Annotated in this window: 95 protein-coding genes, 1 tRNA gene, 1 other RNA gene and 1 pseudogene (1 of these 98 only partly in view); 50 read left to right on the plus strand and 48 right to left on the minus strand. The window is 52.3% G+C overall.

Annotation, left to right across the window (positions count from 1 at the left end; genetic code table 11):
• Positions 1–336, minus strand: the 5' portion of a protein-coding gene (locus LX87_RS20655) for an HNH endonuclease (protein ID WP_111630172.1). It extends 234 nt beyond the left edge of the window; 336 of the gene's 570 nt are visible here — the first part of the coding sequence; it begins with the start codon at positions 334–336; the stop codon falls past the left edge of the window.
• A gap of 349 nt (positions 337–685) precedes the next feature.
• On the opposite strand from LX87_RS20655, the gene LX87_RS20660 reads away from it, so the two are divergent.
• Complete coding sequence (locus LX87_RS20660; RefSeq protein ID WP_111630173.1) at positions 686–1048, plus strand: CoA-binding protein; 363 nt, start codon at positions 686–688, stop codon at positions 1046–1048.
• Between the two features lie 65 nt (positions 1049–1113).
• On the opposite strand, the gene LX87_RS20665 is transcribed toward LX87_RS20660, so the two are convergent.
• The 3 genes from LX87_RS20665 to pssA all read right to left on the minus strand — a co-directional run bounded on the left by LX87_RS20665 (position 1114) and on the right by pssA (position 3143).
• Positions 1114–2115 (minus strand): 3-oxoacyl-ACP synthase III family protein, encoded by a 1002-nt coding sequence (locus LX87_RS20665; protein ID WP_111630174.1) that lies wholly within the window; start codon positions 2113–2115, stop codon positions 1114–1116.
• Positions 2116–2118: 3 nt separating this feature from the next.
• A complete protein-coding gene (gene purS, locus LX87_RS20670; RefSeq protein ID WP_111630175.1) occupies positions 2119–2376 on the minus strand; it encodes a phosphoribosylformylglycinamidine synthase subunit PurS in 258 nt (85 codons plus the stop codon).
• Between the two features lie 74 nt (positions 2377–2450).
• Entirely contained in the window at positions 2451–3143 is a 693-nt protein-coding gene (gene pssA / locus LX87_RS20675) for a CDP-diacylglycerol--serine O-phosphatidyltransferase (RefSeq protein WP_310587936.1), read from the minus strand.
• Positions 3144–3372: 229 nt separating this feature from the next.
• Between pssA and dinB the strand changes: the two genes are divergently transcribed.
• On the plus strand, positions 3373–4452 hold the full coding sequence (gene dinB / locus LX87_RS20680) for a DNA polymerase IV (protein ID WP_111630177.1): 1080 nt from the start codon (positions 3373–3375) through the stop codon (positions 4450–4452).
• 99 nt (positions 4453–4551) lie between these two features.
• On the plus strand, positions 4552–4920 hold the full coding sequence (locus LX87_RS20685) for a hypothetical protein (protein WP_146624519.1): 369 nt from the start codon (positions 4552–4554) through the stop codon (positions 4918–4920).
• Positions 4921–4975: 55 nt separating this feature from the next.
• On the opposite strand, the gene LX87_RS20690 is transcribed toward LX87_RS20685, so the two are convergent.
• Together LX87_RS20690 and LX87_RS20695 are read right to left on the minus strand one after the other, a co-directional pair.
• The gene (locus LX87_RS20690; protein ID WP_111630179.1) at positions 4976–7420 is read right to left on the minus strand and encodes a DUF5060 domain-containing protein; all 2445 of its coding nucleotides are present in this window, start codon (positions 7418–7420) and stop codon (positions 4976–4978) included.
• A 421-nt stretch (positions 7421–7841) separates the two neighbouring features.
• A tRNA-Asp gene (locus tag LX87_RS20695) sits at positions 7842–7915 on the minus strand.
• Positions 7916–8011: 96 nt separating this feature from the next.
• Between LX87_RS20695 and LX87_RS20700 the strand changes: the two genes are divergently transcribed.
• The 4 genes from LX87_RS20700 (at position 8012) to LX87_RS20715 (ending at position 12014) form a co-directional block, all read left to right on the plus strand.
• A complete protein-coding gene (locus LX87_RS20700; protein ID WP_111630180.1) occupies positions 8012–8533 on the plus strand; it encodes a DinB family protein in 522 nt (173 codons plus the stop codon).
• Complete coding sequence (locus tag LX87_RS20705; RefSeq protein WP_111630181.1) at positions 8530–9651, plus strand: Nif3-like dinuclear metal center hexameric protein; 1122 nt, start codon at positions 8530–8532, stop codon at positions 9649–9651. The genes LX87_RS20700 and LX87_RS20705 overlap by 4 nt, the downstream gene beginning before the upstream one ends.
• An 18-nt stretch (positions 9652–9669) precedes the next feature.
• Entirely contained in the window at positions 9670–10419 is a 750-nt protein-coding gene (locus LX87_RS20710) for a zinc ribbon domain-containing protein (protein WP_111630182.1), read from the plus strand.
• Positions 10420–10520: 101 nt separating this feature from the next.
• Positions 10521–12014, plus strand: a complete 1494-nt coding sequence (locus tag LX87_RS20715; protein ID WP_111630492.1) for a tetratricopeptide repeat protein — start codon at positions 10521–10523, stop codon at positions 12012–12014.
• Here LX87_RS20715 and LX87_RS20720 read toward each other — a convergent pair.
• From LX87_RS20720 to LX87_RS20730, 3 genes are all read right to left on the minus strand, one after another.
• Positions 11992–12723: a LytR/AlgR family response regulator transcription factor gene (locus LX87_RS20720; RefSeq protein WP_111630183.1), complete on the minus strand. Its 732-nt coding sequence runs from the start codon at positions 12721–12723 to the stop codon at positions 11992–11994. The genes LX87_RS20715 and LX87_RS20720 overlap by 23 nt on opposite strands.
• 93 nt (positions 12724–12816) lie before the next feature.
• Entirely contained in the window at positions 12817–13884 is a 1068-nt protein-coding gene (locus tag LX87_RS20725) for a sensor histidine kinase (RefSeq protein WP_111630184.1), read from the minus strand.
• 155 nt (positions 13885–14039) lie between these two features.
• Positions 14040–14678, minus strand: coding sequence for a histidine phosphatase family protein (locus tag LX87_RS20730; RefSeq protein ID WP_111630185.1), 639 nt, complete (start codon positions 14676–14678; stop codon positions 14040–14042).
• 155 nt (positions 14679–14833) lie between these two features.
• On the opposite strand from LX87_RS20730, the gene LX87_RS20735 reads away from it, so the two are divergent.
• Together LX87_RS20735 and LX87_RS20740 are read left to right on the plus strand one after the other, a co-directional pair.
• Positions 14834–15253 (plus strand): hotdog fold thioesterase, encoded by a 420-nt coding sequence (locus LX87_RS20735; protein WP_111630186.1) that lies wholly within the window; start codon positions 14834–14836, stop codon positions 15251–15253.
• Between the two features lie 188 nt (positions 15254–15441).
• Entirely contained in the window at positions 15442–15909 is a 468-nt protein-coding gene (locus LX87_RS20740; RefSeq protein ID WP_111630187.1) for a response regulator, read from the plus strand.
• 40 nt (positions 15910–15949) lie between these two features.
• Here LX87_RS20740 and LX87_RS20745 read toward each other — a convergent pair whose 3' ends face one another.
• Both LX87_RS20745 and LX87_RS20750 read right to left on the minus strand, forming a co-directional pair.
• A complete protein-coding gene (locus LX87_RS20745; protein WP_111630188.1) occupies positions 15950–16996 on the minus strand; it encodes a sensor histidine kinase in 1047 nt (348 codons plus the stop codon).
• Position 16997: 1 nt separating this feature from the next.
• Positions 16998–17765 (minus strand): LytR/AlgR family response regulator transcription factor, encoded by a 768-nt coding sequence (locus tag LX87_RS20750; protein ID WP_111630189.1) that lies wholly within the window; start codon positions 17763–17765, stop codon positions 16998–17000.
• 247 nt (positions 17766–18012) lie between these two features.
• On the opposite strand from LX87_RS20750, the gene LX87_RS20755 reads away from it, so the two are divergent.
• A complete protein-coding gene (locus tag LX87_RS20755) occupies positions 18013–19233 on the plus strand; it encodes an isochorismate synthase (protein WP_229310751.1) in 1221 nt (406 codons plus the stop codon).
• Between the two features lie 51 nt (positions 19234–19284).
• Here the strand turns inward: LX87_RS20755 and LX87_RS28870 are convergent, their stop codons facing one another.
• From LX87_RS28870 to LX87_RS20765, 3 genes are all read right to left on the minus strand, one after another.
• Positions 19285–19443 (minus strand): hypothetical protein, encoded by a 159-nt coding sequence (locus LX87_RS28870; protein WP_170139407.1) that lies wholly within the window; start codon positions 19441–19443, stop codon positions 19285–19287.
• Between the two features lie 53 nt (positions 19444–19496).
• Entirely contained in the window at positions 19497–19784 is a 288-nt protein-coding gene (locus LX87_RS28875) for a hypothetical protein (RefSeq protein ID WP_170139408.1), read from the minus strand.
• Between the two features lie 291 nt (positions 19785–20075).
• Positions 20076–21476: an efflux transporter outer membrane subunit gene (locus tag LX87_RS20765; protein WP_111630191.1), complete on the minus strand. Its 1401-nt coding sequence runs from the start codon at positions 21474–21476 to the stop codon at positions 20076–20078.
• Positions 21477–21499: 23 nt separating this feature from the next.
• Between LX87_RS20765 and LX87_RS28880 the strand changes: the two genes are divergently transcribed.
• The gene (locus tag LX87_RS28880; protein ID WP_170139409.1) at positions 21500–21664 is read left to right on the plus strand and encodes a hypothetical protein; all 165 of its coding nucleotides are present in this window, start codon (positions 21500–21502) and stop codon (positions 21662–21664) included.
• 329 nt (positions 21665–21993) lie between these two features.
• On the opposite strand, the gene LX87_RS20770 is transcribed toward LX87_RS28880, so the two are convergent.
• Positions 21994–26643, minus strand: a complete 4650-nt coding sequence (locus LX87_RS20770; RefSeq protein WP_111630192.1) for a translocation/assembly module TamB domain-containing protein — start codon at positions 26641–26643, stop codon at positions 21994–21996.
• 161 nt (positions 26644–26804) lie between these two features.
• On the opposite strand from LX87_RS20770, the gene tsaD reads away from it, so the two are divergent.
• Entirely contained in the window at positions 26805–27800 is a 996-nt protein-coding gene (gene tsaD / locus LX87_RS20775; RefSeq protein ID WP_111630193.1) for a tRNA (adenosine(37)-N6)-threonylcarbamoyltransferase complex transferase subunit TsaD, read from the plus strand.
• Positions 27801–27844: 44 nt separating this feature from the next.
• Positions 27845–28681, plus strand: coding sequence for an MOSC domain-containing protein (locus LX87_RS20780; RefSeq protein WP_111630493.1), 837 nt, complete (start codon positions 27845–27847; stop codon positions 28679–28681).
• 30 nt (positions 28682–28711) lie between these two features.
• On the opposite strand, the gene LX87_RS20785 is transcribed toward LX87_RS20780, so the two are convergent.
• From LX87_RS20785 to LX87_RS20805, 5 genes are all read right to left on the minus strand, one after another.
• Positions 28712–29524, minus strand: a complete 813-nt coding sequence (locus LX87_RS20785; RefSeq protein ID WP_170139410.1) for an endonuclease/exonuclease/phosphatase family protein — start codon at positions 29522–29524, stop codon at positions 28712–28714.
• 164 nt (positions 29525–29688) lie between these two features.
• Entirely contained in the window at positions 29689–31419 is a 1731-nt protein-coding gene (locus tag LX87_RS20790; RefSeq protein ID WP_111630194.1) for a RagB/SusD family nutrient uptake outer membrane protein, read from the minus strand.
• 13 nt (positions 31420–31432) lie between these two features.
• Positions 31433–35035 (minus strand): TonB-dependent receptor, encoded by a 3603-nt coding sequence (locus tag LX87_RS20795; RefSeq protein WP_111630195.1) that lies wholly within the window; start codon positions 35033–35035, stop codon positions 31433–31435.
• A 205-nt stretch (positions 35036–35240) separates the two neighbouring features.
• Positions 35241–36269 carry a FecR family protein gene (locus LX87_RS20800; RefSeq protein ID WP_111630196.1) on the minus strand — a complete coding sequence of 343 codons (1029 nt, stop codon included), beginning with the start codon at positions 36267–36269 and terminating at the stop codon, positions 35241–35243.
• Between the two features lie 67 nt (positions 36270–36336).
• Positions 36337–36921: an RNA polymerase sigma factor gene (locus tag LX87_RS20805; protein ID WP_111630197.1), complete on the minus strand. Its 585-nt coding sequence runs from the start codon at positions 36919–36921 to the stop codon at positions 36337–36339.
• Positions 36922–37275: 354 nt separating this feature from the next.
• Between LX87_RS20805 and LX87_RS20810 the strand changes: the two genes are divergently transcribed.
• From LX87_RS20810 to LX87_RS20825, 4 genes are all read left to right on the plus strand, one after another.
• Positions 37276–38130 carry a hypothetical protein gene (locus LX87_RS20810; protein WP_111630198.1) on the plus strand — a complete coding sequence of 285 codons (855 nt, stop codon included), beginning with the start codon at positions 37276–37278 and terminating at the stop codon, positions 38128–38130.
• Between the two features lie 102 nt (positions 38131–38232).
• The gene (locus LX87_RS20815) at positions 38233–39990 is read left to right on the plus strand and encodes a phospho-sugar mutase (protein ID WP_111630199.1); all 1758 of its coding nucleotides are present in this window, start codon (positions 38233–38235) and stop codon (positions 39988–39990) included.
• A gap of 205 nt (positions 39991–40195) precedes the next feature.
• Positions 40196–43429, plus strand: coding sequence for a SusC/RagA family TonB-linked outer membrane protein (locus LX87_RS20820; RefSeq protein WP_111630200.1), 3234 nt, complete (start codon positions 40196–40198; stop codon positions 43427–43429).
• 65 nt (positions 43430–43494) lie between these two features.
• Entirely contained in the window at positions 43495–45219 is a 1725-nt protein-coding gene (locus LX87_RS20825) for a RagB/SusD family nutrient uptake outer membrane protein (protein WP_111630201.1), read from the plus strand.
• A gap of 87 nt (positions 45220–45306) precedes the next feature.
• Here LX87_RS20825 and LX87_RS20830 read toward each other — a convergent pair whose 3' ends face one another.
• Positions 45307–46341 carry an oxidoreductase gene (locus LX87_RS20830; protein WP_111630202.1) on the minus strand — a complete coding sequence of 345 codons (1035 nt, stop codon included), beginning with the start codon at positions 46339–46341 and terminating at the stop codon, positions 45307–45309.
• Positions 46342–46464: 123 nt separating this feature from the next.
• On the opposite strand from LX87_RS20830, the gene tsaE reads away from it, so the two are divergent.
• The 3 genes from tsaE to LX87_RS20845 all read left to right on the plus strand — a co-directional run bounded on the left by tsaE (position 46465) and on the right by LX87_RS20845 (position 48679).
• On the plus strand, positions 46465–46875 hold the full coding sequence (gene tsaE, locus LX87_RS20835; RefSeq protein WP_111630203.1) for a tRNA (adenosine(37)-N6)-threonylcarbamoyltransferase complex ATPase subunit type 1 TsaE: 411 nt from the start codon (positions 46465–46467) through the stop codon (positions 46873–46875).
• A gap of 113 nt (positions 46876–46988) precedes the next feature.
• Positions 46989–48200, plus strand: coding sequence for an alanine dehydrogenase (locus LX87_RS20840; protein ID WP_111630204.1), 1212 nt, complete (start codon positions 46989–46991; stop codon positions 48198–48200).
• A 71-nt stretch (positions 48201–48271) separates the two neighbouring features.
• On the plus strand, positions 48272–48679 hold the full coding sequence (locus LX87_RS20845) for a hypothetical protein (protein ID WP_111630205.1): 408 nt from the start codon (positions 48272–48274) through the stop codon (positions 48677–48679).
• 16 nt (positions 48680–48695) lie between these two features.
• Here LX87_RS20845 and LX87_RS20850 read toward each other — a convergent pair whose 3' ends face one another.
• From LX87_RS20850 to thrA, 3 genes are all read right to left on the minus strand, one after another.
• The gene (locus LX87_RS20850) at positions 48696–50210 is read right to left on the minus strand and encodes a capsule assembly Wzi family protein (RefSeq protein ID WP_111630206.1); all 1515 of its coding nucleotides are present in this window, start codon (positions 50208–50210) and stop codon (positions 48696–48698) included.
• Between the two features lie 175 nt (positions 50211–50385).
• Entirely contained in the window at positions 50386–51315 is a 930-nt protein-coding gene (locus LX87_RS20855) for a homoserine kinase (protein WP_111630207.1), read from the minus strand.
• A gap of 69 nt (positions 51316–51384) precedes the next feature.
• Positions 51385–53847 (minus strand): bifunctional aspartate kinase/homoserine dehydrogenase I, encoded by a 2463-nt coding sequence (gene thrA, locus LX87_RS20860; RefSeq protein ID WP_111630208.1) that lies wholly within the window; start codon positions 53845–53847, stop codon positions 51385–51387.
• Positions 53848–54178: 331 nt separating this feature from the next.
• Here thrA and LX87_RS20865 point away from each other — a divergent pair, with 331 nt between their 5' ends.
• The 3 genes from LX87_RS20865 to LX87_RS20875 all read left to right on the plus strand — a co-directional run bounded on the left by LX87_RS20865 (position 54179) and on the right by LX87_RS20875 (position 58215).
• Positions 54179–55282: a vWA domain-containing protein gene (locus LX87_RS20865; RefSeq protein WP_111630209.1), complete on the plus strand. Its 1104-nt coding sequence runs from the start codon at positions 54179–54181 to the stop codon at positions 55280–55282.
• 84 nt (positions 55283–55366) lie between these two features.
• Entirely contained in the window at positions 55367–56899 is a 1533-nt protein-coding gene (locus LX87_RS20870; protein WP_111630210.1) for a magnesium chelatase ATPase subunit I, read from the plus strand.
• 257 nt (positions 56900–57156) lie between these two features.
• Complete coding sequence (locus LX87_RS20875; protein WP_111630211.1) at positions 57157–58215, plus strand: porin family protein; 1059 nt, start codon at positions 57157–57159, stop codon at positions 58213–58215.
• A 50-nt stretch (positions 58216–58265) separates the two neighbouring features.
• Here LX87_RS20875 and LX87_RS20880 read toward each other — a convergent pair whose 3' ends face one another.
• Complete coding sequence (locus LX87_RS20880; RefSeq protein ID WP_111630212.1) at positions 58266–58586, minus strand: heavy metal-binding domain-containing protein; 321 nt, start codon at positions 58584–58586, stop codon at positions 58266–58268.
• 357 nt (positions 58587–58943) lie between these two features.
• Between LX87_RS20880 and LX87_RS20885 the strand changes: the two genes are divergently transcribed.
• On the plus strand, positions 58944–59498 hold the full coding sequence (locus LX87_RS20885) for a lipocalin-like domain-containing protein (protein ID WP_111630213.1): 555 nt from the start codon (positions 58944–58946) through the stop codon (positions 59496–59498).
• Between the two features lie 50 nt (positions 59499–59548).
• Here the strand turns inward: LX87_RS20885 and LX87_RS20890 are convergent, their stop codons facing one another.
• From LX87_RS20890 to LX87_RS20900, 3 genes are read right to left on the minus strand one after another with little or no spacing between them, the layout of a single operon-like run.
• Positions 59549–60229, minus strand: coding sequence for a uracil-DNA glycosylase family protein (locus tag LX87_RS20890; RefSeq protein ID WP_111630214.1), 681 nt, complete (start codon positions 60227–60229; stop codon positions 59549–59551).
• A gap of 9 nt (positions 60230–60238) precedes the next feature.
• Complete coding sequence (locus LX87_RS20895; RefSeq protein WP_111630215.1) at positions 60239–61057, minus strand: serine hydrolase; 819 nt, start codon at positions 61055–61057, stop codon at positions 60239–60241.
• Positions 61054–61995: a 2-hydroxyacid dehydrogenase gene (locus tag LX87_RS20900; RefSeq protein ID WP_111630216.1), complete on the minus strand. Its 942-nt coding sequence runs from the start codon at positions 61993–61995 to the stop codon at positions 61054–61056. Before LX87_RS20900 ends, LX87_RS20895 begins: the two co-directional genes overlap by 4 nt.
• A 136-nt stretch (positions 61996–62131) precedes the next feature.
• Between LX87_RS20900 and pdxA the strand changes: the two genes are divergently transcribed.
• Positions 62132–63283: a 4-hydroxythreonine-4-phosphate dehydrogenase PdxA gene (gene pdxA / locus LX87_RS20905; RefSeq protein ID WP_111630217.1), complete on the plus strand. Its 1152-nt coding sequence runs from the start codon at positions 62132–62134 to the stop codon at positions 63281–63283.
• A gap of 6 nt (positions 63284–63289) precedes the next feature.
• A complete protein-coding gene (locus tag LX87_RS20910; protein WP_111630218.1) occupies positions 63290–64180 on the plus strand; it encodes a YicC/YloC family endoribonuclease in 891 nt (296 codons plus the stop codon).
• Positions 64181–64227: 47 nt separating this feature from the next.
• Here LX87_RS20910 and LX87_RS20915 read toward each other — a convergent pair whose 3' ends face one another.
• On the minus strand, positions 64228–65283 hold the full coding sequence (locus tag LX87_RS20915; protein ID WP_111630219.1) for a saccharopine dehydrogenase C-terminal domain-containing protein: 1056 nt from the start codon (positions 65281–65283) through the stop codon (positions 64228–64230).
• 65 nt (positions 65284–65348) lie between these two features.
• Between LX87_RS20915 and LX87_RS20920 the strand changes: the two genes are divergently transcribed.
• Complete coding sequence (locus LX87_RS20920) at positions 65349–65948, plus strand: DNA-3-methyladenine glycosylase (RefSeq protein ID WP_111630220.1); 600 nt, start codon at positions 65349–65351, stop codon at positions 65946–65948.
• 24 nt (positions 65949–65972) lie between these two features.
• Here LX87_RS20920 and LX87_RS20925 read toward each other — a convergent pair.
• A pseudogene (locus LX87_RS20925) lies at positions 65973–67786 on the minus strand (CocE/NonD family hydrolase).
• Between the two features lie 246 nt (positions 67787–68032).
• On the opposite strand from LX87_RS20925, the gene LX87_RS20930 reads away from it, so the two are divergent.
• Positions 68033–70411 (plus strand): TonB-dependent receptor, encoded by a 2379-nt coding sequence (locus LX87_RS20930; RefSeq protein WP_111630221.1) that lies wholly within the window; start codon positions 68033–68035, stop codon positions 70409–70411.
• 42 nt (positions 70412–70453) lie between these two features.
• Positions 70454–71620 carry a PepSY-associated TM helix domain-containing protein gene (locus LX87_RS20935; protein ID WP_111630222.1) on the plus strand — a complete coding sequence of 389 codons (1167 nt, stop codon included), beginning with the start codon at positions 70454–70456 and terminating at the stop codon, positions 71618–71620.
• Between the two features lie 89 nt (positions 71621–71709).
• On the opposite strand, the gene LX87_RS20940 is transcribed toward LX87_RS20935, so the two are convergent.
• Both LX87_RS20940 and LX87_RS20945 read right to left on the minus strand, forming a co-directional pair.
• On the minus strand, positions 71710–73341 hold the full coding sequence (locus tag LX87_RS20940) for a hypothetical protein (protein WP_111630223.1): 1632 nt from the start codon (positions 73339–73341) through the stop codon (positions 71710–71712).
• Between the two features lie 57 nt (positions 73342–73398).
• Positions 73399–74106, minus strand: a complete 708-nt coding sequence (locus tag LX87_RS20945; protein WP_229310752.1) for a hypothetical protein — start codon at positions 74104–74106, stop codon at positions 73399–73401.
• 200 nt (positions 74107–74306) lie between these two features.
• Here LX87_RS20945 and amaB point away from each other — a divergent pair, with 200 nt between their 5' ends.
• Positions 74307–75848 (plus strand): L-piperidine-6-carboxylate dehydrogenase, encoded by a 1542-nt coding sequence (amaB, locus tag LX87_RS20950; protein WP_111630224.1) that lies wholly within the window; start codon positions 74307–74309, stop codon positions 75846–75848.
• A gap of 82 nt (positions 75849–75930) precedes the next feature.
• On the opposite strand, the gene LX87_RS20955 is transcribed toward amaB, so the two are convergent.
• Positions 75931–76896, minus strand: coding sequence for an aldose 1-epimerase (locus tag LX87_RS20955; protein ID WP_111630225.1), 966 nt, complete (start codon positions 76894–76896; stop codon positions 75931–75933).
• Positions 76897–77200: 304 nt separating this feature from the next.
• Between LX87_RS20955 and LX87_RS20960 the strand changes: the two genes are divergently transcribed.
• On the plus strand, positions 77201–78274 hold the full coding sequence (locus tag LX87_RS20960; RefSeq protein ID WP_170139411.1) for an acyloxyacyl hydrolase: 1074 nt from the start codon (positions 77201–77203) through the stop codon (positions 78272–78274).
• 141 nt (positions 78275–78415) lie between these two features.
• Complete coding sequence (locus LX87_RS20965; RefSeq protein WP_146624520.1) at positions 78416–79249, plus strand: hypothetical protein; 834 nt, start codon at positions 78416–78418, stop codon at positions 79247–79249.
• Positions 79250–79256: 7 nt separating this feature from the next.
• Here LX87_RS20965 and LX87_RS20970 read toward each other — a convergent pair whose 3' ends face one another.
• The 4 genes from LX87_RS20970 to LX87_RS20985 form a co-directional block, all read right to left on the minus strand.
• On the minus strand, positions 79257–80075 hold the full coding sequence (locus LX87_RS20970; RefSeq protein WP_111630228.1) for a TIGR02757 family protein: 819 nt from the start codon (positions 80073–80075) through the stop codon (positions 79257–79259).
• Positions 80076–80139: 64 nt separating this feature from the next.
• Positions 80140–80361 (minus strand): hypothetical protein, encoded by a 222-nt coding sequence (locus LX87_RS20975; protein ID WP_111630229.1) that lies wholly within the window; start codon positions 80359–80361, stop codon positions 80140–80142.
• Between the two features lie 109 nt (positions 80362–80470).
• Positions 80471–81526 carry a LysM peptidoglycan-binding domain-containing protein gene (locus tag LX87_RS20980; protein ID WP_111630230.1) on the minus strand — a complete coding sequence of 352 codons (1056 nt, stop codon included), beginning with the start codon at positions 81524–81526 and terminating at the stop codon, positions 80471–80473.
• Entirely contained in the window at positions 81523–82386 is an 864-nt protein-coding gene (locus LX87_RS20985) for a hypothetical protein (protein ID WP_111630231.1), read from the minus strand. Before LX87_RS20985 ends, LX87_RS20980 begins: the two co-directional genes overlap by 4 nt.
• A 95-nt stretch (positions 82387–82481) precedes the next feature.
• Between LX87_RS20985 and kdsB the strand changes: the two genes are divergently transcribed.
• The gene (gene kdsB, locus LX87_RS20990) at positions 82482–83240 is read left to right on the plus strand and encodes a 3-deoxy-manno-octulosonate cytidylyltransferase (protein ID WP_111630232.1); all 759 of its coding nucleotides are present in this window, start codon (positions 82482–82484) and stop codon (positions 83238–83240) included.
• A 394-nt stretch (positions 83241–83634) separates the two neighbouring features.
• Positions 83635–85191, plus strand: a complete 1557-nt coding sequence (porX, locus tag LX87_RS20995; RefSeq protein ID WP_111630233.1) for a T9SS response regulator signal transducer PorX — start codon at positions 83635–83637, stop codon at positions 85189–85191.
• 63 nt (positions 85192–85254) lie between these two features.
• Here the strand turns inward: porX and LX87_RS21000 are convergent, their stop codons facing one another.
• Positions 85255–85935: a cell division ATP-binding protein FtsE gene (locus LX87_RS21000; RefSeq protein ID WP_111630234.1), complete on the minus strand. Its 681-nt coding sequence runs from the start codon at positions 85933–85935 to the stop codon at positions 85255–85257.
• 94 nt (positions 85936–86029) lie between these two features.
• Positions 86030–86689: a fructose-6-phosphate aldolase gene (gene fsa / locus LX87_RS21005; protein WP_111630235.1), complete on the minus strand. Its 660-nt coding sequence runs from the start codon at positions 86687–86689 to the stop codon at positions 86030–86032.
• A gap of 472 nt (positions 86690–87161) precedes the next feature.
• On the opposite strand from fsa, the gene LX87_RS21010 reads away from it, so the two are divergent.
• Positions 87162–87854 (plus strand): tetratricopeptide repeat protein, encoded by a 693-nt coding sequence (locus LX87_RS21010; protein ID WP_229310753.1) that lies wholly within the window; start codon positions 87162–87164, stop codon positions 87852–87854.
• Positions 87855–87932: 78 nt separating this feature from the next.
• Positions 87933–88286 carry a transmembrane 220 family protein gene (locus LX87_RS21015; RefSeq protein WP_111630237.1) on the plus strand — a complete coding sequence of 118 codons (354 nt, stop codon included), beginning with the start codon at positions 87933–87935 and terminating at the stop codon, positions 88284–88286.
• 187 nt (positions 88287–88473) lie between these two features.
• Here LX87_RS21015 and LX87_RS21020 read toward each other — a convergent pair whose 3' ends face one another.
• Positions 88474–89475 (minus strand): peptidase associated/transthyretin-like domain-containing protein, encoded by a 1002-nt coding sequence (locus LX87_RS21020; protein WP_111630238.1) that lies wholly within the window; start codon positions 89473–89475, stop codon positions 88474–88476.
• A 53-nt stretch (positions 89476–89528) separates the two neighbouring features.
• Here LX87_RS21020 and LX87_RS28610 point away from each other — a divergent pair, with 53 nt between their 5' ends.
• Positions 89529–89714 carry a hypothetical protein gene (locus tag LX87_RS28610; protein ID WP_146624521.1) on the plus strand — a complete coding sequence of 62 codons (186 nt, stop codon included), beginning with the start codon at positions 89529–89531 and terminating at the stop codon, positions 89712–89714.
• On the opposite strand, the gene LX87_RS21025 is transcribed toward LX87_RS28610, so the two are convergent.
• Positions 89695–93051: a ThuA domain-containing protein gene (locus LX87_RS21025; RefSeq protein ID WP_229310769.1), complete on the minus strand. Its 3357-nt coding sequence runs from the start codon at positions 93049–93051 to the stop codon at positions 89695–89697. The genes LX87_RS28610 and LX87_RS21025 overlap by 20 nt on opposite strands.
• 205 nt (positions 93052–93256) lie before the next feature.
• Here LX87_RS21025 and LX87_RS21030 point away from each other — a divergent pair, with 205 nt between their 5' ends.
• Positions 93257–93889, plus strand: coding sequence for a hypothetical protein (locus LX87_RS21030; RefSeq protein ID WP_111630496.1), 633 nt, complete (start codon positions 93257–93259; stop codon positions 93887–93889).
• 36 nt (positions 93890–93925) lie between these two features.
• Positions 93926–94297, plus strand: a transfer-messenger RNA (tmRNA) gene (ssrA, locus tag LX87_RS21035).
• 419 nt (positions 94298–94716) lie between these two features.
• Here the strand turns inward: ssrA and LX87_RS21040 are convergent.
• The 4 genes from LX87_RS21040 to LX87_RS21055 all read right to left on the minus strand — a co-directional run bounded on the left by LX87_RS21040 (position 94717) and on the right by LX87_RS21055 (position 97102).
• Positions 94717–94905, minus strand: a complete 189-nt coding sequence (locus LX87_RS21040; protein WP_146624522.1) for a hypothetical protein — start codon at positions 94903–94905, stop codon at positions 94717–94719.
• 250 nt (positions 94906–95155) lie between these two features.
• Positions 95156–95389, minus strand: coding sequence for a hypothetical protein (locus LX87_RS21045; protein ID WP_111630241.1), 234 nt, complete (start codon positions 95387–95389; stop codon positions 95156–95158).
• A 305-nt stretch (positions 95390–95694) separates the two neighbouring features.
• A complete protein-coding gene (locus LX87_RS21050) occupies positions 95695–96465 on the minus strand; it encodes an MBL fold metallo-hydrolase (RefSeq protein ID WP_111630497.1) in 771 nt (256 codons plus the stop codon).
• A 265-nt stretch (positions 96466–96730) separates the two neighbouring features.
• A complete protein-coding gene (locus tag LX87_RS21055) occupies positions 96731–97102 on the minus strand; it encodes a hypothetical protein (protein WP_146624523.1) in 372 nt (123 codons plus the stop codon).
• Between the two features lie 340 nt (positions 97103–97442).
• Between LX87_RS21055 and LX87_RS21060 the strand changes: the two genes are divergently transcribed.
• The 4 genes from LX87_RS21060 (at position 97443) to LX87_RS21075 (ending at position 100224) form a co-directional block, all read left to right on the plus strand.
• The gene (locus LX87_RS21060) at positions 97443–98069 is read left to right on the plus strand and encodes an AlbA family DNA-binding domain-containing protein (protein ID WP_111630243.1); all 627 of its coding nucleotides are present in this window, start codon (positions 97443–97445) and stop codon (positions 98067–98069) included.
• A 133-nt stretch (positions 98070–98202) separates the two neighbouring features.
• Positions 98203–99102: an oxygen-dependent coproporphyrinogen oxidase gene (gene hemF / locus LX87_RS21065; protein WP_111630244.1), complete on the plus strand. Its 900-nt coding sequence runs from the start codon at positions 98203–98205 to the stop codon at positions 99100–99102.
• A 4-nt stretch (positions 99103–99106) separates the two neighbouring features.
• Positions 99107–99685, plus strand: a complete 579-nt coding sequence (locus tag LX87_RS21070; RefSeq protein WP_111630245.1) for a Crp/Fnr family transcriptional regulator — start codon at positions 99107–99109, stop codon at positions 99683–99685.
• 77 nt (positions 99686–99762) lie between these two features.
• A complete protein-coding gene (locus tag LX87_RS21075) occupies positions 99763–100224 on the plus strand; it encodes a DoxX family protein (protein ID WP_111630246.1) in 462 nt (153 codons plus the stop codon).
• On the opposite strand, the gene menC is transcribed toward LX87_RS21075, so the two are convergent.
• The gene (menC, locus tag LX87_RS21080) at positions 100225–101334 is read right to left on the minus strand and encodes an o-succinylbenzoate synthase (RefSeq protein ID WP_111630247.1); all 1110 of its coding nucleotides are present in this window, start codon (positions 101332–101334) and stop codon (positions 100225–100227) included.
• A 105-nt stretch (positions 101335–101439) separates the two neighbouring features.
• Between menC and lpxK the strand changes: the two genes are divergently transcribed.
• The 5 genes from lpxK to LX87_RS21105 all read left to right on the plus strand — a co-directional run bounded on the left by lpxK (position 101440) and on the right by LX87_RS21105 (position 109121).
• Positions 101440–102510, plus strand: coding sequence for a tetraacyldisaccharide 4'-kinase (lpxK, locus tag LX87_RS21085; RefSeq protein ID WP_229310754.1), 1071 nt, complete (start codon positions 101440–101442; stop codon positions 102508–102510).
• A 127-nt stretch (positions 102511–102637) separates the two neighbouring features.
• Positions 102638–104593, plus strand: coding sequence for a putative porin (locus tag LX87_RS21090; protein WP_170139412.1), 1956 nt, complete (start codon positions 102638–102640; stop codon positions 104591–104593).
• Positions 104594–104602: 9 nt separating this feature from the next.
• Positions 104603–105553: a DUF1835 domain-containing protein gene (locus LX87_RS21095; RefSeq protein ID WP_170139413.1), complete on the plus strand. Its 951-nt coding sequence runs from the start codon at positions 104603–104605 to the stop codon at positions 105551–105553.
• The gene (locus tag LX87_RS21100) at positions 105553–106140 is read left to right on the plus strand and encodes a MiaE family protein (protein ID WP_111630498.1); all 588 of its coding nucleotides are present in this window, start codon (positions 105553–105555) and stop codon (positions 106138–106140) included. Before LX87_RS21095 ends, LX87_RS21100 begins: the two co-directional genes overlap by 1 nt.
• Positions 106141–106169: 29 nt before the next feature.
• On the plus strand, positions 106170–109121 hold the full coding sequence (locus tag LX87_RS21105; RefSeq protein WP_111630251.1) for a PD-(D/E)XK nuclease family protein: 2952 nt from the start codon (positions 106170–106172) through the stop codon (positions 109119–109121).
• Here LX87_RS21105 and LX87_RS21110 read toward each other — a convergent pair.
• Complete coding sequence (locus tag LX87_RS21110; RefSeq protein WP_111630252.1) at positions 109118–109504, minus strand: DUF1801 domain-containing protein; 387 nt, start codon at positions 109502–109504, stop codon at positions 109118–109120. The genes LX87_RS21105 and LX87_RS21110 overlap by 4 nt on opposite strands.
• A 125-nt stretch (positions 109505–109629) precedes the next feature.
• Here LX87_RS21110 and LX87_RS21115 point away from each other — a divergent pair, with 125 nt between their 5' ends.
• Entirely contained in the window at positions 109630–110799 is a 1170-nt protein-coding gene (locus LX87_RS21115) for an efflux RND transporter periplasmic adaptor subunit (protein WP_111630253.1), read from the plus strand.
• A 12-nt stretch (positions 110800–110811) separates the two neighbouring features.
• Positions 110812–113967: an efflux RND transporter permease subunit gene (locus LX87_RS21120; protein WP_111630254.1), complete on the plus strand. Its 3156-nt coding sequence runs from the start codon at positions 110812–110814 to the stop codon at positions 113965–113967.
• 52 nt (positions 113968–114019) lie between these two features.
• On the opposite strand, the gene LX87_RS21125 is transcribed toward LX87_RS21120, so the two are convergent.
• Positions 114020–115210, minus strand: a complete 1191-nt coding sequence (locus LX87_RS21125; RefSeq protein WP_111630255.1) for a S8 family peptidase — start codon at positions 115208–115210, stop codon at positions 114020–114022.
• Between the last annotated feature and the right edge of the window lie 133 nt (positions 115211–115343).

Here is a 115343-nt window from a genome sequence, read left to right on the forward strand (position 1 = left end):
TTTGGTCACCCACTTCAGATTTTGATAGTGATTGTTCTTCTTGTCGTGGTCAAGATGAATGACATACGTCTGGTCGGGATGTTCGCGCGTTAAGAACATTTCTGCGACCAGTTTGTGAAAATACCGGTTGATGGTTTTACCGCCCGTTCGAATATTAAGTGAGCGGTACCCCTGAATAGTTGAGCCGTTAATGATCGCTCCTTCTTTCGGGGCGTTCTGGAAGCTCTTCATGCGGCCAAAGTTCGAAACCTCGTAGTGCGGTGGATTTTCAACTCCGTCAAATTGGACTGCTACCCATTTTTCATTCCAGTAATTACTGGTACGTTTGTCTGTCATTTTGGGATTAATGGTTAGTAACTAGGGCTGGGTTGTTGAACAATATGTTAACACGACTTTCATTCAACTGTTCGAGGAAATTTACAAAAAAACTCCATAGATTCATCATCCTACGGACTCAATGAAAGGAATAAATCAATTTTGCCTCTTTTGGATGATCATTTGTTTGTTTAAGTATTCAGATGAAATTCTAAACAAATAAGGGTCGTGTTCAAAAGTTTGCAGGATTAACCCATCGCGATAGGTCAATCAGGTATATAAGTACGAAGATGAACTGAATCGGGATTTGAGATATGAAACTAAACTCTGACAATATGGTTTACAGATTAGTTACTTAGGAGCATAAAAAATGAAAAGAAAAACACTAGTTATTGGCGCTTCGGAAAACCCGGAACGGTATGCAAACCGGGCGGCTAATCGTTTGGTGCAGCAGGGGTATGAAGTAGAGCTACTCGGGTTACGGCCTGGATCGATCCGTAACAATACCATTCGCACCGGGCAACCGGATCTGGCTGACATTGACACGGTTACGCTGTATGTGTCGGCCAAAAATCAGACAAACTTATACGACTATATCAAAAAATTAAAGCCCCGGAGAGTCATTTTTAATCCGGGAACCGAAAACCCGGCTTTTCAAAAAGAACTACAGGAGCAGGGAATTGAGCCTATTGAAGCCTGTACGCTGGTTATGCTGTCAATCGGCACATATTGAGGAAGGCTCAGGGGGTTAAATTTTAACAAAAATTTAACCCCCTGAGCCTCTAATTTAATCTTCTATCACCATTTTATCAGTGCAGAAGCCCAGGTAAATCCACTGCCAAAAGCGGCCAGACAAATCAGGTCGCCGGGCTGGATACGGCCCTGTTCCCAGGCTTCGGTGAGGGCAATCGGAATGGATGCGGCAGTTGTGTTGCCAAACCGCTGGATATTATTGACCACCTTTTCGGGTGGTAACTTGAGTTGTTGCCGTACGTAATCTGAAATACGGATGTTGGCCTGGTGGGGTACCAGGAGGGCAATGTCTTCCGCACGGTACCCATTTGCCTGAAGTGCTTCATTAATTACGCCCGCAAAATGCACGGTAGCGTGTTTAAAAACCGTATTGCCGTTCATCACCACGTCAAAACCACCTTCGTCGATCATTTCCTTCGTGGCCGCACGCGAGGGTCGGCTGCTGCCGGGTTCCCGAATGTATAGTTCCTCGGCATAACGCCCGTCGGCGTGTAGATGCGTGGATAAAAGGCGGTGTTCGGGATCATTGGTAGCCTGTAAAACGGCCGCACCCGCGCCGTCTCCGAAAATAACCGCCACATTCCGGCCTTCCGTGCTCTTATTGATCCACGTGGACTGAATTTCCGAACCCACCACCAGAACGGTTTTATACATGCCGGTTTTGATAAACTGATCGGCAATGGAAAGGGCATATACGAAGCCCGAACACTGGTTGCGGATGTCGATGACACCGATCCCTTCCAGCCCCAGCTCGCGCTGCATCAGAAAACCCGACCCGGGAAAAAAGTAATCGGGCGTGATGGTGGCAAAAACAATCAGATCAATGTCAGATGGCTGTAAACCGGCCCGTTCGATGGCCATGCGGGAGGCCGCCGTGGCCATACTGGCGTTGGTATCCTTGCCGTAGGTAAAATACCGACGCTGCTCAATACCGGTACGTTCCCGAATCCACTCGTCTGACGTTTCCATGTACTGCGTCAGATCGTGGTTCGTAACGACGTTTTCGGGAACGTAAAAGCCTAGACCGGTGATGGTGGAATAAGCCATCGTTTACGCCTTGATTTCCTCCAGTGAGAACGTATATTCTTCCATAATCAGATTTGCCAGCAATTGACGGCAGGCCGTATCGACAATCGAATTGGCTTTGTCTGTCGACTCCGCTTCCACTTCCAGCCGGATGTGTTTCCCGATTCGGACATCACCGACCGAATCAATGTGAAGATTGTGGAGTCCGAGTTTTACGGCTTTGCCCTGCGGATCAAGAATTTCCTTCTGGGGCATAATGTCAATATGAGCAATGTATTTCATGATGAAAGAATTAGGGGAGCAACCCGAAAGACAGCGAAACCTGAGCGAATGAATCAGCTCAGCCGTTCGCTTTCTTACTGCTTTACTCCTTTATTTTTAGCGAAAAATGAAATCAGGATGTATAAAAAAATAACCAGCGGAACCCCCGCGAATTGCAAAAATAATAAGAGGAAAGCCGATACGATCAGAAAAATGAATTTTATCTGATTATCCCGCCAGCCGAACGATTTAAACTTGAACGCCAACAACGGCAACTCGGCCACCAGCATAAAGGAAAAACCAACCAGAAAAAACAGCGTAACGGGGTTTTGCCACAGAAAAGCAAACTGCGGCTGGTAGGCGCTCATCAGCGGAAAAGCCGCAATCAGGAGCGAATTGGCCGGAACCGGCAACCCAATAAACTGGTCGGACTGGCGGGTGTCGATGTTGAAATTAGCCAGCCGAATGGCCGAAAGGACGGCAATCAGATAAGCCGCATACGACCAGCTTCCGAGTTCCAGCGACCATAATTCCTGAAAAATCAGCGTAGCCGGTAAAACGCCAAACGTCACCACGTCGGCCAGCGAATCCAGTTCTTTACCGAAGGGCCCGGATACACCCGCCAGCCGGGCTACAAAACCGTCGCCGAAGTCGAGCGCCCCCGCAAGCAGAATGAGCCAGGCCGCCACCTCGGAATGCCCGCGCAGCGTCATGACCAGGCCGATGCAGCCGCAGAGCAGATTGCCGCAGGTCATGGCATTGGGGAGTTGTCGGAAGAGCGTGTTAATCGTTTTTTGGTAGCTTAGTGAAACGTTGGTTTGGCCAGAATCGGATTGTACACTGAAAAACAACCTGCCGAAAATGACCGCGTAAATCTACGGGAGAGAGTTGGCAACTCAAATTTTTGGGCGGAAGAAAACCGTCGTCCATACCAAAACCGTTGCGCTGATGGCTGATAAAAACTGTTTTTCTGGTATATTGAAAGATGATTGCCATCCGAAATCACCATTTTGATTTGTGAAAGAGTCCGCAGTTCGAAAGATCATTCACATTGATATGGATGCATTTTATGCGTCCGTTGAGCAGCGGGATAATGCCGAATTGCGCGGGAAACCCGTGGCTGTGGGCGGTTCGAGTCAGCGGGGCGTGGTGGCTGCGGCCAGTTACGAAGCCCGGCAGTTTGGGGTTCGTTCGGCAATGGCGTCTTCGGTAGCCCTGCGGAAATGCCCTGACCTGATCTTTGTCAAACCCCGCTTTGAGGTTTATAAAGCCGTCTCGGGCCAAATCCGGGCTATTTTTGCCGAATACACGACGCTGATCGAACCGTTGTCGCTCGATGAAGCGTATCTGGATGTAACCGAAAATTTAAAAGATATTCCTTCGGCGACGCAAATCGCTCAGGAAATCCGGGCTAAAATTCAGCAACAAACCCAATTGACGGCTTCGGCGGGTGTTTCGTACAACAAGTTTCTGGCAAAACTGGCCTCCGACTTCCGCAAGCCCGATGGTTTGTACGTCATCAGACCCGCGCAGGGACTGGCTTTTGTCGAGACGCTGACCGTCGGAGCGTTTCACGGTATTGGAAAGGTGACGGCGGCCCGGCTAAACCAACTCGGAATTTTTACCGGCTGGGATTTGCGGCAACAAACGGAAACGTTTCTCAAACAGCACTTTGGTAAAGCCGGTAGCTATTATTATGCCATTGCCCGGGCTATTGACAACCGGCCCGTTACGCCCGACCGGATTCGAAAATCGATTGGTTCGGAAAATACATTCGACCGGGATTTGGGTACCGACGCCGAACTCATGGCTGGGCTGCAACCGCTGCTGGATTCGGTCTGGCGGTCGTGTGAGCGACTGGAGGTGGTAGCCCGTACGGTAACGCTGAAAGTGAAATTTTCTGATTTTGAGCAGATTACGCGTAGCCGGACGACGTTGGGGCCGATAACGCAAAAGGATTTTCTGGATCGGATTGGGAGCGAGTTACTGACGGCGCTCTTTCCGGTGCCGAAAGGAGTGCGGCTACTGGGTGTGTCGGTTTCCAACCTGGAAGCCACCGATCAGTCGGCTAGCCAGCAGTTGTTGCTGCCTTTTTAGCAAAATCCCGTTGCCGGTTTGTAAAAATATGGAGAGGAAAGATAGACAGGCTATTTTTTTGTGTACTTTGTAGCCACTTTTTGCCGACCAGAAAGCCTTATGAACGCCGGATTGAAATCAAACCGTTATTACATGATGCCGAGTGGCCCGGCATTCATGACGGAGTGGAATCTGAAAGAACTCAGGCCGACTGACCGCCCCCTGCCCATCAAGCTGACGAAGCAGTGGCTGCTTGCTTTTGGCTTTCGGCCCGACGCACGGGGACAATACTGGACGCTGGATGACTGCCGGCTAATTCAGGGTGTTAACTGCTGGCTATGTGTGCATTCGCGCCGGTATTTGCGGTTTGTGCATGAATTGCAGGACTTGTTCGATGATTTTTATAAGTATACGGAACTTCGGTTGAAAACCGGCGTTAACAGCCTGCATGTGCCAACGACTCTGCCCAACTCGGTTCGCGTGTCTTAACTTGCTTACTTGTACTGGTACACAAACCAGGCCCGGGAAAGGGCCCTCACTGTAATCATTTGATGATTATTTTTTTCGTGTGCGTATCACCACATGAATTGACCCGCAAAATATAAACCCCAACACTCAATCCGTCCAGCCTTACCTCTATATCCCCCGAAGATTTGAGGGTGTGAATGGGTGAACTGTACATTCTCCCCTGGCTGTCGGTAAGGGACATTTTTACGTCCGTACACGAGCTGGCAATCCCCTGAATGACTACAAGGTTAGCGGTTGGGTTTGGATAAATGGCGAAGGGTTTGGTGACGGGCTGTGCAGGCTCCACCTCGATCAAAGCTACCCAATCCTCGTTGGCGGAAGCTGGCGGGGTACCGATGGACTGTGGGCCACTCCCGGAGATCGAACGTACCGAACCTTCCTGAAGATTGCCGCCGTTGCGGGGGTCATACCATTTGACAGAATATGTATCTTCCGTATCTAAGGTAATGTTGGCTGTTCCGCCATTCTTGAGGTAAACCACATACAGCTTTCCTTCCTGACCTAACACCCAGCCCCGACTGACGTTACTCAACGCCGTTACGTCTTTTACCGGCACATACGTTTTGAAGAATTCCAGCGCAAGCCGGTTGTAGCGCCACATTTTGGCCCGGGAGCGGAAGTCTTCAGCCGCTAGATCGGTTTCGCCGGTGTTGCCTCCAAAATAGTATTCAACACCTGCTCCACCGGCCATCAGGTTGCCCCACAAACTCTCCTGACGGATGCCGTTCTGGTTGTCGGCCACGGTACCTCGCCTGCCTTTGTAGTCGGCGTCAGTGGCCACACCCAGCGAGTTCTGTTCATCATTGGCCACAATCCACTTTTTGTTGGCTATATCAGATTGCTGAACCCATAACCTGGTTTCCGTGTAGACCTGATTCCAGTCTGCCTGAATCGATACCCCGCTGTAGTCGGATTTATCGCCCAGCAAGGGGGTATACACTTCATTCTGCTGCTTGACGTTGGTGTGCAGAACGATGTGGTTTTTGTACGGATCATGCTCATAGAAGTACTGCGCCATGTCCTTGCGTTGCTGGGTGGTCTGGATGTTCTCCTCTCCGATGTTCCAGTTTAAGGCCAGGTGATGACCAAAGCGGGCAATCAGTTCCCGGTAGTAGAGCTTGCGCTGTGTGCCGACATTGCCACCGTCCAACAGTGTGCAGTTTTCCCGTTCCTGGGTCTTAAAGTGCAGGTACATACCCAGCTTCTCACCATATTCAAAGACGGTTTCCCACTGATCGAGCTTCGAGCAATCAAACCGGGTGAAATCTTCCGAACTCAGGTAGGGGTACACATTTTTGTCATCACCCTTAATGTTCATCGTCAGGAACGAGAAGCTGTTGAGCTGCTGGCTGGCCAGGTAATTAATTGCCCCGATGATGCCCTTGCCTTTGCCATCCTGCCAGGTCGGGTCGCCTTCTTTCCAGTCCTGTACGTGTGGACCCCAGCTTTTACGCCGACCGGCAATATTGGGCGTATTGTCAAAGTCGTCATAGGCGAGAAAGTTCTCAGGTGAATCGACGCCCCCCTTGATGAAGTATTCACCCGTTTCGGCAAATTGCAGATAGTGTTCCCCCACATAGCGCAGGCGGCCCCTGGCCCGGAGGTCAGCCCCCGTTTTATCCGTGGCAGAAATGCTGATCGTGCCCGACTTACCATCGAGCAAGGCCACCGCCGTTCCTTCGTTTGTTGCATCGCTGATGGCAATGTTGGCGCCTTTGCGCATGGAGACGGTGTAGTTCCAGATCCCGGTTTCATCGGGTGAGAAATGGACTTTCCAGATGTTACCAAACGTAGCGCTGGTCTGGGTGGCGTTGCCATCGGCGGCAAAGTAGCCCGGTACTACGTAGCGTTTAGAGCCTTTGGTAAAGGTTACGTTCAGGCGGTAATTCAGGAAGGGATTCTCGGCTGCGGTTTCGGAGGTGGCCGGTCCGTCGATGACCAGGGTGATTTTGTGCCATTTCTTCAACTCGCCCTCAATCCGAACATTTCCTTTGCCGTCAGGACCGTAGTCGGGCACTTCGTCGGGCGGGGTAACAGAAACAACCGTAAACGTAACAATAAGCGGCACACCGGCCTGTCCCGAAGCGCTATAAGGTGTCGCTTTCAAGGTATGTACGCCCAGCGAAGGAGTCCAGTTGTTGGGGCTACCCTGGGAGTCGCCAGCCAGAAAGTAGGGGGCATCCCGTTCGGTACGAAAGTTTTCGTTACCATCCAGAGCGAAAACCACCCGGCCAATGGTAGCCGGACGGGTATTAGCTCGAATGTTGAGCAGATTGCCCGTTGCCTGTAGGTTGATGATATCGCCATTTTTTAACGGCTTGAGGTCGGCGTTGGTGGCCGCGCTAACCAGCGTCAAACCGCTGACCTCATCGGCGTACGTTTTAAACGGGAGAAGGCTCAGGAGAATTAAACAACAGGCTAGAAACCGCTGTAATTCTGTCTTGTGTACTTGTTTTTTCATAAAAATAATGGCGGGGTATGCGGCCACGACGGGTTTATGTCTGACCTGTTCTAGCGGGTGGCTCTGATTCGATTACACTATTTTATATTGGTTACCAGGATGATCCGGTTTGGGGCGGTCCCGTTTAGCCAGGGCGTTTACACCCTTTTGTCCTACTTACCCGTGTCCGAATTATACTTATGGAATGGTGGCAGGAATACTTAAGCAAAGTAGCAAAAATTTTTCGTATTTGGTATGAATAAGTTCGGGAACGGTTTTGGACGTAAGCGGCAAAAGGGGCGGAGATGTTGCGTGGCTTGCCGTTACCAATGCATACGCAAATCAAGAGGGTGATAGGTGGGGTGTAAAAAGCAAAAAAGCCCTTCAGCGTGATTGCTGAGGGCTTTTTCGTTAACGTCTCTGGGAGACGTGTTACTTGGAGCGGACCGGACGGGACTCGAACCCGCGACCTCCGCCGTGACAGGGCGGCATTCTAACCAACTGAACTACCGATCCAAGTTTTTCGCCTTCGTTGTTCCGAAAACGTGGTGCAAAGGTAGCGCCTTTTCGATATAACGCAATACCTTTGCCAAAAAAAATGAAGAAAATTTAATGAAAAAACCTTCCACGGCTGAGTATCCAAGCGATAGCTTTTTCGCTAAATACATTGATTTGGTTGATACCGAGAATGTTACCGAGTTGCTGCGTCAGCAGTTTACGGTTGTAGAAAGTTTATATAAAAATTTAACCGGGGTGCAGCAGGACTATCGGTATGCGGAAGGAAAGTGGTCGCCCAGGGAAATGTTGGGACACATGATCGATACCGAACGCATTTTTGCCTACCGGGCGCTGTGTATTGCCCGGGGTGAACACCAATCGCTGCCGGGGTTTGACGAGAATGCTTATGTCAAAAACGCCAACTTCGGTGCGCAATCGCAGCAGCAACTGCTCAATCAGTACGGCTATGTCCGTCAATCGACGCTGGCCCTGGTCGAGAGCCTGCCGGAAGAAGCCCAGGAACGGGTGGGGACGGCCAATGGGTTGCCCGTGTCGGCACGTGCTTTATTCGCCATCCTAGCCGGGCACGAACGCCATCATCTGAATGTATTAGCCGAACGCTACGGACTGAAATGAAAATAAAAGACATAACCGCCTACCTCGAAGCCTGGGCACCACTGGCCTATCAGGAAAGCTACGACAATGCGGGGCTGATCGTGGGTGATCCCGGTGTCACCGTAACGGGCATTCTGGTAACCCTCGACATCACGGAGGCCGTCGTGGAAGAAGCCGTTCGGAAAAATTGCAACCTCATCGTGGCGCATCACCCGATTGTGTTTCGGGGACTGAAAAAACTCAATGGCCGGAATTACGTCGAGCGGGTGGTCATCAAAGCCATCAAAAACGACGTAGCCCTGTATGCGGCCCATACCAACCTCGATAATATTGCTGGCGGGGTAAGCTTTAAGATCGCCCAGAAGCTGGGGCTGGAAAACGTACGGATACTGGCACCGAAATCCGAGATGCTGATGAAGCTGGTGACGTTTGTGCCAACCGAGCAAGAAAAACCGGAATTTCGGGGAGCCTCCCAGGCGGTGCTGGATGCACTGTATGAAGCAGGGGTGGGTCAGATCGGGAAGTATGACCGGTGCAGCTTCCGAACCGAGGGAACGGGAACGTTTCGCGGAAATACCGATTCCAATCCCACTCTGGGGGAAGCGGGCCAGGACGAGCAGGCGCACGAAAACCGGATTGAAGTGATCTTTCCGGCGTATCGGCAAAACACCGTGCTGGCCGCGTTGCGGAAGGCGCATCCGTACGAAGAAGTTGCCTATTACCTCACAACGCTCGTCAATGAAAACCAGGAGGTCGGCTCGGGGGCGGTTGGCGACTTGCCGGAGGCCCTCAGCGAGACTAATTTTCTGGCGTATCTTAAAAACCGGATGGATCTTTCCGTTATCCGGCATACCGCTTTGCGGGGGCAGCCGGTGCGCCGGGTGGCCGTGTGTGGAGGTGCAGGCGGTTTTTTACTGAATGATGCCCTGGCAGCCCGTGCGGACGTGTTTATCACAGCGGATTATAAATACCACGAATTTTTCGATGCCGATAACCGCATCATCATTGCCGATATCGGACACTATGAGAGCGAAGTATTTACTAAAGAGTTGATTCAGCAGTATTTATTGGAAAAAATGATTACCTTTGCGGTAATTTTGTCCGATATTGACACCAACCCGGTGCAATACTACTTATAGGCAGATAAAACCGCACGAATGGAACTGACGATTGCTCAAAAACTCGAAGCACTTCTTAAACTTCAATCGATTGATTCTCAACTTGATGAACTAAAAAAGATCCGCGGTGACCTGCCGGAAGAGGTGCGTGATCTGGAAGATGATATTGCCGGATTTGAAACCCGTATTGGTAAATTCAACACCGATATTCAGGCACTGGAAGAGGAAATCGACCGGAATCGAGCGGTTAAGAAGGATGCCGAGAAGTTGATTGCCCGTTATAAAGACCAGCAGATGAACGTCCGCAATAACCGCGAATTTGACGCCATCTCGAAGGAAGTGGAACTGCAAACGCTGGAAATTGAACTGGCTGATAAGAAAATCAACGAAGCCTCGTTTAAAATCCGCAACAAGCAGGAAGAAATTAAAGCAACGCAGTCGGCGCTGGATGAACGCAAGGAAGATCTGAAAGCCAAAATGCAGGAGCTTAACCAGATTACCTCTGAAAGCCAGGATGAGGAGAAATCGCTGTTGAACGAGCGGGATGATCAGGCGACGCACATTGAAGAGCGGCTGCTGAAGTCCTACAACAAAATCCGGGAAAATGCGCTCAACGGCCTGGCCGTTGTTATCGTGAAACGCGGTGCCTGTGGTGGCTGCTTCAACGTCGTTCCTCCGCAACGGCAGGCCGACATCCGCGATAAGAAAAAAATCATCGTTTGCGAGCATTGCGGCCGGATTTTCGCCGATGTAGAAGGCGTTCCCGAGCCGGTATCATCGCGCCGATAAGTAAACTATTTCTTTTGTATGAAGAGGCTGCTTTAGGGCGGCCTTTTCTGTTTCTACAGTCTGAACGGAAACCGTTGCCGACAAATGCTTATTTTCGCGCCATGCGAATCGTATTGTTTCTGTGGGGGTTGGTGGGAGTGGCTGGCTCGATTCGGGCCGCCGATTTTGAGCTGACGCCCACCTTGCAGCGTGGGTATGGCGAGGTATTGAAGCTAAAGGTGCAGGATGGTCGGCGGATGATAGCCGGAGAAGTGGCCCGGAAAAACGGTGTTGCAATTTACGTTGATAATCTGGCCGATATGGTTACCCTCCTGGTTTCGGACGACCGAAAGCTGTATGAACAGTGGGACGACCGGGAGGACCAGCGGCTCGATGTATTACGGAGTCTGGACGAAAATTCGCCCTGGCAGCGGTTTACGCAGGCGGAAGTGCGGTTACACTGGGCGTTTGTCAAGCTGAAATTCGGGCAGGAAGTCAGCGCCTGCTGGGACGTTATTCGGGCGTATAAACTGCTGGAAGAAAACCGGAAGAAGTTTCCCGGTTTTTTGCCCACGTATAAATCATTGGGACTCCTGCACGTCATGATTGGCGCGGTGCCCGATAACTTTACCTGGGTAACCCGGATGCTCGGATTGCGTGGCAACATTCGGCAGGGTTTGGAGGAAATCCGGACAGTGGTGCAGAAGGACACGCTTTTTCAGACCGAAGCTCGTCTGATCGACCTGTTGATTCGGGCGTATGTGCTTAAATTTACGGAGGCTGATGCAACAAACCTCAAAACGATGGTTGAGAACGGCCCGGATAACCTGCTGCTGCACTTTTTTGCTACCTCCGTTTTGATGAAGGATGCGCAAAGTGAAGATGCTCTTCGGTTTCTGAACAAGCGGCCAATCGGTCCGGATTACCTCCCGTTTCCCATTTTAGAGTATCTAAAAGCCGAGATTCTGGTTCAGAAGGCCCATTACGCGCAAGCCGCCGGATCGTACCGGGCCTTTCTCAACCAGTATAAAGGGGTTAACTTTCTGAAAGATACCAATTATAAGCTGTTCCTCTGTTACTGGTTGAGCGACGACGATACCAGGGCCCTGCCGTATCTGCGGCAGGTTGGCAGCGTGGGCAGTGCCGTGGTCGAATCAGACAAGGCCGCCCAGAAGTTTGCCGAAGCATACTTCAAAAAAGGGGTTTCGGTCCGGCAGAAAATTCTGATGAAAGCCCGGCTGGCAACCGACGGCGGTTTTTACGATACGGCTTTAACCACCCTGCGCCCCTACACCGAATCCTCCTTCTCGCTGGTGAGCGAAAAAGCGGAGTTTAATTACCGCAAAGGCCGGATTTTTCAGCGCCGGGGCGATGCCGACGAAGCCATGCCGTATTTTGAACGGGCGATTCGCTTAAGCGAAGCCAGCCAGCTTTCCTACGGAGCTACGTCCGCGCTGCAACTGGGTTATATTTACCAGCAAAAGCGTAATCCGGCCAAAGCCCGTCAGTATTTCCAGAAAGCCCTGAGTTACAAAAAACACGAATACAAAAACAGCATCGACAACAAAGCCCGCGCGGCCCTCAACGAGCTTTCTACAGACTCATCAGCTCCTTGAACCGAATGGCCTGCCGACGGCTAATTTCAATCTTGTCACCACCTTTCAGCGTGACGAGCAGCCCCCCGCTGAACCACGGCTCAATTTTTTCAATCCAGGGCAGGTTGATGATGTGTTTGCGGTTGGCGCGGAAAAACGTGTTAGGGTCCAGGCGATCTTCCAGGCTGTTCAATGATTTGAGGACCAGTGGTTTTTGGTCGTCGAAATGCAGCCGCACGTAGTTGCCCATCGACTCGAACAACCGTACTTTGCCCAGTTTCACAAACCAGCATTTTTCGCCGTCCTTCACGAACACCTGATCGTTTTCGCCCAGAATTTTATTGGTATCCCGACGGGGTGCTTCGGTTTCCGGGTGGTGATTGTTTTCCTCAACACGGTTAATGGCTTCCGAGAGCCGGTTCAATTCAATCGGTTTGAGCAGATAATCCAGCGCGTTATATTCGAAAGCGGTGATGGCGTATTCGTCGTAAGCCGTGGTGAAAATAACTTCCGGGGCTTTTCCATCAATGGACGACAGCAACTCAAAACCGTTTTTTCCGGGCATCTGAATATCCAGAAACAGCAGTTCCGGCTGCAATTCATCAATCATTTTCAGAGCCTCGTCGGCGTTGGCTGCTTCGCCGATGACTTCAATTTTGGGAAAGTTGTCCAATAGCCGGCGGAGTTCGTTTCGGGCCAGTCGCTCGTCGTCAACGATCAGTGTTTTCATTTGTTGTGGTTTAAAGCTAAGGTTGGAGGCTCAAGGAATAGGCCTGACGGTTGCGATAGCGACCGAGCCATAAACCCTGAACGGTGCATAAGGTTAGACTCTTTTCAATTCTTCGGTCCGTTTGAAGACGCCCGCCGACTGCATGGGAATCATGACTTCGGCGCAGACAACGTCGGCGGTTTCCTGCTGAATCCGGAAGCTGGCTTCGGAGCCGTAAAGCAGTTCGAGCCGTTGGGCCGTATTCTTGAGGCCAAAACCGCCCGATGCTTCCGTATTGCCGAGTACGCCGGTATTGCGAATGCGAATATACAGCAGATGATCTTCCAGCCAGGTTGTCAGTTCGACAAAACCGCCGGTGATTGCTTTCTGAACGCCGTGTTTAATGGCATTTTCCACCAGTGTTTGCAGCATCATGGGCGGTACCTGCAAATATTGCGTTTTAGGATCAATTTCCAGATTGCAATTCAGACGGTCTTCGTAGCGGACTTTTTCGAGGGCCAGATAGTCTTCGACAGTTTTGATTTCTTCGCGGAGTTCCACGGTTTTGCGCCGGTCGGCCAGCAGCGAGTTGCGGAGAATATTGGAAAGCTGGGTGATGCTGTGCTGTGCTTTGGTCGGATTTTCGAGCACCAGAGCGCGGATGCTATTGAGGGCGTTAAAGACAAAGTGCGGGTTGAGCTGCGACCGTAGCACCTTGGCTTCGGACTCCCGGATGGAGGTTTTCAGCAGAATTTTTTCAATTTCGGCGTCACGGGATCGCTCCACGTAATGGTAGGCGGTGTAGCTCAATACCCAGGCTAACATGCTTTTGCACCAGTTGAGGAGGTAACCCAGCACGTTGGAAGGGTCGTCGGCCAGGTATTGCGGCAGCAGGTGTTTGTCGATGGGCAGATTGATGATGGTCATGATCACCGCCAGCACAAAGACCGATAAAATGACGCGGGGAACTAACTGAAAGAACGGCAACTGCACCCAGCGCCATCGTTTAATCGTTAATCGGTACAGGTGCGTCAGTAAAATGCAAAGAATAATGGTGGCAATGGCCTCGTAGAAATAGTCGGATCGGTACCCTTCTTCAAACGTAAAAATGGCAAACTCTGCCATGATGAGCATGGTCCACCCAACAATCTGACAAAACCAATATATTCTATTCTTTGACATGCTTTCACCACTGTAAGCTACTTCAATGACACGGTATCTATAGCGAATATAGGGTTTTGTGGATGAAGTAGGGCTTTTATTACAGGAGTGGTAATATAGAAATTTCAGATGCCGGTTTTTCGGTATACGTACTCGTTACGGTTTCGGAAAAATGGTTACTGGTGCATCACCAGCGCCAGCAGGTGCGTACTGTCGTTGGAGAGCTCGATTGTAAATTCCCGGGTGTCGTAGGAGTAGCTCAGTTTATACAGACACAAATTACTGTGTTCGTACATATCCATAGTAGCCAGGGTATGGTTCATCAGCCACGACAGCAGAATCCGGATGGCCCGGCCGTGCATACAGATCAGAATGGGGTTTTCGTCCGTCTGGGCCAGGATGTGTTCAATAACCGGTTGCTGGCGCTCCATGACCTGATTCGGGCTTTCGCCCTGCTCCGTCGGATAGTCGGTATGACCGGCTGCCCAGTTTTCGATCAGCGTGCGGTAATATTCATTGTCAAAGTTATTGGGCATTTTTCCTTCCCGAGCGCCCCAGCTGATCTCGTTCAACCCTTCGTAGCTTTCGTGAGGAATACCGGCATCGAGGAAATACTGCACCGATTGCATCGTTCGCCGGAGTTTTGACGTATAGACTTTTGCAAACGGAATGTGCTGATAAGCTTGGTAAAAAGCCAGCGCCTGGGCCTGGCCCATCGCATTCAAATCCGAATCAACACCGCTCCCCTGGACAATGCCCTGCCGGTTATAATCGGTTTCGCCGTGGCGAATGAGGTAAATTGTTTTTTGTTTCAACCTTGAAATAGGAAATAAAAAATACTAAATAGTAACGAACTGTGATTGCGCACATTCATCCCTGCGTATGGGTAGCCGATGTTATTTACTATTCGTTATTTTGATCTGGACTTATCGCAAAAAGGTCTGCAAAATTACGAAATAAACTTCATAGAATGAAGCCGGATTGGACCATTGAATCATTACAACAGTTTCACACTAACTCGATTGTAAGCCATTTAGGCATCGAATTAATTGAGCTTGGCGACGGTTTTCTAACCGCCCGGATGCCGGTGGATCACCGAACGCATCAGCCCTTCGGAATCCTGCACGGGGGCGCGTCGGTGGTGCTGGCCGAAACCCTGGGCAGTGTGGCGTCGGTGATGCAGCTTGAGGACCCCGGCCGCCAGCGGGCCGTTGGGCTGGAGATCAATGCAAATCACGTGCGTTCTGTTAAAGAAGGTTGGGTATACGGAAAAGTAACGCCCATTCACATTGGCCGCACGACGCATATCTGGGACATTCGCATTACGGACGAAGCCGGCAAACTGGTCTGTATAAGTCGCCTGACGGTAGCCGTTATTGACGGACGTTGACTGGTTTAGGCTAAGGGAAATAGGACCGGAATGTAATAAAACAGCCGAGCGGCAAGCCATTTTCTTGCGGGTATGTAACTTTTTGTTTACCGGAAACTAACTAAGTATATTTTTTATATACCTTTGTCTGACAATGTTTGCTTGTGAGCTACTTGAGTATTTATATTTAAGCGGTTTTATGTAAAGGCATGGAAAATTCGGAGTTCCGGAATTCGCTCCCTAGACTCGCGCAGAGAAGGCTGGTTGGAATAAATCCAACGCTCTACATCATCGATGACAACGACGATAATCTGTTTTTGTACGAATGGATATTTACCCGTTACCTGCCTGAGTATGCCTTGCACTTGTTTTCGGATGGACTGTTTATCCAGCAAGAGCCGGATTCTGGCAGGCCAAAGCCAGATCTGATTCTGCTGGACCTGAAAATGCCCCACATTAGTGGATTGGAATTACTGACCGAACTGAAGCAGAACGACCAGTGGCGGGATATTCCGGTGGTGGTTTTTACCAGTTCCAGCTCGCCGAAAGACAAAGAAGAGTGCTACAAGGCCGGGGCCAGCGGCTTTATTCAGAAAGCCTTTTCGGTGAACACCATCAAAGCGCAACTGGAGGAAATCTGTCAGCGCTGGTTAACGAAAAAACGTTTTTCCCGCTAACCGTTCGCCGGTTCAAATCAGGTCCACGGCCAGAGACTTCCTACGAATTACTCACAACTTCGGCACTGGGTGTGAGCAAGGGAACACCTACCAGAAAGCGCTCATGATCGTAGTGAATCGTGACCGGCGAATGAGCCAGCAGCTTGTACTTGATCATGATGTTCTGCAAACCAATCTGATTGGACGGAACGGCTATTTTTTTCTTCTGTAAGTTATTTTCCACGTACAAATTATTCTCGCGTGTATACAGCCGAATGGTGAGCGGACGGCTGACGGCAATGATGTTGTGTTTGATGGCATTTTCGAGCAAAATTTGTAGCGTAAGCGGGGGAATCAGGTAATGCAGATAAGGCGGCTCGATGTCGATGTCCATGAAAATGCCGTCGCCATACCGGGTTTTTAGCAGGTGAAAGTACGCTTTTATGAACTGGATTTCATCGTTCAGCGGACACAGATCGCGGTTATTTTGCTGGAGCAGATACCGATAAACCGAGGAAAGTTCGTCCACAAAAAGCTCGGCCTGTTCTGTATCGCTCGAAATCAGTGACGAGAGTGAATTCAGGTTATTGAACAGAAAATGCGGGTTAATCTGGGTTTTCAGCGAGTCGAGCTGGCTCTGGAGGTTTACTTTTTTCAGTTCCTGGGCTTCCGTATAAGCCACTTTCCACCGCCGGTAAAGATAAACGCCCTCGTAATAGGCTGCAATCTGAATGGTACCAACAAAGGAAACGAGAGTGTTGAAAAAATAGGGCTTGAACTGTAGCGGGTCATCCGACGGCCAGAGTCCGATGAGTTCATAAAAAAAGGTCTGGGAGATGCGGATCAGGCTCGCGAAGAAAGCAAACCAGACCAGTTGATACAAGACCCGGTGTCGGGTTTGGGTTAGTTCGGGGTATTTCCGGCGCGATAAAATAATGCCCCAGCGATTGGTTTCCCAGACCACGACACTACCCAGGATAAAGAAAAACGGAATTCGCCAGTCGTCGGGGTACGGAACGTTTGTGTACCCGTACATGGTCCACTGCCCCACAAAAGCCAGCAAAGGGACACCCAGCAGGCGCGTCCACTTATCCTTCAGTTTTTGCATTTCACCTTCCGATCCATTCTTTAAACTCCCTGGTGCGGTCAGGGCTTACCACAATATCCTGCACAATACCACCGGATTCCAGGTTGATCTTAAATTGTCCGTTAAGGTAGGAATGAATTCGTGAAACTGCTCGGAGTTCAACAATAAACTGGTCGTTAATCCGAAAAAAGCGGGTTGGCTCCAGAAACTCTTCGAGGGCGTCGAGCGTGTATTCCACCACATAGCGGTTTTTGTCCCGGCTGTACAGATACGTAACCCCTTCTTTGGCGTAAAAAAAAGCTACATCGGCGGCATCAACCGAAACTAATCGCTGTTGTTTTCTGGCCAGGAACTGACTCCTGAACTCCGGCTGCCGGCTTTGCTTGCGGAGGTCGTCCACCAGTTCGTCAATGTCGGCCGACGTAATCTTGGGAGAACGATCCTGTTTGTACCGGGTCAGTACCTGCTCCAGTTCATCTTTTTTAATCGGTTTCAATAAATACTCGAAACGGTTTGTCTGGAACGATTTTACCGCCGATTCATCATACGATGTGGTGAAAACAACCGGACAATCAATCGAAATGAGGTTGAAGATCTCAAAGCTCTGACCATCGGAGAGTTCAATATCCATCAGAATCAGGTCCGGCTGGGCGTGCGATTTCAGCCAGTCCACCGTAGATTCAATCCCGTCCGTTGCCCCCAGAACGCGGCAGGTTGGATCGGTCTGGTTCAGAAGTTTCACTAATTTCTGAACGGCCAGCGGTTCGTCTTCAACGATCAGGATGTCCATGAATTCGGTTCCGGTTAAAATGAGATCAAATACGTCTTAATGAGCTTCGCTGCCAACCCCATTGCGGATGAATTGTTATAAAAGACTCCTGAGTTGCTTTTTTGCCCGGTATGGCGACAGAATTGGTGCCCGACAGAAATTTAGGCGAATAATTTGATTTCAGCGCACAAAAAATAAGTCCTAGCTGTTATCTAAATAGGATTAAATTTGCATCGGCTTTATTTCGATAATGCAATTTTCAACACACTTGTCATCAACTGTACAAACGCAGCAAACCGGCCAGTCGCTCTGGCAGTCGGCTGTTCAGGCTGGGTATCCCGCAGCCATCTGGCGCCTGCCCAACCGTAGCGAACGGGAGTTAATTATTGACGCTTCCGGCACGGTTTCGACCGTCGCCATGGATTTTGAAGAGCTTCCCATGGGGTTTGCCGTTAGTCCGTTTACCAATCCGGATGCGGAACAGACCCTGTTTTTAAAAGCTGATTTTTACTGGCGCTTCGACGAAAACGGTACCATTCTGGCCTCCGAGAATAAACTTTCCGATAAGCACCCGGCCCTCGACGTATTATTTCGCACGGCCCCCCAAACCGCCCGAACGGAAACCATCCCGGCCATTCAACTCATTGGACCGTCTGATGAGCAGCAAACCTGGTTTGAAAAAACCGTAACCCGGGCCATCCGGCAGATGGAACGCGGAAAGTTTCGGAAGGTCGTTTTGTCGCGCACCAAAACCATCCGGTTTGATGAGCAGCCCGACGTTTTGATGCTGTTTAACCGGCTGTGTAAGGCTTACCCGAACGCATTTGTATCCGCCGTGTATTTGCCCGAACGTAACCAGATCTGGCTGGGGGCCACACCCGAACGGTTGGTCAGCATGGAGGGCGACGGTATTTTCCGTACGGTGGCGCTGGCCGGAACGCAGTCGGCGTTTGACTCCGAGGGTCGCCCCAAACGCACCGCCGATGCTCCCTGGACCCAGAAAGAAATTGAAGAACAGGCACTCGTGGGCCGTTACATTATTGGCTGTTTCAAGAAAATCCGGATTCGGGAGTACCTCGAAGAAGGACCCCGAACGGTCATTGCGGGTAATCTGATGCACCTGCGTTCAGACTATTCGGTGGATATGCAGGCCGTTAACTTTCCGCAACTGGGTACGGTAATGCTGCGGCTGTTGCATCCAACCTCGGCGGTATGCGGTATGCCGCGCGAAACGGCTCAGGAGTTTATTCTGCAAAATGAAGCGCACGACCGGGAGCTTTACAGCGGTTTTCTCGGGCCTGTTAATATCTTCCGGGCCGAAGGCCCAGAGTCGCATCTGTTTGTTAATTTACGCTGTATGAAGCTCGAGGGGCAGGAGGGAACGCTTTATGCCGGAGCCGGTCTGACGGAAGATTCCGCCCCGGCTAAAGAATGGCGCGAAACCGAGCTGAAGTGCGATACCCTGTTGTCGGTCTTTAATAAGTCCTGAATAAAACGAAGTGGGATGTGTCCGCAACGGAACACATCCCACTTCCTCTCTTTAGTCGCGCGGTCCTTCCGCCGGATCGTTTGGCGCACGGTGTTCATCCGTGGTTCGGTTGGCTTGGGCACTGACGCCCGGCGATTCAGCATCCTGATCCTGATTCTTTTCCTGTTCCTGCGATTCTGCTTCGGGCTGGTTGGTTTCCTTCGGTTCCATCCGTTTTGTTAGTTTATATAGGTGAATGGTTGATGAGCGTTTACGGCCGACGGCTATACCTCGTCGTCTTCGCTCTCATCTAAATCTTCATCAAAGTCTTCGTCATCCTCATCATCATCGATGGTGAGATCTTCCTCGTCCAGATCTTCGTCATCGTCCGGACCGGTTGGCATGGATGCCGAGCCGCCGTAACCGCTGCTGCTCATTTCGCCCGGATAGCTGGCTCCCGACTCGTCCAGATCACGGGCAGTGGCAGTGGTTGATAAATCGAGATCCGTTGCTGCGGTGCCGTTGACGTCCATATCAGCAGTGGTTGGCATTTCGATGGTTTGGCGTTCCATAATTTATTGCGTATTGATTAAAGTGAATAGACAAGAAACACCACTTAAACCCGGCGGGTCACAGAAGGTTTGAAAGATTTTTACGGTTTAATGGAACGGGAAAATTTCTTTTAAGCGCAAAATGAGACTTTTCTTCCAGTCCGTCTACGGATAGGAATGGCCTGGCCGCTGCTTATAGATTTTTTTGTTATGCACATCCACCGAACGCACTGTGTGGAGGGAAAAACCTCTAAAAAGTAAAGGCGGAAAGGAATCACCCTTTCCGCCTTTATTCAGTTTGGTGGAGCAGTCTTACAAACTTCCCCCCAATGCCTTGAGCAAGGCCACGGTATACGAAACCCGCTGACCTTGCAGAATCACCAGTTGGCGTTCCGAATCAAGCACGGTGCGTTGCGCATCGAGCACTTCCAGAAAAGTTGTTAAGCCCTTTACATACAATTCCCGGTTGAGCCGTTCGGTATAGCGGGCCGATTCGAGGGCAATATTCTGCGCTTCAATCTGCTGACGGGTATTTTGCAGGTTATCCAGTGCCGTTTCTGCTTCGCGTTGGGCCGTCAGAAACCGCTGCTGGTAAGCTGCGTCGGCGGTGCGGTATTGCTGTTGGGCCAGCACGATGTTCTGCTGGTTCCGCTTTCCTTCAAAAATGGGGACGCTGGCGTTGACTCCGAACAGATACGTCATACTGGCCGGAAAAAACAGACCGCCAATCCGCCCGGTCAGCGTTCCGCCCGAGCCCACCAGGTTGATACGGGGATAGAGAGCCGACCGGTTAACCTGAATTTGTACATCGGCTACCTGGGTCTGCTGTTCGGCCTGCAACAGATCCGGACGACGGCGGAGTTGCTCGGCGGTGATGGCGGCAAAAGGCAAGTCCGGGAAAACCGTTCCCAGTCGGCCCGGCGATACCGTAAACGTCGCCGGGTTTTGCCCGCACAGGTTCGAGAGTCCGTTGACCAGTTCGGTCCGGCTTCGCTCCAGGCTCAACAGAAGAACCCGGATGTTAGCTAGGTCGGTTTCGGCCCGTTTGGCGTCGATTTCGTTGGTCAGACCCGCCTGAAAACGGGCGCGGATGATTGAAATGGTTGAGTCGCGCAGGGTGATGTTCCGACGGACCACAGCCTGTTCGCTGTCGTTGGCGCGGATGAGATAATACAGCCGGGCGATTTCGGACGCAACGATCAACTGCGTAATCCGGACATCGGACTCCGAAACCTGCCGTTGCAGGTCCGTCACCCGAACGGTATTGCGGATGCGTTTAAACAAATCTACTTCGTAACTGGCATCGATGGGCAGAATCTGGAGCGTGTTGAGTTGCAGCCGGGGCAATCGTTCACTGGCTACCGGAACCGCCACCGGACGGTATTCCGACAAACTCTGGGTCGTGAAGTTAAGGCTGCTGCGGATCGAAGGGACCAGATACGACTCGGCCACCCGCACCCGAATCCGGGCTTCTTCAACCCGGCTGACGGCCACCCGGATATCGGGGTTGCTGGTTAGTCCCAGATCAATCAGCGAATCAAGCGTGGCATCGTGAAAAACCGCCCAGCCATCGCGCACCGTGTTCGTCGGAACAACCGCCGTCGTGGCCGAACCACCGGATGGACCTCCCGCCGAAGCCGTCGTCTGGGCCAGGGTAACCGTAATGCTAAACCATAAAACCGTAAAACAACTGTAACAAACTGCTTTTCTCATACTTTTTGTTTTGTGGCCAACCTTTGGCGCTGCAATTTAATTCGAACCTGCTGTCGTTCTTTAAGTCGGTCATCGGGATTGGTAATTACCTGTTCCTGCAACCCATCACAACTTCGAATGTCGTACCGAAATCCGGTCCCAATGTAATGGGCGGAACCCGGTTGAGCTATACCCACCATCTGCGGTAACCAGCAGGGTAGTGGCCGGAATCCACACCGGAAGACAGAGGGCTTTTAAATTGATCACGGCGATGGTATACTTCTCTCAGGCGCTAAACAAATACCGAAAAAAGAGGAATGCTGTACAAACTGAAAATTGGATGTATCGGAGGAGAGATGGCTCAGAATCTATATTTGACTGACAACAGCATTCTACTTTAAAAAGGTTTCGGCAACTGCGTATAATTATGCTATTTCTTACAATTGACAAATTATATACGGTGGTCACGGCTTTACGTCTGTATGCTGGAACGATCTTATAACCCGGACTCCTTTGAGAAACTCACGTTTAGAGCAGGTTAAAATTGGTCGTCCTCCCAGCTCTGGAGGGCGGAGGTGGCCGTTGCTGGCGTCGGGACGGGGGCAGAAGGCCGTTCGATGGGCGTTGGGCGGGGTTGCACACCGGGGCGGGGAGCCTCTGGCACCGGGCCAAACAGGCGGTTGAACGAGCGGGTATACTGGATACTCATCCCTCCCCCGGTAGTGAGCGTCCCGTAGGTCGTTGCGCTATAAATACCGAGCTGGTTCTGGTTTCGGTTATACATCTTCAGCCGAAGCTGTCCGTCGGGCGACAGCCAGTATTCCAGCGTCCATTCACCCAGCAAACTCGCAACGCTGGTCTGATTCTGGCCGTAGGTGAAACCGCCGTCCCGGCTGATCCGGAAGCGGTCGTTAAAGCGGTACGAGAACCGGAACTGAAGATTATTGACCATGTTCTGATCCAGGCCGTTCAGCGAAACGCCCACGTCGAGGTTCTTGTCCAGCGTAGAAGCCAGACGGCTGATCTGGTTTGAAATCAACTCGCTCAGGCTATTGGTCAGACCCGAACCCACCATATTGTTGGTCGTTGCCGCCGGATCAATCAGGCCCATACCTTCACCGGGAGCCAGCTGACTGAAGAGCAGAATACTGCTCACCTGCCGACCAAGCTCCTGATCGTTGCTTTTCAGCCGGGACTCAAAAGCGGCCACGGCCTGCCGGAAATCCGGTTGCTGCGGGTATTCTTTGACCTTCAGGTCGTAGGAAATATCCGGCTGTAAAAGCCGCCCGTTCAGGTTAATCAGCAAATCGACGGGATACCGGCGGGTTCGGTCGGGGTTATTGGAGTTGCCCGAAGAATAATATTGCAGGATGGGCGCCAGCGAGGCATACTGCGTATACGCCGTTTTAACGTCTACCATCGCTTCGTACGGGTCGCCGGTCCAGGTGATGCGGCTGTTGGGCAGCATCTGGAACCGTTTGTTGATCACGTTTTCAAACGTGAAGGTATATTCGCCCTGCTGGATTTCGTAGGCGCCGGTCATCGTAAAATCACCTTTGGTATCAATCCGCATCGCCAGCTGCCCCGTACCGTACGCTTTCATAATATCACCGGTCTGCCGGTCGAGCTGAATTTCGCAGTAGGCATCAGGTGTGATGGACAAATTAAAATCCATGCTAATGCCCGACAGATCGACCACCGGCTCATTGGGGCGGTTCACGCTGTCGCGCCGGGCCGGGTTGACATTGACAAACCGGATCACTTCTTCCTGCGAAACCGTTGCGGCCTGATCGAGCGGAATGTAAATCCGGGTTCCGCGGTTGCTGGTTACATTGGCCCGGATCGCCAGGTTATCAAATGGCCCTTCAATGCTGGCCCGTCCGCTGGCAACGGCGGTACCGTAAAAGTCCTCGTTGTCTTTCAGCGTCGTGTTCATGATCTTGAAGTTCTTCATGTCCACGATATTCATATCCACCGTGAAGTACTTGAAACCGTCGTGAAAAACACCACCCCGCAGGGTTGCGCGCCCGCCGTTCAGGTCCGTCAGCATCATGTCGCGGGCGACAATCTCGTTGGGGCCAAAGTAGATTTTATCCGAAAATCCAACGTCGGCTTTCAGGTAATCGAGTGTCAGCTTACCGTTCGTAATATCGACCGTACCGCCCAGAACTGGACTGCTGGCGGGCCCCTGAACGGTTACCGTACCGTTGGCTTTGCCGCTCACATTCGTAGCAATTCCCTGTAGAAAAGGCTCCAGAATCTGAAGGTCGGTTTCCCGAAGAACGGCTTCCAGATCCAGTGGATTGTCCGCTGATTGGCTCGGGTTATAAACGCCGGTAATGGCCAGTATTTCGCGGTCGAGCCGCCGAATCCGGGTGTCCAGATTGATACGGTTTGACTGGTCGAGCGTACTACGGTTGACGACGTTGCCAATCAAAAAGTCATTGTATTTCAGGGAATCAATTGTAATGTCGCCGTTAAGCAGGGGCAAACCGTATAGACCGCGAATCGCTACTTTGCCGTTGGCAAGGCCCGCAATTCGGGTGTTGAATACCGGGTTAAGCGTCGCCAGGGCAAAGTTTTTAGCTTCAACCTGGAGGGTTTGTAACGAATCCCGCGAGACTTGCCCACTGATCGAAACCTGTTGATTCTGATTGGCGACCGACAGGTTGCGGACGGTAATTTCCGGTCCGACAAACCGGATCAGGTTTTCGGGTGAGATGGCCCAGGTGCTGTCCAGCAACCGGAACCGCGAGCGTTCGAGTTCGACATCGATGGCATCCCCTTTGAACGTCAGCGAACCGTTGAGGTCGGCCCGGTTGGTGCTTTTTTGCTGTTGTAGACTCGTGGTAAAATCAATGTGGTTGACGTCCCACGATGCTTCCGCCTGTAGATTTTCGGTAGCCGCCAGCGAACCGAATTGCTGCTGAGTCGAAGTGATGATCAGCGACGCCAGTACATCCGGCGAATAAACATACTTCGACGTATTGAGGTCAATCGTGCTTTTGTAAAAGTTGTACTCGTCAAATTTCAGCGTATCAATGGTTCCGTTCACGGTTAACAGCGACGTCTGATCAATCCCGAAGCGTCCTTCCAGCCTTGTATTGGGCGACATATACAGCGACGGATACACCAGCGCCAGCAGCGGCTGCGAGTTTTTGAGCAAAAACGAATAGTCGATGTTGTAGGGCGAAATGGGTACCGGTTTGCGGAGTCGTTGCTGATAATAGGCGGCCAGCCCGGCGGCATTTCCGGCAAAGTTCAGCCGGTATTCCCGTGCAATCCGGTTCAGGTCATCGGCAACCTCGGTGAGCAGAAAGTTACCGTTTAGGTTTGCGTCGAGGTAGTCCGAATTGACCGAAATCGAGCGCACGCTGTCGATCATCGACGACGCCAGAAACAGCGTATCCAGCACGAGGCTGCGCTTCCGGTACGTCATTGATGTATTCAGCAGCCGGGCGTTTCCAACCAGTTCGTTCAGCGTATTTCCTTCCAGCTTCACATCCAGATCACTCCGTACCGACAGGCTGTCGTCGAGCAGTTTGGTGGCCAGAAAATCGGCTTTCTGGATCGTACCTTTCACCTGAAACTGATTTTTCGCGCCCCGCAGGTCGAACTCGCCGTCCAGGTTGAACGTCAGGTTGGTGTCCTGAACGCTGACCAGCCCCTGGAAAAAAGACTTCTGCAAATTGCCCTTCACCACCATGTTGCGGTAGTTGTACTGGCGAAAACCCACGCGGCTAAATCGGGCGTTCAGATCCAGCGAACCGTCTTTAATGGTCAGGCCCCGGCCTTCAAACGTGCCCTGGCCGTCGATGCGTTGCACCAGTTCGGGCCGGTCGATGAGCGAACCCACATTCACATCCGTCAGTTTCAGGTTGCCCCGGTAGGTGGTGGCCCGGTCACCATCCAGGCGCAGAGCCAGGTCGCCGGTCACCGTGCCAATATCGGTGCGGAAGGTCCCGGCGGTTTTGAAGTCAATAAACTGCCCGGCGTAGGTGGCTGCAAAGTGGACGGTACCCAGTTTGCGGGCAATCTCATTAAACGCCGAGTCGGAATAGTAGGGCCGCAGGTCGAGCATATTGACCTGTGACGGTTTAAACCGGAAATCGACCACGGTATTGACGTCGGTGTCCGGTAAGCCTTTGAATGACAGATCGCCCACAAGCCGACTCCGGCGGTTTTGCCCAAACCGGATGTCGGCGTTGGTTACTTTGAAATTCCGGATGTAACCGACGTAATCACCCGATGCCTGGGCCACGTCAAAATTCTTGTCAAAGTACGAGGTGAACGGGGCCAGATCCTGCGCCCGCACAACGGCATTGCGCAGGTTTGCCCGCATGATCACCTCGTCGTTGAATTCGTTGAAGGCCGAAAAACTGTCGTAGGAAAACACCACACGGTTGCGGACCGTCGAGCCGTTGATGCGGGCCAGCAGGTCATCAAGCCGCATTTCCTTGGCGCAGTAAAGAAACTTTGTATCGAGTCGGTGAATCCGCAGATTGGCCTGTTTTTCAAGACCTTTCATGCGTTTGATGTCCACGGCAATGGTATCGCCGAGCAGCAGAAAATCTTTCAGACTGGCGCTTAGCCCGTTGACCACAAAGTGATTGTAATCGAACCGGCGGCCACTCATGGCCGGTTTTCGCTGGTCGTGGTATGTAAACTTACCGTCGATCAGGGTGGCTTTCCCGATGGTAAACGGAACGTTCTGGTTGGGAATAGACGGTTTGGTGGTGTCGCGGGTCAGTTCGTTGATGCGGGCCAGAAAGTCGTCCATGTTGAGGTTGCCGGTTTTGGCATCCTTCACCAGCACCACATCGGGTTTGTAAAGCAGCACTTCGTCGAGGTGAATGTCGCGGCTGGCGTTGTTGATGAGCGTTTCCAGTTCGAGCGAAACCTCGAGCCGCCCCACGTTGATCATCGGTTTCAGATCGCGGTTCCGAATCGTTACTTCCTCCAGCGCCACGGAGTTAACCCAGACGTTGGGGAAGGAAAAATTGATGTCAACTCGCTGGATGTCAACCGGGAATAGAAGTTTTTCGGAGACTTGTTTGGCGGCATACCGTACCACTTTGGTTTGTACCGCCGGTATTTGCAAACTAATCACCACAATTCCGATGGCCAGCAATACCACCAGAACGGTGTACAGCAGGGTCTTGAGAAGTATGGTGAAGAATGACCGCATCTAGCTCTAATGAACAAGTAACAATGTACAATGAAAAAAGAACAATATCTACCCGTTTAGACGTCTTGTTGGAGGTAAAGTTTAATCAAATCGGACGGGTTTTAGCGGTTCATTCTTCCTTGTCCATTTTTCATTACTTCAAGATTCATTACTTTTGAAAAATGACAATTCTGGCAATTGAGTCTTCCTGCGACGAAACGTCGGCTTCCGTGTGTGTTAACGGAAAAATACAATCCAATGTTGTAGCCACGCAGTTAATCCACGAACAATACGGTGGTGTTGTCCCCGAATTGGCGTCGCGTGTGCATCAGCAACGGATCGTGCCGGTCGTCGAACGGGCCTTGCAGGAGGCAAATATAGAGAAAAACGCGCTAAATGCCGTTGCTTTCACCCGCGGACCCGGTTTATTGGGTTCGCTGCTGGTGGGTACATCCTTTGCCAAAGCCCTTGCGCTGGCCCTGGCGATTCCGCTTATCGAAGTACACCACATGCAGGCCCACGTACTGGCCCATTTCATTGATGAACACCGTGTGCCCCGGTTTCCGTTCCTGTGCCTGACGGTGAGCGGGGGGCACACCCAGATTGTGCTCGTGCGCGATTACCTGGATATGGAGATTATCGGCCAGACCCAGGATGATGCCGTGGGCGAAGCGTTTGACAAAACCGCCAAGCTGCTGAACCTGCCTTATCCGGGTGGCCCGCTCATTGACCGCTACGCCCAGCAGGGGAACCCCACGGCTTTTCAATTCCCGGAGGTGGAAATGCCGGGACTGGATTATTCGTTTAGCGGGATTAAAACGGCTTTTCTGTACTTTCTGCAAAAACAAACGAAGGCCAATCCCGATTTTGTGGCGCAGAACTTACCGGATATCTGCGCGAGCATTCAGCAAACGCTCATCAAGATTCTGCTGACGAAACTGCGGAAAGCCGCCCGGCAGACCGGTATCCGCGAAATTGCGCTGGCGGGCGGGGTGTCGGCCAATTCGGGATTGCGGACCGCGCTGGCCGAGATGGGAGGGCAGGAAGGCTGGAACGTCTACATTCCGAAGTTCGAGTATTGCACCGACAACGCGGCCATGATTGCGATGGCGGCCCATTTTAAATTTCTAAAAGGAGAATTTACCTCGCAGGAAGTTAGCCCGCTGCCCCGTTGGTGAACCAGCTCGGCCAACGGTCGGAACCGATTTCGTACCTTCGCTTTATGAACACCCCCGTCTTAAAAGAAATCTGGATTTACCCCATCAAATCCCTGGGCGGTATTTCGCTCTCGGAAGCCGTTGTTGAACAAAAAGGGTTTCAGTATGACCGCCGGTGGATGCTGGTGGAACCGAACGGAAAATTTCTGACGCAGCGCGAACATACCGTCATGGCGCTGGTGAACGTGGAAATGAGCGACGAATTTCTGCGGGTTTACCACCGCCACCACCCGGACGATGGGCTGGAAATTCCGCTCAACCAAACCACCGGCGAAGCCCTGACGGCTTACGTCTGGGATGATCAGGCCGTTGATGCGCAGGTGGTGAGTCGGCAGGCCGACGAGTGGTTCAGCCGCCTGCTCGGTTTGCCGTGTCGGCTGGTGTACATGCCCGATAATTCGCTGCGCCCGGTCGATCCGAGATACGCCCGGCCCGACGATGTGGTCAGTTTTGCCGACGATTTTCCGTACCTGCTCATCAGCACCGATTCGCTGGACGAACTAAACCGCCGGGCCGGGGCGTCGCTGGAGATGATTCGTTTTCGGCCCAATCTGGTGGTAGAGGGCACAAGTCCGCATGACGAAGACACCTGGTACCACTTCCGGATTGGTGACCTGGCCTTTTACGGCGTCAAGCCCTGCGCCCGTTGTGTGCTGACGACAATCGATCCGGAAACCGCCCGGAAAGGCAAAGAACCGCTCAAAACGCTGGCGACCTACCGCCGACTGGACAATAAACTTTTGTTTGGGCAAAACGTGCTGGCCGAAACGTCAGGAACGCTGCGTGTGGGCCAGCCGGTCACGGTGTTGGAACGGCGCCCCGCCCGATTGCCATTTTCCTGACAAAGACCAGCCGCCGAACCGAACCGTCTTTTATTTCACCTGTAACTTCACAACCACCGGAAGGTGATCCGAAGCGTATTGTTCGTCAATAACCGTGGTGGAGAGCGTTTTAAACGTACCGCCCGGTTTGAACATGATAAAATCAATCGCCCGGCTGGGGTTGACGACGGGAATGGTTGGGGCGCAATCCTGACAACTGCGGACGAAATGCTGATCCAGATACCGGATTACCCGGCTGTCGGCCTGCGCGTTAAAATCACCGCCCATAATCATGGGCAGCCCCGACTTTTCAAAGTGCTGAACGATCTGTTCGGACTGTGAAAGCCGGTTGGCTTCTTTCAGGTCGAGGTGCGTACTGGCAAAGATGATTTTTTTGCCTTTGGCGATTTCTACCGTTACAGCCGCAATGGTACGGGTTTCGCCCCCGATAGCCGGATCGACGGGCAGGATAAACCGGGTGGAGTCCAGAATCGGAAACCGGGACAGGACGGCCACACCATAATCGCCCCCCTGATGGTCGATGGCTTTCGAAAAAAAGAAATGCATTCCGGTCAGCCGGGCCAGTTCCCGTGCCTGATTAATGCCTTTGCCGGACCGCTCCGTATTGACATCCACTTCCTGCAAGGCGACAAAATCCGGTTTTTCTTTCGTAATCACTCGGGCAATGGCGTCCACCTCGATTTTGGTTCCGGCCGAGGGTGGGTTGCAGTGGTGAATGTTGTAGGTCATCACCGTCAGGTTCTTTGTTTTCTTCGCGGGCCGGTCACTGGTTTTTTGGGTGCCGTCGTTGGCCTGAGTCAGTAACGACACAAACGTTAAAAGCAGGGCAAGGGGTTTTTTCATGCGATTCGATTGACAATTCAAAATAAGAAGTGGCGGTTGTTAAGTTCTTGCTTTTTTTGGGATGGTGTAGTGGCCCACGACTTCCCCGTCAGTCTGCGAGCAGGTACGTTGACGCGTTTTAAAAAGTAACCCCGGATTGCATCCGGGGTTGTGAGCTACTTGAATTATTCCCAGTTGGGGTTCTGGGTCAGGTTGGGGTTCAACAGGCGCTCCTGTCTCGGGATCGGGTACAGGTAATCGCGGGCTTCGTTGAACTTCTTGTTGATGTGGTTGTTCACCACGATGTTACCACCCTTGTTGCCATTTTCGAGCAGAATCTCGCTGCCCAATTTCAGCAACTGCGCACCCGGCATAGTCGGTTTGGTGCCTTCATAGATCACCAGGTCCACTTTTCCGTTTTTGTCCAGATCGTAGTTGCCGGGGCCGGGGAAGTACATACCCTTGAAGGTTTTGGTCAGCAACTGGCCTTCTTTCCAGCGAATGAGATCATCCCAGCGGAAGTAGTTTTCCATCACCAGTTCGATGCGCCGTTCGCGCCGGATTTCCAGAATCACGCCGGTATTGGCTCCTTTCAGTTGGGTGTACTGCTGCGCCTGATACGGGTCCGGGTTGGCGTTGGCAGCCGCCATATTGATGTTGGGCATACCCACCCGGTCGCGGGTCAGTTTGGTCGATACGTCCAGATCGGCCTGCGTTAGCGTTCCGCGTTCTGCTTTGGCTTCGGCAAAGTTCAGCAGCACTTCGGCATACCGGAAAATGGGCATGTCGGTGATGTCCTTGTTGAAGGTATCCCATTTTGGCTCTGAAACGAATTTGATCAGCTGATAGCCGGTTACGGTCGCCCCAAATTCGGGTACCAACGGGGCGGTTTCGCCAATGCGGGTATAGCCCGGCGTCCGGATGGTCTGCGCCAGACGCGGATCACGGTTCTGCACTTCTTCGGCAAACTGCATGGTTTCATAGCCTTTGATGTCGGTAAAGCGCGATCCATCGGCCATCAGATAGCTGTTCACCAGTTTTTTCTCCAGCCCCGGCCGGCCCTGAGAAGCCGTCATGGTGTAGTAATTCAGGTTGTGATACACCTGGAGTTCGTCGCTGAAATCCCGCGCCAGAATCACCTCGTCGGGAATGGCGTTATCGGACGAAAACAGTTTCTGGTAAGCCGTCGTGGGCGTGGCTTTGTAGATGGTGTAGCCGCTGCTTTTCATCAGTTCCTCGGAAGCCGCAATACATTCGTCAAGCCATTTGTCCGAATTTGGCAGGTTAAATTCCGTATGGTATTTCCGGAACGTACCTTCGTACAGCCCAACCCGGGACTTCAAGGCCAGCGCCGTCCATTTTGTTACGGTATTCACTTGCCGGGATGCATCGAGGTTGGCAATGGCGTAATTGAGGTCAGCCAGCACCGAATCCATCACCATCGCGCGCGGGTCGCGGGCTTTGGTGAGCATATCCTGATCGGAGATTTCGATGGTGTGCGAATACCAGGGCACATCCCCGAACCGCTTCACCATGCCGTAGTAAAAGTGCGCCCGGAAAAACCGCGCCAGACCGTTGTATTTGGCCACGGCCCGCTTGTCGGGGCATTTGCCCGAATTAGCCAGGAAGTAATTGATGTTCCGCAGGGTTCCCCAGCTCCAGCCGCCCCCGCTGGTAGGCACCACACGCGTGCCCTGCAACTCGTCGCGCAGGCTGTTTTTTACGACGTTATCCACATCTTCGAGATACACATCCTCGCCCGAAGGCAGGGCGTTGTAAAACGAATTGGTATAAAGCAACAGGTCATTTTCGGTCTTGAAAAATGTCTCGGGTGAAATGGCGTCCTGGGGCAGCAAATCCAGATCGCAGGAGGTGAGTCCCACAACCAGAGCGATCAGGCTGATTATTTTTTTCATGGATAGTCGTTGGTTAGAAATTGATGTTCAGACCGGCAGAAACGGTTTTGGACAACGGATAGGTCCGGCCGTTTGTGGCGTCACCGTCGAATTGTTCCGGGTCAATGTACTTGGTTCTCAGGCGCGTGAAAGTCAGCAGGTTTTCACCGCTCACGTAGATACGCGCTCTCGGAATCCGGATTTTCCGGGTCAGCGTTTCCGGGAAGGTGTAGCCGATGACCACGTTTTTCAGCCGCAGATAGCCAATGTTCTGGAGATACCGATCGTTGACCGAGTTGAGGTCGCCACCACCGTTGAGGGCCGTATAACCCCGCAGTACCGGGAAATACGCATCCGGGTTTTCCGGCGTCCAGACGTCCGCTTCGAAATCCCGTGGAATGAACGAGTAATACGGGCGGGAATAGGGGCCCCAGAACTTATCGGCGTTTGCACCCGGATACCAGTGCCGGCGCCAGATTCCCTGCGTCAGCATGGACAGGTCGAAACCGTTCCAGGAAGCACCCAGGTTAATCCCGTACCGGTACCGCGCCTGCCTGTTACCAATGATTTTTAAATCACCGTGGTCGGCCAGTGTATTGGCTCCCTGATCGATTTTGCCATTGCCGTCCACATCGATAAACTTCAGATCGCCCGCCCGCAGCTTGCTCCAGTCGCCGGGGGCACTCAGCCGCTGTTTGTTCACGATGGTCTGGTCAACGGCATAGGTCTGGGCCTCTTCGTCGGTTTTGAAGAAGCCGTCAATCGAATACCCCCAGATTTCGCCGATAACCTGCCCTACGTAGCGGCTCGACAGAATCTTGTTCGGGTTGTCGAATTTCGTAATCGTCGATTTGGAATCCGACAGAATGAACGAGGCATTGTAGGAAAGCGTCTTGCCAGCCACCTTAACCTGGTCGCGCCAGCCCAGCGACAGTTCGAAACCTTTTGTTCGTAAATCCCCGGCATTCTGCGTGGGTACCGCAGCACCGTATACGGCCGGAAGTACCTGACCCGGCACCAGCATGTCCGTCGTGTTCCGGATGTAGGCGTCGAAGGAGAGGTTCAGGCGGTTTTTGAAGAAATCGGCGTCCAGACCCAGGTTCGAGGTCGTGGCTTTTTCCCAGGTCAGGTTCGGCGAAATCGGGTTCGGGCTGTTCACGTAAAAGAGCTTCTGTCCGTTGTTGATCCAGTTTGACTGGGCCGTGGGCATGATCGAGATATACGGGTAAAAGCTCGACGAGTTGGTGTTAGACGGCAACTGGTTGCCCAGCGTTCCGTACGACGCCCGGATTTTCAGGTTGCTGACCACGTTGCGGACGGGTTCAAAGAAGTTTTCTTCGCTGATCCGCCAGCCCGCCGACACCGACGGGAAGAAACCGTACCGCCGACCTTCGCCAAACCGCGAGGTTCCGTCGTAGCGCCCGTTCACTTCCAGCAGATACTTGCCGACGTAATCGTAGTTCAGCCGGAAAAAGGCTCCGAAGAGCGAATACTGGTACGAACCGCCCCCCGACAATTGCTCACCGGTACCCAGTTCCAGGTCGTTCAACCCTTCAGAAAGCAGGTTTTTCCGGGCCCCGAACAGCCGCTGGTGCTTTTTGGATTCGTAGTTCATCCCGGCCGTTGCCGATACATAATGTTTCCCGAACGTGTGGTTATACGACGAGTAGAGGTTGGTCACGTGCATCGGGTCGAACCACATTGTTTGCCGGTACTGGTCGGTATTGTAGTTGGGCACCGTCGTCAGAATACCGGGCTGAATCGAATACTGGGCCACCGCCGAGCGGTACCAGTCGTCGGCCATGTAGAACGAATACGAGTGGTTGGCAACCAGATTCCAGGTCTTGGTAAAGTCAATCGTCACCGAGTTGATCGTCGTCAGTTCGTGTACGCCTTTCTTGCCACCCGCTACGCCTTTCATCAGGTTGGCAAACAAACCGTCGCCGATGGAATAGTTGTTTTTCAGGGTGTTATATGTAGCCGTTCCGTCCGGGTTGAGTGGCGCGTAGGCGGGCAGGGCGTGTACCGTGATGGCAACGAAGTTGGAATTGGCGCCCCCTTCCAGACCCGGATAGGTGTATTTGGAATCGAAATACTGCGTGTTGTTGCTCACCCGCAGCCAGGGCGTCAGTTGGGCGTTGATCTTGCTCCGCAGCGTATACTGCGTAAACTTGTCGGTATTCATCCGCATGATCCCGTCTTTCTGGAAAATTGATCCCGACAGGAAGTAATTGACTTTATCGGTCCCGCCCGACAGGTTCAGGTTGTGCTGGGCCGACGGCTGCTTCATGTTAAACAAGGTGTTCCACCAGTCGTAATTACCGTAGTAATTGTAAATGTCTTTCCCGTTTACATTTTTAACGACCGTCCAGGGCCGGGCCGGATTTTCGGTTTTATCGTACCGACGCGCTTCCAGTTCCTTGTAATCTTCTTCCGAATACCGGGTATAGCTGTTACCGGTTGCCCGGATAAACGCTTCATCGTTCAACCGCACGCTTTCGTAGCCATTGGTCATGAAGTCGGTGCTCACGGTAGGGGTCGACCAGCCGAAGTTGTTGCTGTAGGCAATGCTGGTTTTGCCGTTTTTGGCGCTTTTGGTCGTCACCAGCACCACCCCGAAAGCACCCCGCGCCCCGTAGATGGCCGAAGCCGCGGCATCTTTCAGCACCGAAACCGATTCTACGTCGTTCGGGTTGATGCGGTTGATGTCGCCGGGTACGCCGTCGATCAGCACCAGCGGACCACCGCCATTGATGGACGTTTCCCCGCGCACGTTCAGGCTCCCGCCCTGTCCCGGCTGACCGGTGTTGAACGTGATGTTCAGGTTCGGAATCATCCCCTGCAAAATCTGCGACATGTTATTCACGGGCCGGTTTTCGAGGTCTTTGGCCTGCACCTGCGACACGGCGCCCGTCAGGTTTACTTTCTTCTGAGTTCCGTAACCAACCACCACCAGTTCTTCCAGGCTTTTGCTGTCCGGAGCTAAGGTAACATTAATGACCGAGCGGTTGCCGACGGTTATTTCCTGCGAGGTATAACCCACGAAGCTGAAAACCAGCACCGCCGACGAATTCGGTACGGCCAGTTCGAAATTTCCGTTACCGTCGGTGGTGGTTCCGCGCGTGGTGCCTTTCAGCACGACGCTCACGCCCGCCAGCGTTTCGCCCTGTCCGTCGGCTGCCCGCACGGTTCCTTTCGGCCGGATTTCCTGCCGGGCCAGGTAGGAATCCATTTTCTCGGCCAGATTGGGCAGCAGCGTTTCCGGCTTAAAGCCCTTTTCGCGCGCCAGCACAATCTGTTCGTTGATCACTTTGTACGTAATGCCCCGGGGCATCAGCAGTTGGTCCAGAATCCGGGACAGTTTCTGGTTTTTTACATTAATCGAAACCGCATCCCGCAGCGAAACCCGGCTGCTGTAAACAAACTTCGTATTGGCTTTTTCCTGGATTTGGTCCAGTGCTTCCTTGAGCGGAACATTCGTAAGCTGAAGCGTCATATCCTTACTCAGGATCGACTGTGCCGTTGTCTCCCGGGCGTAGCTGATGCCGGTCAGGAGAAGAGCAAGTATCCATTGAAGTAATCCGATACGCATGATTTTTCGCCAGTCGACCGACTGGTTTAGGGTAAAAATTTGCATAGTTTTGATGGTCTAATGGTTAACGCTGTTGGATAAATCGTCCTTTTTGCTTCGGTGGCACGAAGCCGAAAGGCAACCCGTTTAGGCCGGGGGTGGTGGCACACTCCCGGTTTTTCAGGCTTAGGGCGGCAGGGTGTAAACGTCGGTCATACAGTCGGTTTATGGTTGAGGATTTATTAAGAATAAGAGAGAATCGGTTTGTCCGTTAATCGCAGGGAAGCCCGTCAAGGGTAAGTACGTTTCCGGATAGTGTATACGTTGCTTCCAGCGCCGTACAAAGCATTTCCATAATCAAGGGCAGCGGCTGTTGTTCAAAATCAGCATTGACGAGGCAGGTTGCGATTTTCGGATTGCTGAACCTGACCTGAATGTCAAACCGTTTTTCCAGTTGCCGGGCGACCTCATCCAGCGGAGTGTTTTCAAAGACGACCGTTACCGGCTCGTAGATTTGTTTCTTATACTGAACCGGAATGGGCGAGGAGGTCAGGCGTCGGGATGCGGTTTCGAACGTGGCCTGTTGCTGCGGTTTCAGAATCACCTGCTGCTCGTTCTGCTGCTGGTCGGGGGCGCTCACCTGAACCCGCCCGGTTACCACCGAAATCCGGAACACCGCGTGGCTGGCCGGAGCCTTGACGTTGAAACTGGTTCCCAGCACCTTGATCCGCATTTCCCCGCTTTGAATAAAGAACGGTTGTGCGGGATTTTTTTTTACGTCAAAAAAGCCTTCTCCGGAAAACGTAACGAGCCGTTTGTCCCGGTCAAATTTGCTGGGATACGTAATGGCCGCGCCGGAATGCATCCAGACCGTGCTGTTGTCGGGAAGCTGGTGCTTCACCAGACGGGGTTTCTGATTGACAAAATGGATCAGGTCGGCCGGTTTTTTTCTCGGCTGTTGTGCCACAGCCGGTGCCGCTTCCGTTAGCGACCGGTTTTCATTTGCCACATACCGGGTTGAGAAGTAAAGACCAAGTACCAGCGCCACTGATGCCGCCAGGCCGATTATCCAGCCCCACGGCAGGGTGCTGTGCAACGGTTTTTCGTCGGCCTGAAGCTCATGCTGAATGTGGCGAAAGGTTTCGTCCTGCAATTGGTGCTGCGCGGGCTTGGGTAGGGAGTCCAGATAATCGGGCTGGCCGGAAAGCGACGCATACCAGGCTTCCACCAGTTCATTTTCCTGCTCGGTACACTCGTTCCGCAGGTATTTATCCAATAGGTGAGGAGAGATTTTCGGCATGTTTAGGAATCATTCAACTCCTAAGTCGCGCGCCGGAACGATAACCCTTAGTCGGTTTGAAAAAAAATTAAAAAAGCGAAAGAAAAAGCAGCGTGTAGACGAAATGTTCTTTCAGGTATTCTTTTAGCAGACGCAGGGCCTTGGTAATGTGCTGTTCAACCGTCTTTTCAGAGATCGCCAGTTGCAGCGCAATTTCCCGGTTAGAATGTCCCTGCCGACTCAGGACAAAAACCTCCTTACATTTCTGGGGCAACCGATGCAGCCCCTGTTCGTACCGGTGTTGCAAATCGGCGGTCAGAGTTAGCTGGTCCGTCAGGGCTGTGGAACCGTTGGTTTGAATTTCCCACTGGTTATAGTGATACTGACGGGTAAACTCTTTCCGGTAATGCGAAATAATGAGATTTTTGGCGCTGGCGAACAGGTAAGACCGGCAGGACAGGATCGTGTTTCGGTGGCGCTGCTGCCATAGCATAACAAACAGTTCCTGAATGATTTCCTGCGCAACAAACTGATCATTTACCTTGCTGAAGGCATAATTGAATAAGAGCCGGAAGTATCGGTTATAGAGTTCTGCAAAGGCAAACTCGTCGTTGTTTTCGCCAATTGACTTCAGGATGTCTTCGTCGGAATGGGCGCTATAAAGTAAATTCATACCCTGAATGGCCTACGTCATTTACGGAGTTAGACGGACTTTTTGCAAAATTCGGGCTCTTTTTCGTTTGATCGCTCAATGGCTCATTAAGGAATCGCGCAGTTTTTAGCCACATGATAACATGAAATTAACATAAAATTATATAATGCGCCAGACCATACCCCGGTAATAGGAAATCGAACGGGAACGTACCCGGCCAATGGCAATCTAAAATTACGGCTATTTTTTAGGTCTGCAAGGCCGATATTACCCGCTAAAAGATAGCTTTGCACAGAATTTCTGCTCTTTCAGCAGTCAGCTTAACGATTTAGCTTCTGGTTCGTTGATGAAGGAAAATAGGACAGAAGCCACTCTATGAAGTTTTGGGAGTCTACGAAAGCGTTTTTAAAAACCGCTCACTATCTCAGTCTGGATGTAGTGGTGGGTGCGGTATTTTCGCATATCATGGTGGCCCGCCTGCCGGACGGACGCCAGCCCGTTGACTGGGCGACCACGGTGTTGCTGGGCCTCTGCGTCTTTATAATTTATACCGTTGATCGCTTATACGATGTCCGCAAGGGCCTGACTTCCAAGGCGACCTTAACACCCCGCCACCGGTTCCACGCCGAACATCAGGCGGTGCTGATTCGCGTTTTGTTGGGGCTCGTCGTGGTTTGTGCCATTTTGCTGTTCTGGCTGCCCAAAAGTGTAATCTGGTTTGGGGCGGCTCTGGCGCTGGTTTCGGGGGCGTATGTCTGGGGTGTTTCGCGCCTGCCGGCTTCCAACCGAAAGCTGGTCTGGAAAGAACCGGCGGTAACGTTGCTCTATACGGTGGGCGTCTGGGGGAGTTCGTGGGCGCAGAAACCGAGCATCGGCTGGTCGGAAATCGGCCTGGGTATGTTGTTTTTGATCGTCGTTTTCCAGAACCTGCTGCTGTTTTCGGTCATGGAAGCACAGGAGTTTCCGGAAGACTCGTTTTCGCTGGCAACCCTCTGGGGCTTCGAGCGGTGCGACGTGGTTCTGCGGACCTTTACGGGGGTGGTGACGGTATTGGCGCTGGTCATCTTTTTTCTGGCCGACGACCGGTTTGCGCAGCGGGCCGCCATCATTGAGGGAATGATGAGCGCGGTTTTGTACGCCATCCAGCGTTATCCGAAGTCGTTTCTGACCAACGAGCGTTACCGGTGGATCGGCGATGGGGTATTTTGGCTGCCGTTTTTGATTTTATAACCCTTTTTCCAACAATTTGTGGCCTGAAAAGCTTTTACCGAAAGGATTTGACTCCTTCCTTAAGAACTGTAAATTGGCGGCCGATTCTAACTTCTATACCATATGACAACTGCATTTGATTCTGCAACTCAAGCTACCATCGACCAATGGCTCAACGGCAATTACGACGCTGAGACAAAAGCCGAAATCCGTAAATTACTGGACAACGGCGAAACAACTGAATTGACGGATTCTTTCTATAGAAGTTTGGAATTTGGTACGGGTGGGCTGCGCGGAGTAATTGGCGTCGGGTCAAACCGCATGAACCGCTATACCGTTGGAGCCGCTACGCAGGGGCTGGCCAACTACCTGAATGCGACGTTTCCGGATCAGCAGATTAAAGTGGCTATTGCGCACGACAGCCGCCGGATGAGTCCGGAATTTGCCCGGATTGTGGCTGATATTTTCTCGGCCAACGGCATTGAAGTCTACCTGTTCAGTGCCCTGCGGCCCACGCCCGAACTGTCGTTTGCCATCCGCCAGCTGGGTTGCCAGAGCGGGATTGTTGTAACGGCTTCGCACAACCCGCCGGAATACAACGGCTACAAGGCTTACTGGAACGATGGCGGTCAGGTGGTTGCGCCCCACGATAAAAACATCATTACCGAAGTCAACAAAATTACCTCCATCGACGAAGTGAAATTTGAGGGCGTGCCCGAGAAAATCCACCTGATCGACGAGGAGATTGACCGCGTATACGTGGAGCGGATCAAGTCAAACTCAATCAATCCGGATGTCATTGCGCGGCAGAAAGACCTGAACATCGTCTTTACGCCCATCCACGGTACCGGTATTACGCTGGTGCCGCGCGTGCTGGAAGCGCTCGGTTTCACCAACGTGAACATTGTGGAGGAGCAGGCTCAGCCCGACGGTAATTTCCCGACCGTGAAATCCCCCAACCCCGAGGAGCGCGATGCGATGCGGCTGGCGCTCGAAAAAGCGGAGGCTCTTAACGCCGATCTGATCATGGCAACCGACCCCGATGCCGACCGCGTGGGTTCGGGAGCCCGCAACCACCACGGCGAGTTTGAACTGCTGAACGGCAACCAGATGGCCAGCCTGATCATCTATTACCTGTTGCAGGCCTGGCAGGACGCCGGAAAACTGAAGGGCAAGGAGTTTGTGGCCAAAACCATTGTAACCACCGACCTGATCGACAAAATGTGCGAGCAGTACGGGGTATCGTGCTACAACACGCTGACCGGTTTTAAATACATTGCGCAGATCATCCGTGAACTTGAAGGGCAGCAGCAGTTTATCGGCGGGGGCGAAGAAAGCTACGGGTATTTGATCGGGGATTTTGTTCGGGATAAAGACGCCATTGCTTCCTGCGCCATGATTGCCGAATTGACGGCTTACGCCAAAGACAAAGGCTTGAGCCTGTTCGATTTGCTGATGGAGATGTACCAGAAGTTCGGGTTCTACTACGAAGGACTGATCTCGCTGACCAAAAAAGGCAAAACCGGCGCCGAAGAAATTCAGCAGATGATGGCCGACTTCCGGGCCAATCCGCCCAGGCAGATCGCGGGGTCGGAAGTAGTACGGGTTGACGACTACAAAGCCCTGGAACGGACCGACCTCAAAACCGGTGAGAAAACCGCTATCGAAGCGGGCAAGATGGGAATTGAGGCTTCCAACGTGTTGCAGTTCTTTACCGCCGATGGCAGCAAGGTTTCCGCCCGTCCGTCCGGCACCGAACCGAAAATCAAGTTCTACGTCAGTGTCAACGAACCACTGACCAACAAAGAAGACTTTGATGCGGTTTACGACAAGTTGAAGCAAAAAGTACAGTCCGTTATGACCGATCTGAAGCTCTCCTGAAGCCGTTGAATCTCAGTACTTCAAAAAGCCGGAACGACCTTCCGGCTTTTTTATTGTGGTTTTTGGCGAGTTACAAAATATTTTTTTTGACTAGCGGGCATAAAATTTGATTTTTTATAATAAAAAATTTTACTTTGGTAGGCTTGTACTCTGTTAAGTGCAAGCCTATTCTCTTTTTATACAAACCAACTACTATCTCTATTTTATGAAGCATCCTTACCTGAAACCGATCTCTTCGGTTGCAGCACTCGTATTGCTATGTCTGCTCACAACCGTTGCCTGGGCGCAGGAACGTAAAATCAGTGGCAGTGTCATCGACGGAACTGACAAAACCCCCCTTCCCGGCGTCAATGTTCTTATAAAAGGTACCAGCACCGGGGTATCAACCGACGCCAGCGGACGTTTCACGCTGAATGTTCCGGCCAATAACAATGTTCTGGCCATTTCGGCTATTGGTTACGAACCGCAGGAGGTAAATATTGGTAACCGTTCCGAGATTACGGTTACCTTACAGGCGGACATTAAAACCCTGTCGGAAGTAGTTGTTACCGGCTATGGTTCACAGCGCAAGAAAGACATTACCGGCGCGGTGACGGTAGTAAAAGGAACGGATCTGACGGCGGTTCCGGCGGCCAGTCTGACGCAGCAGCTACAGGGCCGGGCTGCCGGGGTGACGGTCGGAAACGATAACTCACCCGGCGGGGGAACGATGGTCCGGATTCGCGGTTTCGGAACGATCAACAACAACTCGCCCCTGTATATTGTCGACGGTGTTCCAACAACGGGCTCGCTGAACAACATAAACCCCAACGATATTGAGAGTTTGCAGGTGCTGAAAGATGCGTCGGCGGCATCAATTTACGGGGCGCGGGCGGCCAACGGCGTGGTGATCATCACGACCAAAAAAGGGAAAGTCGGGGAGCCTAAAATCACGTTTGATATGTACGCGGGGATCCAGCGGAACGGGAAACTGATGGATTTGACCAACTCGCAGGAACTCGGACAACTGCTCTGGGAACAGGCCAAAAACGTTGGGCAGACACCCAGCCACGCCCAGTATGGCAACGGAGCCGAGCCGCGCATCCCGGACTATATTTATCCGTCGGGGGCAATGGAGGGCGATCCGCGACTGGCCCGCGATGCCAACGGCAATTACCTGAATTATTCGTACGATCTGACTGATCCGGCGTTGGGAAGTACGAAATTCATGATCACCAAAGCCAATAAGGAAGGCACCAACTGGCAGGATGTTATTTTTAATCCGGCACCGATTCAGAACTACCAGATTGGCGCCAGCGGAGGAATGGGCAACGGAGCGTATGCCATCTCGTTCAACCATTTTAATCAGCAGGGAATCCTGGAGCATACCAACTACAAACGGTATTCGATCCGGGCCAATACGGAGTTCAAGGTGAAAAACCGGCTGAAAATTGGGGAGAACCTGACGGTTTCGTATGACGAACGGGTTGGGTTTACCAACAACGACGAATCCAACCCGATTGCCTTCGCCGTTCGGTCGCACCCGCTGATTCCGGTATACGACGTAGCGGGGAATTTTGCCGGTGCCAAAGGGCTGAACCTGGGCAATGCCCGCACCCCGTTGCAGGAATTGTATCGGGCCAAAGACAACAAAACCAAGGGCGTTCACCTGTTTGGAAACGCCTTTGGGGAACTCGATCTTTTCAAGGGCCTGACCTTCCGGACGAGCTTTGGGGTGGAATACAACCTGTACAACTTCGATCAGTTTACGCCCCGCGACCCCGAATCGCCCGAAGCGCGGAATGCCAACAGCTTCCGTTCCGAAAACCGCTACGACAACTCCTGGACGTGGTATAATACGCTGACCTATAACCGGACGTTTGGTAACCACGGGTTAAATATTCTGGCGGGTACGGAGTCGATTGCCACTTACGACTTCATCTTTGATGCAACCCGCAGCAACTACGCTTTTGATGATCTGGATTACCGGTACCTGAACGCGGGCAGTCCGCTGGGGTTACAGAACAGCGGACGGGGCGCAAACCGCACGCGCCTGTTTTCGCTCTTTGGCAAGGTCAACTATTCGTACAAGGAGTTCTTCCTGGCCGACTTCACGCTGCGTCGTGACGGCTCGTCACGGTTTAGCCCGGCCAACCGCTACGCCATTTTTCCGGCGGCCAGTGTGGGTTTCCGGCTTTCCGAGCTGAATTTCATGAAGAGCGTCGATCTGGTTTCCGACCTGAAACTGCGCCTTGGCTGGGGTAAAACCGGCAATCAGAACATCCCGAACATCTACAACGCCTTCACGCTGTACGAATCGCGGCCCATCGAAAACCATTACGACATCAACGGAGCCAAATCGTCGATTGTGCCGGGCTTTGATCTGGTTCAGTTTGGTAACCCGAACGGTAAATGGGAAACCACCACGTCGACCAACATTGGTCTGGATGCCAGTTTGCTTAACAACAAAATTGAGGTGGTTTTCGACTGGTATATCAAGAAAACGACGGATATGTTGACCCAGATCGACATTCCCTACACGCAGGGCATTGCGACGGTGCCGTTCACAAACATCGGCGACATGCAGAATAAGGGGATTGATCTGAGCATCAACTACAACGGCAAGGCAATGGGGGGCGCCCTGCGGTACTCGATTGGCGGTAATTTCTCGACCTACCGGAATGAAGTGCTGAAAATCAACAATGACCCCAACTCAATCAAGTTTGGTTTTGCAACCCGTCTGCCCGCTATGAGTGCAACGAAGGTGGGTTATCCGGTGGCTTCGTTCTACGGGTATTTCATCGACGGTATTTTCCAGACAGCCGAAGCAGCCAAAAATGCGCCCCAGTTCGGGACGTATAACCGGGCAGGTTCGTTTATCTTCAGGGATACCAACGGCGATGGCGTGGTGACTACCGCCGACCGCGATATTATCGGAAACCCGCACCCGGATTTCACCTATGGTCTGAATTTGAGTGTAGGGTATAAGGCGTTCGATCTGACGGTATTTGGACAGGGTGTTTACGGCAACGACATCTTCAATTACATGAAGTACTGGACGGATTTCAACACCTTCCAGGGCAACCGCAGCAAACGGATGCTGTACGACTCCTGGCGCCCCGGCAAAACCGACGCGATTCTGCCCGAACTCCGCTCGACGGATGCCACCAGCGCCCAGATTTCGACGTACTTCCTCGAAAAAGGCTCGTATCTGCGGATGAAAAACATCCAGTTGTCTTATACATTACCCGTTACGCTGCAACAGAAACTCGGTTTGGGCTCAACGCAGATTTATGTTCAGGGTCAGAACCTGCTGACGTTTACCAAGTATTCGGGATTGGATCCGGAAATCAATCTGCGCCGGTCGGGCGATAACAACCAGGATACGCACCTGGGGGTTGATGAAGGCGCCTATCCGGTGGCAAAAACGATGCTGGTCGGGCTGAGACTGAGTTTCTAACCGACAGCTCCGCCGAATCCTTCGTTTATCCAAACTATTGAATCACTCATTCACGAATTTTTCCAATGAAAAAGATATTCATGCTTACCTCACTGCTGACGGCCGGACTGGTTACGTCGTGCAGCGAGTCATTTCTGGACGTACGGCCACAGGGTGTGGCTTCGCTGCAACAACTTTCCAATAAAAACGGCGTTAATGCGCTGCTGATCGGGGCCTATTCCTTGCTCGACGGTATCGGCTCCGGAACAACCGACTGGCACGCAGCGGTTTCCAACTGGGTCTACGGTGGTGTGGCGTCTGACGATGCCTACAAAGGAACCGATGCCAGTGACCAGCCCGAAATTACCGGAATTGAGCGGTATGAAGTGCAGCCGGGTTTTGTTCACATGCGCGGAAAATGGCGGCACGTGTACGACGCGATTTCGCGCTGCAACGAAGTGATTCAGACCGTTGCGCTGGCCAGTGACATGACCGACGCCGAAAAAACGCTGGTGATTGCGCAGGCCCGGTTCCTGCGGGGGCATTACCACTTCGAGGCCAAAAAAATGTGGAATATGGTGCCGTATATTGACGATAAAATCTATAAGGCTACCGATCCTAACTCGACCAAAGTGCCCAACAACAAGGATATCTGGCCGAACATCGCGGATGACTTCAAGTTTGCAGTAGAAAATCTGCCCGAGACCCAGGTGCAGAAGGGCCGGGCCACGAAATTTGCGGCCATGGCTTTTCTGGCCAAAACGTATCTGTTCCAACGCAAATATGCCGAAGCCAAACCGTTGCTTGAGGGCATTGTAAACAGCGGCAAATACCGGCTGGTCGATTACCTGGATAATTTCCGGGCCGCCACCAACAACAACGCCGAATCCATTTTTGAAGTGCAGTTTTCGGTGAATGATGGCACCAACGGCAACAACGGGAACGCCGGAGAAACGCTGAACTGGCCGTACTTTTCGGGCGCACCGGGCGGGGGATGCTGCGGTTTTTACCAGCCGTCGCTCAATCTGGTGAATGCCTTCAAGACCGATGCCAACGGCCTGCCGCTGCTGAATACGTTCAATGACACGGACCTGAAAAGCGACCAGGGACTAAAAATTACCGATCCGTATACGCCGGATATGCAGACGCCGGTTGACCCCCGGCTGGATCATACCGTCGGACGCCGGGGCATACCGTTTCTCGATTGGGGCCCTATGCCGGGCGTGACCTGGGTGCGGGATCAGGTCTACGCCGGACCGTATACCGGCAAAAAATGGATGTATTTCAAAAGCGAAGAAGGCACCAATACCCACTCGACCAATAAACGCCGGGTGGCCAACAATTACCGGATGATCCGGTATGCGCACGTACTGCTGTGGCTGGCCGAAGTCGAAACGGAAGTTGGGAGCCTCGATAAAGCGCGTGAATACGTGAACATGATCCGGAAACGGGCCCAAACCAGTATGCCGGTTTCGATGGTAGACGGAAAACCTGCGGCCAACTACCTGGTGAATGAATACCCGGCGGGTTCTCCGGCTTTTGCCAGCAAGGCCGAAGCCTGGAAAGCCGTCCGGCACGAGGAGCGGCTGGAATTTGCGATGGAAGGCCACCGGTTTTTTGATCTGGTTCGCTGGGGAATTGCCGCTGAAACCATCTCTCAATATCTCTCCGTTGAATCGAAAAAACGGGCCTATCTGAATGGAGCCGCGTTCACGAAGGGCAAGCACGAATACTTCCCGCTGCCGGTCGATGAAATCAACAACAGTTACCTGGATGGCAAGCCGACGCTGGTTCAGAATCCGGGCTATTAACGGTTGAGAAGAAAGACAAGAGAAGAAAGACAAGAGCGCAAAGAAATCTTCGGAAGTCTTTACGCTCTTGTCTTTTCTCTTTTGTCTCTATCGAAACTCCAGTACTTTTTTCGACTGGCTGCTTTCGTTGGCCAGTTCAATGATCCGGATAACGGCAATCGCCTGCTCAGGCGTGACTTCCTGCGGTTTTTCACCGACGATGGCCCGGTACAGGTTATCGTAAAAATGATGGTAATTGCCCGGCTGGCTCGGGAAGGTAAAACGGCCTTCCGGCGTGGTCAGCATACCGTACTGGCTTTCGGGTTCGGCCCCCCAGTCCGGCGTATTGGGCAGAATGTTTTTGCGCTGGGTTTCTTCCTGAATGTCCAGACCGTATTTGATGAATGAGCCTTTCGTACCGTGGATGATGTAGCGCAGGCTGCTGTCAATGGTCAGCATGGACGATTTCAGAATCACGCGCTTGTCCGGGTAGAACAGCCGTACATCGAAATAATCGTCCAGCACACCGCCTTTCCGAATAATCCGGACATCGCCCGAAACCGATTCGGGTAGACCAAACAGGGCTACGGCCTGGTCGATCAGGTGCGAACCTAAATTGTAAAGATTACCTCCGCCGTCGGTGTCCTGCTCCTTCCAGCTATTGGCTACATCCGGGCGGAACCGGTCATACCGGCATTCGTACTCCACAATATCACCCAGCTGATCTTCCCGCAGAAGTTGCTGAATGGTCAGAAAATCGGCGTCGTAGCGTCGGTTCTGGTACGGAATCGCTACCAGCCCTTTCTGCCGGGCGAGTTCCAGCAGTTCGCGGGCCTGAGCCGAGGTGTTGGCAAACGGTTTTTCGATCAGTACGTGTTTTCCGGCTTCCAGTGCGGCTTTGGCGTAGGCAAAATGGGTGTCGTTGGGCGAACTGACAATGATGAGGTCAATCGCCGGATCGGCCAGTAACGCTTCGTGGCTGCGCACGGTTTGAATCGTCGGGTCGAAGGCTTCCGCTTCGTTGCGGTGCCGTTCAACCACTTTCGTGATTTTAAAATGGGGATTGACCGTCAGAAAAGGCGCGTGGAAATACCGGCCCGACAGTCCGAATCCGATTATTCCAACCTGAATGGTACGAGACATGGGATAGTAGGAAACAAAGTTGCGGGCCGAAGATGGCTATTTTTGCCCAGAAGGTCAACAATAGGCCATAATCTGTCGGAGACCAAGAAAAATGCTATCTTTGGAAGTGAATTATATTGCGCAATGACACGACGCTTTCGGGGAATTGACGAGTTAGATGCCGTTGCCGGGCAATTGATCGATGCCGGACGTTTGTATTCCGTCTGGTTGTTCGAGGGCCAAATGGGGGCGGGGAAGACCACACTGATCAAGGCGATCTGTCGGCGGTTGGGGGTGGTTAATACCGTTCAGAGTCCGACGTTTTCGATTGTAAATGAGTATATTACCGAGTCTGGTGAATCCGTTTATCATTTTGATTGTTACCGGCTCCGGGACGAAGAAGAAGCCCTGGACAGTGGTTTGGAAGAATACATTGATTCGGGAGCGCGCTGCCTGATTGAGTGGCCGGAACGGATTGCTGGCCTGCTGCCGCCCGACGCCTGGACGATTCATTTGCGGGTGGAAAACGAAGAACGAGTACTAGAAACCTATTAGACACACAACGTACGGATTAAGGAGGACGAATTATTCAAAAACTTTGGAACCGGCTGAGCCGGGTTTGAAAAAGTTCGTCATTCGCAGTTCGTCAGTCATAAATCCCGTTTATAGTGACAGGGTTTGAAGAACTAGCAAAGCAAACGGCACTTTATCCGCAGGAAGCCCCTGCCGCTGTTAAAAAGCATAAAGGTAGCCTGATGATCGGGTTGCCCAAAGAGGTATCCCTTCAGGAAAACCGGATTGCACTCACGCCGGAAGCCGTCGCCATTCTGGTCCGGAACGGCCACGAGGTGCTGGTCGAAAAAGGGGCCGGGGCCGGCGCAAAATTTTCGGATAATGATTACAGCGAAGCCGGGGCATTGGTTGCTCCGTCGGCCAAGGAAGTCTACGACGCGAATCTGATTCTGAAAGTTGAGCCGCTGGTTGAGCAGGAGTTTGAGTATATCAAACCCGGCAGCACGCTGATTTCGGCTGTTAATCTGCCCAACCACGACCGCAAATACTTTGAACGGCTGAACGGCAAAAAAATCACCGCGCTCGGGTACGAATACATTGAGGATAAGGTGGGCGGTATGCCGGTCATCCGGGCCATGAGTGAGATTGCCGGCAGCACCGTCATGCTTATTGCGGGCGAGTACCTGAGCAGTGCCAACAACGGTCGGGGAGTCATTCTGGGCGGTATTACGGGCGTTCCGCCGACCAAAGTCGTGATTCTGGGCGCGGGAACGGTGGCCGAATATGCCGCCCGGACCGCACTGGGGCTGGGGGCCGAAATCAAGGTTTTCGACAAGCATATCTACAAGCTGCAACGGCTGAAATACGCCATCGGCCAGCATATTTACACGTCTATTATCGAGACGGATACCCTTTCCGAAGCCATTCAGCGGGCCGATGTGGTGATTGGCGCCATGCGGGCCGAAGACGGGCTGAGTCCGGTGGTGGTGACGCAGGAAATGGTATCGCACATGAAGCTCGACGCGGTGATTATCGACGTTTCAATCGATCAGGGCGGTAATATTGAGACGTCCCGAATGACAACCCATAAGGAACCCACCTACAAGCTGCACGATGTCATTCATTACTGCGTTCCGAACATTCCGTCGCGGGTAGCCCACACGGCCAGTCTGGCGCTCAGTAACATTTTTCTGCCGTTTCTGTTAAAGACAGGAACCCTCGGCGGTATTGAGGAAATGATGTTTGCAAACCGCTGGTTCATGAAGGGCGTTTATAGCCATAACGGTTTGTTAACCAACGCCTACATTGCTAAAAAATTCAATATGCGCTACAAGGACCTGAGTCTCCTGCTGGCCGCACGAATTTAGTTGAACGGTTTATTGTTTTCTGGTTGGGATATCTGTAGCCGGAAATCCGTGTTCCATAAACTGTCAGGACCATGATTCATCATAGTAACGAAAATACCCTTCTCGACGACGCGAATTCGCCGGAGATCAACCGGAAACTGATGAGCGCGGTTTCGTCGGATTTTATTAAAGTAGCCGACGCCCTGCGCGAAGCTTCGTATCAGATTCGGAAGCGCGGTTTTTCGGAAAACCCCATTTTTATTGCTTCCCGCCGACCGACGGAGATGGGCCAGCTGCTGCTCGGCCCGAACGAACTGGCCGGTAACACCTGGATGTACCGGGCGTCGCTGCTGGATGAGTTTGTGCAGCGCCGGTTGGTCGGGGAGGAGTCGGTGGAGTTGTTTAAGGAAAATTATAAAAACCCCGACGAATTCTGCTGCCTGTTCGTCATCGACGGCGATTTCGCCGGGTTTATTTTTATTCCGTTCCCGGAAGATTAGTCCCGTTTGTCGTCCGCTATTTGCAAATCCGGTATTTATTGTAGTCCCACGTTTTGCGGATTCCGGCGTAGACGGCGCTGCTGTTCTGGAGCAGGTCGCCCTGATCGGCGGCCGCCGAGAAGTTGATCCGTAAACCGTGTTGGTTGAGGGGCAATTCGAGCATCATGTAGGACGAGAACTGCCGGGCGGTTTCCGAAAAAGGAGCGTCGTAGGTTCCGTAGTTTTGGCTGTAGGAGAACTTAAACTGGAAGCCGCAGTTGGTGGCAAACTTTCCCTGAATGCCGGTGTGATAGGCCCGTACCCGGTTGTTGCTGAAAAAACCGTATTGCGATAACTCCGGTCGGGTGTCGGTAACGGGTGTGATGAACGGAGTACCGATGGTCCGCCCGAAATACGACCAGCCGTCCCGATACTGGGCGTGGTTAAAATAATTGTCGCGCCCCCGAAATTTATAGTGATCGTCGAAAACACCCCCGCCCTGGCTTTTGGTGTATAAAAATTCAAGGACAGCCCCGGTGATCCGCAGGCCGGAAGGGGCCGGGTTCAGATTCCGGAACCGCAAACCCGTCAGACCGTCTTCAATGTTGGTCAGGTAATACAACGAACCGTCTTCGTAAACACTCTGGTGGTACAGCAGAAACGAAACGCTCTTAGAACTGTATTCTACCCCTACGTCAATGCTTCCCAGGTGATTGCCGATGCGGTTTTCGCGGTCAAAACGGCTGTAACGCGTGGTGTCGAGTTCAATCAGTCGGCCTAGGCTATTGCCCGTTAACACAAACAGATAATCCTGAAGGCGGGCGGGAAACCGTCCGTCTTTCACCAGCGACTCTGGTAACTGATCGGTCATACCGCCCCACTGGGCCTGATGGTTAAATCCGGCGTAGAACTTAACGGGCCAGTTGGGTTTCCCCAGCCGCGCATACAGCGATTTCTGGTGCAGGTACGAATGGGTAACTTTCCGGTTGTGATTACCAAACCAGCCGTGAGCAAAGGTTCCCCGGAAGGCCAGCAGGCCCTTCGTGAATCCAATCGGTGTATAATCAGGTAAGCTAATTTGCACTTTGGGCATGGGAAGCGCATTGCCCGACCAGCTATACGACCCCGAACTGAGGGTGGAATCGACCAGCCCAACGATCTCGCGCCGACGCCCGGCTACAATGTCGAAAACACCGGCCCGGACTTTTACATAAGCTTCTGGTAGTAGTACTGATTTCTTTGCTTGAGCATCCAAATTGTAGGCCATTTCAAAACCGTAACCGATTCCAAACCGGTCTTTTCGTTTGTTTGTGGGCGTATCTGATAGCGGATAAAACCGGTAGTCCTGCTGGATACCCGCCCGTAGACTGGCGTACGGCAGCGTATTGGGAACAATACCGTATTGATTGGTGCGCATCCAGAAGGGCGTTGGTTGGCCCGGCGTGTAAAACCCACCCAACTCCGCAAAAAAACGCGTTGGGCGGGTTTCAACGACGGGCTGACCCAGCGTAAAAAGTGGACAGAGAAAATAGAGAAGTAGCGCTCTGGTCATGGCTCATTGAAAAGATGGTCACAGTTCGATTGAGCACTTCGGGCGCTGGGTAAAAATAGATTTCCTTTTAAGCCACTGGCTTTCTCCGCATTTTAAAATCCGGAAAGGCTATGCTTACACAAACAACCTGAATTCTCATTATTTGTATAAGCAAATATAATTCCATTTTTTCGATTTACCCAATAATTCGGGGACCTTCCTGATTGATGCCCGACACGTACACTTCACTGCCGATGCCAACGGACTGAAAAGCCGCCTGCATGCTGCTACCCACCCGTTGGGCCGTGTCCTGGTCGCGGCTGAGGGCAAACATGGACGGACCGGAGCCGGAAATGCTGCATCCGAGGGCACCCGCGTCGAGGGCCGCCTGTTTTACTTCGTTGAATTCGGGAATGAGAATGGCGCGGATCGGTTCGATAATCACATCAACCATCGAACGGCCGATCAGGTCGTAATCCGGTTTCATCAGACCGGCGATCAGGCCCGCCACGTTGCCCATCTGGATGATGGTATTTTTCATCGACACCTCATTTTTCAGGATGTGCCGGGCGTCTTTGGTGTTTACTTCAATTTCCGGGTGAACAATTGTCGCGTAAAGTTGGGCGGGCGTGTTAATGGTGATGATATCCAGCGGGTTGTAGCTGCGGATTACCACGAAGCCACCCATCAGGGAAGGGGCTACGTTATCGGCGTGGGCCGAGCCGCAGGCCAGCCGTTCGCCTTCCATCGCAAACGGAAGCAGATCAAGCTGCTTGAGCGGACGACCCAGCAACTCGTTGACGGCAAATACCCCGGCCACGGCGCTGGCGGCACTGGAGCCCAGCCCGCTGCCCAACGGCATTTTTTTGTGCAGAGTAATGTCCAGTCCCTGATCGGATTCAATGTGTTTCAGGTACGTCTGAACGGCAATCCCGGCGGTATTCCGTTCGGTCTGCTTGGGCAAACGGCCTTCGTCGCCCAGGATGGCGTTAATCCGGACGCCCGGCTGATTGCTTTTACGGATTATAATTTCGTCACCGGGATTATCGACGGCAAAACCAAATATGTCAAAACCGCAGGCAACGTTGGCCACGGTGGCGGGGGCAAATACTTTTATAGAATCCACGGCTTTAAATTATTGCCAGTTGCAATAACGTTCTTTTAGCAAAGATACAAATTCGTTGGGCGGTTTGGTTCACGCCAGATAACTACCGATGCTGACCACGTCGGCAAATACGCCCGTTGCGGTTACTTCCGCACCCGCACCGGGACCTTTGATCACCAGCGGGCGCTCTTTATACCGTTCGGTTGTAAAGGAAATGATGTTGTCGGCTCCCGATAGCGAATAAAACGGATGCTCGAACCCAACCGACCGCAGTTCAATGGTCACCTTGCCATTCTCAAACGTGGCCACGTACCGCAGTTTTTCGTGACGGCTTTCGGCTTCCTGCAACAGATTTTCAAAATAAGCGTTATTGCGCTCCAGCTCCTCGAAAAAGGCCGGAATGCTGGGGGCCGCAATGCAGCTTTCGGGCAGCAGGTTGTTGATGGTTACATCCGACGGTTCGAGTTCAAAACCGGCTTCGCGGGCCAGAATCAGTATTTTCCGGGCCACATCCATACCACTCAGGTCTTCGCGCGGATCGGGTTCGGTAAAGCCTTTAGCTTTGGCTTCCCGCACCACGTCGGCAAACGAAACACCGGGTTTGAACGTGTTGAAAATGTAGGACAGCGTTCCGGACAGGATGGCTTCAATTTTCAGAAACCGGTCGCCGGAGGTCATCAGACCCTGCAATGTATTGATAATGGGGAGTCCCGCGCCCACGTTGGTTTCGTACAAAAACTTGACGCCCCGCCGGACCGTTGCCCGTTGCAGGCGCTTGTATTCGGCGTAGGAACCCGAATTGGCCACCTTGTTGGGCGTGACAATCGACACGTTGGCGTTCAGCAGCGGTTCGTAAAACAGGGGAATATCCTTGTCGGCCGTGCAGTCGATGAAAACGCTGTTGGGCAGGTTATAATCCTTCAGCTTGTCTACAAAGGCGGGGAGGGAGGTGGTAACACCTTCGTTGGAAAGACGCTCCTGCCAGTTGGTGAGGTCGATGCCTTTCGGATCGAGCAGCATTTTTTTGGTGTTCGAAACCCCAACCAGACAGATTCGCAGCGATTTTTCGGTTCGCAGGTATTCGTACTGCGCCTGAATCTGTTGCAGCAACGTCCGGCCAATAAGACCCGCGCCCACCAGATAGAGGTTCAGAATGCGGGCTTCGGACTGGAAAAAGACGTTGTGCATCGCGTTGAGCGCTTTCGAGAGGTTGTTCTTGTTGATCACCACCGAAATGTTGATTTCCGACGAACCCTGCGCGATGGCAATAATGTTGACCCCGTTTTTACCCAATACCGAAAAGAGCTTTCCGGCAATCCCGGAGCTTTTCTTCATGCCTTCGCCCACGGTTGCGATGATCGACAGGTCGCGTTCGATGCTGATGTTGTCGATATGACCGTGCGTGATTTCGGTCGCAAACTCAGCTTCCAGAATTTCGCGGACGCGGTCGGCGTTGCGCGGTTCGATGGCGAAACAGATGGAGTGTTCCGACGAAGCCTGCGAGATCAGAATGACGCTGATTTTGTAATGCGCCAGCGTACTGAACAGCTTGGCCGACACCCCGGCCACCCCAATCATCCCGCTGCCCTGGATGTTGACCAGCACAATGTCGTCGATCGACGAAATCCCCGTGATGGTGAAATCGCGCCGGTCGGCGGTGCGGCTGATTACCGTTCCTTCGTGGCCGGCGTTGAACGTATTCAGAATCCGGATCGGAATGTTCCTGGCAAAAGCCGGCTGTAGCGTGGGCGGGTAAATGACTTTAGCTCCGAAGTGACTCAGTTCCATCGCTTCGGCGTAGGTGATGGTCGGAATATTGAACGCGTTCGGCACCTTGCGCGGGTCGGCGGTCATCATACCGTCTACGTCGGTCCAGATGTCGATGAAATCGGCGTTCAGGGCCGCTCCCAGAATGGAAGCCGTATAGTCGGAGCCCCCGCGTCCGAGCGTGGTGGTTTCGTTCTGAGCCGTTGAACCGATAAAACCGGTCACAATGGGCAGATCGGCCCCGATGGTCGAGAAGTAGTCTTTAATTAATTGATGGGTCGTTGTTTCGTCCACTTCCGCCATGCTGAACTGGGAGTCGGTGCGGATCAACTGGCGGGCGTCGCAATACCGGGCCGGAACGCCTTTGCTTTTCAGGCATTCGCTGATGACCAGACAGGAAAGGCGCTCGCCGAAACTCATTACCAGATCGAGCGTACGGTCGGACAATTCGCGGATCAGCGACACACCCCGCAGCAAGTCTTCCAGTTCGTTGACGGTACCGCGGACGGTTGCAAATACCTTGCTCTGCTCCTTAATCGGAATCAATCCTTTAATGACGTTGAAGTGCCGGTCTTCAATACCCCGAATCAGCTCCAGGTAATCCGGATTGCTGGTAGCCGCCATCCGGCCAATTTCAATCAACTGATTGGTGACGCCACTCATGGCCGACAAGACAACTGCACCGAGCGCATCGCCGTTCTGGCGGTGATTTAAGATGATGGCAATGACCTTCTTAATATTCTCAACGGACTTTACCGACGTTCCGCCAAATTTCAGGACGTTCATACAGTGGGAAATTATAGAATGATGGATTGTGGGTCCAACTGACCGACAACCTGGCTTTCGAATGGTGATGAAGAAAAGGAGCGCAAATATAGAGAAAAAGCAGCTTGTGTGTTGCAAAGAAATCGAAACCAAAAGCGAGTCATTGGGCAGGAAAAATGCCTGAGCGGACGAAAACCGCTGGACACCGTCCGGATTTTTGTCTCAAGCCGTAGGCCAGGGGGCAGCGGGTCACGTGTGGCAGAAATGCCGGAAAATTCGTACTTTCACTAAACGAACAAATCCGTGTAACACACTGTTCTCTCACTAATACTGCTGACTAACGACCGTATCCATGAAAGGCTTCCAATTCTCTAATTATATTCCGCCTGAAAAAAAAGAAGGCAGTAAATTCGACCAGTTGCTCAACATTTTTCAGCAGTTGCTGCTGATGACTTCCGGCAATGTAGAGCAGGCACTGGCTTACCTGAACGACCTCGACCGGCGCTATGGCCTGACCGACGACAAATACGGTATTGGCAACTTTGTCGAGGAAATGAAAGAAAAAGGCTACCTGACCGAGCAGAACGAAGAAGGCACGCTGGCAATGACGGCCAAAAGCGAGCAGTCCATCCGGCGGTCGGCGCTGGAGGAAATTTTCGGGAAGCTGAAACGCTCGAAATCCGGCGGCAATCACCACACACCGTATTCCGGCGTGGGCGATGAACTGAGCAGCGACCTGCGCGATTTTCAGTTTGGCGATACGCTCGAACAGATTTCCATGACCGAATCCATTCGTAATGCCCAGATCAACAGCGGGGTAGACGAGTTTCGGTTGATGGAGCGCGACCTGGAGGTGGTTGAAAAAGAACAGAAAACCCAGACCTCGACCGTGCTGATGATCGACGTTAGCCACTCGATGATTCTCTACGGCGAAGACCGGATTACGCCCGCCAAAAAAGTGGGCATGGCGTTGGTGGAACTCATCAAACAGAAGTACCCGAAAGACACCCTCGACATTATTGTGTTTGGCAACGACGCCTGGCAGATTCAGGTAAAGGATTTGCCGTACCTGGAGGTGGGGCCGTACCACACCAATACCGTGGCCGGACTCGAACTGGCAATGGATCTGCTGCGTCGGCGCAAAAACAAGAACAAGCAGATTTTCATGATCACCGATGGCAAGCCGACGTGTCTGAAAGAGGGTATCAAGTATTACAAAAACAGCTTCGGGCTTGACCGCAAGATTGTTTCGAAAACCCTGACGCTGGCCGCTCAATGCCGTCGGCTTGATATTCCGATTACGACCTTTATGATCGCGTCAGATCCGTACCTGAAGCAGTTTGTGCACGAATTTACTAAAGTAAACAACGGCCGGGCCTACTACAGCAGTTTGCAGGGGCTGGGTAATATGATGTTTGAAGATTTCCAGCGGAACCGACGCAAGAACATCAAATGAGGAAGGGCGACCGCCCGAAAAACTAATTCCGGCGAATCCCCGTTAATTCAAAAAGCCACTATTTCGACGTTACACAACGATTTCATGAGCTATTCATCTTTGAAGAGTAAAGAGTTATTAAAAATAAAAACCCTCGGCGAACTGAAAGCCGCCGGTTACAAACCAAAATCCATCAAGCAGGAACTTCGCGATAACTTAATTGAAAAAATTAAGGAGAAAGAGGTTGTCTTCCCGGGCATCTGGGGCTACGAAGATACCGTGATACCGGAGGTAGAGCGGGCCATTCTGTCGATGCACCACATCAACCTGCTCGGGTTGCGGGGACAGGCCAAAACCCGGATTGCCCGGTTGATGATTAATCTGCTCGACGAATACATTCCGGTGCTGGAAGGCTCAGAACTAAACGACGATCCGTTGCAGCCGCTTTCCCGCTACGCCCACGATGTGATTGCCGAGAAAGGCGACGCAGCCCCGATTGCCTGGATGCACCGCAGCGACCGGTATACTGAAAAACTGGCTACACCCGACGTTTCGGTGGCCGACCTCATTGGCGATGTTGATCCGATCAAGGCCGCGACGCTGAAATTACCGTATTCGGACGAACGCACCATTCACTTCGGGTTGATTCCGCGCTCACACCGCGGCATTTTCGTAATCAACGAATTGCCCGATTTGCAGGCCCGGATTCAGGTATCGCTGTTCAATATTTTGCAGGAAGGCGATATTCAGATTCGCGGTTTCAAACTGCGGTTACCGCTCGATCTTCAGTTTGTGTTTACCGCCAACCCCGAAGATTATACGAATCGGGGCAGCATCGTAACACCGCTGAAAGACCGGATTGACAGCCAGATTGTGACGCACTATCCGAAGTCGCTGGAAGTGGGTAAGAAGATTACCATGCAGGAAGCCATTGTCAAAACCGAGCAGAAAGGCATGGTCAAAACCAATGACCTGATTACCGATCTGATTGAGCAGATTGCGCTGGAAGCCCGTGAAAGTGAGTATGTTGATGCCAAGAGCGGGGTGTCGGCGCGGTTGACCATTGCGGCTTACGAGAACCTGTTGTCGGCAGCCGAACGCCGGGCGCTGCTCAATGGCGAGAAGGAAACCTACGTCCGGATTACGGATTTGTATGGCGTGGTTCCGGCCATCTGCGGCAAAGTAGAACTGGTATACGAAGGTGAAGTGGAAGGCCCGGTAATTGTGGCCCAGAACCTGATTGGGAAAGCCATCCGGACGCAGTTTCTGAATTATTTCCCGAATCCGGAAAAAGCCAAAAAACAGAAGGGCGGCAATCCCTACAAGAAAATAACCGACTGGTTCGGCGACGGCAATATCATGGAGTTTCTGAATGATATGCCTACCCGCGACTACGAAAACCGCCTGCGGGCCATCGACGGATTAGACGATGTAGTCGATTCACTGCATTCGCGTCTGAGTCGGCAGGAAAAGCTCTTTATGATGGAGTTTGCCCTGCACGGCCTGGCCGAATACTCACTTGTTGGCAAGAAGGCGCTGGATACCGGCCAGCAATTCAAAGACCTGTTGGGCAGTATGTTCAGCCCCGGCAGCTCGTTCGGCGGAGACGACGACGATGACGACGAAGACCGGTTTTAAAGAGTTAAGAATTATGAGTGAAGAGTTATGAGTTGGCTGACGCGTTACGTTAGTGCAACTCTTAACTCTTCACTCATAATTCATCACTAAAAAAAGGCAGCTCTCTTACGGAGGGCTGCCTTTTTTTGTGTCGTAAAATGCTACAGGGAAACTACGCAAAATGAAAATCACGTAGTTTTTCTCTAACCGGGCCTGCCAAAGCGATATAATTTTGTGCCAACAGTAACACAACAAATACACTCTACTTAATCACTAAAATGAAAGCGTCCTTATTGACCGTCTGTCTGGTCGCCGTCGGCCTGTGGGCAGAGGCTCAGACAACGAAGCCCAAAACCACGGCCACGGCTGCCAAACCCAAATCAACCGCTACCGCCCAAAAGAAGCCGGTGGCCACTACACCGAAAAAAACGACCACGGCCTACAAGCCCAAAACCGTTGCTAAAAAACCGGTAGCCCAACCCGCCGTCGCCACCGCGCCAAAAGCAACCACCACGGCCGTAACTTCCACCACCACAGCCGCCGAAACCGAACCCGTGCTGGCTCAGCAAACCGTTGCCGAAACGAAGCCGCAGACGGAAGTAGCCGGAAAGGAAACCACCAAACGGTCGAAGAAAGGAAAAGCTGAGAAGCCGGAAAAGGAAAAAGCACCCAAAGCCGAAAAAGTGGCAAAAGTAAAACCGGAAAAACCCGCCAGGATCAAGACTGAAAGCCAGTACTCGGGCAAAGGTTTGTCGGTCGGGATTCGGGGGGGCGTCAATACCTGGATGAACGAGTTTGTACCGGACGATCTGAGCGGAAGCGGGGGTGAACAGACCGTGGCACCCGGGTTTACGGGTGGTCTGGTGATCAACTACGGCCTTGGCAACGTTTTCTCGATTCAACCCGAAATTTTGTACACACGTCGGTCGGTGAAGTTTTCGGGCGAAGCGGAAGGCCAGAAGGTTTCTTTTCTCTTATCAACCAATGCTGTCGAAATTCCGCTTTTGCTCAAACTATCGTTTGGACGGAAAACCCGGGTATTCGTCAATGCTGGGCCGTATGCGGCTTACGGCCTGGACGCCAGGCTTAAAGTGGTAGCCGACGGAGAAACCCTTTACGATGAAAAGCAGAAGTTAACCAAAGACGATGCCCGGCTGGAATATGGTGTAACCGGTGGTTTGGGCATCGCAATTCCGGCGGGTCCGGGCCGATTGACAATCGAAGGACGGTATATCTACAGCCTGGGCACCAACGCCGATCCGCAACCGGCTGAATACATCAGCAATCAGGTTGCCACCGTCTCGGTTGGCTACGTCATACCGCTCGGCAGACGATAAGCAAGCGAACGCAGGAAGCGTCCCGAAAACGCTTCCTGTCCGACGAACGGTTAATCCACGATTACCGCCGTGCCGTTGGCGCTAACCATAAGCAGGCCACCATTGCCTCCGATGGTTTGGTAATCCAGATCGACGCCAATCACGGCATTGGCACCCAGTCGTTGCGCCTGTTCAATCATTTCTTTCATGGCAATGCTTTTCGCTTCGCGCAGAGCCTGTTCATAAGCCGCTGACCGGCCACCGACGACATCGCGCACGGTTGCAAAGAAATCTTTGATGAGGTTGGAACCAATAATGGCTTCACCGTTGGCAAGGCCCAGGTATTTCGCAATTCGTTTGCCTTCGATGTTGGAAGTAGTTGTTACCAGCATAAAGTTAAGTAGAGTGTAACCGCCTGACGGCTCCTGATTTTGAGATGACGCGATGGGTCAAAATTAAATATCGGGATGACACGGTTTTGCAGAGTTACACAGAAGATTATTTTTTAAGTATAGGAGATTTATTTTGCCGTATAGGCGGTATCCGTAACCTTACGACGGAACGGAAAGCGATACAGCTGGTCTGACTGGCAGACCGGTATGGAATGCAGAGAAACACTTCATACGGCAGATGTTGCTGTTTAAACATAAAGATACGCATTTCATAAGAAAGGCATTGGCTGACCGCACCAATTTTGTCCAATTTTAGACCACAAACCAATTTTTTTAACAATTCAACTTAAAACAACAATGAAAAAAACAACAGTACTCTTGAACCGTGTGAATTTCCGTTATGGCTGGACGTTGGTGATGTTACTGGCCCTGCCGCTGTGGTTTGCCAGCTGTAGCAAAGACAAAGACGGCAACGGCGAACCCGATGTAAAACCGAATGCCGTTGAAGGAAGCTGGAAAATTTCGGGTATGAAAACTGATGTAGATATTGAATTGCCCAATGGCACGAAAACCAGGGATTATTTTGTAATGATGAAAGCTCTATTCGGAACGGAAGCCGATGCGTTGATTGCCTGTCTGACTGATTCCAAGATCATCTTTAATGGAAATGGAACGGTTACGGGAACTTCATCGCCAAACTGTCAGTCAGAAGATGCCGACGACTATAATCCAATTGAAGATAAATCAACCTGGAAAGTAGATGGAAACAAAATGACAATTACCAGTGGTGGTACACCTGAAGTTTACGATATGACTATCAGTGGCAACACTATGACGTTATCAATGCCGGGAGAAGATATGAACGACGATGGCAAAGCGGATAAGACGATTATTGAAATGAAAAAAATATAAGATAAATTACCAAAAAGCGTCCACCGGCAACTCGGTGGACGCTTTTTGCGTTACAGGGAAACGCAGTCGGCCAGCGTCGTTACATACTTATCCACGTACGAATCGAGGTCCCGGCTGCGGTATTGCAGGATGTAGCGCGGGTGATCGAGGGTGACAATCTTGCCGAAAAAGCCGTGCTGCTGATTGAGTTTTTGCAGAAACGCTTCGTTTTTCCGCCCCAGGCAAACCACCACGTTCCGGTTGCAGCCAAACGCAATCTGCTGCCGAACCGACGCAATAATATCCGGCCAGAGCGTGGCCGTAGTGGCTTTATCGTCGTAAAAATTATAATTCTTACCCTCTTTGACTAACGCCAGCGGATAGAGTGAGCTAAGGAAAAACCGTCCGTAAAAAGCTTCAGCACCGCCAAAGGCTTCGACAATCTGGTAGATAAACCGGCTCGAAAGCTCCGGCGTAGGCGGCAGGTTGTTATCAATACCGCAATACCGTTTCAGATTCTGGGGCGTCGTAAATGAAATGCCCGTTACCCCGGCCCCAAACCGCCCGGGATTGATGCCCAGTACATATACCCGTGGGGTGGTGTCGCTGAAAAACTTGCCGTAAAATTCCCGGCAGATTTGGGCTACTTCCGGCTGGCGAAACGGATTCAGCACACCGACGCCGGGCGGCAGGTTCGTGGGGTCGGTCAGGTTGAGGTAATACGGGATGGCGCGGTCGGCGAAGGTTTCCATTTTACTAAATTACTGAAACTGGTTATAACAGATTTGAGCAATTTCGCCAATGATTCGCTCGGCGTCTTCGGTGGTGGTTCCCTGCACAAAAACCGACAGCAGGAACGGTTTCCGAACGTAAAAAATCCCGACATCGCCCCGCACGTACGTCAGTTCGCCGGTTTTGTGGGCAATAACCGCCGACGGGGGCAGAAACATCCGGAACGTTTTCTGGTCGCGGTTGCCTTTCAGAATCTCGATCATCTGATCGCAGAGGGCTGGCGTGGCCACTTCCTTGCGGTAAATTTTCCGGAGCAACGCGTTCATTTCGCGGGCCGTTACCCGGTTTTCGCGCCCCTGTTTCACCGCCATCGTATCCAGCATAACGCGGTTTAACTGGCTTCGCGTCAGTCCCAGCGACCGCATCCGCTGGTTGATATTATCCATGCCCAGTTCGCGGATCAGGATGTTGGTGGCGGTGTTGTCGCTGTGGGTCATCATCAGCGTCAGTACCTCGCGGTTGGTCAGTCGGCTCTGGTCGGGATACGTTTTCAATATACCCGAACCACCGGTTTTTTCGGCGTCTTGCAGGATATGAATTTTCTCCAGATCAAACTGCCCGGTTTTCACCTGCTCCATCGTTTCAACCATGATCGGTACTTTGATCACGCTGGCTGCGGGAGGACGTTCATCGGCCCGGTGGTAGAATTGCGTTTTTCCTTCCAGTTCTTCAACGGCCACGCTTACCTGAACGGTATCGGGAATTTTTTGCAGATACCCCTTCAAGTGGTGCGGCAGTTTTTGAGCCATTGCCAAAGCCGGTAAGAGCAGGAAAAGGAGAAACTTCATAGCACTTCTTTCAGTTGATTGACCAGCACTTCGTTGATCCGGACGTAGCTTTCGTGGGTCCAGCCCGCAACATGGGGCGTCAGCAGGACCTTGTCCGAGTTCCGCAGGTAGTCAAAAGCCGTTTGTTGCTCGGGCGTCAGTTTGGCAATTTTCTCATTTTCGAGCACATCCAGACAGGCCCCGCGCACCTTGCCGCTTTCCAGCCCGCGCACCAGCGCGGGCAGCGACACAATTTCTCCCCGGGCAATGTTGACCAGATAAAACGGTTTTTCGAACCGTTCAATAAATGTATCATCAACCATCAGCCGGGTTTCCGGCGTCAGCGGGAGGTGCAGGCTCAGTACATCGGCTTCTTCCATAATCTGCTCCAGTTTAGCCTCCTGAGCGTACGCACCGCCGTAATGGGTCAGGTATTTGTCGTAGCACAACACCCGGCAGCCAAAGCCGCTGAGCCGACGGGCGGTGGCCCGGCCGTTGTTTCCGAAACCGACGATGCCCACCGTCAGGCTGCCAAGTTCGTAGCCCCGGTTGCCCTCACGGTCCCAAATGCCCCGGCGCACTTCCCGGTCGCCTTTGGCAATGTTGGCCAGCAAACCCAGCAGCATTCCCACGGTATGTTCGGCAACGGCATCGCGGTTGCCTTCGCCCGCATGGAAAACCCGGATACCCCGGCGCTGGGCCGTTTCGAGATCGATGAGGTCCAGTCCGGCACCCGCCCGGCCAATAAACCGCAACTGGCTGGCTGCTTCCAGCACCTCGGCATCAACGGCTGTTTTGCTGCGGATAATCAGGCCCTCGTAGCCAGAAATCTGCTCAAGGAGCGCAATTCGGGAGATTTTGGGTTCATATTGATAGGTAAATCCGGCCTGCTCGAGCATCGAAAACAACGAAGGGTGCATCTCGTCGGCAATCAGGATTATGGGGCGATTCTGGGACATCCGTATGCTTTTTGTAACTTGCAAAGAAAATCAATCATGAACAGGAAGTGATGAACGCTAAAAACGGCTTTTTCGCTTTTGAAGCCATCTTTTTGACTTCTGTTCATGGAAACCAACGGCGAAACTACTAACTTAAATGGAACCGCGCCAATCGGAAAAAAATAACGAACGCCATCCGGAACCTCAGGTCCGTCGTCCCGTCATCGGTATCACCCTCGGCGATTATAACGGTATTGGCCCGGAAGTAATTCTGAAAGCCCTGCAACACAACCGTTTGCAAAAACTTTGTACGCCCGTTATCTACGGATCGATGAAGGTCCTGAACCGGTACCGGAATATCCTGCAACAAAGCGGATTGTCGTTGAAAGACTGGAACCTGAACGGGATTCAGCACGTAGGACAGGCCAATCCTAAACTAACGAACGTCATCACCTGCTGGAGCGAACAGGGCGGTCAGGACCGGCAGAATCAGGAAGTGCAGCCGGGAAAAGTGACGCCCGAAGCCGGACAGGCTGCGCTGGCGTGTTTGCAGCGGGCTACAGAAGACCTCAAAGCGGGTCACCTGGATGCCATCGTAACGGCTCCCATCAACAAGTACAACATTCAAACTGAAACCTTCAAATTTCCGGGTCATACCGAATATTTCGCCGAAGCCTTTGGCGTAAAGGACAACCTGATGTTTCTGGTGAGCGACGTGCTGCGGGTTGGAGTGGTAACGGGCCACATTCCGCTGGGGCGCGTTCGGTCGAACATCACCAAAGAGAAGGTTCTGCAGAAACTGCAACTCATGCACCAGTCGCTGCAGGGCGATTTCGGAATTCAGAAACCGCGTATTGCGGTGCTGGGCCTGAATCCGCACGCGGGTGAGGAGGGCTTGCTGGGGAATGAAGAACAGGAAGTGCTCAAACCGCTGATTCAGGAGTTACGCAACAAAGGGCAGTTGATTTACGGGCCGTTTGCGGCCGACGGCTTTTTCGGAACCCGGTCGTACCAGAAATTTGATGCCGTGCTGGCGATGTACCACGATCAGGGGCTGATTCCGTTCAAGACCATCGCGTTCGACGAGGGCGTCAACTTCACGGCCGGAATGCCGGTTGTCCGTACGTCACCCGATCACGGTACGGCCTACGACATTGCCGGAAAAAATCAGGCCGACGAAACCTCCATGCTTCAGGCCATTTACCTGGCCTGTGATGTGTCGCGTTACCGGAAAGAAATGGCTGAAATCGAAGAGAATGCCCTGAGTAAGAAAACAATCAGTGGAAAAATAAGTGAGCAGTCTGCTTAATATACTATGCTAAAATCAATGACGGGCTTCGGCAGCGCCACGCAGGAAGCCAACGGACTGACGGTAACGGTTGAGGTCAAAACGCTGAATTCCAAATTTCTGGATATTTACTGCCGCCTTCCGCGGTCTTTTTCCGATAAAGAAGTTGAATTACGGAATCTGCTTACCCAGCGACTCGAGCGCGGTAAGGTGGAACTGTCACTGAACGTAACCCGGCTGACGGAGGTGCGCCCCGGTGTAACCGTCAACCGTCCGCTGGTGGAAGCCTACCTTCGGGACCTGCGCGAAACCTCGCAGGGGCTTTTGCTGGATGTGGCGGATAGCGATCTGTTCAGGCTGGCCCTGCAACAACCCAACGTGTTTAACTCCGAAGTGGTGGCCGCTTCGGATACCGCAACCAGCGACTGGGAACTGATTCTGCTGACCGTGCTGGAAGCCATCCGGAAATGCGACGAATTCCGGCAGCAGGAAGGAAACAGTCTGGAGGGCAAGTTTCGCGAATACATTCAGATCATTACCGATCGGCTGACCCTGATTGAAGTGCAGGACCAGAAGCGTATTCCCGCCGTTCGCGAACGGATTCGGACTATGGTGGCCGACCTGCTGGGCAGCGACGATTTCGATCAGAACCGGTTTGAGCAGGAATTGATCTACTATATTGAGAAGTTCGATATTTCGGAAGAAAAAGTCCGGCTCAAAAACCATTTAAGCTACTTCATGGAAGTGCTGGCTGCTGAGGAAGCGAACGGTAAAAAACTCAATTTCATCGCGCAGGAAATTGGCCGGGAAATCAACACCATCGGTTCCAAAGCCAACGATGCTTCTATTCAGCGGCTGGTGGTGCAGATGAAGGATGAACTGGAAAAAATCAAGGAGCAGACGCTGAATGTGATCTGACGGAAAAGAAGAGCGGCCCAGTCCACGGCTAAAACCGTGGATTGGGTTTAATTTTTAAAGAACGCCCCATTCTGCGTTTCCAGGAATAGGCCCAGCGGTATTTCCTCCTGCTTGATAAAGCCGTGCTGCGGCAGCAAACCGTCGGCCACCAGTTCCACCACGGCGGCTACCGAACCGGCGGTGGTCCAGGAGATGGCTCGCCAGGGCTGACCGTCGATGTCGCGCGGGTGATACGCCCGGAAAAATTCTTCCCGTTCGAGCACTGGCCCCTTCCAGCCTTCTACCACGGCGTAGACGTAGACCACATCGGCCTGCACGGGTGGTTTGGCTTCCGTCAGAATTTGCTCCAGAAGCACACGCTTGTCTTTCAGGATCAGCTCGTAGAGCAAAAATCGCATCAGTTTGGCGTGACCGGGATAGCGGATGGTTTTGTAATTGAGCGTATCGACCCGCCCGGCGTAGGTTTCGCACATGGTTCCCAGCCCGCCCGAGGTACTGAAGGCTTCAAATTCCTGCCCCTCAATGTTGATGACTTCAATCCCGTCGAGGGCCGGAACGGTTTTACAAACACCGTTTGCAATCACTTCGCAATCGTTCAGGTACTCGTTAATCACCCCGGCGGGCGACCACGTAAACGAATAACCGAGCAAACCGTTGGGATAGCGCGGCAGGGCGCCCACGCGCAACTCAATATCGCGGAGTCGGGTGAAGCGTTTGGCCAGATCGGCCCCAACAATCCCGATCAGTCCGGGAGCCAGCCCACATTGCGGAGCCATGACGGACCTGGCGGTTTGGGCCATTGTGCGGATGGCGGTGGTGGTGGGAACATCTTCGGTCAGGTCGAAATAATGAAGGCCCAGTTCCCAGGCGGTTTTGGCAATCGGCAGGTTGAGATTATAGGGCAGACACGACACCACGCCATCGAAGTCGGCCAGAACAAGCCGGAGCGTGGCTTCGTCGGTTACATCGCCCAGCACGACCGGGAAGGGGAGATCGCGGGACGGCTTGAATTTATCAAAACCCGTTACGGTGAAGCGTTTGTTGAGCAGAATTCCGACCAGCGAGCCGACTTTCCCCATCCCAACAACCAGTATCTTGTTCATAGGTATGTTGATAGGTTGATGAAAGAAAGATAGCAAGGTACTAAGTTTTTGCCCAAATTGGACCCATGAAACTTCCCGTTGAATTTTACCAGGAACACGACACCCTTACGTTAGCCCAGCGTCTGCTGGGTTGCGAACTCGTCCACGAAAGCCCGGATGGGACCACCGCCGGAATTATTGTGGAAACCGAAGCCTATCTGACCGGCGATCCGGCCTGCCACGCATACCGGCGCCAAACCGTCCGTAATGCGGCCATGTTCGGTCCGGCGGGAACGCTGTATGTGTACCTGATTTATGGCTACTATTACTGTCTGAACGTGGTGACCGGGCCGGAAGGAGTAGGGGAGGCCGTACTGATCCGGGCACTCGAACCCAGCGAGGGCATCGACGTAATGGCCCAACGACGCAACCTGGACCCGACTACCAAAGCGGGCCTGCGCGGACTAACCAGTGGACCCGGCAAGCTGGTGATTGCGATGGGCGTTTCGCGCGAACACAACTTTCTTTCGCTTACCGGACCGACCGCCGTTTCGCCCGTTTACATCCGCCCCCGCATCCTGGACGCTTTTGAGATGGTAACGACCACGCGCATCGGTATTACACAGGGAGCGGATTTGCCGTATCGGTTTTACGTGAAGGGAAACCGGTTTGTGAGTAAACCGTAAGCCACAAACCGGTTCCACATCTTTTTATTTTAACACCTGCACCTCAACGACGGAGTTGTTGTAAACCCGGTGGGTGGCTTTCTGAAAATCTTCGGCGTTGGCTTTGAAGATGTTATCGACGTATTTCTGCGGATTGCGGTCGATGAGCGGAAACCAGGTACTCTGCACCTGAATCATGACGCGGTGGCCTTTTTTGAACGTGTGCAGTACATCCTGCAACCGGAACGTAACGTCTGTAACGTCCCCGGGTTTAAACGGTTCGGGCTTCTCAAACGAGTTGCGAAACCGCCCCCGCATCGCTTCCGACCGTACCATCTGCTGGTAGTTGGCCAGCGAGATGTTCTTGTTGGGCATGTACGGATGATTTGGCTCATCGGGCGGGTACACGTCGATGAGTTTTACCACCCAGTCGGCGTCGGTGCCAGTTGTGCTGACTTTGAGTTTGGCCGTAATCTCGCCCCCCAGCGTCAGGTCTTCGGTGAGCGGATCGGTCTGAAACACCAGCACATCGGGCCGTTTACCGGCAAACCGCTGGTCTTCCGACATGTAGTTGAAAGGCGTAAAACTCGCCGTTGTCGAAAGATCTTCCGTATAGGGAACCGGTTTCAGCGGATCACTGATGAATTCCAGAAAGCCCTGACCGTCACCGGCCTGTTGAGTCAGTTGCCCTGAGTTGCTCAGGCTGAACGTCCGTGTCTGGGCGGCTGATGCGGGCCATTGGTCAAACGTTTTCCATTCCTTCCGGCCCGTATCGAACAGGTAGGCTTCCGGCAGGCCGGTTTTTCCGTCGCCGGGGCCTTTCAGGAAATGGTTGAAAAACCGGGCTTCAATATTCTTCTGGTAAAACGTTGCGATGCTGTCGCCGAAGTAAATGTTGCTGTGCAGCGTATGACCCGTTTCCTGCGACCATCTACCGTGCCCGAACGGTCCCATTACCAGCGTGTTATACGTTCCGGCATTGTTCTTTTCCAGCGTTTTATACACATTCAGCGGGCCGTACAAGTCTTCGGCATCAAACCAGCCGCCGACGGTCATTACGGCATGTTTGACATTTTTGAGGTGGGCAGAATGTTCCGTTTCTGCCAGAACTCATCGTAGTTGGGATGGTTGACGGTTTCCTGCCAGAAAAAGTTGTCTTTATAATACCGGTCAGCGTTTTTCAGCGGTCCCAGATCATACTGCCACTGATAACCGTCTTTGATGCCAGCGTTGAACATGGCCGGCATAAACCAGCTTTCGGCGGTGGGCTTCGGGTGTTGAATCCCAAATACCGGATACGCAAAGATATAAGCCTGAATAAACGCCCCGTTGTGGTGAAAATCGTCGAAAAAGAAGTCGGACACCGGCGCCTGGGGCGACGATGCTTTCAGGGCCGGATGGGCATCGACCGCACCGGCAACGGTATAAAAACCGGGGTAGGAGATCCCCCACTGACCCACCCGGCCGTTGTTGAACTTCACGTTTTTCAATAACCAGTCGATCGTGTCGTATGTATCCGAACTCTCATCCGGCGAACCGGCCGTGGATACCGTGGCGGGTCTGGCTTTCTTTTTGGCAGAAGCCGCTTGGGTAGAAGCCGCCCGCGCCGGATCGGGCAGGTTGGGCGTCATGTTGGTCCAGACCCCCTCACTCATGTACCGACCCCGTACGTCCTGGTAAACAAAAATGTATTTACCGCGCATCAGCGTAGCCGAGGGCCTCAGCCGATTCGGATACTGATCGGGTCCGTACGGCGCTACGCTGTAACACGTCCGTTGCATCAGAATGGGGTAGGTGGTGCTGGCCGATGCGTCTTTCGGAACATACACGGCGGTATGGAGTTTGGTGCCGTCGCGCATCGAAATCTGGTATTCGGTTTTCTGGTAATTCTGGCGGATAAATTCAGCATCCGGGTTTGGCTGCTGTGCGCGTACGGCAAAAGTCAGAAAAGCAAGGCAGAGGGCAAAAAGTCGGTTTTTCATGGGGTTAAAGCCGGTTTTTACCAAACATAATTAATTTTTTAGAGAAAAGATTTGGACGCAATCAACCGGAGTATACCTTTGCATTTATAATTAGTCTAAATAATATCTCTGAATACAGCCTACATGCACCGCTCTACTCGTAACGCACATTTATTACGGCCTTTTCTGGCCATTTTGATAAGCCTGCTCAGTATCTCAGCCTATGCACAAACGGCCGGTACGATCACCGGAAAAATAATTTCGCAGGACGGTAATCCGCTGACGCAGGTTAACATCCGGGTGGCCGGAACCCGGCTGGGAACCATCACCAACGAATCCGGGGAATACCAGATTAATAACGTACCGGCTGGTGAACACACCCTGATTATCAGCCGGATTGGTCACCAGCGCATTCGGCACACCCTTAGTGTTGCAGCCGGTCAGACGACGCAGGTATCCGATCTGACCATGAACGAAAACGCGGAACAACTTGAGGAAGTAGTGGTTGAAGGCAGAAATTCGTACAAAACCGATATTCCGTCGAACAGCCTGCGGCTGAAAACCCCGCTGCTCGAACTGCCGCAGAACATTCAGGTGGTAAGCCGTCAATTGCTGGCCGATCAGCAGATTTTTGACATGCTGGAAGGCGTTTCCCGCAACGTCAGTGGCGTTACCAAAAACGAGCATTGGGGCAACTACGCCAATATAAACATGCGCGGATCGCGCGTTTCGCCGTTCCGCAACGGGATAAACGTGACCGCTCCCTGGGGACCGCTGACCGAGGATATGTCGATGGTCGAACGGATTGAATTTGTCAAAGGACCAGCCGGTTTTATGATGGCCAACGGCGAACCCAGCGGTTTTTACAATGTCGTTACCAAAAAACCGACCGGCGTAACGAAAGGCGAAGCGACGCTGACGGTGGGTAGTTTTGATACCTACCGGGCCACGCTGGACCTGGACGGCAAACTGAGCCAGGACGGCCGGTTGTTATACCGCTTCAATGTGATGGGCCAATCCAAAGGCTCGTTCCGGGATTTTGAGTACAACAACCGCTACACAATTGCGCCGGTGCTGAAATACAAACTCAGTGACCGGACTTCGCTGACCGCCGAATACACGTACCAGTTTTCGCGGATGTCGGCGATTGGCTCGGCCTATGTTTTCTCAGCCAACGGTCTGGGCAGCCTGCCGCAAAATTCCACCATGGCGTCGGCCAACCTCGACCCGACCAACATCAAAGACCACAGCGCCTTTCTGTATCTGGAACACCAGATCAGCGACAACTGGAAGCTGACGGCGCAGATGTCGTACTTCAATTACAACCAGATCGGCTCTTCGCTCTGGGCGGATTCGGCCAAAGTAACGGGCGAAGTGTACCGGACGGTGGGCATCTGGGATGCTATCAATGAAAGTAAATTCGGACAGGTTTTTGTCAATGGAGAAGTAACCACCGGTCCGGTTGCGCACCGGATTCTGGGTGGTCTGGATCTGGGCACGAAGCGTTACATTGCCGACTTTAATACCAGTTTTCCGCAGTACGACAGCGCGTTTGTGTTCAATGCCAATACGCCGAATTATTACCTGCCTGCCCGGTTGCTTCCCCGGTTCGACCGGTCGCTCAGTTTGCTTCAGCGGGCCGGAACCAACGTCGTGACGCAATCCTACATCGGTTTGTACGTGCAGGACGAACTGCGTTTTCTGAACGACCGGGTTCGCTTAACATTGGCGGGCCGGCTGACCTCCGCCAAGGATAGCCAGTACGGTACGGGAACGAACGAAACCGTCTTTACCCCGCGCGTGGGGGCTAGTTTCTCCATCAACAAACAAACGTCGGTCTACGCGCTGTACGATCAGGCGTTTGTGCCGCAGGCCGGGGTAGACCGCAACGGACGGGCTTTCGATCCGATTACCGGTAATAACATGGAAGCGGGTTTGAAAAAAGACTGGGTCGATGGGCGCTGGAACACCACGGTTGCGGTCTACCAGATTACCAAAAACAACGTCTTAACCGCCGACCCGACCAACCCGAACTTCTCGACGCAACTGGGGCAAACGCAGTCCAGCGGAGTAGAATTTGATTTGCGGGGTGAAATTGTGCCGGGCCTGAATCTGGTGATGAACTACGCCTATACCAACGCCAAAATCAGCAAGGATACCCGCGAGGAAAACGTGGGAATGCCCGTGCCGGGTTTCAGCCGTCACGTGACCAATGCCTGGCTTTCGTACCGGCTGCGGCAGGGTGGTTTGCAGGGACTGGGGGTTTCGCTGGGGTATCAGTGGGAGCTTGACCGCTTCGGCTGGTTCAGCGACGTGACCTCCAAAGAACCTACCTTGCCCAACGTGTTCCGGGCCGACGGTTCGGTTTCGTGGAGCAACAGCCGCATGAGTGTGGCGCTGAACGTCAACAATATTTTCGATGTGGCCTCGTATGCGGGCGCTTATTATGCCTGGAGCAAGGCGTACTACTGGCAGTACGATCCCCCGCGTAATTTCCGGCTGAGCATCGGCTATCGGTTCTAATTTTCACAGGTTACTCACTTTTGTCAGCAAGCCGACTTGGGTATGACGGTAAAAAAAATGGTTGGAAAACTGCACCTCTGGCTCGGACTCACGTCCGGGCTGCTGGTGTTTATTGTGGCCATCACGGGCTGCATCCTGGCGTTTGAGCACGAAATCAAAAGCGTGATTCGCCCTTTTCAGTACGTCGAACCCGTTGCCAACGGTACGGTGCTGCCGCCTTCCCGGCTGAAAGCCATTGCGGAAAAACAGGTACCCGGCAAACCGGCCAAGGGCGTCAATTACGGCGAACTCGGTCATAGCGTCAACGTGCCGTTTTACGGTGTTGCGCCGGATTATTACTACCAGGTTTACCTCAACCCGTATACCGGCGAGGTGCTGAAGGTGGTGGATGAAGAGTCGGATTTCTTTCATTTCATTCTCCACGGGCATTATTACCTCTGGCTTCCCGAGGAGATCGGGCAGGCGGTGACCTCGTACGGAACGCTGGTTTTTGCCATGCTGCTGATTACCGGCATGGTGTTGTGGTGGCCCAAAAATCTAAATAAAACCAACCGAAATAAAAGCTTCAAGGTCAAGTGGAAAGCCCAGTGGCGTCGGGTCAATTACGATTTGCACAACGTGCCCGGTTTTTACGCCCTGTCGATTTCGGTCGTACTGGCCGTTACCGGAATGATTTTCGGAATTGACTGGCTTTCCAATTCGATTTACTGGGCGACTACGGGCGGAAAAACCTTGCCCGAATACCGTCAACCGCTTTCGGACTCGACGGCCACCCCGCAGTTTGCTGATCCGGTCGACCGGCTGTGGTACCGGTTTTATCCGACTAGGCCGGAAACCGCCAGTCTGTTTATCTCGACTCCCGAACTGGCTTCGGAGTCCATCATCGTGTCAATCAACCACCGCCCGGGCACTTACTACAAAACCGATTATTACAATTTCGATCAGTACACGCTTAAGGAGCTAAAGGGCGAAGGGCCGTATTTCGGGGTGTATGACAAAGCCGGTTTTGGTGACAAGCTCCGGCGGATGAATTATGACATTCACGTAGGTGCAATTTTAAGCCTGCCCGGCAAAATTCTGGCTTTCTGCGCCAGTCTGATCTGTGCTAGTTTGCCCGTTACCGGTTTTATTATCTGGTGGGGACGACGGAAAAAGAAAACGGCGAAACCGCAGCGCCGGGTTGCCATCCCCGAACAGGTCAGAGTTTAACCAACCGGTTTATAAACAGGAAAGTCCGCTGAGATTGAATCTCAGCGGACTTTCCTGTTTTAGTCAAAAAGAACCATTGGATGCTTCGCTTACGGCTTGCAATACGGTTTGCTCTCTTCGGCAGTTAATTTAATGGGCCAGTTGGTGCTGGTCACTTTGTAATTATTATACTCCAGGTCCAGGTGGTCGGGAGCAGAACCGGCCCGCAAATCGTAGGCTTTGTTCAGTTCCACCAATACTTTCGTGCTGAGTGTTGGCCACCGCAGCGTCGGAAGGTCTTTCCAGTCGTCCTGACTTCCGGAGGCCCGGTATTGGGCGTACAGCACCTTAAAGGGCAGTTTATCCGGATCAACACTCTGGTTTCCACAATTGAAGACCAGCGAAATGGTTACTTCCTTACGGTTATCGGGCGCCGGTTTGGGGAGCGGAGTAAAAGGAACCGCTTTTACGTCAAAAAGCACTTCCGTGTTTGAACACGCGTCGATTTCGGGGGAGACATACATCTTGCTTTCCTTGTCGTACAACCGGAGCCGTACCTTCATATCTTTCTTTAAATTAGTGACCCGAACGGACGTTCCATCGTTGATGGACCGCCAGAAACTCACGTCACCGCCCGCGCGCTGCACCACATTGCCCGTCTGATCAATCACTTCAAACCGGTATTCCGGGCTACGGCCCGAATATTCGCCGGTATATTTACTGCTGAATTTAAACGTAGGACCTTCTTCACAGACTTCTTCCGTAAAAGCCGCTACCCAGAGCGAAAGGTGACTGATCGAGGCTACGTATTCCAGACTGCCGCTGGCACTGCGCTGAACCTTGCCGGGTTGTTCCTGCGTCCAGCGGTTGGTTACTTCGTCGAAGCTGAACAACGGAATCGCGTCGCCCACCTGAATGGCTTTTCCCGTTCTGGGGTTCTTCATCTGCGTATTGAGGGCAAACGCAATCTGGATCGGTTTGGAAAACGTTTTGGCCAACTGGTACGCATCGTTGTAAACCGTGATGTAGACCCCACCGGCAACCGCCAGAATCTGCTGATTGCCGACATACGCCCCGGCGGGCGTCGATGCGTTGATAATTCCTTTTCCGGGCATATCGGCGGCTGCTTTGGCCGTCGTGCTGTTGTTGATCGGGTCCGCCGTGATGGTCAGCGAGCCACCTACCGGATTCCCGGCTATATCTCTGATTTCGCTACCCTGCGGCACCGAAATCGTGGCCTGGCTGACGTTGGCCTGGGTTTTGGTCTGAACGGTTGCCGTTGTTTGCACCGTACCGTTGTCGTTTCCTTTAAACGATTGTTGAGCCGGTAGGTTATTTCCCTGTTTGCTGAGCAGGGGGATGGTCAGGTTGCGCTGCTTTGTATTTTCGAGTTGAACCGGCTGGATGTTGTCAACCAGTTTGTCGGACAGCGCCACCACATTGAAGCGAACCGGAGCAGAAGCCGACGGCGTAGTGGAAGGAGCCAGGCAAAGAAATAACTTGCCGTCCGACGTCAGTTTGAACTTCCGAGTGTTGAGCGTCGTAACCACTTTTTCGGCGTCCGGACCGGCAATTTTTATCGTTAACTGGTCCGGCGTCAGTCCGGCCGGGATGTTGTATTTAACCTGCACAGCAACCGCCAGCGGATCTTTAAATTTCAGTTCGACATTTTCGACGGGGTTGCGGCAGGCGTCCAGGAAGGCAGCAACCAGCACAAAAACAATGGATAAAAAGCGTTTCATAAAGACTAATTCAGGTGTTACTAGATGCACCGGCGGATGGAAAAGCCGGTTGGTGATTTACTTACCACGGAAAAGACCGTAGGTGACTAAAAATTGAAGAGAAGGAAGAAAACGGTAGTTTCTGAGATTATTCTGGATTACCGGGATTTGTTCGTCGATGGTTGTCGTTTCCAGGAAACCCGTGTAGTGCAGATCGACCGTCGGAGAGCCCAGGTAATAACAGCCCAGTTCCACGGCAAACCCCAGCCGACGGACGGGCGTAGAACGGCCATAACCCAGCCCGGCATAGCCTAACACATTGCGCCAGCGCACGTTGGCGTGAATGACGCCGACATTTTCTTCCGAAATCTGCAACCCGCCAAACTTCACATCTCCCTCAGCGATGAGGTTGGCTTTTAAATCGGGACGCCAGGTGTAACCGGCCCCGCCGGTCAGAAAAAACGGGTTGGTTTTAAACGGATGCCATTTCACGGAGGCCAGGGCAATGCCCATGACCAGATCGGGCGTAATATGCAGCTTACCTTCCCCGGCTTTTACCTGGAAAGGCTGATTGTAAGCAAAGTAGCTGACGCCAACCCGACCAACCAGCCGCGAATCCGGCGTTAATACGCGGGCCAACTGAATACCGGCACCCGTTGTACCAAGCTGTAAGCCAACCGAATAGGGGGCAGAAGGGGCGCTACGTTTCAAATCCGACTGGGCCGAAACCCGCAAGGATATGAAACCAAGAAGGGTGAAAAAGAGGAAAGTAAATTGTTTGTTCATAATGTATATTTCGCTAATTAACAGGTTGGCAGGTAGGTACTAGTTAATTATCGGACGATAGCAGTAACAAACAAAAATGGTACCAGTAATTTACATAAAATAGTTTATCATGGTGTCGGGAATATTTGTAATAATTTTGCGGCCAAATCAATCTGAAATCGTTTCTAACGCATTTCAATCGATCAAATAAAAGTAACAGTATGCAACAATTCCTTCAAAAACTGAAAACTCAGCCGGTGATGTCGGGCACCAGTACGGGGCAGGCATTCTGGCACGCTACGGCGGCTGATGAAACAGATTCGCTGCTCGATTCGTATTCGCCTGTGGATGGTCAATTGATGGCCCGTGTGCATCCGACGGTTCGCGAAGATTATGACAAAGTGGTTGAAACGGCCCGGGCGGCTTTTCTGAAATGGCGGGCAGTTCCGGCTCCCCGTCGGGGCGAAATTGTCCGGCAGATGGGGGAGCAGTTCCGCCAGTATAAAAAAGAGCTGGGTACCCTGGTCAGCTACGAAATGGGCAAGTCGTTGCAGGAGGGCATGGGCGAGGTGCAGGAAATGATTGACATCTGTGACTTTGCCGTTGGGCAGTCGCGCCAGCTTTACGGCTTCACCATGCATAGCGAGCGGCCCGATCACCGGATGTACGAGCAGTGGCATCCGCTGGGGGTAGTCGGTATTATTACGGCCTTCAATTTTCCGGTGGCGGTCTGGTCATGGAACGCCATGCTGGCCTGGGTATGCGGCAACGTCTGCATCTGGAAACCGTCGGAAAAAACGCCCCTGACGGCGCTGGCCTGTCAGCAAATTATTAAAGAAGTGCTCGAACAAAACGACGTGCCGGAGGGCGTTTCGTGCCTGATTACGGGTGGCCGTGAAGCCGGTACGTGGCTGGCCGAAGACCCGCGCATTGCTCTGGTGTCGGCCACGGGCTCAACCCGGATGGGCAAAGCCGTTGCGCAAACCGTATCGGCCCGGCTCGGACGGTATTTGCTCGAACTCGGCGGCAACAACGCCATCATTGTGACGCCACACGCTGATCTGAACATCGCCGTTCCGGCCATTGTTTTTGGAGCCGTTGGCACCGCCGGGCAGCGTTGTACCTCCACGCGTCGGCTGATTATTCAGGAGTCCATTTACGAAGATGTGAAAAACCGGCTGGTGAAAGCCTACGGTCAGCTTCGCATCGGCAATCCGCTGGACGAAAAGAACCATGTTGGGCCGCTGATCGATCAGGCGGCTGTGGCGGCTTATCAAACGGCGTTGTTTCACGTTAAGGAGCAGGGCGGCCGGTTGCTCCTGGATGGGGAAGTGCTCGAAGGACCCGGTTTTGAATCGGGCTGCTACGTTCGGCCCGCCATTGCCGAGATGCCCGCCCAAAGCGCCATTGTGCAGCACGAAACGTTTGCGCCGATTCTGTATTTGCTAAAATACCGTACGCTAGAGGAAGCCATCGAACTGCAAAACGGCGTACCGCAGGGGCTGTCGTCGGCTATTTTTACGCTAAATCTGCGCGAAGCCGAACAATTTCTATCTACCGGCGGATCGGACTGCGGCATTGCTAACGTCAACATCGGTACATCGGGCGCCGAAATCGGCGGGGCATTCGGTGGCGAAAAAGAAACGGGCGGAGGCCGCGAATCCGGCTCCGATGCCTGGAAAGCCTACATGCGCCGACAAACCAACACCATCAATTACGGCACCTCACTGCCCCTCGCCCAGGGAATCAAATTTGAATTATGAATTAAGAGTGATGAGTTAAGAGTTGGCTTCGCCACTTTATAGGAAACGGCGAAGCCAACTCTTAACTCATCATTCTTAACTCTTAACTGACTGAAACCCGGATGGTTCCTCGGGTTGTTTCGTTGGGCGCCAGCTTAATCAGCCCCTGTTCGTTGTTGAAGGCGTTGACATTGCTGATTAACGGTTCGATGGCAATCTTGTCGCGGGCAACGGCGGTGAAAACCACCAGGTAATTAAACTTCTGCGGCCCGGTTTCCTGCCAGATGTTCAGAGCCAGGTTTTGCCGGGCCGACCGCAATACCGTCGTGGCTCCTTCACCGGTCTGATCCTCAACGACAAATGCCGCGTCCAGCACCCGGTCGCGCAGGGCTACTTCTCCTTTTTCAATAAGCAGCTCGTCACCCGTAGGCAGCAGATTATCGTCGAGCCGTATCTGCCGGACGCCGGGTAACTCAATCGTCAGTTCATCGATCGGTTCTTCGTTCAGCGTAAAATACGGGTGCCACCCAAAACTGACCGGCGCCGACCGATGACCGGTATTTTTTACCTCGTACGTTACTGATAAGCCCGTTACCGATAACGTATACGTAATCCGGAAGTCGAACTGAAACGGGTAACCGGGGTAGGAACCGTCGTGGATGTACCCCAGCGTAAGGGATGCTTCTGTGTCGCTGATTTGCTGACCGACCAGTTCAAACGGTTTACCGGCCACAAAACCGTGGATGGCGTGGTCCTGCTTGGCCTCATTCATCGGCAGGGTAAATGTCTCACCTTCAAAGGAATAAATGCCGTGTCGAATCCGGCTCGGAAACGGAAACAGCAGGGCATTTGAATAGCCTTCGTCGGCCATCAGTGCCTGTTGTGATTGCGGACCTTTGATTAAGGACACCCGTTTCGGTTCGTGCTCAGAGCCCGGATGGCGCAAAACCAACTGCCGGACCACGGCTCCGTAGGCGGGTAAAATACTGACAAACTCTTCGGTTTCCGGATTTTGTATAAAGTATTCGGTGAGTTCACCAAAGGGCTGATGGAGGATTTCAAAAGGCATTGTTCAATTATTTAGGGTGTTAAAAGGGGCGTGTTTGCACTAAAAAGACAACATCCTGAGTCTGGTAACTGTTTGACACAGCGCTGGAAAGTAAGAATACTTTGGCAAAAAGTAACGGCGGGGCGGTCGATCCACTGAGAAAAAGTAAACAGAATTTAAGAGGACTGATGCGGGTTTTCTGCGCAATTAGCACATTATTTGTTGTAACTATAAGTCACCAGACGGTGGCTAAATAATTGTTTCATACTGCGTAATGCGTTATTTGTAAGACATGAATAAAGCTCTATTGTATACTTTTTTTTTATTGACAATAAACCTTACTGGCCCGGCGCTTGGACAGGAGACAAATGATACCCTGGCTCCTCAGCGGCAAGTTGGCTTTGCCTGGCAGCAGGGAATTTCGAAGTCAAATCAGGTGGTTCCGGCTTCCCGGCAAACTCCCATCGGCCTGGAACTGACGTATAGCCAGATGAGTCTGCGTCGGCGGGCGTGGGAAAACTGCCGGTGTTTTGCGCAGGTGGGGGGCTATGTCAATTACATTACCTTCCGCAATCCGGTTCCGCTGGGGCGCACGGCGGGTGCGGGCCTGTTTTTTGAACCGTTGATCAACTACTCCCGGCGACTTTATTATTCGGTTCGCGTACTGGCCGGGCTTACCTATCTGACCCGTGTTTACGATCCCGTCCGCAATCCGACCAACGACCATTTCAGTATGCCCGTCAGCGCCCTGATTGGCACCGGTTTTACGGCGCATTACCGGCTTACCAACCAATGGAATCTGACGCTCGGCGCTATTTACAACCACATTTCAAACGCCGGAACGCGATTGCCCAACCAGGGGATGAATATTCCGACCGTAGCCTTTGGCGCACAGTACCGGGTGCAACCGGTAGTTTTTCCAGATACGCGAGAGTGGGGCCGGGCACCGTTGGGCCGACGCTGGATGAGCCGGGTCCTGCTGATGGGGTCCATCCGGGTGTTGCCCAAAACCGATAAAAAGCCCGAAATGGCGTTGCCGGTATTTGGAATCAATGTGGTGGGGGGCTATCGCGTTACCCGAAACCATGCTTTTTCGGCAGGATTTGAATTGGTTGACGACCGTTATTTCAAGGAGCAGGTTATCACCTGGACGAGGGGCCGCGTCACGGATGCGCGCCAGGGCACCGTGCTGGCCGGGTACGAATACTGGCAGGGTCGTTTCATTTTTACGGCGCATCACGGCTGGAATCTCATTCGTCCCCAGTGGTATAAGCCTGCTACGTACCAGCGTTATAATCTGCTCTACCAGTTCCCAAGCCGCATTACAGCGGGAATGAGCGTAAAGGCTTACGGCGATAACACCAAAGGCTTCAGTGTGATGGCGGGCTATACCTTATAACCGAAGCAGCCAGAGCGCAAGGTGACGTAAAATCGGGATGGCAATTTGGGAGCAAAATGTAAGGAATCATAGTGACTTCTGAAGCCGGTCTACGTATAAGTAGGTAACGTCTTTTCCTTATCACCTTACTTGATCATCACCGTGTTTGCATCCAAAGAAGTTCTGTCGCTCGATGAAGTATACAAAGCGCAAAATGAGCTCAACCGTATCAAACAGTCTTTGCTGCGTGAGGCTTTATTTGGGGAAGGTAAAATGCCGTCTGAAATGGTAGAAAGCCGCGAACGGCTGCATAATTTTCTCTATTTTCAACTATCGATGTCAGCCCGGCTTATCAGGGTGTATGACTTTGTAGGCCAGCCGTTTTACCGGCCTTCCGCCGAGTTGTCCGCCGTTGAGATTACTCGGGAAGTAGACCGGCTTCTGTTGTTGCTGGCTCAGCACGGTATCGAAATCACCATTTCAGACCCCCATGCTAATGCCGACGATCGGAAGTTATATTCGTTTATTACTGAAGTCGTTTTTCCAAAAGAAGTCAGAGACATTCGCCTGCCGGGGATTTGTTACAGCATCGATTACAATTACTACTGCCCGGACCACACACACGCCTGTATTTTTGTCGTCGATGAATTGATAACGGGTTTATTTGCATCGGATTATAAACATTTCGAAGTGTGTCTGGCCGAGCATTTTTTCATTAACAACGATCCCCGCGAAGATTTATATACGTATGTGGCAGCAGGTTTTAATGCGTATAAACGGTACCTGAAAGACTACCAACTGGTTGGCTGGACGGTTGAAAGCGTCGATCTGGACGAAGCGCAACGGAAGGGCGTGGTGCACCTGGAACTGCACTATGGTCTGGAAAGACATTCGGAACCGCTCATCAGCCAGAAAGGACAGGTTGTGTGTTACGGTCAGGAGAATAACTGGTGGTTTATTCACCGCATCGACTGGCCGGGCTTACTTCTGGAATGAGCGGTTTTTACATTTCCCCCTCAACGCCCAACCCGAATAAGGCGAAATCATATTTCACCGGGTCGGTCGGGTCAAACTGTTTTAGGGTTTTGGTTAACTCCAGAGCGGCTTTCCAGTCGGTTTGCGGACGGTTTAGCAGCCCCAGCTTACGGGCTACGCGTCCGACATGGACATCAATGGGTATCACCAGTTGAGCCGGTGTGATGCGGTTCCAAAGGCCGAAATCAACACCCCGGTCGTCGTGCCGAACCATCCAGCGCAGAAACATATTCAACCGTTTGCAGGACGAATTGCGATCGGGTGAGGAAACGTGTTTGCGGGTGCGTTCCGGAAAAAACGGGTCGTCGCAAAACCGGTTGTGAAAAGCCGTCAGAAATGCGCCTTCGGACCCAGGGGCAAACCCGTCCCGTTCCTGATGACCCAATTCGCACGGACCAGCCTCGGTGGAAAGGTGGAAGGGAACAAAAGCGTCCTCCAGCGTTTCGTGCTGCTGATAATAGGTATGAAAAAAGTGAAGGAAATAAAGCGTATCCGTGGCGTTGAACGTCCGGTGTTTGAACGCTAAAAACCGTTTGAGGTCGGATTCCTGATGGTTCAGAACAAAATCGTAGGGTGCCCCATCCATGAGTTCAACCAGTTCGCTGGCCTTTTTCAGAATAACCGGCCGTTGCCCCCAGGCCAGCACAGCCGCCCAAAATCCCATAATCTCGATATCCTGCTTTCGGCTAAACCGGTGCGGAATGCTGATCGGGTCTTTTTCAATAAATGAGGGCTGATTATACTGCTCGACCTTCCGGTCTAGTAACTCCTGGACTGAATCGTACATGCGAATGGAAAACCGCGCCGGGATTGGTCGGCGGGTTGAACGAAGAAACGGTTTTGGAGGGAGATCAGCGGCTTTTACCGCCACTCAATACCCAGACAATCCCCTGTGAAATCTTGGAAAATACGGAAACAATAACCGAAAAGATGGCGGTAAACGTGGCAATTATAGGGTAAGAAACCGTAAAAACCGCACTGAAGACTTTATAACCCGTAGTGGTTTTCATTTTTTCATCCCGTTCCCGGTGCCGACGGGCGATTCGCTCGGCTTTTTGTTCTGGAGTAAGCATAGTTAACAGTAACGTCGAATAAACTAATTTGGATGGTTAAACGGTTGGAATGCGTAAATTGTTGGATGGCTTAAAACGTTGATGCTCACTAGCACTTGCGTAGCCATTTTTAAGGCAATAAATAACTGACCTCAGCACGAAAACGTCGATCAACGGGAGAAAGTTTCTCAAAGGCGCGGGCCGAGATCTTTACAATCACTTTATCGTTGACGCTGGTGTCGGGCAACCGGCCAATTACTTTCACCCAGATCGACTGCTGGTTCATGTCGTTCCGGACAAGAATCAGCGTCCCGATGGGGGCAGTACGGTGTAAGGCCAGGTATTTGTTTGAGTTACCGGACTGATCAATGACCTCGGCCAGACCGATCTCCGACATACGACGTGCGTTCCCGCCCGGATTCGGAAGCGGACCGGAATCGCCGGGACGAATGATGCGCGGTTCCGACGGCTCCGAACTGGTGGGTTCGGCCGGGGTGCGCTCGGCTTCGGTGGGGCGGGGGGCTTCTTCACGCGGGGCCGACGGCAAGGGGCGCGGAGTAGCCGTCGGGCGTTCGGTCTTGGGAGAGTCGTTGCGCGACGTTCGGGTGGCTTCGGCCACCGGTTCTGTGCGGTGCGGGGTTGCGGGCTTGGCGAGCGGTTCACGAACGCGCCAGGCTTTTTCGGATACAATCAGGGCCTGACCGCTGACAATATTGTCGGAGGATAGATTGTTCCATCGGCGTACGTCATCCATCGAAACCCCGTAGCGGGTGGCCAGGCTGTATAGCGTTTGCCCCGGTTCGACCTGATGAATACCGCTGTTGGCTTCTTTGGCGGTTTCCGTTTTTACCTCATGCTCTTCGCGTTGCTGTTCCTTCTCCTCTTTCTTTATGGCCTTGGCAACGGCTTTTTCCTGCTTCCGTGACAGATTGCTGGCCGGAACCCGGACTACCTGATCAAAGCGAACGTTGTCCGACATGCCGGGGTTGGCTTCCCGAATCGCGTGGATGGTGGTCTTGTATTTCCGAACCAGCGAAAACAGCGTCTGGCCCTGCTCGACCCGGTGCAGGACGTATAATTTCCCCTCTTTCTTCTCCATCCCGAGCGAATCGGGCAGGATGGCGTGCGCTTGCGTAACAATACTGGTCAGACAGCCAGCTAGGAACAGCGGCATCAGTCGCTTCATGGCGTTGGTATCAAAAAATAACTGGTAATGGAATTCGATGCAGGTTGAACGATAATCTGGTTTTGCCAAACGCAGAAAGAGCCATTCCCGAACCACGGCGAAGCGTTCGATTCGGCGGGTGGCCGGGTGGTGTTGGGCGCCTGACCGGTGTGCTGGTGTAACCAGATCGTTTGTTGGCGGTCGATAATCAACAGAGATGAACGGAGCTGCTCGTTTGTTTCACGATAATAATACGAAAAAATCAGTTTGTCGCCAACTTCCAGGTAATCGATTGAGTCGATGGCTTGTTGATGGGCCAATTTTGTGATAAATCGGTCAAGAACCGGCCACCAGGTGCTGGCCGTCGTGTAGGAAACGGGAAAACGCAACCGCGAATTGTGGGCAAAAGCCGGTTTTTCGGCAGACTCGGCCGGTTCGCCGTCGGTCAGTCGTAAAGCAATGCCGGGGAGCGAACCCGTATCCGTCAGGGAAGCCCGCCGGGCCCAGACCCATTCCGAACTGGCCCCCATCAGCACATGCTGCGACCATTCCCAACGCGATTGGCCGGTTTGCAGATCGACATTTCCCAGGGCCGTAGGACCCGGTAAACGGGTGTTGTCGAACCGGTGATAAAGCGCCTGACCGTTCCAGATTCCAATCAGCGATGAATGAAAAGGTAGCGCGGGCTGTACGTCCGAACGAATAATACCGTCTGGCAGGCTGGCGGTCACCAGCTTCAGGGTTTGGGTGTCCCGGCTTCGTAACTCGGCCACCAGAAGGCCCGGCGCTGAATCAATCTGCTCAAAAACCAACCGCCAGATCGGTTCCGGAAACTGTAGCTGGAAGGCAAAAGGCAACTGATTGGTGATGAAGTCGGTCATTGGGTCGGGGCGTTATTGTAACAATCCGAACCCCGATGGGCTGGTGGTAAGCCGAGTTCGGAGTATCTTGCGCCAAAATTACCGAAAAGCAACGAATGAATATCCTCGGAATTATCCCGGCCCGTTTTGCGTCCAGCCGTTTCCCGGCTAAAGCCCTGGCCGATATTGACGGAAAAACCATGATTCAGCGCGTTATGGAGCAGTCGCGGAAGGCCGAATCGCTCAGTCGGGTGGTGGTGGCTACCGATCATGAAGCCATTGCTGATCACGTTCGCTCGTTTGGCGGAGACGTTATCATGACCTCCGAAAATCACCAGAGCGGTACCGACCGTTGCTTTGAAGCCATGCAGGCGGTTGGGGGAGAGGTTGATTATGTCATTAATATTCAAGGGGATGAGCCCTTTATCAAACCCGAACAGATTAACCTGCTGGCATCCGTTCTTGACGGAACGACCGAGCTGGCAACCCTGGTCAAACGAATCGATGACCAAACGGTTTTATTCAACACAAGCACGCCCAAGGTAGTGCTGAATAGCCGGAGCGAAGCGTTGTACTTCAGTCGGCAGACGCTGCCGTTTCTGCGCGAACGCAAACCCGAGGAGTGGTTGCAGCACCATGTTTTTTACAAACACATTGGCATTTACGCTTACCGGGCCGACATTCTGGCCCAGATCACGCAGTTGCCGCCGTCGCTGCTGGAAAAGGCCGAAGCTCTCGAGCAACTTCGCTGGCTCGAAAACGGATACCGGATTCGGTGCGTCGTTACGGAACTGGATAGCTACGGTATTGATACGCCGGAAGATCTGGAGCGGCTGGAGCGTCACTTTTCCAATACCGGACCTGACAAGACCTAATCCATACGATTGATTTTTTGGCTACGTCTACTCGCTTCTTTAGCTTGCTGTCGTAGAAGCAGGTAGCCGGTTTTGGCCGTACTCTTTCGTCCCGTATGGTTTCTAAGACGGGGCATGACCGAATACTTGCTTTTTATGTCTATGGTATGATTCGTGCGTAGGGCTATGCAGTTATAATTGTTGATAATTGAATCGCCCTGTTCGCACCTTGTGTCAGGGCGATTTTGTTTTATAGAGTCAGTCATCTGACAAACGCTCCGGGTCGGACGACTCCATTTATTTCGTTATAGGTTTGTTAACAACTGTTAAAATTGAACCGGTTAAACAGTTTAGGGCGTTACTAAGTTGAACTACCGTAAGTGGATTTAATTAAACCATACAGAATTACCTTATCATGCAGAACTATTCCATCCTCTGGGCCGACGACGAAATCGATTTATTGAAACCCCATATTCTCTTTCTGAATAACAAAGGGTACAACATTACGCCCGTGAACAGCGGGGCCGATGCGCTCGAAAAAGTGGATCAGGAAAACTACGATCTGGTTTTTCTGGATGAAATGATGCCGGGAATGACGGGACTGGAGACATTGCAGCAAATCAAGCAGATACGTCCCAATTTGCCGGTGGTGATGATCACCAAGAGCGAAGAAGAACACATCATGGAGGGGGCCATCGGGGCTAAGATTGCCGATTACCTGATCAAACCGTTGAACCCCAATCAGATTTTGCTGTCGGTTAAGAAGATTCTGGATAACAAGCGGTTGGTGACCGAACGAACGAATCAGAGCTACCAGCAGGATTTCCGCAATTTATCCATGCTCTATAACGACCGGGTCGATTTTGACGATTGGGCCGAGATTTATAGAAAGCTGATTTTCTGGGAGCTGGAGCTGGACGGTACGCAGGACCGGAGCATGGCGGAGGTGTTCAACATGCAGAAAAGCGAGGCCAATTCGACGTTTTGTAAATTTGTAATGGACAATTACGAAGACTGGCTGAATGAACCCAAAATGGACAAGCCGATCATGTCGCACCAGTTGATGCGCAAGAAGGTATTCCCGTTACTGGAGCAAAACAACCCGCTTTTCTTTGTCCTGATTGACAACCTGCGGTACGATCAGTGGAAGGTCATCGAGCCGATCATGTCTGAATATTTCACGGTGGAAGAAGAATCGTCGTATTATTCGATTCTGCCGACAACGACGGCTTTTGCCCGCAACGCCATTTTCTCGGGTATGCTACCGAGCGAAATGGAAAAGAAACACCCCGACCTCTGGGTGAACGACGACAACGAAGAAGCCGGTCTGAACAACAACGAAGACCAGTTTCTGAAACGGCAGATTGACAGCAGCCGGTTGAATATTAAGTTTTCGTACAACAAAATCCTGAATATCAATCAGGGGAAAACGCTGGTCGATAACTTCAACAACCTGATGCAGAACGATCTGAACGTGATCGTTTACAACTTTGTCGATATGCTGTCGCACGCCCGGACGGATATGGCCATGATTAAGGAACTGGCACCCGACGAAGCGGCTTACCGCTCAATTACCCGTTCCTGGTTCAGCCATTCTCCCTTGCTCGAACTGATTCGCAAGATTTCGGAAAAGGGCGGACGGCTCATTATCACGACCGACCACGGCATGATTCGGGTGCAGAAACCTGCCAAAATCGTCGGATACCGCGATACCAACACCAACCTGCGCTACAAGCAGGGTAAGAACCTGGGCTTCGACGACAACCATATTTTTGTGTGCCGCAAACCGGAAAACTTCTTCCTGCCCCGGATTCACGTCTCGACGGCGTACGTCTTTACACTCGAAGATTATTTCTTCGCGTATCCCAACAATTATAATTACTACGTGAATTATTACCGCGACACATTCCAGCACGGTGGCGTTTCGCTGGAAGAGATGATCATTCCGTTTGTCTACTTAAAAGCGAAGTAGCACGAAAAAAATGATGAACGATGAATGGGCTGCCAATGAACATTCATCGTTCATTATTCCGAACTAAAGTCCCTGCTCAAGTACTTTTCCGTCTTCAACCCGCAGAATCCGGGCGGGGTATTTGCGGAGAAAATCGTAATTGTGGGTTGCCATCAGAATGGCGGTGCCGGAATTGTTGATGGTTTGAAAAACCTGCATAATCTGCTCACTGACAGCCGGGTCCAAGTTTCCGGTCGGTTCGTCGGCAATCAGGATCATCGGCTCATTGAGCATGGCCCGGGCCACCACCACGCGTTGTTGCTCACCCCCCGATAGCTGATGCGGCATTTTCTTGTGCAACGTGCCCAGCCCAACCTGCATCAGCACATCCGAAATCCGGTTTCGCATCTTGGTCTGATCGGTCCAGCCGGTGGCTTTCAGGACAAACCGCAGATTTTCCTCAACATTACGGTCCATGAACAACTGGAAGTCCTGAAAGACAATACCAATTTTCCGACGCAGGTACGGCACATCTTTGGGTTTCAGTTTTTCCAGCGCAAAACCAGCCACGCGGCCCGTGCCCGCTTGCAGCCACAGATCGGCATACAGCGTTTTCAGCAGGGAGCTTTTGCCGCTGCCCGTCCGGCCAATCAAAAACACAAAATCACCTTTATTAATCTCAAACGTCACATCACCCAGGACAATCCGGCCTCCCTGGTAAATATCAGCCTGATTCAGTGACAGAACGGGTTCGGTAGAAAACATATTTTTGAGTGAAGAGTGATGAGTTAAGAAGTAAGAGTTGAAAACAGACAACGCGCGTTAGCCAACTCTTCACTCCTAACTCTTAATTCTTAACTTATTTGGTGCTGACTTTCTGGTGGTCGGCCAGGAATTTGGCGAGGCCGATGTCGGTGAGCGGGTGATTGAAGAGGGCCGTGATAGCGCTCAGCGGACCGGTCATTACGTCGGCTCCGACTTCGGCGCACTGGATGATGTGCATCGGATGGCGAATGGAAGCCGCCAGAATTTCGGTCGGGTAGTTGTAGTTTCGGTAAATCAGCGCAATTTGCTCGATCAGGGCCACACCGTCCACCGAAATGTCGTCCAGACGACCAATGAAGGGCGAAACGTAGGTGGCTCCGGCTTTGGCCGCCAGCAGCGCCTGACCTGCCGAGAAAACCAGCGTACAGTTGGTTTTGATGCCTTTTTCGGAAAAGTAATTGATGGCCTTGATGCCTTCCTTAATCATCGGCACCTTCACAACAATCTTATCGTCAATTTCGGCCAGTTCTTCACCCTCCGCAATAATTTCCCGATAGGTTGTGGCAATCACCTCCGCACTGACATCGCCGTCGACCAGGTCGCAGATGGCTTTGTAGTGTTGCATAATCCGCTCCCTGCCGGTAATATTTTCCTTCGCCATCAGCGACGGATTGGTGGTGACACCGTCTAAAATACCCAGGTCCTGAGCTTCACGAATTTCGTTCAGATTGGCCGTATCAATAAAAAACTTCATGTTGTCGGTATAAAGCAGGATTGGGGTTTTGCTTACGGTATGCGAACACCTTCCCGTTCGGAGAGGAGCCCGTCGAAATACCGTACTCTGAAAACCGTACCCTGTTACGTGTGTATCAGAATTGCTTCAAAAGTAAAGATAATCTTGCATTAAGATACCCTGAACTTTTGTTTATCTGAAAATGAAGTAATGAATGCGGGAAGTGGGCGCGAAGGGAGAGGGGGAAAAATAAAAAAAGGCAAACCGACATCTCACCGCTACGACCACCTACCCTTGCTTCCGTCAAGACCTGGGGGATTCAGCAGGAGCTGGTAGTGCCTGTTTGCCGGGTGCAAAATTAGGAATTTTTGTGAGAAAATAAAAGTCCCGGACTACTTTTGTGTCAATTTAAATTTTTCAATCCATGATAAATACTGTTTTACATACCGTCCGGGCACTTTGCCATCGCCCCAGGACGAAAAAAAATCTCCGTTTGTACAGTCTGTTGCTTGGTATGGCGTTGCTGCAAGCCTGCACCTCGTCAGAAGAGAAGCTGGCGGAAGGGCGGGCGCTGATGCAGCAGGGCAAATTTCGGGACGCCATTCAGCCGTTAAACGACGCCATCAATGCCGACGGCGGAAATTTCGAAGCGTTCAACAGCCGGGCTGTGGCCTATTTTGAACTGAAAGACTACGAGAACGCTCTGCTCGATTATGAACACGCCATCAAATTGAGCCCGGATTTTTACAAACCGTATTACAACCGGGCCAAGCTCAAAACCGCCCGGGGCGAAACCGACGCAGCTTTGAAAGACTTCTCGGAAGCCATCCGCCGGGCACCCGACGTTTCGGATATTTACCTCGACCGCGGCCAGCTGTTTGCCAATACCGGAAATCTAAACTCGGCGCTGTCGGATTTTAACCAGGCCATTGAGCGCGATCCGAAAAACTCGCTGGCGTATTTCAACCGGGGGAACATCCGGTTTCAGCAGGACGAATTTACCGAAGCACTCGATGATTTTACCAAAACCGTCCAACTGGATGCTAAATTTGGCAAAGCCTTCAACGCTCTGGGTGTCACTCAAATCATGCTGAACCAGCGCGAAACCGGTTGCCTGAGCCTGAAACAGGCCAAGCAGCTCGGCTACGCCGAAGCCCAGACTTACATTACGGAATATTGTCAATAAACAGCGTGAAGAGTTATGAATTAAGAGCTGGTAACGCTTACTTCACTCCTAACTCTTCACTCCTAACTCTTACTTCTTATGCGTAAAGGAATCGCTATTTTCTTCGGTCTTCTTTTTATTCTTTTTGCGGTTTTTCAGTATAACGATCCTGATCCGCAGATCTGGATTCCGATTTACGGGGTAGGGGCGTTTGCCAGTTTCATGGCGTTAGGCAATGCGGTTCGTCCGTGGTTTTTCATCCTGGCCGGACTCGGGTATTTGGTAGCGGCCATTTACCAGTGGCCCCCGGCTTTTGAAGGATTCCTGCTCGACGAAATGGGTATGAAAACCATCAACATTGAACTGGCCCGCGAATCCGGCGGTCTGGCCATCTGCGCCATCGCCATGTTTATTCTGGCCGTACTGACGCGTGACCGAATAGGGGCCCGGTAAATTTTTAGAATTTTTTTAAACAATTCTGCCCCGAGCCGGGTTTTATAATCAGTCGAACGCTACTAACCGGGGATACTGTGAAAGGTGTCTGATTTTTAGTAAAATAAACCGTTTAGTAAGCGATCAAAAAAGCCAGGTGACTCTTTAACGTCGTCTGGCTTTCTTTTTGGCGGGCACCCTATTTTACTTATTCCATCCGATCTGCTTTAATCTGGAGCGTTCCCCAGTTGCTATAATTGGGTAAAACCATCGCAAGTTCGGTTCGTGTATCGGGCGTGAACAGCAGTTTGGCCGACCCGACCGCCCTGGCCGGTTTCAATCCGTAGTGGGGGGATGTGCCGGCATACCGTCCCACGGCTTCCAGTTGCAGCGGTTTTCCGTCTTTTACTTTTGCGCTGAGCGTGTAGCGCCCCACCGGAACGTTCATAATGAGAATGTTATAATTTTGCAGGCTTACGGTCTTATTGATGACAAACGTTTTGTTTTCGCCGTACAAACCGGGTTCGTCGGGCGTGAGTGTTATCTGAATTTCAGTGCCTTCCGGAAGGTAATTCGGTGGGGTGTAATACTCGGAAGGGTCGCCCACGTTATAGGTGATGTAAAAAGAACCGCCTGCGTAATTGGACTGGTCGCGGGGTTTCTGACCGTACACTTCCTTGTTGTAGACACCGTAAGACAACAAAACAAAATTTTTTACTAAACCGTCGGCTGACGGAAAGCTCCCCGTTTTGCCGTCGGTCGATGCCAGACTCATTATGGCTCTTCCGGCTCCGTAATCAATCGTATAACCAGCGGCATAAAACTCGGCGGCTCCCCACGGAATCGTGATTTCGTAATACCCGTTGGCGTCGGTTTCGCCGGAGGCTCCCGAATACAGCCCACCGGTTGCCGTAGAGCGCACGCCAATATAGGCTCCCTGTAACGGCTTGCCGCTTAAATCGGCCACATAACCCCTGACAACGCCTTTTTTGGGTTTCAACGCCGGGAAGTTTGGCATGCGGGGTGTGGTGTTTCCCATGACGCTGACGTAATCATCGGCGGCTTTGAGCGTGAACGTTGCTTCACCCGTTACGGTCGGTAAAGCGGGCTGCTCACCCCAGTTGGCGGTTTGGTCCCCGCCGATATCCGACGGGTCTTTGGAACAGCCCACAAGCAGCAGGGCCGCAATAAAACACAATTTAGAGTTCATAAAACGTATCTGTTGTTTATCCGGAAACAAACCTAAAACCGGAGATACATTCTATGAAGGTTTTCTATTTCAATCCACAAGATGGCTATTCAGATGACGAAAATGGGACTATAAAAGTATTACATAACTTAAGCAGGGTTTATGAAGCTTTACCAATAAAAAACCGCCGGATCATGGATCACGGCGGTTTTTGTTGGAATGGTTTTGAGAAAAACCGGTTTACATCGACTGGGCATTAAACTGAATGCCGTCGAGCGCAAAAAGTGGTTTACCGCCCGCACTGGGGTTTACATAAACGAAATACAACTTATGCAATCCGGTTACCGGTGTCTTGACCGGTATATTGACGGCTTCCATCTTATCACTTTTCACATCGGCCGACCCTACCAGCGTACCCGTTGGTGAATCAAGGCGGATTTCGAGTTTACCACCCGCCATATACTGCGACGAAGCTGAGCCCATCACCGTCAGGCTGTTGATCCCGGCCAGGTCAATATCATTGAAGAAGAAATAGCTGTTCGACTGGGCGCCAAAAACGATTTCGTTGCCCGACGGCAGTTTGTATTTCGATACGTCCTTACTGCCGTCGTAGCTGGCGGCTTTCATTTTGGCGCTGCGCAGGGCGACCGTCGAGGTACCCGTCAGCGGCCCAATCACGCTGCTGCCTTTGTCGGTATAACTGGCCGAGAACAAATACGAACCGTCTTTTTCTTTCGCCGACGTGGTATATGAGCCTTTCAGCGGTTTTTTGTCGGCCTGTTTTTTGTCGGCCAGCGACATGACGTAGCTTACCATTTCCTTGGCTTCGTCTTCCTTCAATTGCGGGTGGGCGCTCATGGCCTGTTCACCCCAGACACCGCCACCGCCTTCGATCACCTTCCGGGCCAGTTTGTTGACGATTTCCGTCCGGCGTTCCTTGGCGTATTTCTTCGCTACATCCTGATACGCCGGTCCAATTGACTTTTTATCAATGCTGTGGCAGGCTTTGCAGTCGCTGAGTTCAATCAGGCGTTTACCGGTCGCAAAACCAACATTGGCCTGATGGCCCTGCGCCAGTAGCGTCTTGTCGAAGCCTTCGAGGTAGTTGATCGTCATCGTGACATCTTCCGGGCTGATTTTGCCCGTCGCCAGGGTGCCGTCTTCCTTGTCGGCCACTTTTACCTCGTATTCAACGGGTTTGTTATCGAAATAGAACGTTTTGTTGCCTTTCACGGCGACTTCCACTTTCGGTGTTTCGTTACCAACCCGAACTTCGAGTTGCTTGATCGAAACATTTCCGGCGGCATCGGTTACTTTCAGCGTGGGCTGGTAAACGCCCGGCTTGGCGTAGGTAAACGTCGGGTTGGGCTGGGTGCTTTTCGGTAAGCCTTTGCCAAATGTCCATTCGTATTTGATCGCATCACCGTCGTAGTCCATCGAACCTTTCGACGTAAATCGAACGGCCAGCGGAGCCGCCCCGACGAGTTGGTTGGCGCTGGCAATCGCTACCGGTTTGCGGTTTCCGGCGTTGTAGGTAATGTGCGTCAATCGAGCGTCGTCATTCTGCGCAAACCAGTTGCTTCCGTACTCCAGCACGTACAGCGAACCGTCTTTGTGGAACTGCATATCGATTGGGTGGCTGAATTTCGTGTTGGGCATAAACGTTTCCATCTTCACAAAATCGCCTTCCTTCGTCATGGTTACCGGGTGAATCCAGTCGCGAATCCAGTCGTACGCAAAGAATTTACCGTCGTAATGGCGCGGAAATTTCACCGGGCTATCCGCATAATCATCGTAATAGTAAACCGGTCCTCCCATCGCATTCCGACCGCCTTTGCCGACAATCGGGCCAAACTCTGGTGAGTCGGCGTATGGGTAGTAAATAAACGCTTTCTGCGCCGGGGGCAACTCCCGCAATCCCTGAATCCGCTGCGATGGGTTGATCGGTTTGGCCGGGTCGTACGACGGGCCGGAGGTGCTGTCGGCAAAATTGAACTGACGGTACGCCCGGTTGTCGGCCACAAACAGCGGCCAGCCATAATAACCGGCTTTGCGGGCCTGGTTTACTTCGTCGTGGCCGCGCGGCCCAAACCTGTCGATGTCGTTGGCGGCATCCGGCCCCACTTCGCCCCAGTACAGAAAACCGGTGCGCTGATCCACCGAAATGCGGTACGGGTTACGGTTTCCCATGACGTAGATTTCGGGCCGGGTGTTGGGGGTTCCTTTGGGAAACAGGTTGCCTTCCGGAATTTCGTAGGTGCCGTTGTCGAGCGGTTTGATGCGCAGGATTTTACCCCGCAAATCCATCGTGTTGCTGGAAGTCGTCAGGGCGTTGAAGCCTTCGCGACCCGGGCGGTCGTCGGAGGGGCTGAAGCCTTTCGACTCGAACGGGTTGGTATCGTCGCCGGTCGAGAGGTACAGGTTGCCCGATTTGTCCCAGGCAATCGAACCGCCGGTATGGCAGCATTTATCGTCGCGTTTCACCGGCACCCGCAGAAGCACCTGCTCGGTTTCCGATTTCAGTTCGTTTTTCTCAGCGTCAAATTTAAACCGCGACAAGTGCTGGGCCGTATCGGCTTTCCACTTGGCCGCGTCGGGCGAATAATACAGGTAGAGCCACTGGTTTTCCTTGAATTTCGGGTCGATGTTCATGCCCATCAAACCGTATTCCTGCTTGGTGTACACCGGAATATTGGCGACCACCTTCACGGCTTTGGTTTTGGGGTCGTAGAGTTTCAGGGCGCCTTTGCGTTCGGTGAACAGCACCTTGCCATTGTCAAGCACCACGAGTTCCGTCGGTTCGTCGAGCTTTTCGGCGAGAATTTCCCGGTTAAACCGGTTTTCTTCCGGGAACGGCTGCGTTTTGGCTTTCGCATAATCCAGTTTCGTGGCCGCAACCGACTGAATACCGCCCAGCAAATGCTTCAGGTAAACCGGGTTGGTAAACGTTTCGTCGGGGTGACCGAAGTTGGTGTAAAACACCTTGCCGCCGTCGTAATCGTGGTACCACGACATCGGGTGGTTGTCGCCCATTTTCCCTTCCTTGTACGTTTTTTCGTCGATTTTGACGAGCACGTTTACATCGGGATTGAAATTTTTGAAGTCGTAAAACTCGTCTTTAATCTTCCACTTTTCGGGAAAACCGAACATCGACGCGTGGTTTTTATTGGTCACGTACGCTTCGCCTTCCTGCACGTTGGGGTTGCCGGGGTGGCTGGCGAAATACCCGCCGACCAGCTTGCCGTACCAGGGCCAGTCGTACTCGGTGTCGGCGGCCGCGTGGATGCCGACGTAACCGCCACCCGCCTGAATGTAGCGTTCAAAAGCCGCCTGCTGGGCATCGTCCAGCACGTCGCCGGTGGTGCTGAGGAAGATGACGGCGCTGTACCGTTTGAGGTTGTCTTCCGTGAATCGGGCCGAATTTTCGGTGGTATCCACTGCAAAACCGTTCTCTTTGCCCAGTTTCATGATGGCCACCTGTCCAGCGGGAATCGACGTGTGCCGGAAACCGGCGGTTTTGGAGAAAACTAATAATCGTTTCTGGGGTGTCTGCGCCATCGACCACAGGGACGAAGCGGTGAGGCAACACACCAGCATCCACGACCGAAACGCCCGAAAGCGCAACGAGAATTGGGAGTTGGAAGAATACATAGAGGTTAGTAAGAAAACCGTGTTTTAGAAAACCGCCTTATGAAAATTTGGATTTCAAATAGACTTTTACAAAGCTTCAAAAGTACAAAAAAAACCGCCTGATAGCCAAGCCTGTGCCGTATCTTTGCGGGAGATTTATTCAAGTATTCAAATGGAATTTACACACCTGCTAACCCAAGTTGTGGCCGACGATGCGCTGCACGCCCGCTGGCTGAATACCCTGTCGATGATGGAAAATACCGGTGCCCGCAAAATTTCGGCCGCCGAACCCAAAACCACCGTCGATCTGCTGATGCTCAAACACGCGGCCGAAGAAGCCCGCCATGCGTATTACCTTAAAAAACAGATTCAGAAGCTCTCGAAAGCCGACTGCCCAACCTACGAACCGGCTTATTTGCTGGCACCTACCGACAGCCACGCGTACCTGAACCGGCTCGATGTGCAGGTGTGCCGGTATCTGAAAACCGCCTTACAGTTGTCGGGAGCGGAGTTGAAATACGCGGCTTACCTGCTGGTAACCTACGCCATTGAGGTGCGGGCCGACGAGCTGTATCCGGTATACCAGGAGGTGCTGACCGAAGCGGGCAGCAAAGTCAATGTGCGGTCGATTATTGTGGAGGAGGAGGGGCACCTGGCCGAGATGCTGCGGCAGATGGAAACCTTTTTCGGGGATGCGTGGCAGATCCATGCCGAGCGGGCGGTAGAGATTGAGACGGGTTTGTACACGGCCTGGCTGGGGAGCCTGACGGCTTTGGAAAAAATTGATGCGGCAAAGGCAAACTAATTTTTCTACCTTTGTGTTGTTTAAAGACACGCATCCGGGGACGACCGGAATTGACAGCTTGCTGATGCTGCGTGTAAGCATGTCGGGAGTTGAGGGCATTTCCTGTATAACAAACCTTCGAACAATAACTGGCGAATATAACTACGCCATGGCTGCCTAATCCGGAGGATTAAGCAATAGCCATTGTCTCCCCGGCTTCTGTACTGCTGGCTGGAATCGGAGGCATCGACTCGCAGTACTGGCTCGGTTTATGGTGTTAACGGCCGAGTAAGACACAAGCACCTACGGATGAGGTTTGGCCTGATGCGAGCCTGACCGATTCCCGACAATCCCAATCGCATCTAAACATGTAGAAAGCACGACGGTTTCCTTGTCTGGACCAGGGTTCGACTCCCTGCGTCTCCACCAAAACCCCTCTACGACACTGTGGAGGGGTTTTTTATTTTTGGGCTTGAGTGGGAGTACGTTTGGGGGCAAATTACACCCGTTTACCGCACCTTGATTTCTGTTCGTTAACCGATATAGCGAATTAGAGAAGTAACGATTTTCTTGACGGCCACCCCTCGTTTTATGGACTTTAGTTATTCAACAAAAAGCAGGGATTAAACTGGTGACCCATTTTGTTCTGGAACTCCTACCTCAAACAGAACCATGCCGATGAGCAGAATAGTAGGAAGAATGGTAACTACAGTCAGAAAAGGAAGCTCTTAAAACGTCTATGTTTTTACTCTTTCCTACTGTCTGGAAATATAAAAGAATAAGCTCGATTCATTCCATCACAATCCAATACACCGCCTTTCTATTCTATTATCTACAGAAGGACAGGCTTAAACGTTGGATTCAACATACGCTATCCACTCCCTTTGCAGTCGTTGCAGGTAATCCGCTACGGATTCATTTTCGACTACATCAATGGGCAGAATCTTTAAAACGTCATTGCTTTTTTTAAGGGAGGCAAAGAGCAGTGTACGTCCGAATAGGAGGATAGGAGCTATTTCTTCCAGAGATTCTTCCACGGATTCGGTGCGAATGGAAAATGTCTGGATCTTTCCTTCTGGCTGTAAAATAGTGAAAGTAAAAATCATAGCTATGGATTATACAAACCTAAAAACCATCCAGAAGTTCCAAGTGGATTGTTGCTGTTTACCGTTATTCCATATTCAAAAAAAAGGCCAAATCGTACAGCCGTTTGTTATAAGTGATTTAGAATCTTTCACTATGCGGTCCTGACCACTCAAAAGAATTCCTGTGGTGAACGGAATAATCTTATAAAATCGTATGCCCCTCTTGAGCTAATGCCTTCGCCGATTTGGCGCGCACCACCCAGTATACCTCATCCTGCTGATGTTTGACAATAGAATAATCCTTTCTGGTTTTACGAATTAGTTTATGACAGGCCTGTGCAGCCTGAACAAAAGTGGGATACTGATTCTGCTGAGCTTCGTAGATAGCTTTCGCAAGCCGATTTAAACGGAAATAGGAACGGATCGATTCAAACATTTTCGGTATGCCTTATTAATAGAGACCAGGCACTAAGCATGTTTAGTGTACTAGGTGAAAAAATTGTACGAATCAAATTCAATAAATAGCCCAAAAACAAAAGCCGGTTGACTAACCGGGCTCTGTCTAGTTACCAATCTATATATGTCTCCTGAAGGAGCCTCCTGAGTAGTACTTGATTTTAATATGAAAGTACTATCAAGTATAAAAGTTTAACATATTTTCATAGCTTGTCCAGTCGCCTGTTGCAGAAACCTGTTACCGTATCAAGGAAGAACGGGCTGTCCGGTGTCCGGCATCGAATTCTAATTGGCACCAATCCGGAAAACCGGGGTTTCTTCGTTACGGGACGCCACAATCAATTCAGTGGTATTGAGATGCGGCAGGAACAAATCCCGGACCAGTTGAGGGCAGTTGTTGTCTTTCGACAGATGCGCCAGCAGGACGTGGCTCATGAAAGCCGGTTTGTGCGCCCGAAACAGGTCAAGCGCCTGCTGGTTGGACAAATGCCCTTTGCCGCCCCGAATTCGCTGTTTTAGAAAGTACGGGTACCGCCCCTGGGCCAGCATTTCTTCGTCGTAATTGGTTTCCAGAAAAGCCGCGTGGCACTGGCTGAAGTGGTGGATGAGCTGATCGCAGGGAACGCCAATATCGGTAAACACGCCCACGTTGGTCCCCCGACAGGAAATCATAAAGCTGTGAGGATCAGCCGCGTCGTGGTATTTCGGAAAGGCCGTGATGCTGAGGTCGCCAATCTGGACGGGCTCGTGGCTGCTGAAAGGTCGGATTGGGAAAACGTGCCGCACCAGGCGTGTATTTTGCAGCGTTTCGGGCGTAATGAAAACCGGCAGTTGGTATTTTCCGGCCAGTTGCGATAGCCCGCTGATGTGGTCGGAGTGCTCGTGGGAAATAAAAACGGCTTTGATGTTTCGGATCGGTAACCCCAGCCGACGGAGTCGCGTTTCGGCCTGGCGGCAGGAAATCCCGGCGTCGATTAGAACCGCTTCCTGCTCGTTGCCGACGTAATAGCAATTTCCATTGCTGCCCGAATTGAGGGAAGAAATAAACAGTGACATACGGCTGGTAAAGGTACCAAAAATAATCGGGAGTTTGTCTGAAAAACAAAACCCGGCCAAGCTGGCCGGGTTGTTCCACTTACCAATCTCTATTAATAAGAAGGAGCAACAGGTGTTATCCTCCAATTAATAAGAGATCAATAATGCGGTTTTATCACCATTTTTTTAATATTAAATTTTTTCTAATCTTATAACATGCACGTAATCAGCAGGTAACAATGTGTATAAAGCACATATTAAACGCAGGCAGTACACGGCGTTTTGCTTATTTTTCGGGTTCCGCCCGCTCAGCGACGGCGTTGACAATAGTAACTGTCGAGGATTTGGCCCCGGCCTGGACTTTTCCGTCCTGAATTTTACCCACGATCAGCGCGGCCCGTGGACCAATGGTTTTGTCCAGTATTTTTTGCGAGGAACCGATTTTATGATAGGTACTGTCGAAGTAATTAAACCGCACTTCAATCTGTCGGTACGCATAGGCGTCGGAAGTATTCGTCAGCGTGAACGTGTGTAGATTCGTTGCGGTGTCTTTTACGTTTTTAGAATCGCCTTTTTCCCAAACAACCCGGTCAATCAAGAGATCCCGGTACGCATTGGATGGAAGCTGGTTTTCGCGCTGACCAGATTGGCACGCCATAAGGGGGATGAAAAACAGGCCGTAAATAAATTTCATTGCGAGCGTAGGAATGATGTGTTATCAAGGGCTTAAATTGCAGCTAATAACGCAGGTTTTCTTAGTTTATACAAAACTACAAAGCCCGGCTGCAGTGCAACCGGGCTTTGCTAGATTTATCTATCGTACTATGAAATGAACTCATTCAAACCAATACTGCAAAAGTCAGAAAAAGGACTATTCAGTGATGGTCTGAATAGCAAATTTAAGTAAATAGGGTAGAAAAAGTTGGATGTACACGAATGAATATTTGTGGGGGCATTAATTATCGAACAAAGGCTTTGATTTTTCTGATTTGAAAGGTATGCGGTATAACCTCGCCGAATTGATTGCTCAGGGAGAAGGCACCCGACTCGAGTTCAAATCCACCATTCATACGGCGTACCGGATTGCCCGGACGCTGACGGCTTTCTCCAATACGTCGGGTGGTTTATTAATCGTCGGTGTGTCGGACGACGGCCGGGTGTCGGGCGTCGAATCGGAATTGCACGAGATGCAGAAAATTGAAAAAGCAACGGATTTCCTGATCGACCCGGCAATCTCCATCAGCTACGAAGTGATTCAGGAAGCGGGTCGGCAGGTTCTTCTGATCGATATTCCGGAAAGTGAAGAAAAACCACACTACGCCATTGATGAACGCGGAAACCGCACGATCTACGTTCGCGCCAAAGATAAGTCTATTCCGACTAACCGGCTGATGCTGAACAGCTCCAGCTTGCCAGACAGCCAATTATTACAATCCACGAACGTCCGTAACTTAATCCAGGTACTCCGGAAAACTGATTTTATCACGGCTAAACAGTACGCTCAGTTGGTGAATATTTCCGAATACCGGGCCAGTAAACTGCTTCAGCAACTAACCGAACAAGGTTTGCTTATGATGATCGACAAGCCACGGCCCGTACGGTTTTCGCTGAAGATCACGGAATAACGATCACCTCACCCGCAAACGCTCCGGCTGATTAGTTACCAGACAGCGTATAGAAAGGGGATTTATTAAAAAAATTAAAAAAGTTATCTAATGGGCATCTTATCTTTGCCCTCCCAAACAGACCTCCTTCCGAATGATTGTCGATAAACAACACATTACATCCTATTTTACTGAATTACAAGACGCTATATGCCAGGCGCTCGAAGCCGCTGACGGTTCGGGGCGTTTTCGCGAAGACCTTTGGGAGCGTCAGGAGGGCGGAGGTGGCCGTACGCGTATTCTGCAAAATGGCGATGTAATTGAGAAAGGAGGGGTGCTGTTTTCGGCGGTTCACGGTGCGGCATCGGAGGCCGTTCTGAAGCAGATGAACACCCATGAACCGGCTGATTTTTACGCCACCGGGGTTTCCATTGTGCTGCATCCGCACAGCCCGATGGTGCCCATCATTCATATGAACGTCCGGTATTTTGAACTCAGTACCGGGCAAAGCTGGTTTGGGGGCGGTATTGACCTGACGCCCCACTACGTGAATGCCGGGGATGCCCGCTGGTTTCATCAGCAACTGAAAACGGCCTGCGACCGGCACGATCCGGCTTATTATCCGGCCTACAAAGCCTGGGCCGACGATTATTTTTTCATTCGTCACAGGGCCGAAACCCGCGGCATTGGCGGTATTTTCTTCGATTACCTGCGTCCGGAAAACGACGACCATAAGGCGGCTTTGTTTGCTTTTGTGCAGGAGGTCGGCAATGCGTTTGCGCCCATCTACACCCATTTTATGCAGAAAAACCGGGCGCTGCCGTTTGGTGAAACCGAGAAGAAATGGCAGATGCTGCGCCGTGGGCGGTACGTGGAGTTTAATCTGGTTTGGGACCGGGGCACTAAATTTGGACTGGAAACCAACGGTCGGACGGAGTCCATTCTGATGAGTATGCCCCCGCAAGCCAACTGGGTATATGATTACCAGCCCGAACCGGGTAGCCTGGAAGAACAGACGCTCAATGCGCTGAAGAAAGGCGTTAGCTGGGTATAAAGCCATGAACCCGGGCTATCGTGATCAGCTGCGTGCGTACATGAACCGCACCATCGGGCCCAAATCCGACCGGTGGGAGTCGTTCAGCAGCGCGTTTGAGTACGTCACGTATCCTAAAAAGAGTTTTTTGATTCGGGCGGGCGAGCTTGAAAATTACCTTTATTTTATTGTAGAGGGCGGAACATCGTCTTTTTTTGCGAAGGAAGGCCGTGAAATGTGCCTCGATTTATGGTTTGCCGACCATTTTGTTTCTTCCTACGTTTCTTTTCTGACCCGCCAGCCTTCGCAGATTTTTATTCAGGCGTTGTTTCCTACCAAAGCACTGCGCATCCATTATGATGTTTTGCAGGCGTTTTACCGGCAGGACGAGGAGAGCAATAAAGTTGGGCGGTTGTTTGCTGAAGGGCTGTACATTTCCCGGACGCAACGGGAAATCCGGTTCCTGAGCCAGACCGCCGAAGAACGGTATCTGGACTTACTGCAACGCCAACCCGAACTGATTCAGCAACTTCCTGTCAAAACGATTGCTTCGTACCTCGGTATTCACCCCGAAAGTTTGAGCCGCATCCGGAAGCAGCTATAGCCGCGATTTTCTAACATACGTTATTTTTTGCGGTTTGGCCCCCGTCTACTTTTGCCGACGATCATTCAGATACGGACATGGCTTTTTTTCTTTTATTGCTCACGCTCTGGAGCCTTCTCTGGCTTACCTCCCTTTTTGCCTTTCGCCGGGAACTGGCATCGCACACCCGAAAAGGCCGACTGGCTGCGGCTCTGGCCTTTACAGTTATCGGTATCTCGCACTTGGCGACGCCTGAAAAAATGGAATACATGATTGCGGGCTGGCTTCCCTATGCCCATGAACTGGTCATTATCAGCGGTGTGGCCGAAATTGCGGGTGGAATCGGTCTGCTGATTCCGGGGGTACGGCGACTGGCGGGCTGGGGCCTGATTCTGCTCCTGATCGTAATGTTTCCGGCCAATATCAACGTCGCCATTCATCAGTTGCCTCCGCCGGGCGGCTTACCGGCATCGCCCTGGTACGTCTGGTCACGGTTATTTTTTCAGCCGCTTTATATCGCCTGGATTGGGTGGAGCACGCTGCGAAAGGGAGAACGGTAATTAATTTTCAACCCGGACGCTCTTGCCTGTTTTCAACGCCTGAAGATTCCACGGTTTCGACAAGTCGGTTTTCAAAAAGCCGTTTTCGATTCTCAGCGGACTTTCAATGTTGTTGTGGTAGAGCTGGCCGGTACCGAGTCCCTGCGGCAGTGGATTTTTAAACTGGGCCGTAAACTGGGCGATGGCATTGAGGCCAATGTTTGACTCCAGTGCCGACGTAATCCACCAGCCGATGCCGAGCAGATTGGCAATTTCAATCCATTGGCTGCAATGAATAAAGCCGCCCAGCAAAGTGGGTTTCAGGATAATAAACTGCGGTTGAATCTTTTTTAATAACCGCATTTTATCAACGTATTCCATGTGCCCGATCAGCTCTTCATCCAGCGCAATCGGAACCGGTGACTGGCGGCACAGCTCGGCCATCAGTTCGGGTTGTCCCTGCCGAATGGGTTGTTCGATGGAATGAATGCCGTAAGTGGCCAACTGGTTGAGTTTCGTTAGAGCCTGATCGGGCGAAAAAGCGCCGTTGGCATCAACCCGAATAGTAATCTGATCGGCGCTGAAACGCGAACGAATGGAGTCAAGCAGGGCGCATTCCTGCTGAAAATCAATGGCGCCAATCTTTAGCTTAATGGTCGTGTAACCGGCTTCCAGCTTTTCTTCAATCTGCCGGCGCATAAAATCCGGCTTACCCATCCAGACCAGACCGTTGATCGGGATGGCCCTGGCCCCGTTCCCAAACTCATTCTCGAAAACCGTGCGCGTACCGCCGTTGATGTAATCGCGCATGGCGGTTTCAAAACCAAACTGAATGGACGGTAGCCGATCGCTGATGAGTTGCAGCACAATCGGGATGTTCCAGTGAAAAAGCTGTAAATCCAGTTGATTGAACAGGTCGCAGGTGTGACGAAGCTGTTCGGCAAAGTCCGGGCGGTCGTCGATGCTTAAGCCCCGAAGTGGTGCGCACTCGCCCCAGCCAACAACCGATGGGTCTTCATCGTCGCAAATCCGGACGAAATAACTGTCCTTTTGGGTTAAGGTACCCCGTGACGTTCCGGCCTCGAACGTAAAATGCAATGTGTATTTAAAGAAGTCGGCCTTGAGACTCATGGGATACGGTAGAAGAACGGGCTTTCACCATTAAAAGTAGTAATTTTGGGGGTTACTGGATAGGTCTATTCATAAAATATTACGCAAATCTTAGTGCTTGACCACGTGCTGAAACCCTTAAGTTGGCTGTATGGCGGTATTACCGATGTTCGTAACCTGCTGTATGACAGTGGCGTTGTTTCATCGTTAAGGCCCGCAACCTACACCATTGCTGTAGGGAATCTGACCGTTGGCGGAACCGGCAAAACGCCCCATGTCGATTACCTGGTGAATCTGCTGAAACAGACCGGACCGGTTGCCACCCTCAGCCGGGGGTACGGTCGGCGAACGCGCGGGTTTCGGATTGTGACGGATGCTGATACCGCCGATACCGTTGGGGATGAGCCGCTCCTGCTGTACCGAAAACATGCAGAAAAGCCTGGAATCAACGGGGGAGATGTACTGGTGAGCGTGGGAGAAAAACGGGCGGAAGCCATCCCGAAACTGTTGACAATTCGGACCGACTGGCGGGCGATTGTGCTGGATGATGCCTTTCAGCACCGGCCCGTTCGGCCACAGTTGAACCTGCTGCTGACGGATTATAACCGACCCTTTTACGACGATGAGCCTTTTCCGGGCGGGCGGCTGCGCGAACGGCGGCACGGTGCCCGGCGGGCGGATGTCGTTCTGGTTACCAAGTGCCCTGATGAACTGGAAGTCAGCGAACAACAGGCGATTCAGCAGCGAATCCGGGTGTATAGCCGGGCCGGGGTGCCGGTTTTTTTTACGGGATTGCGGTATGGAAGCCCGGTGAGCTTTGTGGAGACTTCCGAAAAAGCCGGAAACCGCGTGGTGCTGGTATCCGGTATTGCCCGGCCCGAACCGCTCGAGCAGTATGTGAAAACGCATTTTGATCTGGTTCATCATCTGCGGTTTGCTGACCACCACCGGTATACGGCCCCCGATCTGGAACGCATTGTGCGCGTGTTACCAGCCGATGGAACGGTTTTGACCACCGAGAAAGACTTTGTAAAGCTGGCTCCGCTGCTGGCCGAAACCGGAGCGGATGCTTCCCGGTTTCACTATCTGCCGATCGAAATCACGTTTTTAAGTGGCGAAGCGGAGTTTAAAAAAATCATTGAGCAAACCGGCCCCGACCGATTCAATCGGGGTAGTGTGGGTGTTAAAAAATCCTAATAACCGAAAAAGTAGTCAGCCCGAATCAATAAATTGACGAAATCCTAGTTCAGACAATATGCGTCGTCTTTCTATACTGAGTCTAAGTATTCTATTTATCTGGGGAATCCTGCCGGCAAAGGCCCAAATGCCGACGCGATTACCGCAGTTTGGCGGCAACCGGATGGGCTCTCCCGGGCAAGCTACCAGTACGGGTAGCCAAGGGGCAAATTCCGGGGGGGCAATTCTCGACGATTCGACCAAGCTGATTTATGGGCCAACCACCACCCGGTATTTTCTGGAAAGCGATGTTCTGAATAACCGCAAAACGCTCTTTCCAATCGACACAACCCTCGAAGACGTTCAGCGCACCAATTACCTGAGTCGTTATAACTACCTGTACACGGATTTGGGTAACCTGGGAACAGCTTTGCGACCTGTTTTTTATGAAATCCCCGCCATTGGCTCCCAGACGGGCCTGAATGCGTACGGCCTCTACGGGTATCAGACCCAAACGATTCGGTATTTCGACACCCGCTCGCCTTATACCAACATGTATCTGGTATTGGGGGGGCGCGGGCAGAACATGGTAAATTTTGATTTTTCCCGCAACATCAATCCCCGTTTTAACGCCGGATTCAACATCCAGCGGATGACCTCGGACGTGCAGTTTTCTGGAAATACCGGAGGAAACGTTACGACAACACCGCGGCTGGCCGAAAACTGGAATTTTGTGGCCCACGCCAATTATCGCTCCAAAACAAGCAAGTATACGTTACTGACCCACTATAATAATCTCAACCACCGTACAATTGAGCAGGGCGGTATTGTCGAACCCGATACCATCTCCGCGAACGTAGCTGATCCCAGTATTGCGCGAGATCCGATTCTGACGAACGCCAACTCCCACGAAAAGCGAAACGAACTGCACCTGTACCAGCAGTATGTTCTTGATACGGCTTTTCAGGTATACCATACCCTCGACTTTCGGGCGCAGAGTTACCGCTACACGGATACCGATCTGTCCCAGGGGCTGGCACTTCCCGATCCATCGAATCCGGCCCGAAAACCGCTGTATCCCGATTTTGTGTACGATAGCGTCGAAACCCGCCAGACAACGTTGTTCCGGTCGCTGGATAACCAGATTGGGCTGAAGGGCCAGTTTTCGCTGCGTCGGTCGGCGTTTAATTACCGGGCCTGGCTCCGAAACCGGCTGTACGGCCTGACGAATAAATACAATGCCGCTCGCCTTTTGCCGGAAGAAAGTTACAAAAGCAGTCGGTTCGAAACCTACGTGGGCGGCTGGCTGGGTTATTATTTCCCCGACAGCCTGACGCGTGTAACGGCCGAAATGGAGTACCTGCTGGGGCGCGACTTCCGGCTCCAGGGCCGGCTCGAAAGCCGGTTTCTGGTGGCGGGTTACGAGAGTATATTTGCCTCACCAACCTTGCTTCAGGAACGGTACATCAGCAACATTTACCAGTGGGATCACGTCAGCCGCCTGGCATCGCAGTTCGATTTGCGCGGCACCCAGCACGTGTATGGAATGCTGAATGTGCGGCTGGGTAAGCTCAAAGTGAGTCCCAGTCTGGATTATTACCTGCTGACCAATTACATTTATTTCGATACACTCGCCAGGCCGAAGCAGCTTTCGGAGGCATTCAGTGTGCTGCGGACGGGGTTAGGGCTCGAGTTCCGGGCGGGCAAATTCCGGCTGGTGGGGCAGGGCTATCATACGCTGGTTTCGCGCGACGAGGTGCTGCGGGTTCCGCAACTGTTTGCCAATGCGCAGGTGGAATACGGTTTTCTGCTGTTCAAAAAACTGTACGTGCTCGTGGGGATTCAGGCCCATTACAAATCGGCTTACTTTGCCGATCAGTACATGCCGCTGACGCAGCAGTATCACCTCCAGAACGAAGTCCGGCTGGACGATTATATTCTGGCCGAACCGTTTGCCAACTTCCGGATCAACCGGGTGCGACTTTTCCTGAAAATGGCCCACGCCAATCAGGAACTGTTCGGCCAGGTGTATTACAGCGCACCGTATTTCCGAACCATCAGCCGGTCCGTATCTTTTGGGGTACATTGGTTATTATTTGATTAAATTCGAACTGTGAAAACCCTGCATATCCTCAACGGCGACGCAACGGCCCAGGCTTTTGCGCAGTCGAATATCGTTCAGCCATCCGATCCGTCGGGTGTGCTCATCTGGCGCGAAGCCCTGTCGGAAGGTCCGGTCCGGGCTGATGTTTCACGCGACGAACTCTGGCCTATTCGCCGGGCGTGGCTTGCCGTCTACGCGGGCGATCTGGCCGCGGATACGTATGATCAGCAGGTGGTTCAGGAACTGGAAAAACTGGCGAATCCGTCGGATTACGACGAGGTTTATCTCTGGTTTGAGCACGACCTGTTCTGCCAGATCAACCTGGTTTTTCTGCTGGCGCAACTGGCCCAGCAACCGCACGGTACGACCAGAATCAAGCAGGTGTCGGTCGATTCGGTGCCGGGCGAACCGTTTTTTAAGGGCATGGGCCAACTGACGGGCGCTCAACTGGCAACGCTGTATTTGCAGGCCGAAGAACTGACTCCGCACGAACTGGAGGTGGCCGCACGGGTCTGGCGAGCTTACGCCGGACCGGAGCCGATGGCGGTTCAAGAACTGCTCAATGCGGATTTTGGGCGACTACGGTTTCTGAAAAACGCGTTGGTGCATCATTTGCAACGGTTTCCGTTTACCAGCAACCACCTGAACCTGATCGAACACCTGCTGACGGCCATTCTGATGGAAGGACCGTTGCCCGAAGCCCGGCTGATTGAACGCTATTTGCAGCAGGACCGCCTTTACGGCATAACCGACCTGAGCGTTGCCGAGTACATCCGGCAGTTGAACGGCAAACTCTGGACCTATACCGACGAGGGTGTGAGCCTGACCGAAGCCGGGGCCGACATCATTTCCGGACGCCGGCAACTTAATCCGGTGGAACGCTGGCTGGGTGGCTTCTACCAGACCGCCAACTCGCCCTACCGCTGGGATTCTGAACTGGAAAAACTCATTGAACTGTGATTACGACCTTAGGCTTAGAACTTCCTTCCGATCCGCGCTGGGTTGATATTGCGAAGATGAATCTGGGTGATATTCTGATCGATCACGCTTTTTGCGAACAGAAAGCCGCATCGTCGTGCATCTCGCTGATTGTGCAGTATCCCGAACACGAAAAGCTCGTGGAGGTGCTGACGCCGGTGGTGGCCGAAGAATGGGGGCATTTTCAGCGCGTTTTGAAAGAACTTCGCAAACGGAATATTCCGCTGGGCAAACCCCGGAAGGACGAGTACGTGAATCAATTGCAGGGAATTCTGCGCAAACCGGGCGATCGCAACGAGCAGTTGATGGAAAAACTTCTGCTCAACGCCCTGATCGAAGCCCGCAGCGCCGAGCGGTTTAAGCTGCTGTCGGAAAGTCTGACGGACGAAAACCTTCAGAAATTTTACCGCGAACTGATGATTTCGGAAGCAGGTCATTACCGCAACTTTATCGACCTGGCCGAAGAATACGTGCCCAAAGAGAAGGTCCGCAAACGCTGGAAGGAATTGCTGGAAGCCGAAGCGGAAATTATGAAAACGATGGAAGTGCGGGCCGACCGGTTCCACTGAGTCGGTATTACACTTTTTAGTCTAGTAAAATGTCATTTTTAAGTGAGGTTGCCCAGCATATTTTCCAGCGCCATCAAACGCAGATGGACAACGTATGGGTAATTGTACCAACGCGCCGGGCGGTTTCGGTCTTTCAGCAACACCTTAGCGAACAGGCCGATACACCGTTTTTGTCGCCCCATGTGCTGGCCGTCGATGACTTCATTACTCAGAGCGCGGGGGTGCTGCTGATCGATCCGGTTAGTCTGCTGTTTGAGCTATACGAAGTCTTCAAAGAGATTGATGCGTCGCTGGAATTCGGACGGTTTCTGAACTGGGCCAGCGTGCTCCTGACCGACTTCGACCGCATCGACCAGTACCTGATTTCGCCCTCCGAACTGTTCAGCTACCTGACGGCGGCCAAAGCCCTCGAACGCTGGAAACTGGAAATTCCGGATGGACGCACGGCGAAGCTCGAAACCGCCGGTACACAACGGTATTTCAAGTTATTCGAGAATCTGGAAACCGCCTATCAGGCCCTGCACGAACGGCTGCTGGCCAAGGGCTGGGCGTACCGGGGCATGGCCTACCGGCTGCTGGCCGAGCAGATTGAGGAGAAAGTGCGCGATAATCCGGCGTACGAACAACTGTACTTTGTGGGCTTCAACGCCCTGAGCAAGTCGGAGGAGCAGATTGTTAAAACGCTGGTCAAGGCGCAGAAAGCTGAAATGCTTTGGGATACCGACGCGTACTACATGCAGTCGAGACGCCAGGAAGCTGGAAAAATGCTGCGGACCTACAAGGCCGAAGGCTGGAGCGGCCCCTGGACCTGGGAGCAGAACCTGCTGACGAATACACCCAAAAACATTCAGGTCATAGGCGTTCCGAATGCCAGTATGCAGGCCAAAGTGGCCAGCCAGTTATACCGCCAGAAAGCGGGTTCCGACGGCGGCACCACCGCTTTGGTGCTGGGCGACGAAACGCTGTTGTTACCCGTGTTGTATTCGCTCGGCGGACTGGTAACCGATCTGAACGTGACGATGGGGCTTTCGTTGCAGAATTCCCATTTATATACCCTGGTTGACGCCTTGTTCGAAATGCAGCGGACGGTGGTGGGGTTTCAGAAAAAAGACGGCAGTGGTACGGTTTTTATCCCTAAATTTCATTACCGGCACGTTGTCAAAATCCTGAATCATCCGTTTGTCCGGCAGTACGAGCGGGTGAAGATAAACACGCTGGGCGATACCGTGCCCCGCGTTATTCAGAAGACACTCAGCAACATCACCACCGATAACCTGGTCTACCTGGACGAGCGGCAACTGATCCAGATGGGCGAAAACGACCCGCTTTTCGAGGTGCTGTTCCGCCAGTGGCCCGACGACAAACCGCTGGTCGTGATCCGTCAGTTTTACGCCCTGATTGATGTGCTGAAAGAAGTCTATGCCGAGCAGCAGGATGCCATCGAAGCCGAATACCTGTACCTGTTTCAGAATCTGCTGCGCCAGCTGGAAACCACGCTCGAACGGGAAGACCGCAACGAACTGGTCGACATCAGGAGTCTCAAGCAGTTTCTGTACGAACTGATCCGGCAGACCAGCATCCCGTTCGAAAGTGAGGGCGGCAGTGCGTTGCAGGTGATGGGGATGCTCGAAACGCGGGCGCTGGATTTCGACCGGCTGATCATTCTGTCGGTGAACGAAGGCATTCTGCCCCAGTCGCGGAAGCTGAATTCCCTGCTGCCTTTCGACGCCTGTATGGCCGTTGGTTTGCCAACCTATCAGGATCAGGAATCGGTCATGTCGTACCACTTTTACCGGTTGCTGCAACGCGCCAAAGAGGTTTCGCTGCTTTATGTGACCTCCGCCGACGCCTACGGAACCAGCAAGGGCGAGAAAAGCCGGTTCATCCGCCAGCTTGAACACGAACTCGTTCCGGCTTCGAAAGGCATGGTAACCATCAGTTACCCGACGGTGCGGTTTGGGCAGGAGGCCGAGAAAAAACCAGTGCTGGACTCCGACGATTCGCTCGAAATTCCGAAAAGCGAGGCTATTCTGGAAAAATTGAGAAAAGAATTAGCGGGTCAGTTTAATCCGTCTAAAAACCGTACGTATGGTGGTCTTTATCCCACCTTGTTAAATAACTTTCTAAGCTGTTCGCTTAAGTACTATTTCAGCCGGGTGATCAGTATGCAGGAGGACGAGGACGTCAGCGACGAGATGGACGCGGCCGAATTTGGGCAGTGGATTCATAACACACTCGAAATGCTCGACCAGCAGTACCGGATGGTGGGGCAGGAGGTCAGCGCCGAAACCGTGACCACCACGCTCAAACACAACTACGAGGAGCAGTTCAAAAACCGGGTGACTGAGTCGGGCGTCAATCGGTTGCTGTACCGGATTGGCGAAGACCTGATGGTGCGTTTTAACACCCTCCAGACGGAGACGTACGGCACTAATCTGGAAGTGCTCCAAACCGAAGAAGAATGGGACACCAGCCTGGATGTCGACACCGCCATTGGCCCCCTGCGCGTCCGGATTGCCGGGAAAATCGACCGGGTTGAGCGGCTGCGGCAAGCCGACGGCTCAACCCTGATTCGGGTGGCCGACTATAAAACCGGTAAGGTGGAAGCCCGGGACGCCGACGTAAAAAGCATTGATCTGCTGCTGACCGATTCGCAAAAGGACAAGGCCCGCCAGTTGTGGCTGTACCAATACCTGGTTTATAAGAAAATGCTGCAAAACCGGGGTCTTCAGTTCGATAAGCAATGGATCGACGGAACCGACACCCGGGTTGTGGCCGGTTTTTACTCTTTCCGGAATCTGGAAGGCGGTTTTCTGGAAAACAAGCTCTATCTGGGATCACCGGAAGAATTTGTGAGACAGACGGAAAATCATCTCCGAAAAATCATCGCTGACTTGTTTGATCCGGATCAGCCGTTCCGAAAAACGACCGAAAAAAAGATTTGCGAATGGTGTGAATACCGCAAATTGTGCGGCCGCTAATCCCTTTTTCGCTGAAACGTCGCCGGTTTTTCCTTCGAGGTTTCGTTGAGCTGAATGGCTTCCTGTAGCAACTCCCGAATCAGTTCCTCGTTCACCTCGCCCGCCCGGATAACCAGCGACCGGACCGTTCTGCGGCCCCGGTTTTCGAGGACATTCTGCGCGTTGGTCAGTTCGTAACCGCGTAGAAAACAGAGATCAACCGCTACCTCGGAACTCCGGAGCGGGTTGAGGTAGCATAGCTGCCCTTTATGCGAATAAAAGGGCACTCCCCAATTAATTTTCTCCTGAATACGAGGAGCGGCTTCCAGGATTAATCGACGTATATGGTCCAATAGGCGATGAATTTCCGGGGTTTGTCGATTTATGTATTCGTCAACTGTCATGGTTTGTTGTTATGCCGTAATTTCGGTGCTAAGTTAGCTGAAAAATCAAAATTCGACAGTAAAGCACTGTCGGACGTTACTTTCCCAGTGGGCGTAATACCGCGCTCAGTTCAACATTTATTTCTGTGAAAAGGTGGATTGCAATTGGATTAGTGCTGCTGGTTGTTGGCGGCATTATTTATTACAACAAGGTCTCTAAACAACAATCAGGCGGAGGACCCGGCGGTAAGGGTGGTGCGCAGGCTGGCGGTGGTCCAGGTGGCCCCGGCGGAGCTGGTGGCCGGGGTGCTGGTGGACCAACACCCGTCAATGTGTTTGTGGTTGCTTCGCAGAATCTGAAAGATGAAGTGGTAGCGACGGGCTCGCTGATTGCTGCTGAACAGGTAGATATTTACCCCGAAGTTTCGGGTCGGATTGTGCAATTAAACATTCAGGAAGGGCGTTCCGTTAGTCAGGGCACGTTGCTGGTGAAACTGTATGACGGTGACTTACAGGCACAATTGCAGAAATTAAAAGCCGTTGAAGAAAATAATCGTCGAACCGAAGAGCGTAACAAACAGTTACTCGAGCGAGGTGGGATCAGCCAGCAGGAATACGATATTGCCTCGACCAATTTGAAGAGCACACTGGCCGATATTGAATTGACCAAAGCGTCTATCCGCCGGACTGAAATCCGGGCGCCGTTTTCCGGAACAATCGGTTTGCGGAACGTGAGTTTAGGGGCTGTTGTCAATCCGAATACGCTGATTGCGCGGTTGCAGCAAACCAACTCCATGAAGCTGGATTTTTCGGTTCCGGAGAAGTACGGATCGGCGGTGAAGATCGGTAGCACAATTTCGTTCCTGATCGACGGCTCGGACAAGGTGTTTAACGGTTCGGTCTATGCGATTGAACCCGGCGTGGAAGAAGCGACCCGGAATTTGCGGATTCGGGCGCGGGTCGCTAATAATTCGGCGAATTTGCGGCCTGGTAGCTTTGCAAAAGTAAACTTGGTGATCAACACCACGAATGCACTGGTGGTACCGACACAGTCAGTCATTCCGCAAACCCGTGGAAGCCAGGTAATTGTTATTGAGAATGGAAAGGCGGTTTTCAAAGATGTGAAAACCGGCTTACGGAACGCCAACGTAGTGGAAGTGACCCAAGGGCTGCAGCGGGGGGACACGGTGGCAACCACCGGTTTGATTTTCCTGCGGCCTGATGCACCGGTTAAAGTGGCCAAAGTGGACAAATTAACGGGAGAAGTTCTGCCTGCTGCCGGATCTGGGGCAGGTAATAGTGCCAGTATGAGATAACGAGCTAAATCGATGAGTTTACCTTCTTTAAGTCTCCGGCGACCGGTTCTCGCCATGGTTATGTCGATCGTACTTATCCTGTTTGGGGTGATCGGCTTTACCTTTTTGGGCGTTCGCGAATACCCGGCCATTGACCCGCCGATTATTTCGGTGCGGACCAGTTACGTGGGTGCCAACCCGGATATTATTGAATCACAGATTACTGAACCGATTGAAAAATCGCTGAACAGTATCGAAGGGATTCGCACCATTTCGTCGACCAGCGCCCTCGGCAGCAGTAATATCACCGTTGAATTTGAACTGGGGGCCGACCTGGAACGCGCGGCCAACGACGTGCGTGATAAAGTGGCGCAGGCGCAGCGTCAGTTGCCGCAGGATATCGACGCCCCACCGGTGGTGAGCAAGGCTGATGCCAACTCCGATCCCATTATTTTTCTTCCGGTTCAGAGCTCCTCCCGCAATGCGATGGAGCTTTCAGACTATGTCGAAAACGTATTGCAGGAGCGGCTGCAAACCATTCCGGGGGTTAGCCAGGTGATGGTATACGGGCTGAAACGTTCGGCCATGCGGCTTTGGATTGACCCGCACAAACTTTCGGCCTACCGACTGACGGCGCAGGATATTCAGGATGCGTTAACCCGGCAGAATGTCGAACTACCCGGCGGGAAAATCTACGGAAATAACACCGAACTAACGGTTAAAGCCGTTGGGCGCCTAACCACCGAGGACGACTTTAATAACCTGATTATCCGGCAGACGGCTAACCAGATTATTCGGTTAAAAGATGTCGGATATGCGGTTTTAGGGCCGGAGAACGAGGAAGCGGCTGCCAAGCAGAATAATGCCTCGGGTGTTATTCTGGCCCTGATTCCTCAGCCGGGAGCCAATTATGTGGCCGTGGCCGACGAGTTCTATAAGCGTCTGGAAGATATCAAACGGGACCTCCCCGGAGATATTCAGCTGCTTGGTTCGGATGATAAAACGAAGTTTATTCGGAAGTCCATCGAAGAAGTGGCCGAAACCATTATCCTTTCGTTTATTCTGGTGGTCATTGTCATTTACCTGTTCTTCCGCGACTGGCTGATTTCAATTCGTCCGCTGATTGATATTCCGGTTTCGCTGATTGCGACCTTCTTTATCATGTATATCGCGGGCTTCAGTATCAACGTCCTGACCCTGCTCGGGATCGTTCTGGCGACGGGGCTTGTGGTGGATGACGGGATTGTGGTTACGGAAAACATCTTCAAGAAAATTGAAGAAGGGATGGATTTAAAGCGGGCGGCCAAAGAAGGCTCGGAAGAGATTTTCTTCGCCGTCATCTCCACATCTGCAACGCTGGCCATCGTGTTTCTGCCGGTGATCTTTCTGGAAGGATTTACAGGACGGCTTTTCCGGGAGTTTGGCGTTGTCGTGGCGAGTTCCGTATTGATCTCGGCTTTTGTTTCGCTCACCCTGACGCCGGTACTGAGTGTCAAGCTCGTAAGCAAGGACCACGGGCGAGGTTCCTGGTTCTATAAAAAAACCGAACCCTTCTACCAGTGGCTTGACCGGAGTTATCGGTCGGCCCTGACGAAATTTATGGGCCGACGCTGGATTGCGGTCGGGATTATCGCGGTTTGTCTGGGCATTATTGTCTGGGTAGGTTCCAGCCTGAAATCGGAGCTGGCACCTTTGGAAGACCGGAGCCGCATTCGTATCCCGGTGACCGCGCCAGAAGGAACCAGCTACGAGGCCATGACCAAGATTATCGAAGGAGTTAATCAGTTTGTGCTGGATTCCGTACCCGAAACCAGTTACACGTTTAGTGTGGTGGCCCCGGGCAACTCGGCGGCCGGGGCGGTAAACTCCGGATTTATAAGTGTTAACCTGGTCGAACCGAGTGAACGTCAACGCTCACAGCAGCAAATCACGGATTACCTCGGCAAATACCTGCGAAGCTCCAGCGAAGCCCGGATGAATGCAACGCAGGAACAGACGATTCAGGTAGGCCGCCGGGGTGGAGGGCTGCCGGTGCAGTTTGTGATTCAGAATCTGAATTTTGAAAAGCTACAGGAAAGTCTGCCCAAATTCATGGATGAGGTGCAGAAAGACCCGACGTTCCAGGGGTTTGATGTGGACTTGAAGTTTAACAAACCAGAACTAAATATTACGATTGATCGGGAGAAAGCCACCAACCTGGGCGTAACCGTGCAGGATGTCGCGCAGACGCTGCAACTGGCCCTGAGTAACCGCCGTCTAGCATACTTCCTGATGAATGGAAAGCAATACCAGGTGATCGGACAGGTATCACGCGATGACCGGGATGAACCGGTCGATCTGGCTTCGTTTTACGTTCGTAACAACGTGGGTGAGCTGGTTCAGCTGGATAACCTCGTGAAGTTCTCCGAAGTGTCGAGTCCCGCGCAGGTATATCACTTCAACCGGTTTAAAGCAGCGACCATTTCGGCGGGTCTGGCACCGGGTAAAACCATTGGGGATGGTGTGGAAGCCATGAATGCCATTGCCGCCCGGACCCTGGATGATACCTTCCAGACGGCTCTGTCGGGTTCCTCGCGCGACTACGCCGAAAGTTCATCGAATACGATGTTCGCTTTTGTGCTGGCGCTGGTGTTAATCTACCTTATCCTGGCCGCTCAGTTTGAGAGTTTTACCGACCCCTTTATTATCATGCTGACGGTACCTCTGGCCGTGGCGGGGGCGCTTCTTTCGTTGTTCCTGTTTGATCAGACAATGAATATTTTCTCCCAGATCGGTATCATCATGCTCGTTGGTCTGGTGACGAAAAACGGTATTCTGATTGTTGAGTTTGCGAACGAGAAGCGTAAGGAAGGCATGAACAAGCTGGAAGCCGCCATTGAAGCATCGGCCCTTCGGCTTCGTCCGATTCTGATGACCAGTCTGGTTACCGCTTGTGGTGCCCTGCCAATTGCGTTGGGTCTGGGAGCCGCGGCTAAAAGCCGGATTCCGCTGGGGATTGTAATCGTGGGCGGGATTATCTTCTCCCTGATTCTGACCCTGTTTGTTATTCCGGCGATGTATTCGTTTATGTCGCGGTATAAATACGTGGATAATTCCGTTTACGAAGACCATCCGCAGCCGCTTCAGCCATTGCCGGAACCCGAGCCCCGCAAGCGCAAAAGCGAGGAGCTGTACGGCGAAGAAGTATAAAACGAAAAACCGGCATCAGGCCGGTTTTTTCGTTTTAAGCGTTAAAAGTGATTCATACTTGCGGAGCGCGGGCCATGCCGGTACCCACGTCGGCCGGATCAAAACCGACTTTCAAACCCGTTTCGGTCCCGGAAGCGACCAGCTTGGCCATCAGAGTAGCCGGGGTTAGTAAGCCGGTTTTCATAATCTTTTCGGCCCACAAAGCCGCTACGCCCGCAACGTGCGGAGTGGCCATGCTGGTACCGCTCATCTGGGCAAAACCGCCACCGGGTTTTGCCGACAGGATTTTTACGCCCGGTCCGGAAATATTGGCCCCGGTGTTGGAGAACGGAGCCACAATGAACCCCTGTGTACTTTCACCCAGAGCCGCTACCGAAACAATGCCTTCCGACACGGCAGGTGGGCTGACCGAAATCTCAAAATCCGGATTAACATCCCGCTGGCTTTCGTTACCGGCTGCGGCAATGAGAATCGTCGCCTGGGAAAAAGAACCCTGAATGCGGATCAGGGCCGCCAGCCGCTCAAACAACTGCACATTGGCCCGGTAGCCTTCCAGTGCGTATGACGTTGCGAGTTCGGCCGGATAGCCCTGGCCGATCAGTTGTTTGACGAAACCGGGAAAATCCATACCCAGCGACATCGAAATCACGTTGGCACCGTTCTGGCCAGCCCACTGAATGGCGCTGACAATCTGATCGCTGGAGCCACCCCCATTCTGGCCGAGCACTTTGCCGATGAGTGCCTTTTCAACGCCGGGCGCTACACCAATCCGGGTGTTGTTAGTAGCACGGCCGAAGATGGTTCCGGCGCAGTGGGTACCGTGGCCGTGCGGATCGCCGTTGCCTTCGCCCGTAAAGTCCTGTTCGATGATCTGGACACCCGCAAAAGCCGGGTGACTGGCATCAATACCGGTGTCCAGTACGGCAACGACCACACCGGAGCCGGTAAACGGAGACGTGTCGGCTCCGACGGCTTTGATGCCCCAGGCAACGGTCTGCGCCGTTGCCCTGACGTTTTTTTTGACGTCAAGCGGCTCAATCAGGCTCATCGGAATGGCCGGGGCAACCGCCAGAATACTGGAATCACGCGTTACAGCCGACACCCTGCGAGGTTCGATCTCGTCAATTTCAACGGTCAGCCCTGCGGCTACCGACTCGACCGTACGAACTTGAGAAAGAGCCCCCAGGAAGGGATCGCGGGTGGCGCTTTGCGTGGTTCGGAGAATGATGTGTTTTTGTTTCATTGGACTGGGTCGGGATATGTGATGAATGATAACGTAGGTTTGCCGTGCAAAATCGTAACGGCTTCAATGCACTACTGCGGGGCGGCTGACCCGCCATCCAAATGACGAAAACGCAGTGTTGGCCGGGCGGAAG

Origin of the sequence: Larkinella arboricola, assembly GCF_003259745.1 — a bacterium.
Classification (GTDB): Bacteria; Bacteroidota; Bacteroidia; order Cytophagales; family Spirosomataceae; genus Larkinella; species Larkinella arboricola.

What these genes read in the sequence shown, in the direction of transcription:
- LX87_RS21110 (WP_111630252.1), bottom strand. Translation starts at nt 109,504, where the DNA reads ATGACAGTTGACGAATACATAAATCGACAAACCCCGGAAATTCATCGC.
- fsa (WP_111630235.1), bottom strand. Translation starts at nt 86,689, where the DNA reads ATGAAGTTTTTTATTGATACGGCCAATCTGAACGAAATTCGTGAAGCT.
- LX87_RS20805 (WP_111630197.1), bottom strand. Translation starts at nt 36,921, where the DNA reads ATGAATTTACTTTATAGCGCCCATTCCGACGAAGACATCCTGAAGTCA.
- LX87_RS21025 (WP_229310769.1), bottom strand. Translation starts at nt 93,051, where the DNA reads ATGCTGGTGTGTTGCCTCACCGCTTCGTCCCTGTGGTCGATGGCGCAG.
- LX87_RS20740 (WP_111630187.1), top strand. Translation starts at nt 15,442, where the DNA reads ATGGAAAATTCGGAGTTCCGGAATTCGCTCCCTAGACTCGCGCAGAGA.
- LX87_RS20865 (WP_111630209.1), top strand. Translation starts at nt 54,179, where the DNA reads ATGAAAGGCTTCCAATTCTCTAATTATATTCCGCCTGAAAAAAAAGAA.
- LX87_RS20735 (WP_111630186.1), top strand. Translation starts at nt 14,834, where the DNA reads ATGAAGCCGGATTGGACCATTGAATCATTACAACAGTTTCACACTAAC.
- LX87_RS20720 (WP_111630183.1), bottom strand. Translation starts at nt 12,723, where the DNA reads ATGAAAACACTGATCGTTGACGACGAGCGACTGGCCCGAAACGAACTC.
- LX87_RS21030 (WP_111630496.1), top strand. Translation starts at nt 93,257, where the DNA reads ATGGAATTTACACACCTGCTAACCCAAGTTGTGGCCGACGATGCGCTG.
- LX87_RS20880 (WP_111630212.1), bottom strand. Translation starts at nt 58,586, where the DNA reads ATGCTGGTAACAACTACTTCCAACATCGAAGGCAAACGAATTGCGAAA.
- LX87_RS20985 (WP_111630231.1), bottom strand. Translation starts at nt 82,386, where the DNA reads ATGACCGACTTCATCACCAATCAGTTGCCTTTTGCCTTCCAGCTACAG.
- LX87_RS20845 (WP_111630205.1), top strand. Translation starts at nt 48,272, where the DNA reads ATGATTCATCATAGTAACGAAAATACCCTTCTCGACGACGCGAATTCG.
- LX87_RS21125 (WP_111630255.1), bottom strand. Translation starts at nt 115,210, where the DNA reads ATGAAACAAAAACACATCATTCTCCGAACCACGCAAAGCGCCACCCGC.
- LX87_RS20970 (WP_111630228.1), bottom strand. Translation starts at nt 80,075, where the DNA reads ATGTACGATTCAGTCCAGGAGTTACTAGACCGGAAGGTCGAGCAGTAT.
- LX87_RS21020 (WP_111630238.1), bottom strand. Translation starts at nt 89,475, where the DNA reads ATGAACTCTAAATTGTGTTTTATTGCGGCCCTGCTGCTTGTGGGCTGT.
- tsaE (WP_111630203.1), top strand. Translation starts at nt 46,465, where the DNA reads ATGACACGACGCTTTCGGGGAATTGACGAGTTAGATGCCGTTGCCGGG.
- LX87_RS20980 (WP_111630230.1), bottom strand. Translation starts at nt 81,526, where the DNA reads ATGAAGCGACTGATGCCGCTGTTCCTAGCTGGCTGTCTGACCAGTATT.
- LX87_RS20815 (WP_111630199.1), top strand. Translation starts at nt 38,233, where the DNA reads ATGACAACTGCATTTGATTCTGCAACTCAAGCTACCATCGACCAATGG.
- LX87_RS20685 (WP_146624519.1), top strand. Translation starts at nt 4,552, where the DNA reads ATGAACGCCGGATTGAAATCAAACCGTTATTACATGATGCCGAGTGGC.
- LX87_RS20830 (WP_111630202.1), bottom strand. Translation starts at nt 46,341, where the DNA reads ATGTCTCGTACCATTCAGGTTGGAATAATCGGATTCGGACTGTCGGGC.
- hemF (WP_111630244.1), top strand. Translation starts at nt 98,203, where the DNA reads ATGATTGTCGATAAACAACACATTACATCCTATTTTACTGAATTACAA.
- LX87_RS20770 (WP_111630192.1), bottom strand. Translation starts at nt 26,643, where the DNA reads ATGCGGTCATTCTTCACCATACTTCTCAAGACCCTGCTGTACACCGTT.
- LX87_RS28870 (WP_170139407.1), bottom strand. Translation starts at nt 19,443, where the DNA reads ATGGAACCGAAGGAAACCAACCAGCCCGAAGCAGAATCGCAGGAACAG.
- menC (WP_111630247.1), bottom strand. Translation starts at nt 101,334, where the DNA reads ATGAGTCTCAAGGCCGACTTCTTTAAATACACATTGCATTTTACGTTC.
- LX87_RS21055 (WP_146624523.1), bottom strand. Translation starts at nt 97,102, where the DNA reads ATGGCGTGCCAATCTGGTCAGCGCGAAAACCAGCTTCCATCCAATGCG.
- LX87_RS20915 (WP_111630219.1), bottom strand. Translation starts at nt 65,283, where the DNA reads ATGAACAAGATACTGGTTGTTGGGATGGGGAAAGTCGGCTCGCTGGTC.
- LX87_RS28875 (WP_170139408.1), bottom strand. Translation starts at nt 19,784, where the DNA reads ATGGAACGCCAAACCATCGAAATGCCAACCACTGCTGATATGGACGTC.
- LX87_RS20935 (WP_111630222.1), top strand. Translation starts at nt 70,454, where the DNA reads ATGACGGTAAAAAAAATGGTTGGAAAACTGCACCTCTGGCTCGGACTC.
- LX87_RS20750 (WP_111630189.1), bottom strand. Translation starts at nt 17,765, where the DNA reads ATGGACATCCTGATCGTTGAAGACGAACCGCTGGCCGTTCAGAAATTA.
- LX87_RS20660 (WP_111630173.1), top strand. Translation starts at nt 686, where the DNA reads ATGAAAAGAAAAACACTAGTTATTGGCGCTTCGGAAAACCCGGAACGG.
- amaB (WP_111630224.1), top strand. Translation starts at nt 74,307, where the DNA reads ATGCAACAATTCCTTCAAAAACTGAAAACTCAGCCGGTGATGTCGGGC.
- LX87_RS21015 (WP_111630237.1), top strand. Translation starts at nt 87,933, where the DNA reads ATGCGTAAAGGAATCGCTATTTTCTTCGGTCTTCTTTTTATTCTTTTT.
- LX87_RS21060 (WP_111630243.1), top strand. Translation starts at nt 97,443, where the DNA reads ATGCGGTATAACCTCGCCGAATTGATTGCTCAGGGAGAAGGCACCCGA.
- kdsB (WP_111630232.1), top strand. Translation starts at nt 82,482, where the DNA reads ATGAATATCCTCGGAATTATCCCGGCCCGTTTTGCGTCCAGCCGTTTC.
- LX87_RS20790 (WP_111630194.1), bottom strand. Translation starts at nt 31,419, where the DNA reads ATGAAAAAAATAATCAGCCTGATCGCTCTGGTTGTGGGACTCACCTCC.
- LX87_RS20715 (WP_111630492.1), top strand. Translation starts at nt 10,521, where the DNA reads ATGCGAATCGTATTGTTTCTGTGGGGGTTGGTGGGAGTGGCTGGCTCG.
- LX87_RS21090 (WP_170139412.1), top strand. Translation starts at nt 102,638, where the DNA reads ATGCCGACGCGATTACCGCAGTTTGGCGGCAACCGGATGGGCTCTCCC.
- LX87_RS20785 (WP_170139410.1), bottom strand. Translation starts at nt 29,524, where the DNA reads ATGAAAAAACCCCTTGCCCTGCTTTTAACGTTTGTGTCGTTACTGACT.
- LX87_RS21000 (WP_111630234.1), bottom strand. Translation starts at nt 85,935, where the DNA reads ATGTTTTCTACCGAACCCGTTCTGTCACTGAATCAGGCTGATATTTAC.
- LX87_RS21070 (WP_111630245.1), top strand. Translation starts at nt 99,107, where the DNA reads ATGAACCCGGGCTATCGTGATCAGCTGCGTGCGTACATGAACCGCACC.
- LX87_RS21105 (WP_111630251.1), top strand. Translation starts at nt 106,170, where the DNA reads ATGTCATTTTTAAGTGAGGTTGCCCAGCATATTTTCCAGCGCCATCAA.
- LX87_RS20850 (WP_111630206.1), bottom strand. Translation starts at nt 50,210, where the DNA reads ATGACCAGAGCGCTACTTCTCTATTTTCTCTGTCCACTTTTTACGCTG.
- LX87_RS20930 (WP_111630221.1), top strand. Translation starts at nt 68,033, where the DNA reads ATGCACCGCTCTACTCGTAACGCACATTTATTACGGCCTTTTCTGGCC.
- LX87_RS20725 (WP_111630184.1), bottom strand. Translation starts at nt 13,884, where the DNA reads ATGTCAAAGAATAGAATATATTGGTTTTGTCAGATTGTTGGGTGGACC.
- LX87_RS20765 (WP_111630191.1), bottom strand. Translation starts at nt 21,476, where the DNA reads ATGAGAAAAGCAGTTTGTTACAGTTGTTTTACGGTTTTATGGTTTAGC.
- LX87_RS20800 (WP_111630196.1), bottom strand. Translation starts at nt 36,269, where the DNA reads ATGCCGAAAATCTCTCCTCACCTATTGGATAAATACCTGCGGAACGAG.
- LX87_RS20820 (WP_111630200.1), top strand. Translation starts at nt 40,196, where the DNA reads ATGAAGCATCCTTACCTGAAACCGATCTCTTCGGTTGCAGCACTCGTA.
- purS (WP_111630175.1), bottom strand. Translation starts at nt 2,376, where the DNA reads ATGAAATACATTGCTCATATTGACATTATGCCCCAGAAGGAAATTCTT.
- LX87_RS21045 (WP_111630241.1), bottom strand. Translation starts at nt 95,389, where the DNA reads ATGTTTGAATCGATCCGTTCCTATTTCCGTTTAAATCGGCTTGCGAAA.
- LX87_RS20795 (WP_111630195.1), bottom strand. Translation starts at nt 35,035, where the DNA reads ATGCAAATTTTTACCCTAAACCAGTCGGTCGACTGGCGAAAAATCATG.
- LX87_RS20665 (WP_111630174.1), bottom strand. Translation starts at nt 2,115, where the DNA reads ATGGCTTATTCCACCATCACCGGTCTAGGCTTTTACGTTCCCGAAAAC.
- LX87_RS21120 (WP_111630254.1), top strand. Translation starts at nt 110,812, where the DNA reads ATGAGTTTACCTTCTTTAAGTCTCCGGCGACCGGTTCTCGCCATGGTT.
- LX87_RS20910 (WP_111630218.1), top strand. Translation starts at nt 63,290, where the DNA reads ATGCTAAAATCAATGACGGGCTTCGGCAGCGCCACGCAGGAAGCCAAC.
- LX87_RS20895 (WP_111630215.1), bottom strand. Translation starts at nt 61,057, where the DNA reads ATGAAGTTTCTCCTTTTCCTGCTCTTACCGGCTTTGGCAATGGCTCAA.
- tsaD (WP_111630193.1), top strand. Translation starts at nt 26,805, where the DNA reads ATGACAATTCTGGCAATTGAGTCTTCCTGCGACGAAACGTCGGCTTCC.
- LX87_RS20955 (WP_111630225.1), bottom strand. Translation starts at nt 76,896, where the DNA reads ATGCCTTTTGAAATCCTCCATCAGCCCTTTGGTGAACTCACCGAATAC.
- LX87_RS20690 (WP_111630179.1), bottom strand. Translation starts at nt 7,420, where the DNA reads ATGAAAAAACAAGTACACAAGACAGAATTACAGCGGTTTCTAGCCTGT.
- LX87_RS20825 (WP_111630201.1), top strand. Translation starts at nt 43,495, where the DNA reads ATGAAAAAGATATTCATGCTTACCTCACTGCTGACGGCCGGACTGGTT.
- LX87_RS20710 (WP_111630182.1), top strand. Translation starts at nt 9,670, where the DNA reads ATGGAACTGACGATTGCTCAAAAACTCGAAGCACTTCTTAAACTTCAA.
- LX87_RS21050 (WP_111630497.1), bottom strand. Translation starts at nt 96,465, where the DNA reads ATGTCACTGTTTATTTCTTCCCTCAATTCGGGCAGCAATGGAAATTGC.
- porX (WP_111630233.1), top strand. Translation starts at nt 83,635, where the DNA reads ATGCAGAACTATTCCATCCTCTGGGCCGACGACGAAATCGATTTATTG.
- LX87_RS20890 (WP_111630214.1), bottom strand. Translation starts at nt 60,229, where the DNA reads ATGGAAACCTTCGCCGACCGCGCCATCCCGTATTACCTCAACCTGACC.
- LX87_RS20780 (WP_111630493.1), top strand. Translation starts at nt 27,845, where the DNA reads ATGAACACCCCCGTCTTAAAAGAAATCTGGATTTACCCCATCAAATCC.
- LX87_RS20705 (WP_111630181.1), top strand. Translation starts at nt 8,530, where the DNA reads ATGAAAATAAAAGACATAACCGCCTACCTCGAAGCCTGGGCACCACTG.
- LX87_RS20975 (WP_111630229.1), bottom strand. Translation starts at nt 80,361, where the DNA reads ATGCTTACTCCAGAACAAAAAGCCGAGCGAATCGCCCGTCGGCACCGG.
- LX87_RS20945 (WP_229310752.1), bottom strand. Translation starts at nt 74,106, where the DNA reads ATGAACAAACAATTTACTTTCCTCTTTTTCACCCTTCTTGGTTTCATA.
- LX87_RS20870 (WP_111630210.1), top strand. Translation starts at nt 55,367, where the DNA reads ATGAGCTATTCATCTTTGAAGAGTAAAGAGTTATTAAAAATAAAAACC.
- LX87_RS20885 (WP_111630213.1), top strand. Translation starts at nt 58,944, where the DNA reads ATGAAAAAAACAACAGTACTCTTGAACCGTGTGAATTTCCGTTATGGC.
- pdxA (WP_111630217.1), top strand. Translation starts at nt 62,132, where the DNA reads ATGGAACCGCGCCAATCGGAAAAAAATAACGAACGCCATCCGGAACCT.
- LX87_RS20940 (WP_111630223.1), bottom strand. Translation starts at nt 73,341, where the DNA reads ATGAAACGCTTTTTATCCATTGTTTTTGTGCTGGTTGCTGCCTTCCTG.
- LX87_RS21075 (WP_111630246.1), top strand. Translation starts at nt 99,763, where the DNA reads ATGGCTTTTTTTCTTTTATTGCTCACGCTCTGGAGCCTTCTCTGGCTT.
- LX87_RS20875 (WP_111630211.1), top strand. Translation starts at nt 57,157, where the DNA reads ATGAAAGCGTCCTTATTGACCGTCTGTCTGGTCGCCGTCGGCCTGTGG.
- LX87_RS20810 (WP_111630198.1), top strand. Translation starts at nt 37,276, where the DNA reads ATGAAGTTTTGGGAGTCTACGAAAGCGTTTTTAAAAACCGCTCACTAT.
- thrA (WP_111630208.1), bottom strand. Translation starts at nt 53,847, where the DNA reads ATGAACGTCCTGAAATTTGGCGGAACGTCGGTAAAGTCCGTTGAGAAT.
- LX87_RS20920 (WP_111630220.1), top strand. Translation starts at nt 65,349, where the DNA reads ATGAAACTTCCCGTTGAATTTTACCAGGAACACGACACCCTTACGTTA.
- LX87_RS20900 (WP_111630216.1), bottom strand. Translation starts at nt 61,995, where the DNA reads ATGTCCCAGAATCGCCCCATAATCCTGATTGCCGACGAGATGCACCCT.
- LX87_RS20700 (WP_111630180.1), top strand. Translation starts at nt 8,012, where the DNA reads ATGAAAAAACCTTCCACGGCTGAGTATCCAAGCGATAGCTTTTTCGCT.
- LX87_RS28610 (WP_146624521.1), top strand. Translation starts at nt 89,529, where the DNA reads ATGAAGGTTTTCTATTTCAATCCACAAGATGGCTATTCAGATGACGAA.
- LX87_RS20745 (WP_111630188.1), bottom strand. Translation starts at nt 16,996, where the DNA reads ATGCAAAAACTGAAGGATAAGTGGACGCGCCTGCTGGGTGTCCCTTTG.